General features: G+C 67.9%; 115 protein-coding genes and 7 pseudogenes (2 of these 122 running past the window's edge). 65 read left to right on the forward strand and 57 right to left on the reverse strand.

From position 1 onward, the window contains the following. Positions 1-500: the start of a geranylgeranyl reductase family protein gene (locus tag ACFWA7_RS04455; RefSeq protein WP_385820835.1), read on the reverse strand. The gene continues 730 nt to the left of window position 1, outside the view; 500 of the gene's 1230 nt are visible here — the first part of the coding sequence; it begins with the start codon at positions 498-500; its stop codon lies off the left edge, out of view. A 164-nt stretch (positions 501-664) separates the two neighbouring features. Here ACFWA7_RS04455 and ACFWA7_RS04460 point away from each other — a divergent pair, with 164 nt between their 5' ends. Continuing rightward, positions 665-2029: a dipeptidase gene (locus ACFWA7_RS04460; RefSeq protein ID WP_385820837.1), complete on the forward strand. Its 1365-nt coding sequence runs from the start codon at positions 665-667 to the stop codon at positions 2027-2029. A gap of 110 nt (positions 2030-2139) precedes the next feature. Then, on the forward strand, positions 2140-2826 hold the full coding sequence (locus tag ACFWA7_RS04465) for an MBL fold metallo-hydrolase (RefSeq protein ID WP_385820839.1): 687 nt from the start codon (positions 2140-2142) through the stop codon (positions 2824-2826). A 12-nt stretch (positions 2827-2838) separates the two neighbouring features. Here ACFWA7_RS04465 and ACFWA7_RS04470 read toward each other — a convergent pair whose 3' ends face one another. Beyond that, positions 2839-3876 carry an NUDIX domain-containing protein gene (locus ACFWA7_RS04470; RefSeq protein ID WP_385821062.1) on the reverse strand — a complete coding sequence of 346 codons (1038 nt, stop codon included), beginning with the start codon at positions 3874-3876 and terminating at the stop codon, positions 2839-2841. A 240-nt stretch (positions 3877-4116) separates the two neighbouring features. Here ACFWA7_RS04470 and ACFWA7_RS04475 point away from each other — a divergent pair, with 240 nt between their 5' ends. Continuing rightward, positions 4117-4293 carry a hypothetical protein gene (locus ACFWA7_RS04475; protein ID WP_385535383.1) on the forward strand — a complete coding sequence of 59 codons (177 nt, stop codon included), beginning with the start codon at positions 4117-4119 and terminating at the stop codon, positions 4291-4293. Between the two features lie 22 nt (positions 4294-4315). Here ACFWA7_RS04475 and ACFWA7_RS04480 read toward each other — a convergent pair whose 3' ends face one another. The 5 genes from ACFWA7_RS04480 to ACFWA7_RS04500 form a co-directional block, all read right to left on the reverse strand. Continuing rightward, complete coding sequence (locus ACFWA7_RS04480; RefSeq protein ID WP_385820841.1) at positions 4316-4801, reverse strand: DUF3761 domain-containing protein; 486 nt, start codon at positions 4799-4801, stop codon at positions 4316-4318. 132 nt (positions 4802-4933) lie between these two features. Beyond that, complete coding sequence (locus tag ACFWA7_RS04485; protein ID WP_385535379.1) at positions 4934-5857, reverse strand: carbohydrate ABC transporter permease; 924 nt, start codon at positions 5855-5857, stop codon at positions 4934-4936. Next, positions 5854-6768 carry a carbohydrate ABC transporter permease gene (locus ACFWA7_RS04490; protein ID WP_385535377.1) on the reverse strand — a complete coding sequence of 305 codons (915 nt, stop codon included), beginning with the start codon at positions 6766-6768 and terminating at the stop codon, positions 5854-5856. The genes ACFWA7_RS04485 and ACFWA7_RS04490 overlap by 4 nt, the downstream gene beginning before the upstream one ends. 81 nt (positions 6769-6849) lie before the next feature. Continuing rightward, positions 6850-8139: an extracellular solute-binding protein gene (locus ACFWA7_RS04495; RefSeq protein ID WP_385821064.1), complete on the reverse strand. Its 1290-nt coding sequence runs from the start codon at positions 8137-8139 to the stop codon at positions 6850-6852. 284 nt (positions 8140-8423) lie between these two features. Further along, on the reverse strand, positions 8424-9386 hold the full coding sequence (locus tag ACFWA7_RS04500) for an ROK family protein (RefSeq protein WP_385820843.1): 963 nt from the start codon (positions 9384-9386) through the stop codon (positions 8424-8426). Between the two features lie 184 nt (positions 9387-9570). Here ACFWA7_RS04500 and ACFWA7_RS04505 point away from each other — a divergent pair, with 184 nt between their 5' ends. Next, the gene (locus tag ACFWA7_RS04505) at positions 9571-10608 is read left to right on the forward strand and encodes a LacI family DNA-binding transcriptional regulator (RefSeq protein WP_385820845.1); all 1038 of its coding nucleotides are present in this window, start codon (positions 9571-9573) and stop codon (positions 10606-10608) included. A gap of 103 nt (positions 10609-10711) precedes the next feature. Here the strand turns inward: ACFWA7_RS04505 and ACFWA7_RS04510 are convergent, their stop codons facing one another. From ACFWA7_RS04510 to ACFWA7_RS04535, 6 genes are all read right to left on the reverse strand, one after another. After that, entirely contained in the window at positions 10712-11398 is a 687-nt protein-coding gene (locus tag ACFWA7_RS04510; RefSeq protein WP_385820847.1) for a hypothetical protein, read from the reverse strand. Between the two features lie 212 nt (positions 11399-11610). Then, positions 11611-12909 (reverse strand): DUF6986 family protein, encoded by a 1299-nt coding sequence (locus ACFWA7_RS04515; protein ID WP_385820849.1) that lies wholly within the window; start codon positions 12907-12909, stop codon positions 11611-11613. Between the two features lie 159 nt (positions 12910-13068). Further along, positions 13069-14031 carry an electron transfer flavoprotein subunit alpha/FixB family protein gene (locus tag ACFWA7_RS04520; protein WP_385820851.1) on the reverse strand — a complete coding sequence of 321 codons (963 nt, stop codon included), beginning with the start codon at positions 14029-14031 and terminating at the stop codon, positions 13069-13071. Positions 14032-14099: 68 nt separating this feature from the next. After that, entirely contained in the window at positions 14100-14885 is a 786-nt protein-coding gene (locus ACFWA7_RS04525) for an electron transfer flavoprotein subunit beta/FixA family protein (RefSeq protein WP_385820854.1), read from the reverse strand. Positions 14886-15085: 200 nt separating this feature from the next. Continuing rightward, a complete protein-coding gene (locus tag ACFWA7_RS04530) occupies positions 15086-15595 on the reverse strand; it encodes a flavin reductase family protein (protein WP_385535365.1) in 510 nt (169 codons plus the stop codon). A 219-nt stretch (positions 15596-15814) separates the two neighbouring features. Further along, on the reverse strand, positions 15815-16135 hold the full coding sequence (locus tag ACFWA7_RS04535) for a TlpA family protein disulfide reductase (RefSeq protein ID WP_385535363.1): 321 nt from the start codon (positions 16133-16135) through the stop codon (positions 15815-15817). Positions 16136-16366: 231 nt separating this feature from the next. Here ACFWA7_RS04535 and ACFWA7_RS04540 point away from each other — a divergent pair, with 231 nt between their 5' ends. Beyond that, a complete protein-coding gene (locus ACFWA7_RS04540) occupies positions 16367-17098 on the forward strand; it encodes a lysophospholipid acyltransferase family protein (protein WP_385535361.1) in 732 nt (243 codons plus the stop codon). A gap of 24 nt (positions 17099-17122) precedes the next feature. Here ACFWA7_RS04540 and ACFWA7_RS04545 read toward each other — a convergent pair whose 3' ends face one another. The 5 genes from ACFWA7_RS04545 to ACFWA7_RS04565 form a co-directional block, all read right to left on the reverse strand. Next, entirely contained in the window at positions 17123-17821 is a 699-nt protein-coding gene (locus ACFWA7_RS04545; protein ID WP_385535359.1) for a B3/4 domain-containing protein, read from the reverse strand. A gap of 13 nt (positions 17822-17834) precedes the next feature. Further along, positions 17835-18434: a transglutaminase family protein gene (locus ACFWA7_RS04550; protein ID WP_385820856.1), complete on the reverse strand. Its 600-nt coding sequence runs from the start codon at positions 18432-18434 to the stop codon at positions 17835-17837. An 86-nt stretch (positions 18435-18520) separates the two neighbouring features. Further along, complete coding sequence (locus ACFWA7_RS04555) at positions 18521-19582, reverse strand: threonine aldolase family protein (RefSeq protein ID WP_385535466.1); 1062 nt, start codon at positions 19580-19582, stop codon at positions 18521-18523. Beyond that, the gene (locus tag ACFWA7_RS04560) at positions 19579-20340 is read right to left on the reverse strand and encodes an SDR family NAD(P)-dependent oxidoreductase (protein ID WP_385535464.1); all 762 of its coding nucleotides are present in this window, start codon (positions 20338-20340) and stop codon (positions 19579-19581) included. The genes ACFWA7_RS04555 and ACFWA7_RS04560 overlap by 4 nt, the downstream gene beginning before the upstream one ends. 23 nt (positions 20341-20363) lie before the next feature. Then, a complete protein-coding gene (locus tag ACFWA7_RS04565; RefSeq protein WP_385535355.1) occupies positions 20364-21761 on the reverse strand; it encodes a DUF6421 family protein in 1398 nt (465 codons plus the stop codon). A 372-nt stretch (positions 21762-22133) separates the two neighbouring features. On the opposite strand from ACFWA7_RS04565, the gene ACFWA7_RS04570 reads away from it, so the two are divergent. Then, positions 22134-22817 carry a glycerophosphodiester phosphodiesterase gene (locus ACFWA7_RS04570; RefSeq protein ID WP_385535353.1) on the forward strand — a complete coding sequence of 228 codons (684 nt, stop codon included), beginning with the start codon at positions 22134-22136 and terminating at the stop codon, positions 22815-22817. 16 nt (positions 22818-22833) lie between these two features. Here the strand turns inward: ACFWA7_RS04570 and ACFWA7_RS04575 are convergent, their stop codons facing one another. Then, positions 22834-23376 carry a GNAT family N-acetyltransferase gene (locus tag ACFWA7_RS04575; RefSeq protein ID WP_385535351.1) on the reverse strand — a complete coding sequence of 181 codons (543 nt, stop codon included), beginning with the start codon at positions 23374-23376 and terminating at the stop codon, positions 22834-22836. A 75-nt stretch (positions 23377-23451) separates the two neighbouring features. On the opposite strand from ACFWA7_RS04575, the gene ACFWA7_RS04580 reads away from it, so the two are divergent. From ACFWA7_RS04580 to ACFWA7_RS04610, 7 genes and pseudogenes are all read left to right on the forward strand, one after another. Beyond that, entirely contained in the window at positions 23452-23838 is a 387-nt protein-coding gene (locus ACFWA7_RS04580; RefSeq protein ID WP_385535348.1) for a VOC family protein, read from the forward strand. Positions 23839-23987: 149 nt separating this feature from the next. Beyond that, the gene (locus ACFWA7_RS04585) at positions 23988-24560 is read left to right on the forward strand and encodes a DUF5134 domain-containing protein (RefSeq protein WP_385535346.1); all 573 of its coding nucleotides are present in this window, start codon (positions 23988-23990) and stop codon (positions 24558-24560) included. A gap of 150 nt (positions 24561-24710) precedes the next feature. Continuing rightward, positions 24711-25646 (forward strand): M56 family metallopeptidase, encoded by a 936-nt coding sequence (locus ACFWA7_RS04590; RefSeq protein ID WP_385535344.1) that lies wholly within the window; start codon positions 24711-24713, stop codon positions 25644-25646. Positions 25647-25696: 50 nt separating this feature from the next. Then, on the forward strand, positions 25697-26389 hold the full coding sequence (locus tag ACFWA7_RS04595; protein WP_385820858.1) for a phosphatase PAP2 family protein: 693 nt from the start codon (positions 25697-25699) through the stop codon (positions 26387-26389). A gap of 33 nt (positions 26390-26422) precedes the next feature. Next, a pseudogene (locus ACFWA7_RS04600) lies at positions 26423-27112 on the forward strand (HAD family hydrolase); the annotation flags it as partial. A 164-nt stretch (positions 27113-27276) separates the two neighbouring features. Beyond that, positions 27277-27894, forward strand: coding sequence for a TetR/AcrR family transcriptional regulator (locus tag ACFWA7_RS04605; RefSeq protein WP_385535340.1), 618 nt, complete (start codon positions 27277-27279; stop codon positions 27892-27894). 69 nt (positions 27895-27963) lie between these two features. Beyond that, positions 27964-29331, forward strand: coding sequence for an FAD-dependent oxidoreductase (locus ACFWA7_RS04610; protein ID WP_385535338.1), 1368 nt, complete (start codon positions 27964-27966; stop codon positions 29329-29331). 332 nt (positions 29332-29663) lie between these two features. On the opposite strand, the gene ACFWA7_RS04615 is transcribed toward ACFWA7_RS04610, so the two are convergent. Next, the gene (locus ACFWA7_RS04615) at positions 29664-30011 is read right to left on the reverse strand and encodes an ArsR/SmtB family transcription factor (RefSeq protein ID WP_385535336.1); all 348 of its coding nucleotides are present in this window, start codon (positions 30009-30011) and stop codon (positions 29664-29666) included. Positions 30012-30127: 116 nt separating this feature from the next. Between ACFWA7_RS04615 and ACFWA7_RS04620 the strand changes: the two genes are divergently transcribed. The 5 genes from ACFWA7_RS04620 to ACFWA7_RS04640 all read left to right on the forward strand — a co-directional run bounded on the left by ACFWA7_RS04620 (position 30128) and on the right by ACFWA7_RS04640 (position 35397). Beyond that, positions 30128-31219 carry an NADH:flavin oxidoreductase/NADH oxidase gene (locus ACFWA7_RS04620; RefSeq protein WP_385820860.1) on the forward strand — a complete coding sequence of 364 codons (1092 nt, stop codon included), beginning with the start codon at positions 30128-30130 and terminating at the stop codon, positions 31217-31219. A gap of 303 nt (positions 31220-31522) precedes the next feature. Continuing rightward, positions 31523-32611, forward strand: a complete 1089-nt coding sequence (locus ACFWA7_RS04625; protein ID WP_385535330.1) for a WD40/YVTN/BNR-like repeat-containing protein — start codon at positions 31523-31525, stop codon at positions 32609-32611. A gap of 10 nt (positions 32612-32621) precedes the next feature. Further along, entirely contained in the window at positions 32622-33299 is a 678-nt protein-coding gene (locus ACFWA7_RS04630; protein WP_385535328.1) for a uracil-DNA glycosylase, read from the forward strand. Next, on the forward strand, positions 33296-34375 hold the full coding sequence (locus ACFWA7_RS04635) for an N-acetylglucosamine kinase (protein ID WP_385820862.1): 1080 nt from the start codon (positions 33296-33298) through the stop codon (positions 34373-34375). The genes ACFWA7_RS04630 and ACFWA7_RS04635 overlap by 4 nt, the downstream gene beginning before the upstream one ends. 95 nt (positions 34376-34470) lie before the next feature. Continuing rightward, complete coding sequence (locus tag ACFWA7_RS04640) at positions 34471-35397, forward strand: sirohydrochlorin chelatase (protein WP_385535325.1); 927 nt, start codon at positions 34471-34473, stop codon at positions 35395-35397. A gap of 90 nt (positions 35398-35487) precedes the next feature. Here ACFWA7_RS04640 and ACFWA7_RS04645 read toward each other — a convergent pair whose 3' ends face one another. Both ACFWA7_RS04645 and ACFWA7_RS04650 read right to left on the reverse strand, forming a co-directional pair. After that, positions 35488-36531: a lactonase family protein gene (locus tag ACFWA7_RS04645; RefSeq protein ID WP_385820864.1), complete on the reverse strand. Its 1044-nt coding sequence runs from the start codon at positions 36529-36531 to the stop codon at positions 35488-35490. Between the two features lie 240 nt (positions 36532-36771). Continuing rightward, entirely contained in the window at positions 36772-38280 is a 1509-nt protein-coding gene (locus ACFWA7_RS04650) for an FUSC family protein (RefSeq protein ID WP_385821067.1), read from the reverse strand. A 281-nt stretch (positions 38281-38561) separates the two neighbouring features. Between ACFWA7_RS04650 and ACFWA7_RS04655 the strand changes: the two genes are divergently transcribed. The 3 genes from ACFWA7_RS04655 (at position 38562) to ACFWA7_RS04665 (ending at position 40418) form a co-directional block, all read left to right on the forward strand. Further along, positions 38562-39071 (forward strand): Lrp/AsnC family transcriptional regulator, encoded by a 510-nt coding sequence (locus ACFWA7_RS04655; RefSeq protein WP_385540110.1) that lies wholly within the window; start codon positions 38562-38564, stop codon positions 39069-39071. A gap of 176 nt (positions 39072-39247) precedes the next feature. After that, positions 39248-39946 (forward strand): type 1 glutamine amidotransferase domain-containing protein, encoded by a 699-nt coding sequence (locus ACFWA7_RS04660; protein ID WP_385820867.1) that lies wholly within the window; start codon positions 39248-39250, stop codon positions 39944-39946. Between the two features lie 148 nt (positions 39947-40094). Continuing rightward, positions 40095-40418, forward strand: a complete 324-nt coding sequence (locus tag ACFWA7_RS04665; RefSeq protein WP_385540114.1) for a cupin — start codon at positions 40095-40097, stop codon at positions 40416-40418. On the opposite strand, the gene ACFWA7_RS04670 is transcribed toward ACFWA7_RS04665, so the two are convergent. After that, complete coding sequence (locus ACFWA7_RS04670) at positions 40402-41343, reverse strand: tellurite resistance/C4-dicarboxylate transporter family protein (RefSeq protein ID WP_385821069.1); 942 nt, start codon at positions 41341-41343, stop codon at positions 40402-40404. The genes ACFWA7_RS04665 and ACFWA7_RS04670 overlap by 17 nt on opposite strands. Before the next feature lie 254 nt (positions 41344-41597). Between ACFWA7_RS04670 and ACFWA7_RS04675 the strand changes: the two genes are divergently transcribed. The 5 genes from ACFWA7_RS04675 (at position 41598) to ACFWA7_RS04695 (ending at position 49271) form a co-directional block, all read left to right on the forward strand. Next, positions 41598-42650, forward strand: a complete 1053-nt coding sequence (locus ACFWA7_RS04675; RefSeq protein ID WP_385820868.1) for a chitinase — start codon at positions 41598-41600, stop codon at positions 42648-42650. Positions 42651-43032: 382 nt separating this feature from the next. Beyond that, complete coding sequence (locus ACFWA7_RS04680; protein WP_101387136.1) at positions 43033-43260, forward strand: type A2 lantipeptide; 228 nt, start codon at positions 43033-43035, stop codon at positions 43258-43260. A 74-nt stretch (positions 43261-43334) separates the two neighbouring features. After that, complete coding sequence (locus ACFWA7_RS04685) at positions 43335-44141, forward strand: HlyD family efflux transporter periplasmic adaptor subunit (RefSeq protein ID WP_385820870.1); 807 nt, start codon at positions 43335-43337, stop codon at positions 44139-44141. Then, positions 44138-46411, forward strand: a complete 2274-nt coding sequence (locus ACFWA7_RS04690; RefSeq protein WP_385820872.1) for an NHLP family bacteriocin export ABC transporter peptidase/permease/ATPase subunit — start codon at positions 44138-44140, stop codon at positions 46409-46411. Before ACFWA7_RS04685 ends, ACFWA7_RS04690 begins: the two co-directional genes overlap by 4 nt. A 1-nt stretch (position 46412) precedes the next feature. Then, entirely contained in the window at positions 46413-49271 is a 2859-nt protein-coding gene (locus ACFWA7_RS04695) for an NHLP bacteriocin export ABC transporter permease/ATPase subunit (RefSeq protein ID WP_385820874.1), read from the forward strand. Between the two features lie 25 nt (positions 49272-49296). Here ACFWA7_RS04695 and ACFWA7_RS04700 read toward each other — a convergent pair whose 3' ends face one another. The 5 genes and pseudogenes from ACFWA7_RS04700 to ACFWA7_RS04720 all read right to left on the reverse strand — a co-directional run. Beyond that, entirely contained in the window at positions 49297-49773 is a 477-nt protein-coding gene (locus tag ACFWA7_RS04700) for a DUF3574 domain-containing protein (RefSeq protein ID WP_385540124.1), read from the reverse strand. An 85-nt stretch (positions 49774-49858) separates the two neighbouring features. After that, on the reverse strand, positions 49859-50860 hold the full coding sequence (locus ACFWA7_RS04705) for a DNA-binding protein (RefSeq protein ID WP_385820876.1): 1002 nt from the start codon (positions 50858-50860) through the stop codon (positions 49859-49861). Next, positions 50857-52071, reverse strand: coding sequence for an MAB_1171c family putative transporter (locus ACFWA7_RS04710; RefSeq protein WP_385540128.1), 1215 nt, complete (start codon positions 52069-52071; stop codon positions 50857-50859). Before ACFWA7_RS04710 ends, ACFWA7_RS04705 begins: the two co-directional genes overlap by 4 nt. A gap of 10 nt (positions 52072-52081) precedes the next feature. Further along, positions 52082-52570 (reverse strand): toxin, encoded by a 489-nt coding sequence (locus ACFWA7_RS04715; protein WP_385820878.1) that lies wholly within the window; start codon positions 52568-52570, stop codon positions 52082-52084. Between the two features lie 165 nt (positions 52571-52735). Then, a pseudogene (locus ACFWA7_RS04720) lies at positions 52736-53242 on the reverse strand (XdhC family protein); the annotation flags it as partial. A 1-nt stretch (position 53243) separates the two neighbouring features. Here ACFWA7_RS04720 and ACFWA7_RS04725 point away from each other — a divergent pair. Continuing rightward, positions 53244-53747: pseudogene (locus ACFWA7_RS04725) on the forward strand (TetR/AcrR family transcriptional regulator); the annotation flags it as partial. A 70-nt stretch (positions 53748-53817) separates the two neighbouring features. Here the strand turns inward: ACFWA7_RS04725 and ACFWA7_RS04730 are convergent. Next, positions 53818-54237, reverse strand: a complete 420-nt coding sequence (locus ACFWA7_RS04730) for a YjbQ family protein (RefSeq protein WP_385540132.1) — start codon at positions 54235-54237, stop codon at positions 53818-53820. A 111-nt stretch (positions 54238-54348) separates the two neighbouring features. Between ACFWA7_RS04730 and ACFWA7_RS04735 the strand changes: the two are divergent. Then, positions 54349-54645: pseudogene (locus ACFWA7_RS04735) on the forward strand (alkanesulfonate monooxygenase); the annotation flags it as partial. Between the two features lie 51 nt (positions 54646-54696). Next, the gene (locus ACFWA7_RS04740; RefSeq protein ID WP_385820880.1) at positions 54697-55782 is read left to right on the forward strand and encodes an NAD(P)-binding domain-containing protein; all 1086 of its coding nucleotides are present in this window, start codon (positions 54697-54699) and stop codon (positions 55780-55782) included. A 96-nt stretch (positions 55783-55878) separates the two neighbouring features. On the opposite strand, the gene mltG is transcribed toward ACFWA7_RS04740, so the two are convergent. Together mltG and ACFWA7_RS04750 are read right to left on the reverse strand one after the other, a co-directional pair. Next, positions 55879-56709: an endolytic transglycosylase MltG gene (gene mltG / locus ACFWA7_RS04745; RefSeq protein ID WP_385820882.1), complete on the reverse strand. Its 831-nt coding sequence runs from the start codon at positions 56707-56709 to the stop codon at positions 55879-55881. A gap of 27 nt (positions 56710-56736) precedes the next feature. Beyond that, positions 56737-58542 carry an ABC transporter ATP-binding protein gene (locus ACFWA7_RS04750; protein ID WP_385540138.1) on the reverse strand — a complete coding sequence of 602 codons (1806 nt, stop codon included), beginning with the start codon at positions 58540-58542 and terminating at the stop codon, positions 56737-56739. Positions 58543-58714: 172 nt separating this feature from the next. On the opposite strand from ACFWA7_RS04750, the gene ACFWA7_RS04755 reads away from it, so the two are divergent. From ACFWA7_RS04755 to ACFWA7_RS04765, 3 genes are all read left to right on the forward strand, one after another. Beyond that, entirely contained in the window at positions 58715-59158 is a 444-nt protein-coding gene (locus tag ACFWA7_RS04755) for a MarR family winged helix-turn-helix transcriptional regulator (protein WP_385540140.1), read from the forward strand. Between the two features lie 13 nt (positions 59159-59171). Further along, entirely contained in the window at positions 59172-62132 is a 2961-nt protein-coding gene (locus tag ACFWA7_RS04760) for an FAD-binding and (Fe-S)-binding domain-containing protein (protein ID WP_385820884.1), read from the forward strand. Positions 62133-62386: 254 nt separating this feature from the next. Beyond that, on the forward strand, positions 62387-63820 hold the full coding sequence (locus ACFWA7_RS04765) for a Gfo/Idh/MocA family protein (protein WP_385820887.1): 1434 nt from the start codon (positions 62387-62389) through the stop codon (positions 63818-63820). A 49-nt stretch (positions 63821-63869) separates the two neighbouring features. On the opposite strand, the gene ACFWA7_RS04770 is transcribed toward ACFWA7_RS04765, so the two are convergent. Further along, positions 63870-65483 carry a peptide-N4-asparagine amidase gene (locus ACFWA7_RS04770; protein ID WP_385820890.1) on the reverse strand — a complete coding sequence of 538 codons (1614 nt, stop codon included), beginning with the start codon at positions 65481-65483 and terminating at the stop codon, positions 63870-63872. A 158-nt stretch (positions 65484-65641) separates the two neighbouring features. Here ACFWA7_RS04770 and ACFWA7_RS04775 point away from each other — a divergent pair. Next, positions 65642-65932, forward strand: a pseudogene (locus ACFWA7_RS04775) (ABC transporter ATP-binding protein); the annotation flags it as partial. 144 nt (positions 65933-66076) lie between these two features. Here ACFWA7_RS04775 and ACFWA7_RS04780 read toward each other — a convergent pair. Together ACFWA7_RS04780 and ACFWA7_RS04785 are read right to left on the reverse strand one after the other, a co-directional pair. Then, positions 66077-66298 (reverse strand): DUF397 domain-containing protein, encoded by a 222-nt coding sequence (locus tag ACFWA7_RS04780; RefSeq protein ID WP_385820892.1) that lies wholly within the window; start codon positions 66296-66298, stop codon positions 66077-66079. Next, complete coding sequence (locus ACFWA7_RS04785) at positions 66291-67097, reverse strand: Scr1 family TA system antitoxin-like transcriptional regulator (protein ID WP_385820894.1); 807 nt, start codon at positions 67095-67097, stop codon at positions 66291-66293. The genes ACFWA7_RS04780 and ACFWA7_RS04785 overlap by 8 nt, the downstream gene beginning before the upstream one ends. Positions 67098-67256: 159 nt before the next feature. Here ACFWA7_RS04785 and ACFWA7_RS04790 point away from each other — a divergent pair, with 159 nt between their 5' ends. From ACFWA7_RS04790 to ACFWA7_RS04810, 5 genes are all read left to right on the forward strand, one after another. Further along, positions 67257-67493, forward strand: a complete 237-nt coding sequence (locus ACFWA7_RS04790) for a hypothetical protein (protein WP_385820896.1) — start codon at positions 67257-67259, stop codon at positions 67491-67493. A gap of 522 nt (positions 67494-68015) precedes the next feature. Further along, the gene (locus ACFWA7_RS04795) at positions 68016-68165 is read left to right on the forward strand and encodes a hypothetical protein (RefSeq protein WP_385820898.1); all 150 of its coding nucleotides are present in this window, start codon (positions 68016-68018) and stop codon (positions 68163-68165) included. A 15-nt stretch (positions 68166-68180) separates the two neighbouring features. After that, positions 68181-69368, forward strand: a complete 1188-nt coding sequence (locus ACFWA7_RS04800; protein ID WP_385820900.1) for a JmjC domain-containing protein — start codon at positions 68181-68183, stop codon at positions 69366-69368. After that, a complete protein-coding gene (locus ACFWA7_RS04805; RefSeq protein ID WP_385820902.1) occupies positions 69368-70276 on the forward strand; it encodes an aldo/keto reductase in 909 nt (302 codons plus the stop codon). Before ACFWA7_RS04800 ends, ACFWA7_RS04805 begins: the two co-directional genes overlap by 1 nt. 115 nt (positions 70277-70391) lie before the next feature. Next, complete coding sequence (locus ACFWA7_RS04810) at positions 70392-71081, forward strand: phosphotransferase family protein (protein WP_385820904.1); 690 nt, start codon at positions 70392-70394, stop codon at positions 71079-71081. A gap of 53 nt (positions 71082-71134) precedes the next feature. Here the strand turns inward: ACFWA7_RS04810 and ACFWA7_RS04815 are convergent, their stop codons facing one another. From ACFWA7_RS04815 to ACFWA7_RS04920, 22 genes and pseudogenes are all read right to left on the reverse strand, one after another. Continuing rightward, on the reverse strand, positions 71135-71578 hold the full coding sequence (locus ACFWA7_RS04815) for a hypothetical protein (protein ID WP_385820906.1): 444 nt from the start codon (positions 71576-71578) through the stop codon (positions 71135-71137). A gap of 65 nt (positions 71579-71643) precedes the next feature. Beyond that, positions 71644-72060, reverse strand: coding sequence for a deoxycytidylate deaminase (locus tag ACFWA7_RS04820; protein WP_385820908.1), 417 nt, complete (start codon positions 72058-72060; stop codon positions 71644-71646). Beyond that, positions 72057-72245 carry a hypothetical protein gene (locus ACFWA7_RS04825; RefSeq protein WP_385820910.1) on the reverse strand — a complete coding sequence of 63 codons (189 nt, stop codon included), beginning with the start codon at positions 72243-72245 and terminating at the stop codon, positions 72057-72059. Before ACFWA7_RS04825 ends, ACFWA7_RS04820 begins: the two co-directional genes overlap by 4 nt. Then, entirely contained in the window at positions 72242-72487 is a 246-nt protein-coding gene (locus ACFWA7_RS04830; RefSeq protein WP_385820912.1) for a hypothetical protein, read from the reverse strand. The genes ACFWA7_RS04825 and ACFWA7_RS04830 overlap by 4 nt, the downstream gene beginning before the upstream one ends. Continuing rightward, a complete protein-coding gene (locus ACFWA7_RS04835) occupies positions 72484-74307 on the reverse strand; it encodes a DNA polymerase (RefSeq protein WP_385820914.1) in 1824 nt (607 codons plus the stop codon). The genes ACFWA7_RS04830 and ACFWA7_RS04835 overlap by 4 nt, the downstream gene beginning before the upstream one ends. Positions 74308-74345: 38 nt before the next feature. Further along, the gene (locus ACFWA7_RS04840; RefSeq protein ID WP_385820916.1) at positions 74346-74579 is read right to left on the reverse strand and encodes a hypothetical protein; all 234 of its coding nucleotides are present in this window, start codon (positions 74577-74579) and stop codon (positions 74346-74348) included. After that, positions 74572-74928, reverse strand: coding sequence for a hypothetical protein (locus ACFWA7_RS04845; protein ID WP_385820918.1), 357 nt, complete (start codon positions 74926-74928; stop codon positions 74572-74574). The genes ACFWA7_RS04840 and ACFWA7_RS04845 overlap by 8 nt, the downstream gene beginning before the upstream one ends. Before the next feature lie 116 nt (positions 74929-75044). Then, a complete protein-coding gene (locus ACFWA7_RS04850) occupies positions 75045-75527 on the reverse strand; it encodes a hypothetical protein (RefSeq protein ID WP_385820920.1) in 483 nt (160 codons plus the stop codon). A gap of 60 nt (positions 75528-75587) precedes the next feature. Then, complete coding sequence (thyX, locus tag ACFWA7_RS04855; RefSeq protein WP_385820922.1) at positions 75588-76283, reverse strand: FAD-dependent thymidylate synthase; 696 nt, start codon at positions 76281-76283, stop codon at positions 75588-75590. A 230-nt stretch (positions 76284-76513) separates the two neighbouring features. After that, a complete protein-coding gene (locus ACFWA7_RS04860) occupies positions 76514-76978 on the reverse strand; it encodes a hypothetical protein (RefSeq protein WP_385820924.1) in 465 nt (154 codons plus the stop codon). A gap of 143 nt (positions 76979-77121) precedes the next feature. After that, the gene (nrdJ, locus tag ACFWA7_RS04865; RefSeq protein ID WP_385820926.1) at positions 77122-79125 is read right to left on the reverse strand and encodes a ribonucleoside-triphosphate reductase, adenosylcobalamin-dependent; all 2004 of its coding nucleotides are present in this window, start codon (positions 79123-79125) and stop codon (positions 77122-77124) included. Between the two features lie 8 nt (positions 79126-79133). Further along, positions 79134-79283 carry a hypothetical protein gene (locus ACFWA7_RS04870; protein WP_385820928.1) on the reverse strand — a complete coding sequence of 50 codons (150 nt, stop codon included), beginning with the start codon at positions 79281-79283 and terminating at the stop codon, positions 79134-79136. Between the two features lie 35 nt (positions 79284-79318). Beyond that, positions 79319-79885, reverse strand: coding sequence for a hypothetical protein (locus tag ACFWA7_RS04875; RefSeq protein WP_385820930.1), 567 nt, complete (start codon positions 79883-79885; stop codon positions 79319-79321). Beyond that, complete coding sequence (locus ACFWA7_RS04880) at positions 79882-80664, reverse strand: metallophosphoesterase (protein WP_385820932.1); 783 nt, start codon at positions 80662-80664, stop codon at positions 79882-79884. The genes ACFWA7_RS04875 and ACFWA7_RS04880 overlap by 4 nt, the downstream gene beginning before the upstream one ends. After that, positions 80661-80882 (reverse strand): DUF3310 domain-containing protein, encoded by a 222-nt coding sequence (locus tag ACFWA7_RS04885; RefSeq protein WP_385820934.1) that lies wholly within the window; start codon positions 80880-80882, stop codon positions 80661-80663. Before ACFWA7_RS04885 ends, ACFWA7_RS04880 begins: the two co-directional genes overlap by 4 nt. Before the next feature lie 38 nt (positions 80883-80920). Further along, complete coding sequence (locus tag ACFWA7_RS04890; protein ID WP_385821075.1) at positions 80921-81607, reverse strand: toprim domain-containing protein; 687 nt, start codon at positions 81605-81607, stop codon at positions 80921-80923. 40 nt (positions 81608-81647) lie between these two features. Continuing rightward, positions 81648-81824 (reverse strand): annotated as a pseudogene (locus ACFWA7_RS04895) (CHC2 zinc finger domain-containing protein); the annotation flags it as partial. 1 nt (position 81825) lies between these two features. Further along, entirely contained in the window at positions 81826-82074 is a 249-nt protein-coding gene (locus tag ACFWA7_RS04900; protein ID WP_385820936.1) for a hypothetical protein, read from the reverse strand. After that, a complete protein-coding gene (locus ACFWA7_RS04905; RefSeq protein WP_385821071.1) occupies positions 82071-82415 on the reverse strand; it encodes an endonuclease VII domain-containing protein in 345 nt (114 codons plus the stop codon). The genes ACFWA7_RS04900 and ACFWA7_RS04905 overlap by 4 nt, the downstream gene beginning before the upstream one ends. 153 nt (positions 82416-82568) lie before the next feature. Further along, positions 82569-83312, reverse strand: a complete 744-nt coding sequence (locus tag ACFWA7_RS04910; RefSeq protein ID WP_385820939.1) for an AAA family ATPase — start codon at positions 83310-83312, stop codon at positions 82569-82571. Positions 83313-83409: 97 nt separating this feature from the next. Continuing rightward, positions 83410-84210 (reverse strand): RecB family exonuclease, encoded by an 801-nt coding sequence (locus ACFWA7_RS04915; protein WP_385820941.1) that lies wholly within the window; start codon positions 84208-84210, stop codon positions 83410-83412. Continuing rightward, positions 84207-84755, reverse strand: coding sequence for a hypothetical protein (locus ACFWA7_RS04920; RefSeq protein ID WP_385820943.1), 549 nt, complete (start codon positions 84753-84755; stop codon positions 84207-84209). Before ACFWA7_RS04920 ends, ACFWA7_RS04915 begins: the two co-directional genes overlap by 4 nt. Before the next feature lie 302 nt (positions 84756-85057). On the opposite strand from ACFWA7_RS04920, the gene ACFWA7_RS04925 reads away from it, so the two are divergent. Then, positions 85058-85870 (forward strand): XRE family transcriptional regulator, encoded by an 813-nt coding sequence (locus ACFWA7_RS04925; RefSeq protein ID WP_385820945.1) that lies wholly within the window; start codon positions 85058-85060, stop codon positions 85868-85870. Then, positions 85870-86274: an acyl-CoA thioesterase gene (locus ACFWA7_RS04930; protein ID WP_385820947.1), complete on the forward strand. Its 405-nt coding sequence runs from the start codon at positions 85870-85872 to the stop codon at positions 86272-86274. Before ACFWA7_RS04925 ends, ACFWA7_RS04930 begins: the two co-directional genes overlap by 1 nt. A 63-nt stretch (positions 86275-86337) precedes the next feature. Here the strand turns inward: ACFWA7_RS04930 and ACFWA7_RS04935 are convergent, their stop codons facing one another. Next, positions 86338-86826 (reverse strand): hypothetical protein, encoded by a 489-nt coding sequence (locus ACFWA7_RS04935; protein ID WP_385820950.1) that lies wholly within the window; start codon positions 86824-86826, stop codon positions 86338-86340. Between the two features lie 622 nt (positions 86827-87448). Here ACFWA7_RS04935 and ACFWA7_RS04940 point away from each other — a divergent pair. The 25 genes and pseudogenes from ACFWA7_RS04940 to ACFWA7_RS05060 all read left to right on the forward strand — a co-directional run. After that, positions 87449-87778: an HNH endonuclease gene (locus ACFWA7_RS04940; protein ID WP_385821073.1), complete on the forward strand. Its 330-nt coding sequence runs from the start codon at positions 87449-87451 to the stop codon at positions 87776-87778. 28 nt (positions 87779-87806) lie between these two features. Beyond that, the gene (locus tag ACFWA7_RS04945) at positions 87807-87989 is read left to right on the forward strand and encodes a hypothetical protein (RefSeq protein WP_385820952.1); all 183 of its coding nucleotides are present in this window, start codon (positions 87807-87809) and stop codon (positions 87987-87989) included. A gap of 2 nt (positions 87990-87991) precedes the next feature. Further along, the gene (locus ACFWA7_RS04950; protein ID WP_385820954.1) at positions 87992-88429 is read left to right on the forward strand and encodes a hypothetical protein; all 438 of its coding nucleotides are present in this window, start codon (positions 87992-87994) and stop codon (positions 88427-88429) included. A gap of 26 nt (positions 88430-88455) precedes the next feature. Then, the gene (locus ACFWA7_RS04955) at positions 88456-90024 is read left to right on the forward strand and encodes a hypothetical protein (protein ID WP_385820956.1); all 1569 of its coding nucleotides are present in this window, start codon (positions 88456-88458) and stop codon (positions 90022-90024) included. Between the two features lie 22 nt (positions 90025-90046). Next, entirely contained in the window at positions 90047-91606 is a 1560-nt protein-coding gene (locus tag ACFWA7_RS04960) for a phage portal protein (protein ID WP_385820958.1), read from the forward strand. Positions 91607-91669: 63 nt separating this feature from the next. Continuing rightward, on the forward strand, positions 91670-92233 hold the full coding sequence (locus ACFWA7_RS04965) for a hypothetical protein (protein WP_385820960.1): 564 nt from the start codon (positions 91670-91672) through the stop codon (positions 92231-92233). A 76-nt stretch (positions 92234-92309) separates the two neighbouring features. Further along, complete coding sequence (locus ACFWA7_RS04970; protein ID WP_385820962.1) at positions 92310-93419, forward strand: hypothetical protein; 1110 nt, start codon at positions 92310-92312, stop codon at positions 93417-93419. Between the two features lie 39 nt (positions 93420-93458). After that, positions 93459-93842, forward strand: a complete 384-nt coding sequence (locus ACFWA7_RS04975) for a hypothetical protein (RefSeq protein ID WP_385820964.1) — start codon at positions 93459-93461, stop codon at positions 93840-93842. Beyond that, the gene (locus ACFWA7_RS04980) at positions 93823-94152 is read left to right on the forward strand and encodes a hypothetical protein (protein WP_385820966.1); all 330 of its coding nucleotides are present in this window, start codon (positions 93823-93825) and stop codon (positions 94150-94152) included. The genes ACFWA7_RS04975 and ACFWA7_RS04980 overlap by 20 nt, the downstream gene beginning before the upstream one ends. After that, positions 94152-94481: a hypothetical protein gene (locus ACFWA7_RS04985; protein WP_385820968.1), complete on the forward strand. Its 330-nt coding sequence runs from the start codon at positions 94152-94154 to the stop codon at positions 94479-94481. Before ACFWA7_RS04980 ends, ACFWA7_RS04985 begins: the two co-directional genes overlap by 1 nt. After that, complete coding sequence (locus ACFWA7_RS04990; protein WP_385820970.1) at positions 94478-94861, forward strand: hypothetical protein; 384 nt, start codon at positions 94478-94480, stop codon at positions 94859-94861. Before ACFWA7_RS04985 ends, ACFWA7_RS04990 begins: the two co-directional genes overlap by 4 nt. Before the next feature lie 106 nt (positions 94862-94967). Continuing rightward, positions 94968-95885: a hypothetical protein gene (locus ACFWA7_RS04995; RefSeq protein WP_385820972.1), complete on the forward strand. Its 918-nt coding sequence runs from the start codon at positions 94968-94970 to the stop codon at positions 95883-95885. A gap of 14 nt (positions 95886-95899) precedes the next feature. Next, a pseudogene (locus tag ACFWA7_RS05000) lies at positions 95900-96148 on the forward strand (fibronectin type III domain-containing protein); the annotation flags it as partial. 78 nt (positions 96149-96226) lie between these two features. Beyond that, the gene (locus ACFWA7_RS05005; RefSeq protein ID WP_385820974.1) at positions 96227-96520 is read left to right on the forward strand and encodes a hypothetical protein; all 294 of its coding nucleotides are present in this window, start codon (positions 96227-96229) and stop codon (positions 96518-96520) included. Positions 96521-96639: 119 nt separating this feature from the next. Beyond that, positions 96640-96927: a hypothetical protein gene (locus tag ACFWA7_RS05010; RefSeq protein WP_385820976.1), complete on the forward strand. Its 288-nt coding sequence runs from the start codon at positions 96640-96642 to the stop codon at positions 96925-96927. A gap of 119 nt (positions 96928-97046) precedes the next feature. Continuing rightward, the gene (locus ACFWA7_RS05015) at positions 97047-103334 is read left to right on the forward strand and encodes a transglycosylase SLT domain-containing protein (RefSeq protein WP_385820978.1); all 6288 of its coding nucleotides are present in this window, start codon (positions 97047-97049) and stop codon (positions 103332-103334) included. Positions 103335-103402: 68 nt separating this feature from the next. Further along, the gene (locus tag ACFWA7_RS05020; protein ID WP_385820980.1) at positions 103403-104401 is read left to right on the forward strand and encodes a phage tail family protein; all 999 of its coding nucleotides are present in this window, start codon (positions 103403-103405) and stop codon (positions 104399-104401) included. A 56-nt stretch (positions 104402-104457) separates the two neighbouring features. After that, positions 104458-105912 carry a hypothetical protein gene (locus ACFWA7_RS05025; RefSeq protein WP_385820982.1) on the forward strand — a complete coding sequence of 485 codons (1455 nt, stop codon included), beginning with the start codon at positions 104458-104460 and terminating at the stop codon, positions 105910-105912. After that, positions 105912-107006, forward strand: a complete 1095-nt coding sequence (locus tag ACFWA7_RS05030; RefSeq protein ID WP_385820984.1) for a hypothetical protein — start codon at positions 105912-105914, stop codon at positions 107004-107006. Before ACFWA7_RS05025 ends, ACFWA7_RS05030 begins: the two co-directional genes overlap by 1 nt. A gap of 12 nt (positions 107007-107018) precedes the next feature. Then, a complete protein-coding gene (locus ACFWA7_RS05035) occupies positions 107019-107804 on the forward strand; it encodes a hypothetical protein (RefSeq protein WP_385820986.1) in 786 nt (261 codons plus the stop codon). A gap of 124 nt (positions 107805-107928) precedes the next feature. Next, complete coding sequence (locus ACFWA7_RS05040) at positions 107929-108648, forward strand: hypothetical protein (RefSeq protein ID WP_385820988.1); 720 nt, start codon at positions 107929-107931, stop codon at positions 108646-108648. A gap of 66 nt (positions 108649-108714) precedes the next feature. After that, positions 108715-109869, forward strand: coding sequence for a hypothetical protein (locus ACFWA7_RS05045; RefSeq protein WP_385820990.1), 1155 nt, complete (start codon positions 108715-108717; stop codon positions 109867-109869). Beyond that, positions 109856-110416 (forward strand): hypothetical protein, encoded by a 561-nt coding sequence (locus ACFWA7_RS05050; protein WP_385820992.1) that lies wholly within the window; start codon positions 109856-109858, stop codon positions 110414-110416. The genes ACFWA7_RS05045 and ACFWA7_RS05050 overlap by 14 nt, the downstream gene beginning before the upstream one ends. A gap of 7 nt (positions 110417-110423) precedes the next feature. Then, positions 110424-110702 carry a hypothetical protein gene (locus ACFWA7_RS05055; protein ID WP_385820994.1) on the forward strand — a complete coding sequence of 93 codons (279 nt, stop codon included), beginning with the start codon at positions 110424-110426 and terminating at the stop codon, positions 110700-110702. 83 nt (positions 110703-110785) lie between these two features. Beyond that, on the forward strand, positions 110786-111268 hold the start of the coding sequence (locus tag ACFWA7_RS05060; protein WP_385820996.1) for a LysM peptidoglycan-binding domain-containing protein. 861 nt of this gene lie beyond the right edge of the window; the window shows 483 of its 1344 coding nt (coding positions 1-483); the start codon lies at positions 110786-110788; its stop codon lies beyond the right edge, outside the window.

Raw genomic sequence — 111268 nt, forward strand, 5'->3', positions numbered from 1 at the left:
ACGACCGCGCGCGCCAGGACGGTCTCGCCGCCGGCCAGGACGACCGCCACCGTACGCCGGTCGGGCACGGCCGAGCCGTGCTGCTCGACGCGCTGGACGGTCACTCCGGTGCGCAGTTCGGCGCCCGCCTTCTGGGCCACCTCGACCAGGCCGGCGTCGAACTCCGGCCGGTCGATCAGGCCGAAGAGCATCTGCCGGGAGCGGCGGGTGCGCGTGAGTTTGCCGTTGAGGGAGAAGGTGACCGCGTGCACCCGCTCCTTCAGGGGCAGTTCGAACCCGGGCGGCAGTGCGTCCCTCGACGGTCCGATGATGCCGCCGCCGCACGTCTTGTAGCGGGGCAGCTCGGCCTTCTCCAGGAGGAGCACCCGCCGGCCCGCGACCGCCGCCGCGTAGGCCGCCGAGGCCCCCGCGGGTCCGGCGCCGACCACGACGACATCCCACACGGACGAGGCCTGCGGCTCGTCGCGCTGCGTCCCGGCATCTGCGTTCTCGCTGCTCACGATGTGCTTCTGCTCCTGATCCGACCCGTGGTCACGCTGACGACGGCATCCTACGGCGCGGTAGGGCCCGCCCACCCTGTGGGAGGATCGGCCCTACCTTCGTCATACATTCACGTGCACTTGCGTACACGTACATCAACGTCGCACCCACGAGGAGCGTGCCCATGACCGCGAATCCGATCGCCGAGACCATCACCTCACTGATGCCCCGTGCGCAGGCGGAGCTCACGGAACTGGTGGCGTTCCATTCGGTGGCGGACGAGGCGGTGGCGCCGAGGAGCGAGTGCGAGGCGGCCGCGGCGTGGGTGGCCGGGGCGCTGCGCGACGAGGGCTTCCGGGACGTGGCCCTCCTCGACACCCCCGACGGCTCCCAGTCGGTCTACGGCTTCCTGCCCGGCCCGGCGGACGCCCCCACCGTGCTGCTGTACGCGCACTACGACGTCCAGCCGATGCTGGACGAGTCCGCGTGGCTGAGCCCGCCGTTCGAGCTGACCGAGCGCGACGGCCGCTGGTACGGGCGCGGGGCCGCCGACTGCAAGGGCGGGTTCATCATGCACCTGCTGGCGCTGCGCGCCCTGAAGGCGAACGGCGGCGTCCCGGTCTCCGTGAAGGTGATCGTCGAGGGCTCCGAGGAGCAGGGCACCGGCGGTCTGGAGCGGTACGCCGAGGCGCACCCCGAGCTGCTGACGGCCGACGCGATCGTCATCGGCGACACCGGCAACTTCCGGGTCGGTCTGCCGACGGTCACCGCGACCCTGCGCGGCATGACGATGATCCGGGTGCGGATCGACACGCTCGAAGGCAACCTGCACTCGGGCCAGTTCGGCGGCGCGGCGCCCGACGCGCTGGCCGCGCTCATCCGCGTACTGGACTCGCTGCGGGACGAGAACGGGCAGACGGCCGTCGAGGGGCTGCCCGCCGAGGCCTCGTGGGACGGGCTGCAGTACCCGGAGGGCGAGTTCCGCAAGGACGCCAGGGTCCTGGACGGCGTGGGGCTGCCCGGCACGGGCACGGTGGCCGACCGTATCTGGGCGCGTCCGGCCGTCACCGTGATCGGGATCGACTGCCACCCGGTGGCGGGCGCGACCCCGTCCATCCCGGCGAGCGCACGGGCGCAGATCAGCCTGCGGGTGCCGCCCGGCCAGGACGCGGCCGAGGCGACCAAGCTGCTGTTCGCCCACATCGAGAAGCACACGCCGTGGAACGCGCGGGTCTCCCTCGAGCAGGTCGGCCAGGGCCAGCCGTTCCGCGCGGACATCACCAGCCCGGCGTACACCTCGATGGCCGAGGCGATGCGGATCGCGTACCCGGGCGAGGAGATGCAGTCCTCCGGCATGGGCGGCTCCATCCCGCTCTGCAACACCCTGGCCGCGCTCTACCCGCAGGCCGAGATCCTGCTGATCGGGCTGAGCGAGCCGGAGGCGCAGATCCACGCGGTGAACGAGAGCGTGTCGCCGCAGGAGCTGGAGCGGCTCTCGGTCGCGGAGGCACACTTCCTCGTCAACTACGCGCGCTCCAAGCAGGCCTGATGAAACGTCACTCCTCTTCGGAGGCGTGAGGGAACCCGTCAAGCTCTGGGCGGAATCGCGCAGAGCGTAGATCCGTGCGGCGGACGCCACCGCCGCCGTACGTTCGCCGCATGGATCTCGTACGGGTCACTCCCGAACTGCACATGTTCCGCTTCCCGATCGGCCAGGCGTATCTGTGGCGCGACGGGGACGAGTTGACGCTGGTCGACGCGGGTGACGTCAACGCCGCCGCGCCCATGGAGAAGGCGATCCGCGGCCTCGGCCTCGACCCGGCCGCCATCCGCCGGATCGTGATCACCCACGGCCACCGCGACCACTACGGCGCGGCCGGGGAGCTGGCCGGGCGGTACGGGGCCGAGGTGGTCGCCCACCGGCTCGACGCGCCGGTGATCCGGGGCGAGCGGCCGGTGCCGGAGCCGGTTCTGCTGGAGTGGGAACTTCCGCTGTACGAGCACGCGTTGACGGTGCCGGAGGCACCCCCGACGCGGGTCGACCGTGAAGTCGAGGACGGTGAGGTGCTCGACTTCGGCGGCGGCGCGGTGGTGGTCCACTCCCCCGGCCACACCGACGGCTCGATCGGCATCCATCTGCCCCGCCACGGCGTGCTCTTCACGGGCGACTGCGTGGCCGGAATCGGCCAGGTGATGCTGGGCGTCTTCAACGTCGACCTCGCCCGCGCGCAGGCATCCTTCCGCCGTCTCGCCGCGCTCGCCCCGTCGGTGGCGTGCTTCGGGCACGGGGACCCGCTGACGCGGGACGCGGCGAAGGTGCTGCGGGAGACGGCGGAACTGGACTGACGGGCGGTGGCCTCAGCCCACCGGCACTCCCGCCTCCAGGTTGAGCACCGTCGACTTCTCCCGGGCCCGCAGCGCCCAGCGCAGCCGTTCGTAACGGGCGGGCGGCAGCAGGCGGGACGCCTCCTCCTCGCCGACGAACCGCCAGTCGCGCAGTTCGGAGCCCGGCAGCAGGACCCGCCCGGCCCCTGCGCTGTCCAGCCGGCCGCCGTCGAAGAGCAGCCGCAGCCCGCCGTAGCCCGGCGGGGCGGGCGGCTCCCAGTCGACGACCAGGAGCCGGGGCACCCGGTCGAGCCGTATCCCTATCTCCTCCTCGACCTCGCGCATGCCCGCCCGGGCGGGCGCCTCGCCGCGCTCCACCACGCCGCCGGGGAACTCCCAGCCCGGCTTGTACGTCGGATCCACCAGCAGCACCCGGTCGCTCTCGTCGAAGAGCAGCACCCCCGCGGCGAGCGTCTCGGCGGTCGGCTCCGGGGTCTGGACGATCTCGCTGACGGGAGCGGCTCCGGTGCGTACGGCCTCGGCGATGCGCTCGGCGGTCTCGCGCGGGGTCAGGGCGCCGTTGTCGACGGCGTGGGCGTCCTCCGCCAGCCAGCCGAGGGCCGCCCGGTAGGGCTCGATGTGCTCGTACGCCCACTGGCGGCAGCGCTCGCTGGCCTCTGGGTCGTCGGGAACTTCGACACGGGCGGCGATCCGGGTGCGCAGGATCGTTTCCTCATGCGTCAGGAGCACATGCCGCACCGCTATGCGGCGGGAGGCGAGGCCCCCGAAGATCTCGTCGCGGTACTCCTGCCGCAGCAGTGTCATGGGCACCACGAGCACCCCGGAGACCTCGGCGAGCAGCGCGGCGGCGCCGTCCACCACGAGCCGCCGCCAGATGGGCAGGTCCTGGTAGTCACCGACTTCGGCGAGCCGCTTCTGCGGCAGCAGGTACCGGAGCGCGCCGCCGATCACCTCGGGGTCGTACAAGGTGCTGTTCGGGATCAGGTCGACCAGTTCGCGCGCGGTGCTGGTCTTGCCCGCGCTGAACGCACCGTTGATCCAGACGATCACGGTTTCCCCCTCTTCCATAGCCCCCAGTGGATTGCCCGCAACAGAGTGCCACGGAAACCCCGGGGCGGAACCGGGCGCCCTGATCTTGTACACAACTGTGGCGACCCTGTTGCACGTTGCGCGAGCCTTTCCGGCCGCGCGACGCGTCCTTGCCCATGAGCACCGGCCACGGGGGGCCGTAACGCATCTGATGGGAACATCGTTGTGCGAGTGCCGGAAGAGAGTGAGGGGGTGCGACGGATGCGTCGTACTGTGCTGGAGCGCTTTCCCGCGGGCGGCCCGCGCGGCAGCTGGCCCGCCGAGGAGTTCGCGCGCGACCGCCGCGACGAGGGCGTGCCGGCGGAGGTCGTGATGGACCTGGAGTCGGACACGTTCCTGGTGGTGGTGCGTCAGTACACACCGGGGGCGGTGCACTGACCCCCGCCCCCGGCCGCGCCGCCTACCGGTAGAAGACCGCGACGCCCCGGTGGTGCGAGCAGGCGCCCTGGTGGTGGGCCGCGTACGAGTACGTACCGTCGTTGCAGAGCGCGGTGGCACCGCCGTGGTCGTCACTGCCGCCGGAGTCGTCCGAGCTGCCGGAGTCATCCGAACCGCCGGACGTGCTGGAACCGCCGGACGACCCGGAGCCATCCGCATCGCCCGAGCCACCGGACGCGTCCGCTCCGTCCGTACTGCCGCTGTCCGGCGTGGTGCTGAGCGACAGCAGCGGGGCCGGATCGGTGGGAGTGGGCGTGGGCGTCGGAGTGGGCGTGGGCGTCGGGCTCTGGCTGGTCGCGACGGCCGTCGGGGTCTGCGACGACTGGCTGGGTACGACCGTCTCCCCCGCCTTGCCGTTCCCGGAGTCGCCGCCTCCGCAGCCGGTGAGGGCGAGCGCGGCGGCCGCGACGAATCCGGCGGCGAGGGTGGAGATGCGTGCGTGTTTCATGTGGCCCCCTGGGCGATGAGACGGCCATCTCACCGCTACCGAGGGTCGCGGGTAACGGTAGTTGCGCATTCGTTACCGCATGGATTCAGCCAGTTGCCCGACACTTGTTCGCTTTACGTGCGGATGCGTGCTCTACCCCTTGCTCGACCCCAGTGTCAGCCCCGCGATGAAGTGCCTCTGGAGCAGCAGGAACACCAGCAGGGTTGGGAGCGCCACGATGACCGAGCCCGCCGCCAGCAGGTTGTAGTCCGTGAAGAACTGGCCGCGCAGATTGTTCAGGGCCGAGGTGACCGGGAGTTTGTCGCCGTCGGACATGAAGACCAGGGCCCACAGGAAGTCGTTGTACATCCAGGTGAACTGGAGCGTGGCCAGGGCTGCCAGGGCAGGGCGGCACAGGGGCAGGGTGATGCGCCAGTACTGGGTCCACACGCCCGCGCCGTCGACGATAGCCGCCTCCAGGATCTCCTGCGGGAGGGTGCGCATGAAATTGGCCAGGACGAAGACGCAGAAGCCGATCTGGAAGCCGATGTGGACGACGATGACGGCCCAGTACGAGTCGAACATCGTCATCGAGTCGGACATCCAGTACGGCAGCGGGATGCGGTTGAACAGCACGTACAGCGGGGTGACGATGACCTGTTGGGGCAGCAGGTTCCCGGCCGTGAACAGCATCAGCAGCAGGATGCCGCCGCGCAGCTTCAGCCGGGAGACCGCGAAGGCCACGAATGACGCGAAGAACAAGGTCACCAGTACGCCGGGCACCGCGATGATCAGCGTGTTGACGAAGTACTTCGTCATGCCGGAGTCGCTGAAGGCCTGTTTGTAGTAGTCGAAGGAGAGGTGCTTGGGGAGCGAGAAGTAGCCGTATTTGGCCGTCTCGTCGTACGGGCGCAGCGACGCGTAGACCGCGAGCAGCAGCGGCGCCAGGAAGGCCAGCGAGACGGCCATCAGGAAGGCGTGCACGCCCAGGCGGCCGGGGCGGGCGCGGCGGCGCCGGGCCAAGGGCGGCGCGGGCGCGGCGGTGACGGGGGCGACGGGTGCGGTGTCCACGGTCATCGGCTCTTCTCCCCTCGGATCTCCTGGACCAGGTACGTCACGACGAACCCGAGGGAGACGGTCAGCAGCACGACGGCGATGGCGGAGCCGAAGCCGATGCGGCTGGCCTCGCCGATGATGTTGTCGGTGACGAGCACGGAGAGCACTTCGAGCCCGTTGCGGCCGTGGTTGACCGCGTACACGATGTCGAAGGCCCGCAGCGACTCGATGACGGTGATCACGCCCACGATCACATTGACCGGGCGCAGGGTCGGCAGCACGACCCTGAAGAACGTCTGGGCCTCGCCCGCGCCGTCGATCGCCGCCGCTTCCTTGAGCGTGGGATCCACGGCCTTCAGCCCGGCCAGGTAGAGGATCATCACGTAACCCGTGTGCCGCCAGGCCGCCGCCAGCAGGATCATCCAGATGTTGAGGTCCGGGTCGCCCAGCCAGTCGGTCGGGTTCTGCTTGTCGCCGATGAGTGCGTTCAGGGCGCCCTGGTCGCGGGAGAAGACCAGTTGGGCGATGAAGCCGACGACGGCGAGCGACAGGACGACCGGCATGTAGAGCGTCGACTGGTAGAAGCGGCTGAAGCGGACGCCCCGGTCGATCAGCACGGCGAGCAGCAGCCCGAACGGTACGGCGACCAGGCCCAGGAAGGCCAGCCACATCAGGTTGTGGCGGACCGCCGGCCAGAAGGGCGGGTAGTTGGTGAAGATGTTGGTGTAGTTCTCCGTACCGACCCATTTGATGTCGCCGATCCCGTCCCAGCTGGTGAAGGAGAGGACGACGGAGGCGAGGGTCGGGCCCCACACGATGGCGAGGTCGAGCAGGACGGGTATGCCCAGCAGCACGCCGAGGACGACGAGGTCGCGGGCGGTGAACCGCCGCGGTCCTCGTCGTCCGGCGCGCCGTGCGGAGGTGAGCGACACGGCTGAGTACTCCAAGTCGGTGCGAGGGTTGGCCAATTGACGCCTGTCAGCTATCAGATGTCAGCCGACAACTGACATCTGTCAGTCCGCGGCGAAGATCGTCTTCCTCTGCCGCTCGATGTCGTTGACCAGCCCGTCCACGTCGTTCGGGTTGCCGATGAACCTCTGCAGTGCCGGGATCATCACCGTGGAGGAGAAGTCCGGCCGGGTGTCGCGGTCCATGAACTGCGAGATCTGCTTGGCGCCGGAGATCAGCTCCACGGACTTCTTCTGCAGCGCGCTGTACTTGGAGGTGTCCGCCCCGCTGTTGACCGCGATGTTGTTGGGGTCACTGGCGAGGTAGATGTCCTCGGCCTTGGGCGTCGCGAGCCACTTCAGGAGGTCCTTGGCGCTCTCCAGGTTCTTCGCGTTCTTCAGGTTCTTGGACTTCTTGGCGAGCAGGAACCCGTCGATGGGCGCCTCGACCGCGTCCTGCCCGTGCTCCGGGTTGATGACCGGGAACGGGAAGAAGTCGATGTCGTCCTGCTCGGACACCGGGAACTGCTGCCCCACGTGCGGCAGTCCGAACACCGCCATGCCCGTCTCCTTCTTCTGCAGGCTCTGCGCGGCCTCCTGCCAGGTGCGGCCGTTGGCGCCCTTCTGGCAGTACGGAAGGATTCTGCGCCAGGTGTCGAAGACCTCCTTGACCCGCTTGTCCGTCCACGCCTCCTTGCCGGCCATCAGATCGCGGTGGAAGTCGTATCCGTTGGTGCGCATGTTGATGTAGTCGAACGTGCCCATCACGGGCCAGCCGTCCTTGTCGCACAGCGCGATCGGTACGAGCTTGTCCTTCTGCATCTGCTTGGCGAGCGCGATGTACTCGTCGAGCGTCCTGGGCGCCTGGTACCCGTGCTGCTGGAAGACGCTTCTGCGGTGGAAGACCGCCCACGGGTAGTAGTAGTACGGCGTGAGGTACTGCTTGCCGTCCTCGCCCGTCGACTGCGCCTTCAGCGCCGGCGAGAAGCCCTGGAAGTTCTGCCACAGGTCGCTGATGTCGTGCAGCAGCCCCTTCTTGGCGAAGAACTGCATACGGTTCCCGGCGAACCACATGAAGACGTCGTCGGGCTTGCCCTGGAGATAGCGGTTGATGTTCTCCTGGAAGGTGTTGTGGTCGACGGTGTTGACCTTGACCGTGCGGCCCTCGGACTGCTGCCCGTACGCCTTGAAGGCGTCCGCGAAGGCCTTCTTCGGCACCGCGTCCGACGAGTTGGAGCCCAGCCGGATCGTCTTCGCGTCGCTCCCGGGCCCGCTGTCGCAGGCGGAGAGGAGCGAGGGGAGGGTGACCGCCCCGGCGCCGAACGCGGCGCTCCGCAGGAGACCGCGCCGGGACATCCGATGTCCCGCCACGCTCCCGGGCACAGCAGGACCTTTGAACGCTGACTGCGACATGTCCCCCTCCTTCGGGGTGTAACCCAACACAACCGAACGCGTGGCTTGGATCACACCCCCAAGTAAGGGGGACGTCAAGGGTTTTGACGCGACTCCGGGTAACCGTTACCAGTTCTATTCCAACAGACTCCAACAAGCTCTACCGCAAACGCGCGTCGCCGGATCAGAGCTAGCAGGGGCGCCGAATCGGTTCATCTGCCGTGGATCCGGAGGAAGGTGATGAGGAGCTACCTTCCCGCACGCACCGCCCGGCGAGGAGTCGTCGGAGCGCTGGCCGCGGCGGCCGCGGCGCCGACCAGACCCGCGTCCGTACCCATCAGGGCCGGGGCGACCTTGAGGCCCTGGACGAAGGAGAGCGTGGCGTAGTCGTGGAGGGCGCGGCGCAGCGGCGCGAACAGGATGTCGCCCGCTCCGGCCACTCCCCCGCCGATCACCGCGATCTCGATCTCCGTCAGGGTCGCGGTCGCCGCGATGCCCGCCGCCAGCGCCTGCGCGGCGCGCTCGAACGAGGCGAGCGCGACCGGGTGCCCGGCGCGGGCGGCGGCGGCCACGGCTGCCGCCGAGCTGTCGCCGTCGGGCCCCGGCGTCCAGCCTCCCTCCAGCGCGCGGCGGGCGATGTTCGGGCCGCTGGCGATCCGCTCCACACAGCCGCGCGCCCCGCACGGACAGGGATCGCCGTCGAGGTCGACGCTGATGTGGCCGATGTGGCCTGCGTTGCCCGTGGGGCCAGGGTGGAGACGGCCTCCGAGGACGAGACCGCCGCCGACGCCGGTGGAGACGACCATGCACAGCGCGTTGTCGTAGCCGCGGGCCGCGCCCAGCCAGTGCTCGGCGGCGGTCATCGCCACACCGTCGCCGACGAGCTCGACGGGGAGCCCGCCCGTCGCCGTCCGCACCCGCGCCACCAGCGGAAACCCGCGCCAGCCGGGGATGTTGACCGGGCTGACCGTCCCGCTGGACGCGTCGACCGGGCCCGCGCTGCCGATGCCGAGCGCCGTGACCCGCCCCCACAGCACGGATCCGGCCAGCTCCGCGAGGACCTCGTCGACGGCGCGGGCCACCGTCTCGCCGTCCTCCTGCGCGGGCGTCGCCCGCTGGGTCCGTGCGAGCAGTCGGCCGCCGGCGTCCACCAGCGCTCCGGCGATCTTGGTGCCGCCGATGTCGAGCGCGGCGACGAGGTCGGTCTGCATCGGTGTCGGATCTCCTGGTGGGCGAGGGTGCCAAGCTGGTCGGATGAACAGTCTCCATTCACCTGACAACGTTGTCCAGGGCCTATGCTCGACGCCACACCGCGATCCACTCGGATCCGCCCCGGACACCCCGCCCACAGCGCCCCGGGCCCGCTGAGCCCCCGACGACGACAGGACACCGCACGTGGCCGAGACCGCCCGCCACCATGAGCCCCGCTACGGCATCCGGCCCACCATGAAGGATGTCGCCGCCCGCGCCGGTGTCGGGCTGAAGACGGTCTCCCGGGTGGTCAACGGCGAGGCCGGTGTCACCCCGGACACCGAGCGCCGCGTCATGGAGGCCATCGACGCCCTGGGGTTCCGCCGCAACGACAGCGCGCGCGTGCTGCGCAAGGGGCGCACCGCCTCCATCGGCCTGGTCCTGGAGGATCTGGCCGACCCGTTCTACGGGCCGCTGAGCCGCGCGATCGAGGAGGTCGCCCGGGCGCACGGGGCGCTGCTGATCAACGGCTCCAGCGCCGAGGACGCCGACCGCGAGCAGGAGCTGGTGCTCGCCTTCTGCGCCCGCCGGGTCGACGGGCTGATCGTGATCCCGGCGGGCGACGACCACCGCTATCTGGAGCCGGAGATAAAGGCCGGGGTCGCGACCGTGTTCGTGGACCGGCCGGCCGGCCGGATCGACGCCGACGCGGTGCTCTCCGACAGCTTCGGCGGGGCGCGCGAGGGCGTCGCGCATCTTGTGGCGCACGGCCACCGCAGGATCGGCTTCATCGGCGACCAGCCGCGCATCCACACCGCCACCGAGCGCCTGCGCGGCTACCGCGCGGCGATGGAGGAGGCGGGGCTGCCGGTGGCGGACGGGTGGGTCGCGCTCGGCTCCACCGAGCCGGAGCGCGTGCGCGCGGCCGCCGAGTCGATGCTGAGCGGCCCCGACCCCGTCACCGCGATCTTCGCGGGCAACAACCGGGTGACCGTGACGGCGGTACGGGCCCTGGCGGGCCGGGAGCACCCGGTCGCCCTCGTCGGCTTCGACGACATCGAGCTCGCCGATCTGCTCGGCATCACCGTCATCTCGCAGGACTCCGCGACGCTCGGCCGCACGGCGGCGGAACGGCTCTTCCGCCGCCTCGACGGCGTGGACGAGGCCCCCGCGCGCGTGGTGGTCCCCACCACCCTCATCGCACGCGGCTCGGGCGAGATCCCGCCCCCGCCCGGCCACTAGTGGCCTGCCCCGATTGTCCGTCGGTACACCTGCCGCGCCTCGGAGACCGGGGTTCCGGACGTCGATGAGGCGCGTTGGCCGTTCGAACCTGAGCCGGAACTACCTAGAAACTTCCGGCGCAGGACACGAGCCGCCGGTCAGCGGACCGCAGCCCCGGCACCGGCGCGTTGTTGGCACCGCCTTGAGGTGGACCACGCTCACGTGGACGTTGGTGTTGCCGCTGTCGTCGTCGGTGCGCGCCCAGTACGTGTTGGTCCACTTCCCGTACGTCTCGCGGCGGCCCAGGTCGACCTGGGCCGTAGAAGTAGTCGGTGCCCGCGTTGAGCACGCCCATCCCGCCGCCGTCGTGCCGGTAGCTCTTCGCGGTGCGCCACACCTGGCAGCCGAACCTGCCCGCGCCGATGGAGTGGCGGGAAGGGACGGGCGCGGAGCCGGTGCCGCCGCCCGCCGTGCCTCCGGCGCCGCCCGGGGTCGCGGTGGCGTGGCCGCCCGTCGGCGCCCTGCCGGGCGCGGCGCCGCCCTTCTCGCCGGATCCCTTGCCGCCTTTGCCGTCCTTGGCGGGGCGGGTCGCGCCGGGTGAGGCGGACGTACGCCCGTCCTTGCCGGTCGGGCCAGGGCTCGCGGCGGTCGCCCCGCCGCCCGTGCCGTCCTGGGCGCCGGACGCCGACGGGCTCGCGCCGCTCGCCGAGCCGACCGCCTGCTGCCGGGTGCCGTCGTCCCCGGTGCCGACCAGGGCGTACGTGACACCGGCGCCCGCGGGGACGACGGCCGCGACGGCCGCCGCGACCATGCCACGGGCTGCTGGGTGTGGGTGACCGCCGGGCCGAAGCCCTGGGGCCGGTGCGGCAGCACATCCCGTACGGTCGCCTCGCGCGGCGGGGCGACGGGCTGGGGCACGGGCGCGGACGGCGCGTGCGGGACCCCGAAGACACCGCTGCCCCGTTCCCTGTCGCGGTTGTGGTCGCGTACGGAGTACGGGGCGGCGGTGACAGCGCCCGGGGGCTACGGGGCGGTGACGGTGAGGGCCGCGCGGCGCGGGGAGGCGAAGCCGTCGAGGTCGGCGCGGGTGAGGCCGGTGAGGCGGGCGACCTCCTCGTTGTCGAGGGCGCCGCAGTCCAGGCCGCGCAGCAGGAACCCGCTGAGCGCCTTGGCGGTGGCGGGCTCGTCCATGACGTCGCCGCCGGCCTTTGCCACATAGGCGGCGAGGCGGGCCGCGGCCTGCTCCAGGCCCTCGCGGTAGAAGGCGTACACCGCCGCGTACCGGGTCGGCAGGTGGCCCGGGTGCATGTCCCAGCCCTGGTAGTAGGCGCGGGCGAGGGCCCGGCGGGTGAGGCCGTAGTGGAGCCGCCAGGCCTCGTGGACGTGGGCGGTGGAGCCGATCGGCAGGACGTTGGTGGAGCCGTCGGAGACCCGTACGCCGGTGCCGGCGGCGGCGACCTGCATCACGGCCTTGGCGTGGTCGGCGGCGGGGTGGTCGCTGGCCTGGTAGGCGGCGGAGACGCCCACGCACGCGCTGTAGTCGAAGGTGCCGTAGTGCAGGCCGGTCGCCCGGCCCTCGGCGGCGTCGATCATCCGGGCCACGGCGGCGGTGCCGTCGGCGGCGAGGATCGACTGGCTGGTCTCGATCTGGATCTCGAAGCCGAGCCGCCCGGCGGGCAGGCCGTGGGCCTTCTCGAAGGCCTCCATGAGCCGTACGAAGGCGGAGACCTGCTCGGGATAGGTGACCTTCGGCAGGGTGAGGACGAGTCCGTCGGGCAGGCCGCCGTGCTCCATCAGGCCGGTGAGGAAGACGTCGGTGGTGCGGATACCGCGGTCGCGTACCGCCGCCTCCATGCACTTCATACGGATGCCCATGTACGGGGCGGCGGTGCCGTTCCCGTACGCCTCGGCGATCAGACGGGCGGCGCGGGCGGCCGCCGCGTCCTCCTCGGCGTCGGGGCGCGGGCCGTAGCCGTCCTCGAAGTCCACGCGCAGGTCTTCCACCGGCTCGCGCTCCAGCTTGGCGCGCACCCGGTCGTACACGGGGGCGGCGAGCTCGCCGGCGATACCGAGGACCTTCGCGAAGGAGGCGGCGTCCGGGGCGTGCTCGTCGAGGGCGGCCAGCGCCTGGTCGCCCCAGGAGCGCAGGGTGCCGGCCTCGAAGAGGTCACCGGGTACGTAGACGGTGTGCACGGGCTGGCGGGTGCCGGGGTCGCCCGGGTAGCGGCGGGCGAGCTCCTCGTCCACGGCCACCAGCGAGGCGCTGATCTCCTCGCTGACCGCGCCCGCGAGGCTCGTCGCCACCTTCTCCTGCTGACCCATCCTGCACCCTCCGCACGTTCTTTTTTCCACTGAACGGAATCATTGATCCGCATAGCAGAATTTAGTGATGGGCTTCCTTCGCGTCAATGGTTGCCCGAAACGACCGGGGGCCGCGCGGTGAAGATCACCACGCGGCCCCCGGGGGGACGAACGAGCAGGTCAGCCCTTGCGCGTCTGAACCTCTTCGGTCAGCTGCGGCACGACGTCGAACAGGTCGCCGACCACGCCGTAGTCGACCAGGTCGAAGATCGGGGCCTCGGCGTCCTTGTTGATCGCCACGATCGTCTTCGAGGTCTGCATACCGGCGCGGTGCTGGATGGCACCGGAGATGCCGGACGCGATGTACAGCTGCGGCGAGACCGACTTGCCGGTCTGGCCGACCTGGTTGGAGTGCGGGTACCAGCCGGCGTCGACGGCGGCGCGGGAGGCGCCGACGGCGGCACCGAGCGAGTCGGCCAGCGCCTCGATGATCGCGAAGTTCTCGGCGCCGTTGACGCCGCGGCCGCCGGAGACCACGATCGCGGCCTCGGTCAGCTCGGGGCGGCCGGTCGACTCGCGCGGGGTGCGGGCGACGACCTTGGTGCCGGTGGCCTGCGCGGAGAAGGTGACCGCCAGCGCCTCGACGGCGCCTGCGGCCGGGGCGGCCTCCACGGCGGCCGAGTTCGGCTTGACCGTGATGACCGGGGTGCCCTTGGAGACGCGGGACTTGGTGGTGTACGAGGCGGCGAACGCCGACTGCGTGGCCACCGGGCCCTTGTCGCCGGCCTCCAGGTCGACGGCGTCGGTGATGATGCCGGAGCCGATGCGGACCGCGAGGCGGGCCGCGATCTCCTTGCCCTCGGCGGAGGACGGGACGAGCACGGCGGCCGGGGACACCGCCTCGTACGCGGCCTGGAGCGCGTCCACCTTCGGCACGACGAGGTAGTCGGCGAACTCCGGGGCGTCGGCGGTCAGCACACGGGTGGCACCGTGCTCGGCGAGGGCCGGCGCGGTGGCCTCGGCGCCGGCACCGAGGGCGACCGCGACCGGCTCGCCGATGCGGCGGGCCAGCGTCAGCAGCTCCAGGGTGGGCTTGCGGACGGCGCCGTCGACGTGGTCGACATAGACGAGAACTTCAGCCATGGGACTCAATCTCCTGCGAAGTACGAAGAATCTGGGGGCGGTTGGGCGCTACGAGCTGTCGACGAGCCTTAGATGAACTTCTGGCTCGCGAGGAACTCGGCCAGCTGCTTGCCGCCCTCGCCCTCGTCCTTGACGATCGTGCCGGCGGTACGGGCCGGACGCTCGGCGGCCGAGTCGACCGCGGTCCAGGCGCCCTCAAGGCCGACCTCGTCGGCGTCGAGGTCCAGGTCGCCCAGGTCCAGCGACTCCACCGGCTTCTTCTTGGCGGCCATGATGCCCTTGAAGGACGGGTAGCGGGCCTCGCCCGACTGGTCCGTCACGGACACGACGGCCGGCAGGGACGCCTCCAGCTGCTCCGACGCGGTGTCTCCGTCGCGGCGGCCCTTGACCACGCCACCGTCGACCGAGATCTCGGAGAGCAGCGTGACCTGCGGAACGTTCAGACGCTCGGCGAGCAGCGCCGGCAGCACGCCCATGGTGCCGTCGGTCGAGGCCATGCCGCAGACGACCAGGTCGTAACCGGTCTTCTCGATGGCCTTGGCGAGCACCAGCGAGGTGCCGACGACATCGGTGCCGTGCAGGTCGTCGTCCTCGACGTGGACGGCCTTGTCGGCGCCCATGGAGAGCGCCTTGCGCAGCGCGTCCTTGGCGTCCTCGGGGCCGACGGTCAGCACGGTGATCTCCGCGTCGTCCGCCTCGTCGGCGATCTGCAGTGCCTGCTCGACCGCGTACTCGTCGAGTTCCGAAAGGAGGCCGTCGACGTCGTCGCGGTCGACGGTCAGGTCATCGGCGAAGTGCCGGTCGCCGGTGGCGTCGGGCACGTACTTCACACAGACAACGATCCTCAAGCTCACGCCGGCTCTCCTACTGCATCGTCATTTCTGGGCTGCCTTGTTGCACGCAGCATAGGCGCCTGATGGGGCGGTTTCCGGTCGGGGCGACCGACGCTCCGAACGAAATATTACTCGTCAGTACACCCACTGTGTTCCCCGTAAGCAAGCGCTTTGAACTGTGACGTTGCCAACGCTGAGTAACCGGTGAGTACGGAGACGATTCAGTCACGCAACGCGTTGAAGCGACCCTGGTGGTAGAGGAGCGGACGGCCCGCGCCGGCGGGCTCGCCGAAGACCGCCTCGCCGACCACGATGCGGTGGTCCCCGGCCGGGATGCGCGCGACCACCCGGCACACCAGCCAGGCCAGGACGCCGTCCAGGACCGGCACGCCCTCGGGGCCCGGCCGCCAGCGGGTGTCGCCGCCGAAGCGGTCGGCGCCGCTGCGGGCGAAGGTCGCGGCGAGGTCTTCCTGGTGTTCGCCGAGTATGTGGACGCCTATGTGCTCGGCCTCGGAGACCACGGGCCAGCTGGAGGAGCCGGTGCCGATGCCGAAGGAGAGCAACGGGGGCTCGGCGGCGACGGAGTTGAGGGAGGTGGCGGTGAAGCCGACGGGCCGGCCGCCACGCTGCGCGGTGATCACCGCCACACCGGCGGCGTGCTGGCGGAAGACCGCGCGGAACAGCTGGGGGGAGGCGGCGCGTGCGGTGCCGAGCTCGGGCGAAGCCGTCATGGAGTTGTCCTTCTGCGGTGGGTGCGAGGGGGCTGTGGACTGCTCAGCAGCCCGGACAGCGCGCACTTGCGTTGCGGGCGAGGTCCACAGGGACGCGCCCGAAGAGAAGGATTCTGGTCGGCACATCGTCAGATTGACGATTGCCGGGGGCCTCAGTCAAGTGCCTTCTACGATGTGGGAGATCCATCACGGCCTGCTCCACCCCGCTCGCACCGTCCCTCACACCGCCTCTCCCAGCGCGGCGATCACATCGGCCCGGCGCGGCTGCCCGGCCGCACGGCGCACGATCCGGCCGGCGCGGTCCAGGACCAGGACGGTCGGCGTGGCCCGGATGTCCAGGGCGCGCACCAGCGCCAGGTGCTCCTCGGCGTCGATCTCCACGTGCGCGACCCCCTCCACCATCGCGGCAACGTCCGCCAGGGTGCGCCGAGTTGCCCGGCAGGGCTGACAGAACGCGCTGGAGAACTGCACCAGGGTCGCCCGCTCGCCCAGCTCCGCGCCCAACTCGGCTGCTCCCAGCCCCGGCCCCTCCTCGCGCACCGCGCTTCCTCTCCTCGCTCCTGCCGTCCCGCCTGTATCAGCACCGCACGCCGCCCGGAAGATTCCCGCCCGCCCCGACCTGGGCGTACGTGATGAGAATCTCCCCGTCCGAAGGCCCCAGGACTGGCCACCACGGCGCGTATCGGGCACGATCTGCCCAACGCCGAAAACCTACGGCTGCGTAACTTCCACTGGGAGAACCCTCCCCGGGACCAGAAGGGTCAATGCCAGATGGCAGAACTCGTCTATCGGCCGGTCGTCGGCGCCGCCCTCACGATGTTCAAGGCGCTCGACCTGAAGATCGACACCCAGGGTTCGGAGAACATCCCACGCTCCGGCGGCGCGGTGCTCGTCAGCAACCACGTCAGCTATCTGGACTTCATCTTCACCGGCCTCGCCGCTCTGCCCCAGAAGCGCCTGGTCCGCTTCATGGCCAAGGAGTCGGTCTTCCGGCACAAGATCTCGGGCCCTCTGATGCGCGGCATGAAGCACATCCCGGTGGACCGCAAGCAGGGTGAGGCCGCGTACGCGCACGCCCTGGACTCGCTGCGCTCCGGTGAGATCGTCGGCGTCTTCCCCGAGGCGACCATCTCGCAGTCGTTCACGCTGAAGAGCTTCAAGTCGGGCGCGGCCCGGCTCGCCCAGGAGGCCGGGGTCCCGCTGATCCCGATGGCGCTGTGGGGCACCCAGCGGGTGTGGACCAAGGGCCGTCCGCGCAATTTCAAGCGCAGCCACATCCCCGTCACCATCCGGGTCGGCGAGCCGGTCGAGGCCCCCGCCGACCAGTACGCGGGAGCCATCACCCGGCGGCTGCGCGAGCGGTGCCAGGAGCTTCTGGAAGCCGCCCAGCGCGCCTATCCCGTACGCCCCAAGGACGCCGCGGACACCTGGTGGATCCCGGCCCACCTCGGCGGCACCGCGCCCACGCCCGAAGAGGTGCGCGAGCGCGACACCAGCCGCTGAGTCCGCGAGGCGGCCGCTGAATCGTCACGCCCAGGCGGCGACCGGGGCGTGGACGGTGATCCGCGCGCCGGGGCTCACCTTCTCCAAAAGCTCGGCGAGCTCCGCCGCCGCCTCTTCCAGGCCGCAGTGCGGAGCCATCCCCTCCAGCAGGAAGAGCGCGTTGGCGGACTCCTCGGTGAGCCGGGTCCGCACGCCCTGACGCCAGTTCCAGCGACGGCAGGTCACGCCCTCGTCGTCGCACCACACCACCTCGCCCGCGTCCGGGTGCTCGACGGCCGCCTCCCCGCCCGCGACGGTGGGGAACGGCTCGTCGCCGGTGGCCCGCACCAGCCGCATCGACCCCGCGATGTGGTCGGTGTCCTCGCCGCCGACCGGGACGAGATGGGCGACACTGATCGCGTTGTAGACGTCGACGAGCCGGTTGATGCGCGGCAGACCGCCGTCGGCGAGCGCGCGCCTGGCGAGCGCCTCGGCCGAGTTGCGGGTGCGCGAGGGCTTGGCGCCGAACGCGGTGTACGCGTCCCGCCAGGCCGCCATGTGCGGGTCCTCGTGGGGGGCGAGCGCGCCGAGCCGCTCACGCAGCCGCCGGGCGGCCTCGTCCAGCAGTGCCGAACTCGCCTCGTCGCTGGGGCCGTTGACGAGTCCGCGGGCCTCCACGGCGACATGGGTGAAGCCGGGCGCGAGCGCGTACACCTCGTCGGACACGGTGAGCGTGAGCGTCATGGTCTGGGGTGCCTCACAGTTCGGTCGGAAGCGTCCGCCAGAGGTGCGGACGGTCGGGCGCGGCCTTCAGGGCGGCCAGCACCACCGGATGCGGTACATCATAGAGTACTGGATAGTCCATCTCACTGAACTCCGGCCGTACCTTCCAGGCCAGCCGCTCCTCCCCCAGTGAGAACTGGGCGTCGACCCCGGGCTTGTTCCCGCGCACGTCCTGCCGCGCCCACTCCCGCTCACCGGGCAGCTTCAGGGCGACCAGGCCGTGGAGGACGGGGTTCGAGCCGTCGTCGTCGGCGAGCCGCTGATAGCAGAGGGCCGCCGGTATCCCCTCGGCCCGCAGCAGCGCGGCATAGGCGTGGGACTTGGCGTAGCAGATGCCGGTGCGCCGCTCCAGGACGTCGGAGGCCCGCCAGGTGACCCGGAGATCGCCCGCGTCCTGGGAGTGCGGGATGGTGTCGCGGACGAATTCGAAGGCGACCTTGGCGTATGAATATGCGTCGGGCGCGACGGTCGCGAGTTTCGCCGCGAGGTCGCCCACGAGCGGGTGCTCGTGATCGATGACCTCGTCCGATACGAGATACGCCGAGAGTTCAGGGTTCTGCTGGATGAGTCGCATGGCACGCGAGCGTACGAAAGCGGCCGACCGCAAGTCAATGACTTTACGATCGGCCGCATACATATTCGGCTCAGTCGGTGGGACGCCTAGCGGGACATCTCTTCCTTGAGCGCCGCGAGGAAGCCGTCCACGTCGTCCTCGCTGGTGTCGTACGAGCACATCCAGCGGACGTCGCCGGCCGCCTCGTCCCAGAAGTAGAACCGGTAGCGCTTCTGCAGCCGCTCGCTCACGTCGTGCGGCAGCCGGGCGAAGACCGCGTTCGCCTGGACCGGGTAGAGGATCTCGACCCCGTCGACCGAGCGGACGCCCTCGGCGAGCCGCTGCGCCATCGCGTTGGCGTGGCGCGCGTTGCGCAGCCACAGGTCCTTGGCGAGCAGCGCCTCCAGCTGCACCGAGACGAAACGCATCTTGGAGGCGAGCTGCATCGACATCTTGCGGATGTGCTTCATCCGGCGCACCGCGTCCGGATTGAGCACGACGACGGCCTCGCCGAAGAGCATGCCGTTCTTGGTGCCGCCGTACGAGATCACGTCGACGCCCGCGGCGTTGGTGAACGCGCGCATCGGCACGTTCAGGGACGCCGCCGCGTTGGCTATCCGGGCACCGTCGAGGTGCACCTTCATGCCGTGCTGGTGCGCGTGGTCACAGATCGCGCGGATCTCGTCCGGCGTGTAGACCGTGCCCAGCTCGGTGTTCTGGGTGATCGAGACGACCTGCGGCATCGCGCGGTGCTCGTCCTCCCAGCCCCAGGCCTGCCGGTCGATGAGCTCGGGGGTGAGCTTGCCGTCCGGCGTCGCCACGGTGAGCAGCTTCAGGCCCGCCATGCGCTCCGGCGCGCCGCCCTCGTCCACGTTGATGTGCGCGGACTCGGCGCAGATCACCGAGCCCCAGCGGTCGGTCAGCGCCTGGAGGGCGACGACGTTGGCGCCCGTCCCGTTGAAGACCGGGAACGCCTCGGCGTGGGAACCGAAGTGGCTGTGGATGACTCGCTGGAGGTGGTCGGTGTAGTCGTCCTCTCCGTATGCGACCTGGTGCCCGCCGTTGGCGAGCGCGATGGCGGCCAGGACCTCGGGGTGCACGCCCGCGTAGTTGTCGCTGGCGAAGCCGCGCACCTCGGGGTCGTGGTGCCGTCGCGCGTCGGTCTTCACGGCTTGGGGGTCAGCCACAGGCGCTGTCCATTCACTTCCACGGCGGGCCGGTCCCAGACTCCGGCGATGGCCTCGGCCAGCTCCTTGACGTCGGTGAAGCCCGCGAACTTCGCATTCGGGCGCTCGGCGCGCATCGCGTCGTGCACCAGTGCCTTGATCACCAGGATGGCAGCAGCGGCGTTCGGCCCGTCCTCGCCCCCCGCCTTGCGGAAGGCGTCGGCGAGCGAGAGGGTCCACGCCTCGGCCGCGGCCTTGCCCGCGTTGTACGCGGCGTTGTTCGCGGTGGGCTTGTGCGCCCCGGACTGGCTCACCAGCACGTAACGGCCGCGATCGCTGCGCAGCAGCCCGTCGTGGAAGGCCAGCGAGGTGTGCTGCACGGTCTTGATGAGCAGCTTCTCCAGCAGCTCCCAGTCGGCGAGGTCGGTCTCCGGGAAGGAGGCGCTGCCGCGCCAGCCGCCCACGAGGTGGACCAGACCGTCGATCCGGCCGAACTCCTTCTCGGTCCTGGCCGCCCACTCGCGGGTGGCGCCCAGATCGAGCAGGTCGACGGTGTCGCCCACGACGGTCGCCCCGCCATGGGCGTAGCGCGCCGCGTCGACGGCCTCGGCCAGCCGCGCCGCGTCCGCGTCGGACGCCACCACGGTGGCACCCGCCTCGGCGAGCCTGAGCAGGGCGGCGCGGCCCGCCGGGCCCGCAGCCCCGGCCACCGCGACCACGGCGCCGCTCAGCGGCCCGTTGCCATTCCCGTTGCCGTTCATGATCGTCTCCTCCGCACGAGTGCTCACGCGGCAGCTCGCTCGGCGTTCGCCGCGGTGATCCCCTTGGTGGAGGCAATCACGTCCTTCAGCTTCTTGGCGAGCGCCTCATAGAACATGCTCAGGGGAAACTCGTCCGCGAGCACGTCGTCGACGAGTTTGCGCGGCGGCAGCGAGAGATCCAGGGCGTCCGGGCCCTTGGCCCAGCGGGATCCCGGGTGCGGCGCGAGGTAGGTGGAGACCAGGTCGTACGCGGCGAACCAGTGCACCAGCTTCGGGCGGTCGATGCCGTCCCGGTAGAGCTTCTCGATCTCGGCGCAGAGCTCGTTGGTGACCCGCGGGGCCTGCTCCCAGTCGATGTGCAGCTTGTTGTCGGTCCAGCGCACCACGTCGTGCTTGTGCAGGTACGCGAAGAGCAGCTGGCCGCCGAGGCCGTCGTAGTTGCGGTTGCGGTCGCCGGAGACGGGGAAGCGGAACATCCGGTCGAAGAGCACCGCGTACTGCACGTCGCGGCCGTGCTGGTTGCCCTCGGCCTCCAGCTTCACGGCCTCCTTGAAGGCGGTGAGGTCGCAGCGCAGCTCCTCCAGGCCGTACATCCAGAACGGCTGGCGCTGCTTGATCATGAACGGGTCGAACGGCAGGTCACCGTGGCTGTGGGTGCGGTCGTGGACCATGTCCCAGAGCACGAAGGCCTTCTCGCAGCGCTCCTGGTCGCCCACCATCTCCCGGATGTCCGCGGGCAGGTCGACGCCGAGGAGCTCGACGGCCGCCTCGGTGACGCGGCGGAAGCGGGCAGCCTCGCGGTCGCAGAAGATGCCGCCCCAGGTGAACCGCTCGGGCGCCTCGCGCACGGCGATGGTCTCCGGGAAGAGGACGGCCGAGTGGGTGTCGTACCCGGCGGTGAAGTCCTCGAAGGCGATGCCGCAGAAGAGCGGGTTGTCGTAGCGGGTGGCCTCCAGCTCGGCCAGCCAGTCGGGCCACACCATGCGCAGCACGACCGCTTCGAGGTTGCGGTCCGGGTTGCCGTTCTGCGTGTACATGGGGAAGAGGACCAGGCGCTGCAGCCCGTCGGCGCGGTCGGCGGCCGGGTGGAAGGCGAGCAGCGAGTCCAGGAAGTCCGGCACGTCGAAGGCGCTGTCGGCCCACTTGCGCAGGTCGGCGACGAGTGCGCGGTGGTACGCGGCGTCGTGCGGCACCAGCGGAGCGAGCTCCTCGACCGCGGCCACGATCCGCTCGACCACGGCCTCCACGGCGGCGCGGGCCGGTGCACCCTCGGCGTCGAAGTCGATGGATCCGTCCTTGGACTGCCAGGGCCGGATCTCCTCGACGGAACTCTTGAGCACGGTCCAGGCAGGGTGCTCGACCACGGGCCGGTCGGCGATCACGCCTTCGGCAGCCACGTCCTGCACAAGAATTTCCGTCATGTCACTTCCTCCACAGGAGAACCTCGCGTTAAGACACCGTATCCGTGTTCGGTTCCCCCGCTCAAGGGGGATCCCAGGAAATTATCCTGCGCTCCGTCACACCGACCGCTGTTCTTCCTGCGGAGATCCACAGAGGCGCTCGGTTCTGCCACGGCGCAGACGTAGTGCTCCCCCGCGTCAAGGGCCCGGAGACTCGCCCACCTCCGGGTGACCCGTCAGGCCCCCGCACGCCCCGTGACAACCGGGCGGACGCCTCCACTGCCCCGCGCGAGCCGGGGTCCAACGCGCCTCCCGGCCGTTAGGCTGCGGCACTGCCGCGTGCGCACGGGACTGCCCGCGCGGAAACCGCCGTCGACGGAAGCGAGGCCTGTCTTGACGTTCCTCACCATCGGTCATCGCGGGGTCATGGGTGTCGAGCCGGAGAACACCCTGCGTTCCTTCGTCCGCGCCGAACGCTCGGGCATGGACGTCATCGAACTGGATCTGCACCTCAGCAAGGACGGCGCGCTCGTCGTGCTGCACGACGCGGAGGTGGACCGCACCACGGACGGAAAGGGCCCGGTGGCCGACAAGACGGTCGCCGAGCTGCGGGAGCTCGACGCGGGTCAGGGCGAGCGCATCCCCCTGTTCGACGAGGTCCTGGACGCGGTCGGCTCACCGCTCCAGGCCGAGATCAAGGACGTCAGGGCCGCCGACGAGCTCGCGCGCGTCATCCACGCGCGCGATGCCGTCGGCCAGGTCACGGTCTCCTCGTTCCACGAAGAGGCGCTCGCCCGGATGTCCTCGCTGGTGCCGGGGGTGCGGACGGTCCTGGTCGCGAGCCGCTGGGACAGCGATATCGCGGAGCGGGCCACGGCGGTGGGCGCGCACGCCCTCTCGCTCGACATCCGCCGCCTCACACTGGAGGACGTCGAGCGGGCGCACGCCGTGTCCGTACAGGTCATCGGGTGGGTGGTGAACACCCAGGACCATCTGCGGCTGGTGCGCGCGCTGGGCCTGGACGGCGCGACGACCGACTACCCGGAAATCCGCCGCACCGGCCGGTTCACGGCCTGAAACGCCCGCGGTACCGCTAGACCAGTTCCTTCACCAGGAGCTCGAAGGCGAGGTCCTGGCGCTGCGGGATGCCGAAGCGCTCGTCGCCGTACGGGAAGGGCGTCATCCTTCCCGTACGGCGGTAGCCGCGCCGCTCGTACCAGGCGATCAGCTCGTCCCGCACCGAGATCACCGTCATGTGCATCTCGGTGACCCCCCAGCCCTCGCGCGCGGAGCGCTCGGCCTCGGCGATGATCTCCTTGCCGAGGCCGCCGCCCTGGAGGCCGGGGCGGACCGCGAACATCCCGAAGTAGGCGGCGTGGCCGCGGTGTTCGAGCTGGCAGCAGGCGACGATGGCGCCGTCCCGCTCCACCGTGAGCAGCCGGCTGCCGGGCGTGGTGATCACCTTGCGCACCCCCTCCGGGTCGGTGCGCTGCCCTTCGAGGATGTCCGCCTCGGTGGTCCAGCCGGTCCGGCTGGAGTCCCCGCGGTAGGCCGACTCGATGAGCGGGACCAGCTCCTCGACGTCGGCCTCGGTCGCGTCCCGGTAGCTCAGCTCTCCGGCGCGGGTGGTGTCCATGCGAACGTTCTCCCAACTGCATCATGACGTGGCGGGCGCACCCCGAGCGTAACCCCGCCCCTAAGCTGCCTCGGCATGGTGCATGTGCTGAGCAGCAGAACCCTTCTGCGCCCCACCGACCCCGACCGCTCCCGCGCCTTCTACGGCGGGCAGTTGGGGCTCGCGGTCTACCGCGAGTTCGGCACGGGGCCGGAACGCGGCACGGTCTACTTCCTCGGCGGCGGCTTCCTGGAGGTGTCCGGCCGCGCCGATGCGCCCCCCGCGCCCGGTCTGCGGCTGTGGCTCCAGGTCGCGGACGCGGCCCAGGCGTACGAGGAGCTGACCGGGCGCGGGGTGGAGATCCTGCGGCCTCCGGTGCGCGAGCCGTGGGGGCTGATCGAGATGTGGCTCCAGGATCCGGACGGGGTACGGATCGCGGTGGTCGAGGTGCCCGCCGACCATCCGCTGCGTTTCCGCCCCTGACCTCGGCCACCCCGTGCGACGAGCCCGGTGGCCCGGCGGCCCGCGAGCTCCCCGCGCGCCCCCCTGTGTGTCCTTGCGCCCGCGTGCGACACGGCCCGTACGGGAATCGACCCCTCGGCAGGGCGACACGTCGAGCGGGGAGGTGTGCCATGCACGGAACCGCGCTGTCCGGCTGGCTGCTCGTGGCGGTGTGCGCGGCCACCGGCGCGTACTGCGTACTGCGGCTGCGCAGCGACTGCGCACGCGCGCGCAGTTCGGCCGGGGGCGAGGCGGTGATGGGCTTCGGTATGGCCGCGATGGCCGTCCCGGCGGCGTCCGCGTCCCCGCCGTCCTGGATCTTCGCCGCGTACGCGGGGGTCTTCGGGGCCGCGGCCCTGCGGGCGGGCTGGCTCGCCCGCGCACGCGGGAACGGCAACGGCCACCATCTGCACCACGTGATCGGCTCGCTCGCCATGGTCTACATGGCGCTGGCGATGAGCACCCCGGGCGACCACGCGGCACACGGGGGCCACACGGGTCCCGCGGGCGGGATCCCGCTCGTCACCGGCGCGCTGCTCGTCTACTACGTGGGCTATGTGCTCACGACGGGCGCGCGGCTGCTGCCCGCGGCGGGACCGGCCCGCGACGGCGGTGCGCCCGGCTGGGGCGCGCGGCCCGAACTGACGCTGGCGTGCCGGCTGTCGATGGGCATCGCCATGCTGGCGATGCTGCTCGCCCTCTGACGTGCGCCGGGGGTTCGTCCGGGGCCTCTCCGCGGCTCTCCTGACGTCCGCCCGGCGACGCCCGCCGGTGATCGTGATCAAAACGTGGCGTGCGTCACTTGGTGCGCGAGGTCGTACCTATGGGGACGGCGCCGCTCATAGGCTGAGGCCATGATGGTCTGCCTCGCGTTGCTGGCGCTCGGCGTCGTGGCCGCCGTGGTGGCCCCGCGGCTGTTCGCGCGCGCCCACTGGGCCGAGCGCGAGCCGGTGGTGGCGCTGTGGGTCTGGCAGTGCGTGGTGGCCGCGGTGCTGCTGTGCTTCGCGCTCGCGATGGTCTTCAGCGCGGCGGCGGCCTGGCAGACGGTACGGGGGCAGGTGTTCGCGACCGCCCCGCGCGCCGTGGTCGACGCGTACGCGCTGGGCCCGTACGGCCCCTGGTCGGCGGCGCTCGCGGTCCTGCTCTTCTGCGGCGGCGCCTGGACGGCCGCGATGCTCACCCGGGAGATCCGCGCCGCACGGGCGGGGCGCCGGGCGCGCCGTTCGGAACTGCTGGTGCGCGCGCCGCTGCTGCCCGGCGAGGAGCCCGGCGGGGCGCCGCTGGTGGTCCTGGAGGCCCAGCGCCCGGACGCCTGGTGGCTGCCTGGACCCAGCCCCCAACTGGTCATCACCACCGCGGCACTTCGGCGCCTGAAGGGCCGTCAGCTCGATGCGGTGCTCGCCCACGAGCAGGGCCACGCGCGCGCCCGCCACCACTGGCTGCTGAACTGCTCGGCCGCACTGGCCAACGGATTCCCGAAGATCCCCGTGTTCGCGGCCTTCCGCGACGAGATGCACCGGCTGGTGGAGCTGGCCGCGGACGACGTCGCCTCACGGCGGTACGGTCGGCTGACGATCGCGCTCGCCCTGGTCGAACTCAACGAGGACCGGGGCCTGTTCGGCCCCTGCCCGGCCCCGCACGGCGAGGTCCCGCAGCGGGTGAAGCGGCTGCTCGCCGCCTCGCCCCGGCTCACCGCGGGCCACCGGCTCCGGCTGACGGCGGCGGCCGCCCTGGTCCCGGTCGTACCCCTGCTGGTGGCCTTCGTCCCGGGCCTGCGCGCCCTGGGCTAGCCCCCGCGCTCACGAGATCGACCCGTCGGCACTCAGCGAGGATCGAGCCCATGCCCATCGCAGCCCCGGCGACGCGCGCCCCCGCCCCCGCCACCGGTCCGGCCCGAGCGGGCGCGGCCCTGGCGGCCCTCTCCGGCCTCCTGCTGGCCCTTGTGGCGGCCGAGTGGGGGCCGCTGCTGTCCCTGGACCGCACGGTCGCCGACGGGCTCCACAGGAGGGCCGTGGCGGAGCCGGGGCTCACCCACGTCAACCGGGTGCTCACCGACTGGGTCTGGGACACCTGGACGATGCGCGCCCTGCTGGCCGTGGTGGTCGTCACCCTCTTCGTACGCGGCGGACGGCGCCCGGCGCTGTGGGCGGCGGCGACGAGCACGCTGGGCACGTTCGTCCAGCAGAGCCTGAAGGCGGCGCTCGGGCGGGAACGGCCCAGCTGGCCGGATCCGGTCGATTCCGCGTCGTACGCGGCCTTCCCGTCGGGCCACGCGCTCACCGCGACGGTGACATTCGGCCTCCTGCTGTGGCTGGCCGTCGCCCGTGGCGCCCGCCCCGCGGTGCGGCGGGCGGTGGCCGCGGCCGGCGCCGTCTCGGTGGTCGGAGTGGGCTTCACCCGCGTCTATCTCGGCGTCCACTGGCTCTCGGACGTGATCGGCGGCTGGCTGATCGGCGCGGCTCTGGTGGCCATGTCGGCGGCGGCGTACGGCAGATGGGGCGCGAACCGGCCGCATCCGGCCGACGGGGCTTGAAGCGGCCGGGGCACGCGGGGAAGGATCGCGGCCATGGCGATCAAGGGTGTGCTGTTCGACTTCTCCGGGACGCTGTTCCGCGTCGAGTCCACGCGGGACTGGCTCCACGCCGTCCTCGACGAGAGGGGCATCACTCTCCCGGAGGAACAACTCACCCGGTACGCCGATGAGTTGACCGAGGCGGGGGCGCTGCCCGGCGGCGCGGACCCGTCGCACGTGCCGCCGCATCTGGCGGAGCTGTGGACGACCCGCGACCGCAGCGCCGAGCTCCACCGGGCCGCGTACACCGGGCTCGCGAAACGGGTGACACTGCCGGATCCGCAGTTGTACACCGCGCTCTACGAACGGCACATGACACCGGCCGCCTGGCGTCCCTATCCCGACGCGCGGGCGGTCCTGACCGGGCTGCGCGAGCGGGGCGCGCGCGTGGCGGTGGTGAGCAACATCGGCTGGGACCTGCGGCCGGTCTTCCGCGCCCATGACCTGGACACCATGGTGGACGCGTACGTCCTGTCGTACGAGCACGGGGTGCAGAAGCCGGACGCGCGGCTGTTCCGGGCGGCGTGCGAGGCGATCGGGCGGGAGCCGGGCGAGGTGCTGATGGTGGGCGACGACCGCCGGGCGGACGGCGGCGCCGCGGAACTGGGCTGCGCCGTCCACTTCGTGGACCATCTGCCGGTCGAGGAGCGGCCGGCCGGGCTCAGCCCCGTCCTGGACGTCGTCGACCAGGGCGAAGAGCAGGCCACCTACGGGCCGCCCCTCCTGGGTGATCCCCCGCGTCACCCAGAAAGGGCAGCAAATCCGCAGGCCAGAACCCCCGGGAGGGGTTCCCGCATACGGTGACCTGAGTATATTGGCTCAGAGCCAGTCAACGCAGGAGTTACAGCATGTCCCCGCGCAGCGCATCGGTCAATGAAGAGTTGCGCCGACGTTCCCGCGAACGGCTGCTCCAGGCGACGGTCGAGCTGGTGGCGGAGCGCGGCTACGAGGCGACCACCCTCGGCGACATCGCCGACCGGGCCGGTTCGGCACGCGGTCTCGTCTCGTACTACTTCCCCGGCAAACGCCAGCTGCTCCAGTCGGCCGTCCACCGGGTCATGCACCTGACCCTGGAGGCGGGCCTGGAGCAGGAGCCGCGGACCGACGACGGCCGGGAGCGGCTCGCCCGCGCCATCGACGCCATCCTGAGCCTCACCAAGGTCCACCCCGTGCTGATGCGCGCCCATATGGCCGGGATCCTCCAGGCCGAGGGGTTCGTGCAGTGCCCCGAGCAGCAGCGCCTGTCCTGGCTGCTGCGGGACACCATGGAGCGGTTCGGCTCGACGGACGTGGACGCCGACTACCCGATGCTGCGCGCGCTCCTGATGGGCGCGGTCTTCGCGGCGCTGCTGCCCGGCGCGCCCATGGAGGTGCCCCGGCTGCGGGCCGAGCTGTTCCAGCGGTTCGGGCTCGACTGGGAGCTCGGCAATCCGCCGCCGCAGGGGAAACCCCTCGCCGTCCCCTGACGCCGCGCGCACCCCGGTGCGATGCTGGAGTCCCTGGTGGGATCCTCCTGCGGGAAGGGAGCACCCTTCGTGCTGCGCATAGCCGTCGTCGGTTCCGGGCCGAGCGGGGTCTACACCGCCCAGTCCCTGGTCACCCAGAGCGCGGTACCGGGGCTGCGGGTCGACGTCCTGGACCGGCTGCCCTGCCCGTACGGACTGGTGCGCTACGGGGTGGCGCCCGACCACGAGAAGATCAAGTCGCTCCAGAACAACCTGCGGACCGTTCTGGAGGACGAGCGGATCAACTTCCTCGGGCACGTCGAGATCGGCCCCGGGGGCGTCTCGCCGGAGCGCCTGCTGCGGCTCTACCACGCGGTGGTGTACTGCGTGGGCGCGTCCGCCGACCGCCGGCTCGGCATTCCCGGCGAGGACCTGCCGGGCAGCTGCTCGGCCACCGACTTCGTCTCCTGGTACAGCGCCCACCCCGACGCCGGAGCGAACGGCTTCTCCCTCGAATGGCTCACCGCCCGCTCGGCCGTCGTCATCGGCGCGGGCAACGTGGCGGTCGACGTGGCCCGCATCCTGTCGCGCGGCGCCGACGAGCTGCTCCCCACCGACGTGCCGCACGCGGCACTGGGCGCGCTGGCGGCGAGCCGGGTGCGCGAGGTGCACATGGTCGCCCGGCGCGGCCCCTCGCAGGCGAAGTTCACCACGAAGGAGCTGCGCGAGCTGGGCTCGCTGCCGGGCGCCGAGGCCGGGGTGGACGCCGCCGAACTGGCTCTGGATCCGGCCTGCTCGGACCCCTCCGCGCTGCCCGCCGCCGTCCGCCGCAACGTCGAGGTGCTGCGCGGCTGGGCGGCGGCGGACCGCGAGCCGCGCGGCGTGGAGCGCACACTGCGGCTGCGGTTCTTCCTGCGCCCGGTGGAGATCCTGGAGCGGGACGGGCGGGTGGGCGGGGTCCGGTTCGAGCACACGGCCCCGGACGGGGCCGGGGGCGTGCGCGGTACCGGCACCTACGAGGAGATCGAGGCGCAGCTGGTGCTGCGGGCGGTCGGCTATCTGGGCGTGCCGCTGGCGGGCCTGCCGTTCGACCCGGCGACGGGGACGGTCCCGCACGCGGCCGGACGCGTCCTGCGCGACGGCGTGCCGTCGCCCGGCGAGTACGTGGCGGGCTGGATCAAGCGCGGCCCGACCGGCGTCATCGGCACCAACCGCCCGTGCGCCAAGGAGACGGTGACCTCGCTCCTGGAGGACACCGAAGCCCTCTCGCGGCGCCCCGTCGAGGGCGAACCCGTGGACGCCATGCGGGAGTCGGGGCTGCGGCCGGTCCAGTGGCGGGGCTGGCTGGACATCGAGCGGGCGGAGGCGGAGCTCGGGCGCTCGCTGGGCCGGGGGCCGGTGAAGATCGCCGACTGGGAGGGGCTGCTGACGGCGGCGCTGGGGGCGGGCGAGGGATGAGGGGGCCGAGCGGGGCTCAGCGGCGCTGAGCACGGGCCAGGACCGAACGGGGCTGGGGGCACGGTGACGGGTGAGCGGGAGCCTGGGCACGGTGACCGGTGAGCAGGGACCTGGGCACAGTGACCAGTGAGCAGGGACCTGGGCACAGTGACCAGTGAGCAGGGACCTGGGCACAGTGACCAGTGAGCAGGGACCTGGGCACAGTGACCAGTGAGCAGGAGCCTGGCCACAGTGACCAGTGAGCAGGGCTGGACAGGCTCGGCGGCTGAGCGGCGCTGGGCCGCCGAGTCCGGGCTCAGCCGGGAGTCCGGACCCAGCCACCGAGTCGGCGCTCAGCCGCCGAGCCGCTCCCCCTGGAGCGCCACCGCCTCCAGGATCCGGTCGAACAGCCCGGGGAAGAGCTCCTCCAGGTCGGTCCGGCGCAGCCCGTTCATCTTGGCGGTGCCCCGGTAGGTCTGCTGGATGACGCCGCTCTCGCGCAGCACCCGGAAGTGGTGCGTGGTTGTGGACTTGGTGACGGGCAGGTCGAAGTACGAGCAGGAGAGCGCGCCGTCGGCAGCCGCCAGATCGCGGACCACCCGCAGCCGGATCGGGTCGGAGAGCGCGTGCAGTACCGCCTCCAGGCGGATCTCGCCGCGCGCCGGATGGTCGAGTTCGCGCTTGCTCGTTGCTGTGGACACGCACTCATTGTACGAGAACCATCGTAGTTTGACATCTCCCGTACTACGATGCGTATCGTACGAAGCGAGCCCGGCGCCGCCCGGTGGCGCCTCGGCCGTCCTGGATGGAGTCTGCCGTGTCTGCTGCGAGTGCCCTGTTCGAGCCCTACACCCTGCGGTCGCTGACCATTGCGAACCGGGCCTGGATGGCGCCCATGTGCCAGTACGGCGCCGAGGTGTCCGGCCCGAACGCGGGCGTGGCGAACGACTGGCACTTCGCCCACTACGCGGCCCGCGCGGCGGGCGGCACGGGCCTGATCCTCGTCGAGGCCACCGCGGTGGCCCCCGAGGGCCGGATCTCCCCGGCCGACCTCGGCATCTGGAACGACACCCAGGTCGAGGCCTTCCGCCGGATCACCGCGTTCCTGGAGGCGCAGGGCACGGTGCCCGGAATCCAAATAGCTCATGCGGGACGAAAGGGATCAACTGACCGCCCCTGGCAGGGCGGCGCGCCGCTCGCCCCGGGCACCGAAGAAGGTTGGCGGCCAGTGGGGCCGAGCCCGGTGCCGTTCAGCGAGCGGCACACCGTACCGGCCGAGCTGACGGTTGATCAGATCAAGGAGATCGTCGGCCAGTTCGCCGACGCGGCCCGGCGCGCGCGGGACGCCGGGTTCAAGGTCGTCGAGATCCACGGCGCGCACGGCTATCTGATCGGCGAGTTCCTCTCCCCGCACTCCAACAAGCGCACCGACGCGTACGGCGGCTCGTACGAGAACCGCACCCGCTTCGCGCTCGAAGTCGTCGACGCGGTGCGGGCGGTGTGGCCCGAGGAGCTGCCGCTGTTCTTCCGGATCTCGGCCACGGACTGGCTGGAGGAGGGCGGCTGGAACGGCAACGACACCGTCCGCCTCGCCGCGCTGCTCAAGGAGCACGGCGTGGACCTCCTGGACGTGTCCACCGGCGGCAACGCGACCGGGGTGCGCATTCCGGTCGCACCCGGCTACCAGGTGCCGTTCGCGGCCCGGGTACGCAACGAGACCACGCTGCCCGTCGCAACCGTCGGCCTGATCACCGAGCCGGCTCAGGCCGAGAAGATCCTGGCCAACGGCGAGGCGGACGCGATCCTGCTGGGCCGGGAGCTGCTGCGCAACCCGTCCTGGGCCCTTCAGGCTGCACGTGAGCTGGGCGGAGAGGTCCAGGTGCCGGACCAGTACGGCTGGGCGATCTGAACCCGGCCCCGGCCGCTCTCAGAAGATCTCGCGGGGCCCGCCCACCCCGGTGAACGGGCCCTTCACCGTGTCGCCGCCCGGCCAGGAACCCCCCGTGGCGCGCCCCGTCATGGCCCCTCCGCTCTCGTACGGGTGAATGCGGCCCGGGCGGACCGGACGGGTGGCGCCGTGGGTGTCCCGGATGGCCTCGCGGAGCCCTCCCACGCCCTCCGGCCTGCGTGGACGCCATTTGCGGGGGCCGCTGTCAGTGGTCGGGTGCAGACTGGCCACTATCCGGGACAACGGCGTTTTGGAGGGGTCGGGATGACCGACGTACTGCTCACTGTGGGGACGCGCAAGGGACTGTTCATCGGCCGCAGGCACGGCGGCGACTGGCGGTTCGGGGGTCCGCACTTCAATGCCCAGGCGGTCTATTCGATCGCGATCGACACCCGGCGCACGGTTCCCCGACTGCTCGTCGGCGGGGACAGCGCGCACTGGGGGCCCTCCGTCTTCCGCTCGGACGACCTGGGCGAGACCTGGGTGGAGCCACCCCAGCCGGCCGTGAAGTTCCCCGAGTTCACCGGCAGGTCGCTGGAGCGGGTGTGGCAGCTGCACCCGGCGGGCCCGGAGGCGCCCGATGTGGTTTACGCGGGGACGGAACCGGCCGCGCTCTTCCGCTCCGAGGACGGCGGCGAGAGCTTCGCCCTGGTGCGCCCGCTGTGGGAGCACCCGACGCGCTCGCAGTGGGTTCCGGGCGGTGGCGGCGAGGGCCTGCACACCATCGTCACCGACCCCCGGGACGCCCGGGCGGTGACCGTCGCGGTGTCCACGGCCGGGGTCTTCCGCACCCGGGACGGCGGCGAGAGCTGGGCGCCCGCCAACAAGGGCGTGTCGGCGGTCTTCCTGCCCGACCAGCACCCCGAGTTCGGCCAGTGCGTGCACAAGATCGCGCAGGACGCGGCAGACCCGGACCGGCTGTTCCTGCAGAACCACTGGGGCGTCTACCGCAGCGACGACGGCGGCGAGCGGTGGCAGGACATCGGCGAGGGCCTGCCGTCCACGTTCGGATTCGCCGCCGCGACCCACCCCCGCCGCCCGGACACCGCCTACCTCTTCCCGATCACGGCCGACTCGGACCGGGTCCCGGCCGAGAACAAGTGCCGGGTCTTCCGCACCGAGGACGGCGGCCGTACCTGGGACCCGCTGTCGGCCGGGCTGCCTTCAGAGGCGCACTACGGCACGGTGCTGCGCGACGCCCTGTGCACCGACGACGCCGACCCGGCGGGGGTGTACTTCGGAAACCGCAACGGCGAGGTGTACGCGAGCGCGGACGACGGGGACACCTGGAGCCTGCTCGCCTCGCACCTGCCCGACGTCCTCTGCGTACGGGCGGCGGTGATCCGCCAGTAGAGTGACGGCCGTGGCAGCACGACCGTTGAAAGAGATCGTCGAGCCCGGGTGGGCGGACGCTCTGGAGCCCGTGGCCGGACAGGTCGCCTCTATGGGCGACTTCCTCCGTCAGGAGATCGCGCAGGGGCGCACCTATCTCCCGGCCGGACAGCATGTGCTGCGGGCCTTCCAGCAGCCGTTCCAGGACGTACGGGTCCTGATCGTGGGCCAGGACCCCTATCCGACGCCGGGGCACGCCGTGGGGCTCTCCTTCTCGGTCGCCCCCGAGGTGCGTCCGCTGCCGGGCAGCCTGGAGAACATCTTCCGTGAGATGCACACCGACCTGGGGCTGCCCAGGCCCGCCAACGGGGATCTGACGCCCTGGACGCAGCAGGGCGTCCTGCTCCTGAACAGGGCGCTGACCACGGCGCCCCGCAAGCCCGCCGCGCACCGCGGCAAGGGCTGGGAGGAGGTGACCGAGCAGGCGATCCGCGCGCTGGTCGCGCGCGGCACCCCGCTGGTCTCGGTGCTGTGGGGGCGCGACGCCCGCAATCTGCGCCCGCTGCTCGGCGAGCTCCCCGCGATCGAGTCCGCGCACCCCTCGCCGATGTCGGCGGACCGGGGCTTCTTCGGGTCGCGGCCGTTCAGCCGCGCCAACGACCTCCTGGTCCGGCAGGGCGCGCAGCCGGTCGACTGGCGCCTGCCGTGACAGCTGGCGGCGACGCCTGGGTGCTCGGGGTCGACTCGGGCGGGTCCGGGGTGCGGTTCGCGCTCGGCCGGGCCGAAGCGGGCGCCCCGGCCGAGGTGTTGGCGTCCGACGAGCCGGTACGGACCGGCCCCGCCGGGATCGACGCCGGGCATCTGCTCGGCCAACTGGTGCCCGCCGCACTGGAGTTGCTGGTCCGGACCGGCGCGGACCGGGTGGCCGCGGTGGCCGTGGGCGCCGCCGGGATGGCCTCGCTCGGCGACGACCTGCGGGCCAAGCTGCCCGCGGCGCTCGCCGGCGCGTTCGGGGTGCGCCGCCTCGCGCTGGCCGCCGACGCCGTGACGGCGTACGCGGGAGCACTCGGCCAGCGCCCCGGGGCGGTGGTCGCGGCCGGCACCGGAATGATCGCGCTCGGCACGGATCTGACGCGGTGGCGGCGGGCCGACGGCTGGGGCCATCTGCTCGGCGACTGCGGCGGCGGTGCCTGGATCGGCCGCGCGGGGCTGGAAGCGGCGATGCGCGCCCACGACGGCCGACGCGGTGGCTCGGCCGCGCTGCGCGAGCGGGCCGAGGCGCTGTTCGGCCCGGCGCCGGAGCTGCCCGGGCTGCTGTATCCGCGCACCGACCGGCCCGCGGTGCTGGCGTCGTTCGCGCCCGAAGTGGCGCGCTGCGCCGCGTCCGACGCGGTCGCGGCGTCGATCCTGCGGGAGGCGGCCCGCAACATCGCCGATTCGGCGGCCGCGGTGTGCCCCGACGGGTCCGCCGGGCGCGGGGGCGGCCACACGGCCCTCGGTCTGTTCGACCCTGACGGCGCGAACAAAACGGTTGGCGAACGCGTGAGCGAAAGTGTGAGCGAATGCGAAGTGGCGCTCACCGGTGGCCTGTTCCACTTGGGCGATCCGCTGCTCGTCCCCGTACGGGAGGAGCTGGCCGCGCTGCTGCCGTCTGCGCGCACGGTCCCCGCGGCGGGAGATCCGCTCGCCGGAGCCCTGCTGATCGCCTCCGCGCTGGCCCGTGAGGAGCTGCGACTGCCGCACCATCCGCGCATGTTGTGGGTCACGACAGAGCAGGACACTTGAGGGCAATGTCACTCGTGGGATAAATGCGGACAGATACCGCTCACCTGCCCCCTCCCCGAACACCCGCGCACGCAAAGCCAGTAGCATGCCGGGCCATGAGCTCCCCCACTGGGCCCGCATCCGGCCTGCCTGTACGAATGCCGCGACCCCGCCAGCCAGGGCGGCACCGCCGCCCGGAGCCGGTGGTCGCTCCCGAGGGTGCGCCCGCGCTCGTCCTCGCCGTTCCCGGTACTCCTTCCCCCGCCGTGCGCGCCCTGGCGGAGGAAGTCATCAGCATCGCGCGCTCCGAGCTGCCCGGCCTCGACGCCCGGATCGGCTACCTGGACGCCGACGCCGCGTCCATGGAGTTCCCCCCGCTCGACGCCGTGCTCGCGCACGCCGCCGCCGAGCGCACCGCCCGCTACGAGCAGGCCCGTGCCGCCGGCCAGGACATGGCCGCCCCCGACGGCCCCGTCGCCGTCGTCGTGCCGCTGCTCGCGGGCCCCGACAGCGCCCTGATCCGCCGGGTGCGCCAGGCCGTCATGGACAGCCGTGCCGCCGCAGAGCTGACCGACGTCCTCGGCCCGCACCCGCTGCTCGCCGAGGCCCTGCACGTACGCCTCTCCGAGGCCGGTCTGGCCCGCGCCGACCGCGCCCGGCTGTTCACGGTCGCCACCGCCGCCGACGGCATCATCCTGGCGACGGTCGGCGGCGAGGAGGCCGTGCAGGCCGCCGGGATCACCGGCATGCTGCTGGCCGCCCGGCTGGCCGTGCCCGTGATGGCCGCCGCGCTCGACCAGGAGGGCTCGATCGCCGCCATGGCCGAGCAGCTGCGCGGCTCCGGCTCGGTGCAGCTCGCGGTCGCCCCGCACCTGATCGGCCCCGAGGTCGCGGACGGGCTGCTCGACGCCGCCGCCAAGGAGGCCGACTGCCTGGCCGCCGAGCCGCTGGGCGCCTACCCCGCGATCGGCAAGCTCGTGCTGTCGCAGTACGCGGCCGCGCTGGGCATCACGCCGCAGCCGCAGGGCTCCCCCGTGCACTGACGTACCCGGTACCCGTACGCGCGCTTGTGACGCGAAGGGCCCGCACCCGGTGAGGGTGCGGGCCCTTCGCGCGTACGGGAGGAGCCCCCCTCAGCCGAAGACGACGCACGAGGCCGCGGAGGCGGGCACGGAGCCGGCCCGGCGCGGGATGCCGCTCTCCTCGTAGAGGTCGAACCAGGTGACGTCGCCGGAGCGCTCGTTGGCCGCGTAGAGGCGGCGGCCCGAGGGGCCGAGGGTCAGATGGCGCGGCCAGCGCCCGCCGCAGTCCACGGTGGCCACCAGAACGGCGTGCTCGCCGTCGGGGTCGAGCGCGAGCGTGGCGATGGAGTCGTGGCCCCGGTTGGCGACCCAGAGGAACCGTCCGTCGCGCCCGACGACGACCTCGGAGGGGAACGTCTCGGTCGTCACGCCGTCGTGGATCACCCGGGTCTCCCCCAGCGGCTCCAGGGTGCCCGCGGCGGCGTCCCAGCGGCAGACGACGAGCGTGGGCTCCAGCTCGTTGAGGACGTACGCGTGGCGGCCGTCGGGGTGGAAGGCCAGGTGGCGGGGGCCGGTGCCGGGGCGCAGCGCGGTCTCGCCGTGCGGGCGCAGGACGCCGGTCGCCGGGTCGAGCGCGCAGACGCGTACGGAGTCGGTGCCGAGGTCGACGCTCAGCAGCCAGCGCCCGCTCGGGTCGGGCAGCACCTGGTGGGCGTGCGGGCCGCTCTGGCGCTTGGGGTGCGGGCCGGAGCCGTGGTGCTTGAGGACGTACGCGGCGGGGCCCGGGCGGCCGTCGGGGCCCACCGGGAGCGTGGTGACGCTGCCCGAGGTGTAGTTGGCGGTCACCAGGTGGCCGGCGGCGAGCGCGAGGTGGGTCGGGGCGGCGCCGTCCACCGGCACCGGCTCGCCGAGCAGGACCGGGGTGTCGCCGGTGACGTCGAAGGCGGCGGCGGTACCGTGCTCGCTCTCGCCCACCGCGTACAGCACCGTGGCGTCGGCCGACAGGGCCAGGAACGAGGGGTTGGGGAGGGCGCCGGTGGCGCCGAGCGGGGTGAGCGCGCCGGTCAGCGCGTCCACGGCGGCGACGGTCACGCCCCTCCCGCCCGCCGTGGTGAACGACCCGATGAATGCCCGCCCGGCGCTGCTCTCGGCCACCGTGCTACCCCTCTCCGCGCGACTGCGCACCGGGGCTGGCCCCGGCGCCGACTCCGGCGACCGTAGCAGGCGGTCTAGACCAAATGGGGGGGGTGCGGGTGGCTCGCCGTGTCGCGGAGGTCGGGCGCGGGGTGCGCCCCCTGCGAGCCCAGGGCTCAGGCCGTAAGGGACGGGCTCGCGGGGAAGCGCCGGACGAGCCCTGAAGGCCGGGGTGCGAGGCGGTTCCCGCAACGCCCCTGGTCAGGCCGTGAGCGCCGGTGCCCGGGGCGAAGTGCGCAGAGGCGTGGCCAGGGCCGCGAGGGCGTGTTCCAGGGCGTGCAGATGGCGCAGGGCGGCCTCGGCGGCGGGGTGGTGGGGCTCGGCGGCCGTGGACGAGGCCGGGGCCGTCGCCACGGACGCGCGCGCCGCCGGAGTCACCAGGGCCTCCACCGCCGCCTCGACCCGGTCGCACGCGGCCGTCAGCCGGGCGTCGTGCGAGGCGGCCGGGTCGGCGGCCACGGTGGCCAGGCCGCGTACCTCGCGGGCGCAGTCGTCGAGCAGGGCGATGATCTGCCGGGCGCGCGACCTGCGGCCCTTCAGCGGGCTGAGCGGGTGGACCAGCGGCGCCAGCGCGAGGCGGACGCGGCCGAGCAGCAGCTCAAGCTCGGCGGCGTGCGGCGCGGGGTCCGCGCCGTCGTCCCCGGCGAGCCGTCGGGTCGCCGCGCTGGTGCAGCCGCGTACGCAGTGCAGCGCGCGCTGGATCCAGGCGTCGGTCGCCGCGTGCGTGGTGACCGGCAGGACGAGCGCGACGGCCGCCGCCGCGCCGAGGGCGCCCACCGCGGTCTCCTCGAAGCGCAGCACGAGCAGCCCGGGGTGGAGCACGCCGAGCAGGCCGTACAGCAGTCCGGCCATGACGGTGACGAAGAACATCATCCAGCTGTACGACGGCGCCGCCGTGTAGAAGATCCCGAAGACGCAGACGGCGACCAGCGCGGCCGTCGGCGCGGGCGCGCCGTGCAGCGGCAGGGCGACGAGCAGACCGGCCACGATGCCCGCGACCGTGCCGAGCACCCGCCGGAAGCCGCGGACCAGGGTCTCGCCCCGCGACGCGGTGTTCACGAAGATCCACCAGGCTGTGCCGACGGCCCAGTACCAGCGCTCGTCCGACAGGAACTGGCCCACCGCGACCGCGATGGCGCACGCCGCCGTCGCCTGGAAGGCCTGGCGGGTGGTGGGCCGGGCCAGCCCCCGGCCGCTGAGCGGGGCCGGTGCGGCGGGCGGCGGGGTGCGCCGCTCGATGCACCACACGCCGAAGCGGACCAGCGCCGAGGCGGCGATCGCCAGCGCGATCGCCCCGTACAGCTCGGGCAGTTGGGCCGGGACGGCGTGCAGGAACTGGGTCGTGAAGAACATCATGAAGCCGAAGATGCCGAGCGCGTGGCCGCGCGGGCCCCAGCGCCGGGCGTAGACCCCCGCGAAGACCACGGCGAGCCAGGCGGTGTCGCGCAGCAGTGGGGCGCCGTGCAGGGCCGTGGCCAGGGCGAGTACGGGGAATCCCACGGCCGGGAGGAGCGCGGTGGTGAGCGCCTGGCCCCGGACGGTGGCGTCGCCGACGGTGAAGAGCGCGAGGAGCGCGGCGAGGCCCGCGCTGATGGAGGCGGGCAGGGACATACCGCAGAGCTCGGCGGCGGTGACCGCCAGGCTGATCCCCAGGACGGCGCGTACGGAGACCCTCAGTCGCAACAGCCCCGGATCCGGAGCCACGAACATCCTCTTCACGGCGGTCGCCGCGCCCCCCTTCGCTGGAGCAGACACCCTCTTCGGCTTGCCGGTGCGCGGGCGCACAACGGCCGCGCAACGGCTTCGGACATGGCGAAGGCGCCGCGGTCCGGGACCGGCGTCGTCGCCGCCCCGGCGCTGCGCAGCGCCATCTACTTGTTACGTACAGAGGAAAGCATCCGCAGTGACACTGGCTCAACTGGCATCGTTTCGACTGAGCCATTGGTATAGTTGAAGCACGTACGACAGGACCAGGAAGGGACCAACGGACCATGGCGGTGGACGCGCTCGACACCCGGATCCTGCGGCTCCTCATCGAGCGGCCGCGCACCAGCGTGCGCGAGTACGCACGACTGCTCGGCATCGCGCGCGGCACGCTCCAGGCGCGGCTCGACCGCCTGGAGCGGGACGGGGTGATCACCGGGACGGGCCCGTTCCTCTCCCCCGCGGCCCTCGGCCACCCCGTGCTCGCCTTCGTCCATGTCGAGGTCACGCAGGGCCGTCTCAACGAGGTGGGCGACGCGCTCGCGGCCGTTCCCGAGATCGTCGAGGCGTTCTCCATCACCGGCGGCGGCGATCTGCTGACGCGCGTCGTGGCCCGTGACGCCGGTCATCTCGAAGACGTCATCCAGCGCCTGATCCAGCTCCCGGGCGTGGTGCGCACCCGCACCGAGGTGGCCCTGCGCGAGCGGGTCCCGCACCGGCTGCTGCCGCTGGTGGAGGCGGTGGGGCGGGCCGCCGGAGCACAGCAGGAGACCGGCGCCGGCGCGCATTCCCGCTGACCCATCGGATTTCCCATACCTGCCATGGGGTTCTCCATTGGCCGCCCAACGAAGACAGGTCTACGTTCGAGGACATCGGCGCGACGGGCCACCGGGCCCGCGGCGCCGCAGCCCGCACCTTCCCCGGGCCGCCCCGGCATCCCGGCCCGGCCCGACTCCCCTCGGAGACATGTGACATGGCAAAGATCCTTTTCGTGATGACCGGCGCCGACCAGTGGACGCTCGCCGACGGCAGCAAGCACCCGACCGGCTTCTGGGCGGAGGAGGCCGTGGCCCCGTACGAGGCGTTCACCGGGGCGGGCCACGAGATCGTGGTCGCCACGCCCGGCGGGGTCGTCCCGCCCGTCGACAAGGGCAGCCTCGCCGCCGAGGTCAACGGCGGCCAGGAGAACGCCGACCGGGTCGCCAGGACGCTGGCCTCGATGGGCGAGCTGCGGCGCCCGGTGAAGCTGGAGGAGGTCGACCTCGACGCGTACGACGCGGTGTTCTACCCCGGCGGCCACGGCCCGATGGAGGACCTGGCGGTCAACGCCGACTCCGGCAGGCTGCTGACCGGCGCGCTCGCCTCGGGCAAGCCGCTCGGCGTGGTGTGCCACGCCCCGGCCGCGCTGCTCGCCGCGACCGGCGAGGACGGCTCCAACGCGTTCGCGGGCTACCGGCTGACCGGCTTCAGCAACGCCGAGGAGACCCAGGCGGGCCTCGCGGACAAGGCGAAGTGGCTGCTCCAGGACCGTCTGGTGGAGTTCGGCGCCGACTTCCAGGAGGGCGAGCCGTGGGCCCCGCACGTGGTCACCGACCGCAATCTGGTGACCGGGCAGAACCCGGCTTCCGCCGGTCCGCTGGCCGCCGAGCTCCTGAAGCGGCTGGCCGCCTGACGCCTCGGGGACTTCGCTTCTTCCGGCCCCCGAGTTGCGTCCCGCCCGGGAGCCGGAAGTCTTGAGGGCGACGCCCGTACGGAAGACGCCCGTACGGAATCGGAGCACGGCCATCCGGCTCAGCAAGCCCAGCAAGGGGGTAAGACCCATGCAGGACCTCGCAGCGCTCGCGGAGGAGCACCTGGCCAAGGCACACCTCGCCTCGCACGGCCGCAGCGCCCATCTCATCGTGCACGACGGCGCGCTGCGGCAGAGCGTGATCGCGCTGACCTCGGACTCCGAGCTCGACGAGCACAACGCGCCGCTCTCGGCCACCCTCCAGGTGCTGCGCGGCCATGTGCGGCTGACATCGAACAGCGGCAACAAGGAGCTCCGCGCGGGCCAGCTCTGCGAGATTCCCCAGGAGCGCCACGGCCTGCTGGCCCTGGAGGACTCGGCGGTGCTCCTGACGGCCGTCACCGCCGTGGAGTAGCGGCAGGGTCCGGGGCGGTCACCGAGGCGCTGTTCCCCGGCGGCCGTCCCGCTCCCCCGCCCGCCCTGGTCACCAGGAAGCCGACCAGAGTCAGCAGCCAGGCCGCCACCGCGACCCACAGCAGCACCACGCCCAGTGTGCGCAGCCCCGTGACGTGCGCGGCGGCGGCGGTGGAGAGCGCGGCCACGGCCGCCATCCCCAACGGGAAGACGGTGGCCCAGCGCCGTACGTCGTAGTGCGGCCGGGGTCGGACCACCTCCGCCGTCAGCAGGATGGCGTACCAGGCGAGATCGAGGCCGAGCAGGATCAGGGTGGCCGTGCGCAGGGCCTGGTGGGCGTTCCCGGTCCACAGCGGGGACGCGGTCAGTTTCGAGCCGGCCAGTGCCGAGATCGCCAGCGCGCCGCCCGCGATCCACTGGTCGCCCGCCCCGGTCCACACCTGGCGGAAGTCGAACCGGACCAGCGCCTCCCCGTAGAGCAGCACCCCGAGGCCGAAGACGACGAGGGCCGACCGGGCCAGCCAGTCGCCCTCGCCCATGGCCGCGAGCGTGGCCGCGAGCACCGCGAGCCCCTGGGTGGCGACGCACACCAGGAACGCCCCGCCGGGCATCCGCCGTTTCCAGTGGCGTACGACCGAGTACAGCAGTCCGGGCCAGAGCGCGGTGGCCAGTGCGAGCAGGGCGGCGGCTGCCGTCTGCCAGCCGAGTGCCGAGAGCCGGGTGCCGAGCACGGCCGTGGCCGCGACGGCCGTCAGCGCGGGCGGGGTGTCGGCCTCCGCGTGCCAGCGCGGGCGGTCGCGCAGGAACCGGACCGAGAAGTCGGCGGCGAGCACCAGCCACACCGCGCCGGTCAGCCCCAGCGCGGCGCGCGAGAAGGTCTCGTGGCCGATGAGGTGCAGGCCGATGGAGACGATGCCGGTCGCCATGACGGCGGAGCCGGCCGCCGGGGGGAGTTCGGCCCACCAGGGGCCGGGAGGACGGGTCACCGTGCCATCGGTACGCGGCGGCCGCCGGGCCCGCCACCCGGATGCGCCAAGGGGACCACGGGGAACGCCCGCCCCCGCTTGGTCCAGACCTATTGACGGAAGGTCTGGACCACTTTACGGTGTGGCGCACCGGACCCCGTACCGCAACCGGACCCGTACGTCTCCAGGTTCCCCACAGCCCAGGAGGTACCCCCATGCTCGGTCGGATGTTACGTCTCGCGGGAGCCGGCCTGACGCTGGCCCTCGCCGCGCAGCTGCCCGCCGCGGCCGCGCCCGCCGCGCCCCAGGGCGACACCTGCCCGGTCAAGTCGAAGCCCGCGGGAAAGGTGCTCCAGGGCTACTGGGAGAACTGGGACGGCTCCTCCAACGGCGTCCACCCGCCGTTCGGATGGACCCCGGTCACCGACTCCCGTATCGGCGCGCACGGTTACAACGTCCTCAACGCGGCGTTCCCCGTCATCCGCTCCGACGGCACCGCGCTGTGGGAGGACGGGATGGACGCGACCGTGAAGGTCGCCACCCCGGCGGAGATGTGCGCGGCCAAGGCGTCCGGACAGACGATCCTGCTCTCCATCGGCGGGGCAGCGGCCGGGATCGACCTGAGCTCCCCCGCGGTCGCGGACAGGTTCGTCGCGACGGTCGTGCCCATCCTCAAGAAGTACAACTTCGACGGAATCGACATCGACATCGAGACCGGTCTGGTGGGCAGCGGAAACATCGGCCAACTCTCCACTTCCCAGGCGAACCTGGTCCGCGTCATCGACGGCGTCCTCGCCCGGATGCCGTCGGACTTCGGGCTCACGATGGCGCCGGAGACGGCGTACGTCACGGGCGGCAGCGTCGCCTACGGGTCGATCTGGGGCGCGTATCTGCCCATCGTGAAGAAATACGCGGACAACGGCCGGCTGTGGTGGCTGAACATGCAGTACTACAACGGCAGCATGTACGGCTGCTCCGGCGACGCGTACTCGGCGGGAACCGTCCAGGGCTTCACCGCCCAGACCGACTGCCTCAACAAGGGGCTGGTCGTCCAGGGCACCACCGTCAAGGTCCCCTACGACAAGCAGGTCCCGGGTCTGCCCGCGCAGCCGGGCGCCGGGGGCGGCTATATGGCGCCGAGCCTGGTGTCGCAGGCGTGGAACCGCTACGGCGGCGCGCTGAAGGGCCTGATGACCTGGTCGGTCAACTGGGACGGGTCCAAGGGCTGGACGTTCGGCAACAACGTGAAGGCGCTGCAAGGGCGCTGATTGTGTTACTCCACTCCGGAACCTCACCTTCCGCAAACCTGCACACCGCACGCGCAGACCGGTCACGTCCGGCCCGCCCGGGCCGGCTCCGCCCTCGGCGGGAGGGCGCCATAAGGACCGGAGTGTCCCACTTGGGAGAAAGGGCGCCCGGCCGAACGGAATTCATGAAGTGAAGCTCGTGAAGAAGCTGCCACCGATTCCTCAACGGACCTGCACGCAGAGGTAGTCCAGCACCGGGAGAAGGCCTGGTCAGGCCCGGTGGGATTGGCTGGGCGCCGCGTCGGCGTGCTTTGATCCTGACCCATGCGGAGCCCCCCTGACGGGCCCTCTCCGCAGGGATTCCCCCCACGCCATTCCCCCCAATACGAAGGGCAGTTTCCCCATGAACATCACCCCCCAGGTCGAGACCCGCGAGATCTCCGACGCCGACCTCGACAACGTGTCCGGCGGCCTCGTCGGCACCGCGCTCGGCAACGTGACCGGCACCGCCGACTCGCTCCTCCCGGTCTCGGGCATCGTGGGCTCGGTCACGGGTCTGGTCGAGTCGACCACCGGTGTGAACACCGGCGCCGTCACCGGCCTGGCCTCCGGCCTCGTCGCCGGTCTCTGAGACTGCGCGCGAGCCCCGGAACCCGCTCGGTTCCGGGGCTTCCCGCATTCGTACCCAGGTAAGGGCAGAGTCCAGTGCAATTTCGTCAACAGGCCCTTTCCAAGCTCCAGTCACCGGAGGAACTCGACCTGCCGGTGCGTTTCGCGCGCCCGCAGGGGCGGCTCGTCCTGGCCGTCACCGTGGCCGTCATGGCCGCCGCCTGCTTCTGGGCGGTGACCGGATCGGTCTCCTCCACCCTGAGCGCGCCCGGCATCCTCACCCACGCCCAGGGCAGCTACGTCCTGCAGAGCCCCGTGGCCGGACAGGTCACCGGTGTGCTCGCCAAGGAGGGCGAGGCCCTCGCTGCCGGAGCGCCGCTGCTCAAGGTCCGCACCGAGCGCGGCGACCGGGTCGTCCGCGCCATCGCGGCGGGCCGGCTGACCACGCTCAGGGCCGCCATCGGCGCGGTCGTCGCGCTCGGTGCGGACGTGGCCAGCGTCGAGCGGACCGGCGGCGCCGACGACCCGCTGATGGCGATGCTGTACGTGCCGGGCGGCGGCGGCGCCTCCGTCCGGGTGGGCGCGCCCGTCGACCTCACCGTGCAGTCCGTGCCCAGCGAGCGGTACGGGGTGCTGCGGGGCAGGGTGGCGGCCGTCGGCCGCAGCGCCCAGACCCGCGAGCGGATCGCCGCCTTCCTCGGCGACGCCCAGCTCGGCGAGCAGTTCTCGCGGCAGGGCAGGCCGGTCGCGGTCCTGGTGGAGCTGGACCGCTCGGCCGCCACCAAGTCCGGCTACCGCTGGTCCTCGGCCCAGGGCCCGCCGTACGCGGTCGACTCCATGACCCCGGCCACCGGCTCCGTCCACCTGGCCGACCAGCGTCCCCTCGATTGGCTCCTCCCGTGACCGCACCGCCCGCCTCCTCCGCACCCCCGCAGCTCCCGCCCCCCGGCCGCGGCCGCCACCGCCCCGAGAGCGCACCGGCGGGCAGGCGCCGTGCCCGGCCGGCGCCCAAGGCGAAGCGGGCGAGGACCGTGCGCAGCCCCACCGTCCTCCAGATGGAGGCCCTGGAGTGCGGCGCCGCCTCGCTGGCGATGGTGCTCGCGCACCACGGCCGCCATGTGCCGCTGGAGGAGCTGCGCATCGCGTGCGGCGTCTCGCGCGACGGCTCGCGGGCCAGCAACGTACTGAAGGCCGCCCGCAGTTACGGGCTCACGGCCAAGGGCATGCAGATGGAGCCCGCCGCGCTGGCGGAGGTGCGCGCGCCCGCCATCCTGTTCTGGGAGTTCAACCACTATGTCGTCTACGACGGCATCGGCCGCCGCTTCGGACGGCGGGGCGTGTACATCAACGACCCCGACAAGGGCCGCAGGTTCGTGCCCGCCGAGGACTTCGACACCAGCTTCACCGGTGTCGTCCTGGTCCTCGAACCCGGCGACGGATTCCGGCGCGGCGGCCGCAGGCCCGGCGTGCTCGGGGCGCTGCCCGCGCGGCTGCGCGGCACCACCGGCACGATGCTGGTCGCGCTCCTCGCCAGCCTGCTGCTCGTGGCGGTCGGAGCGACGCTGCCCGCGCTGAGCCGTACGTACATCGACACCTTCCTGATAGGTGATCAGACCTCGCCGCTCGGCGTGCTGTTCACGGCCATGGGCACCATGGTGGCGCTCACCGCCGCGCTGACCTGGCTCCAGCAGGCCAACCTGCTGCGCGGGCGCGTCATCTCGTCGACGCTCGGCGGCTCCCGCTTCTTCCGGCATCTGCTCCGGCTCCCGGTGACGTTCTTCGCCCAGCGCAGCCCCGCCGACCTCGTCCAGCGGCTCCAGTCCAACGACGCGGTGGCCGAGACCCTGGCCCGCGACCTCACCGCGGCGGGCGTCGACGGCGTCGTGGTGCTGCTCTACGCCTTCCTGCTGTGGACCTACGACCCGCAGCTCACCGTCATCGGGGTGGGCATCGCGCTCCTCAACGTGGTCGCGATGCGTGTGGTGGTACGCCTGCGGGCCACCCGTACCCAGAAGCTGCGGGCCGACAGCGCCCGGCTGACCAACACCTCGTACACCGGCCTCCAGCTGATCGAGACGATGAAGGCGACCGGTGGCGAGGACGGCTACTTCCGCCGCTGGGCGGGGCAGCACGCCACCACCCTGGAGGAGCAGCAGCGCCTCGGGGTGCCGAGCGCGTGGCTGGGTGTCGTCGCCCCGCTGCTCGCCACGCTCAACAGCGCCCTGATCCTGTGGATCGGCGGGCTGCGGGCGGTCGAGGGGCACCTCTCGATCGGGCTGCTCGTCGCGTTCCAGGCGCTGGTGACCCGCTTCACCGCGCCGGTCACCCGGCTCAACTCGGTGGCGGGACGGATCCAGGACTTCGCGGCCGACGTGGCCCGGCTCAAGGACGTGGAGAACTTCCCGGTGGACGCGCTGTACACACGCGACGAGCCGGAGCACAGCACCCGCAGGCTCAAGGGCCATGTGACGCTCGACGACATCACGTTCGGCTACAGCCCGCTGGACGCGCCGCTGCTCACCGGCTTCTCGCTGTCCGTGGGGCCGGGGCAGCAGGTGGCGCTCGTCGGCGGCTCCGGCAGCGGCAAGTCAACGGTGTCCCGGCTCATTTCGGGGCTGTACACGCCGTGGGAGGGCTCGATCCGTATCGACGGGCAGCGCCTGGAGGACATCTCCCGCAGCGCGCTCGCCGCCTCGGTCTCCTTCGTCGACCAGGACGTCTTCCTCTTCGAGGGCACCGTGCGGGACAACGTGGCGCTGTGGGATCCGTCGATTCCGGACGACGCGGTCGTCGCCGCCCTTCAGGACGCGGCGCTGTACGAGGTCGTCGCCCGCCGTCCGGGGGGCATCCACGGCCGCGTCGAGCAGGACGGCCGCAACTTCTCCGGTGGGCAGCGCCAGCGCCTGGAGATCGCCCGCGCCCTGGTGCGCCGCCCCAGCATCCTGGTCCTCGACGAGGTCACCAGCGCCCTGGACGCGGAGACCGAGCAGGTCATCATCGACAATCTGCGCCGGCGCGGCTGCGCCTGCGTCGTGATCGCCCACCGGCTGAGCACCGTCCGCGACAGCGACGAGATCGTGGTCCTGGACCACGGCGCCGTCGTGGAGCGCGGCCGCCACGAGGAGCTGCTCGCGGCGGGCGGGCCGTACGCCGAGCTGGTCAAGGAGCACTGAGGTGACGTCCGTACACGGTCTCGCCGACCCCGGCGCGCTCGGGCACGACCCGGTCCTGGCAGCCCTCGGCGGCCTCGGCCAGGAGGTCGACTGCACCGGTCTGCGCGGCTTCTCCCTGGAGGGGCCGCAGGTGCTGTGGCTCGTCGTGGGCGGCGCCCTCGACCTGTTCGCGGTGGACGCGGCGGCGCAGGGCCACTGGCACTTCCTCGGCCGCCTCGAACCCGGCACGCTCCTGCTCGGCCCGGTCGAGGGACCGCAGCACACCCTCATCGGCAGGCCCCTGCGCGAGTGCGCGCTGCGCCGGATCCCGCTGCGGGAGCTGTACCGGTCCGCGTACGCCGATTCGGTGGCGTACGAAGGCGGCTACGGCAGCCACTACGACACCGGGGACGAGGCCCTCAGCCTGCTCGAACACGCCTTCTCGCTCGGGGTGGGGCGCGGCCAGCGCGTGCTGTTCGAGGCGCCGCTGGACGGCCGTACGACGTTCGACGAGCCGGTGGCCGACGACGACGTCCTGTGGCTGCCGGTCTCCCCCGGCAGCGTCCAGTACGGCGCCGCGTTCAGCGCCGAGGCGGCCGGGGATCTGCTGGTCGACGGGGCGCTGTGGCAGGGCATGGTCAACCGGCAGCACCGGCTGCTGTCCGCACTCGACCGCTGGATCGAGCGCATGGAGCGCGCCCACGAGGACCGCACGGCGGCCGGCATCAAGGCGGGCGAGGCCGTCCGCGACGAGGCCGACCGGGCCCTGCTGACCTCCATCGGCCGCCCCGGCAGGGCGCCTTCGCGCACGGCCGGGGCGAGCGACGACGCCACGTACGCGGTGTGCTCCCTCGTCGCCCGCGCGGCCGGGATCACGCTCACGGAGCCTTCCAGGAGCGGCGCGGTGAGCGAGCGGATCGACCCCGTCGAGCAGGTGGCGGTCGCCTCCCGGATCCGGACCCGCCCGGTGCGGCTCGACGGGAGCTGGTGGAGCGAGAACGCCGGCCCCCTGGTGGGCCACCGGGCGGCGAGCGGAACGCCGGTCGCCCTGCTGTGGCGGCGCGGCGGGTACGAGGCGGTGAACCCGGCGACCGGGCGGCGCACCCGGGTCGGCGCGGCCAACTCCGAGGAGTTCGAGCAGCGGGCTGTGATGTTCTACCGGCCGCTGCCCGAGACGCCGCTGAGCAAGTGGGGGCTGCTGCGGTTCGGACTCCGCGGCACCCGTCCCGATCTGCGCAACCTGGTCCTCGCCGGGCTGGTGACGGTCGGGCTCGGCGCGCTGGTGCCGCTCGCCACCGGCCAGGTGCTCGGGGTGTTCGTACCCCGGGCCGAGACCAGCCTCATCGCCCAGGTCTCGCTGGCGATCATCGTCAGCGGCGTCGTCGCGGCGGCCTTCTCGCTGCTGCAGAACCTGACCCTGCTGCGGATGGAGGGGCGTATCGAGAACACGCTCCAACCAGCCGTGTGGGACCGGCTGTTGAGGCTGCCGACGAAGTTCTTCACCGAGCGCTCCACCGGTGAACTGGCGAGCGCGGCGATGGGGGTCAGCGCCATTCGCCGGGTGCTGTCCGGGCTGACCCCGGTCGTGGTCCAGGCGGGCACGGTCGGTGCGATGAACCTCGTACTGCTGCTCTGCTTCAGCGTGCCGCTCGCCCTGACCGCGCTCGGGATGCTCGCCGTGATCGCGGCGGTGTTCCTCGCCCTGGGCATCTGGGAGCTGCGCTGGCAGCGCCGTCTGGTCGAGCTCGGCAACAAGCTCAACAACCAGGCGTTCCAGACCCTGCGCGGACTGCCCAAGCTGCGGGTCGCCGCGGCGGAGAGCTTCGCGTACGGGGCGTGGGCGCGGGAGTTCGCCCGCAGCCGGGAGCTCCAGCAGCGGGCGGACCGGATCAAGAACGTGACGACGGTGCTCAACGCCGTCTATCTGCCGCTGTGTTCACTGGTGATGTTCGTGCTGCTCGCGGGCCCGGCGCGCGGGACACTGTCGGCCGGTGCGTTCCTGACCTTCAACACCTCCGTGACCATGCTGCTGACCTCGGTCACCCAGCTCACCGGGGCGTTCCTGTCGGCCGCCGCCGCACTGCCGATGTTCGAACAGATCAAGCCGGTGCTCGACGAGGCGCCTGAGGTGAGCGGCACCGGCACCCAGCCCGGCGCGCTGTCCGGGGAGATCGAGGCCCGGGGCCTCTCCTTCCGCTACACCGACGACGGTCCGCTGGTCCTGGACGAGGTGTCCGTGAAGGTGCGGCCCGGCGAGTTCGTGGCGATCGTCGGCCCCAGCGGCTGCGGCAAGTCGACCCTGCTGAGGCTGCTGATCGGCTTCGACCGGCCGGTCGCGGGCAGTGTCCTGTACGACGGGCAGGACCTGGCGGCGCTCGACCGGGCGGCCGTGCGCCGCCAGTGCGGCGTGGTCCTCCAGCACGCCCAGCCGCTCAGCGGGTCGATCCTGGAGTGCGTCTGCGGCGCGGAGGCGTTCACCCAGGAGGAGGTGTGGGAGGCGGCCGCGATGGCGGGGCTCGCCGAGGACATCAAGCGCATGCCGATGGGCCTGCACACCATGATCGCCAATGGCGGCGCCGTCTCCGGCGGTCAGCGCCAGCGGCTGATGATCGCCCAGGCCCTGGTCCGGCGCCCCCGCATCCTCTTCTTCGACGAGGCGACCAGCGCGCTCGACAACGAGACCCAGCGCGTCGTCATCGAGAGCACCCGCGCCCTGGACGCCACCCGCGTCGTGATCGCCCACCGGCTCTCCACGGTGCTGGACGCCGACCGCGTGATCGTGATGTCCGAGGGCCGCGTCGTACAGCAGGGGCCGCCCGCCGAGCTCCTGGCGGACACGGGCGGGCGGCTCCACGAGCTGGTGCGGCGGCAGTTGAGGTAGGCGGCCGCCGTCCGGGGCCGATGCGTCAGAAGCTGACCTGTGCCCGGACGTCGGCGCGGCCGACGGACTCCAGCTCGTACATCGTGCAGTACAGCCGGCGGATGTACTCGATGTCGCGGTCGCGGGCGCGGGCCTCCTTGACGGGATACAGCACCGTCAGCTCGTACGAGCGCTCCCGGTTGATGTCGCCGTCCTTGTCGCGCCACTGGCCGCGCCCCTCCTGGAGGGTGAGGCCGGACGGGAAGCGCGGGGTGACCACCTCGGCGACGAACTTCATGAACTCCTCCTCGGTGATGGGCGGTTTGCCGTCGTGGCGGCCCGTGCCGAAGTAGAGGTGCGTGGAGACGTACGGGCTGCCGTGGCCTTCGGTGGCCTGCGCGGTGGCGGCTGCGGGCGCGGCCGTCCCGTAGGCGACCTCGGACACCGGTCCCCCGGTGGCGAAGAGGAGCGCGATCGCCACGAGGGCGGCGGCCGCGGGCGTCGAAATCCGAATGTGCAGCATGCGGGTCCTGTCTGTCGACGGGCGGTGGGCATGGTTCTCGGAACCGGTGGTTCACGGAACACGTGGTTCTCGGGACGGGCGGCTCTCAGGCCGGGTGGTTCCGAGGGATCAGGAGACCCGGGCCGCCGGGCCCGACGGGCAGCGACTCCCGCAGGAAGGCGGCCGCGTCCCGCAGGTTCGGCGGGGCCCCGGGGCTCGCGAGCAGCCGGACCGCCGTGGCGCCGAGCGTCTCGGTGGTGCGTACGGAGCCGATCCCGGCGGCCCGGGGCGCGACCTCCGCGATCAGCTCCTCCGCCTCGCCCCAGGCCCGCGCCCGTACCAGCGCGGACAGGAGCTCAGCGGTGAACAGGTGGCGGTAGGACGGGCCGGGTGCGGTGGCCGCCTCGTACAGCAGGGGGACGGCCCGGCCCCAGGCGCGCAGCCGGGACAGCACCCAGCCCTCGTGGCCGAGCAGTTCGGTCCGGTCGATCCACCAGGCCCACGGCGGGTCGTTGGGGGATGCGCCGTCGAGGAAGCGGCTGCGGGCGCGGGAGATCAGGGCCACGGCTTCCCGGCTCCCGCCCAGCATGGCGGTCGCGTGCGCCCGGCGCACCAGGACGAGGCTGCCCACCAGGGCGGGCAGCGGCCGGGGCCCGGCCACCCGGGCAGCCGTCTCCAGAGCGGCTTTGGGGCGGCCGGTGTGGGCCTCCAGCATGCTGTGGTTGAGCAGCGTCAGCCGGGCGGTGCCCCGGTCGCCGCAGAGCTCCGCCAGGGCGAGGGCCCGCCCGTTCATCCGGCGCGCCCGGCGGTAGTGGCCCGCGTCGAAGAGGATCCAGCCGATCACCTCGCTCAACTCGGCGAGGGCGGCGAGCAGATCGCGGTCGCTGTGGCGCAGCCGGGCGGGGTCGGCCGACAGCTGCGGGATGCGGCGCAGGGCCTCGCGCACGGCGGGCACCGCGGCCGTGGCGCCGCGTGAGGCGTCCAGGGCGACCAGTCGCTCGATCGCGCCCAGGGCCACGGGGATCAGGGCGGCGGAGGTCAGGGCGGCGGGGTCCTCGGCGCACGCCTCCTCGCGGGCCGAAGGGGCCCGGGACGGCCGCCCGGTCATGAGGTGACCCGGACCTCGGAGCGCCGGGACCGGCCCTGGGCGAGGGCGGTGAACGAGGAGGCCACCTCGGTCAGCCACTCCACCTCGTCGCGGAAGTCCTCGTACGGCGGCCGTGCGGGGATGTCGGAGGCGTCGGCCTGCTCGGCCCGCTCCTCGGGCGGACGGCTCAGCACGGCCCGCACCTGGAGCGCCTCGCCCAGCGGGGAGGTGGGGTCCTCGGGCAGATCGAGGGAGCGGGCCTCGCGCGCGAAGTCCGCGAGGGAGAGCGAGGTGCGCAGGATCAGCTGGCCGTCGCGGATCTCGATGACCCGCCGGTAGAGGCTGTAGTGGAGATCGCGGGGCGGGATGAGGTCGCGCGGCCAGCACCGCGGCGGGTCGAGTGCGATGTCCGGCGACGCCTGGTACAGCGCCCACCACAGCGGCCGCAGTCGCAGATACGAGCGGTAGCTGCGCAGCCAGCCGAGTGCGCGGGTGATGTGGATCCCCCAGGACGGGATGGTCCAGCCGGTGATCTGGAGCAGGGCCCCGATGCTGCCGCACGACCACTGCACGGGGTCGAGGGCGGATCCGTCGAAGTGCAGCCTGGTGCCGGCGATCTGGATGCTGCGCGTGACGCAGTAGACCAGGATCAGGCTCGCGCCGAGGGTCACCGTCCGCATGCCGACCTTGAGCCATTGCCGGTTGGCCATCTTGGTGAACCGCAGGGAAAGCCGCACGGTCTCGAATTGACCTATCGCACAAATCACCAGATAGAACGACATGTACAGCGCGTATTCGCCGTGCTGAATACTGAGCAGGATCGTCGAGGTGGCCGTTCTGGACTTCGTCACCGGGCCGACGGCGATCGACGCGGCCACGAGTACACAGAGGGCGACGCCGAAGAACAGCACCCGGCGCCGGGCCCTGCGCCGGGCCTCTTCGGGCGGACACGACCAGTACACGAGGACGACCTGCTGCGCCGCGGTGAGCACGACCACCGCCACCTGCACGATGAGCGAGGTGACGTTGGGGCGCCCGAAGAGGGCCGAGATGTGCACCCGCAGGGCGTCCAGATCGACCAGGAAGCTGATCCCGGAGCAGAGGAAATAGGTGCACAGCGCCCACAGGGCCGGGTCGTGCTTTCTGCGCAGCAGATCCGGCAGCCGGTACGCGAACGCCGCGAGGCCGCCGAGGGCGCAGGCCCACGCCAGGAATCCGTAGACAGTGTTCATCTGTTGTCATTCATCCGTTGTCCGGCTTCCCGACACCGTTCTCGATCCGGGCGACGACCTCCGCGGCCTCCTCCGGGACGCCCCAGGCGGGTTCGAGCCACCGCTTGGTGGCCCTGGCCAGGATCAACGAGGCCATCGTCTCGGCCTCCTGCTCCTCGTCGTCGCTGTAGCGCGAGCGCATCAGCATGCTCTGGACGACGCCGGGTTCGACGCCGGTGAACAGCTGTCCCGCGTCACCGCGGTCGAAATTCACGGAGCCGCGGTGCTGGAAGGCGATATGCGCCAGCTCATGGGCGATGATGTGTTCTTTGTGTGACTGCGATGCGGCCTTCTCGTAAGCAATGACGTCGAAGTCGTCCATTTTCAGCCAAAGACCGAAGAGATGGCGCTCGGGGAACGGCATCGGAATCAGATGGATCGGCCGCCGGTTCTGCACGCTGAGAAAGCGGTGCAGTTCCTCGATGCCGCAGCCGTGCTCCATGCCCCACTCCGCGAGCATCGCCTCACAGGTATGGCGGACCTTTTTCAGACGGCGCCTGCGCCGACGGTCCTCCGGTGACGGTAACGCTGAGTCAGGCAACACGGAATTGACCTCACTGATTCAACGAGCCCGTGATTCAGGGCCCCTGATCCCCGCGGACAATGCGGCCATGATGCCATACGCTCAACTCGCGAAAGATTGACGTGAGTTCCATTCGGCCGCGTGGGGCAGAACCGTGCCGGTGCCCCTTTCGTCCGGGTCATGGTGAATGGGTGGGTGCGAGCCCGTCAGCGGAACTCCGGTCCCGCCGCGCCGCGCGGCGACGATCTCCGCGGCGATGGACAGGGCGGTCTCCTCGGGCGTACGGGCACCGAGGTCGAGGCCGATCGGTGAGCGCAGCCGGGCCAGTTCGCGCTCGGTGAGGCCGGTCTCGCGCAGCCTGCGGTCGCGGTCCTCGTGGGTGCGGCGCGAGCCCATCGCGCCGACGAACGCCACGGGCAGCCGCAGGGCCGTCTCCAGGAGCGGGATGTCGAACTCGGCGTCGTGGGTCAGGACGCACGGCACCGTGCGCCCGTCGGTCTCCGTGCCCCGCAGATAGCGGTGCGGCCAGTCGACCACCACCTCGTCGGCCTCCGGGAAGCGCTCCCGGGTGGCGAAGACGGGGCGCGCGTCGCACACCGTCACGCGGTAGGTGGCTCTCGTCGAGCTGACCCGCTCGGCGGATACCCCGCTGAGCGCGATCGCCAAGAAGGCGGGGGTCGGGCAGGGGACGTTCTACCGCCACTTCCCCCACCGCGAGGCCCTCGTCCTGGAGGTCTACCGGTACGAGGTGCAGCAGGTCGCCGACACCGCGGCCCAGCTCCTCGAAACCCGTGCCCCGGACCGGGCCCTGCGGGAATGGATGGACCGCCTCGCCCAGTACGCGATGGCCAAGGCCGGACTGGCCGACGCGATGCGCAAGGCCACCGCCCGGGGCACCCCGGCCGGGCTCGGCCACGAACCGGTGACCGCGGCCGTCACACTGCTCCTGAACGCGAACGACGAGGCCGGCACCGTCCGCCCGGGCGTGACCCCCGACGACTTCGTCCTCGCCATCGCCGGGCTCTGGCAGATCGACCCGCACGGCGACTGGCAGGCCCGCGCCGGACGCCTGCTCGACCTCGTCATGGACGGGCTGCGGGCGGGGGCGCCGGGCACCGGAGCGCGCCACTGGCAGAGGAACCCCGGCCCGAGAAAGCCCGGCCGGAAGCCCGGCCCCGGGAAGCTCAGCCGAGGAAGCTCAGCCGCACCTGCCGGTCGGGGTTGTCCTTGTTGGTGTCGACCAGGCACACCGACTGCCAGGTGCCCAGCTCCAGCCGCCCCGCGACCACCGGCAGCGTCGCGTGCGGGGGCACCAGGGCGGGCAGTACGTGGTCGCGGCCGTGGCCGGGGCTGCCGTGGCGGTGCTGCCAGCGGTCGTCCGCCGGAAGGAGCATGTGCAGGGCGGCCAGCAGGTCGTCGTCGCTGCCCGCGCCGGTCTCGATGACCGCGATCCCGGCCGTCGCATGGGGTACGAAGACGTTCAGGAGGCCGTCGCCGCCGCCGGACGCCTCACGGAGGAACCGCTCGCACTCCCCGGTCAGATCGGTGACGGTCTCGGACGTTCCGGTGGTGAGGCGCAGGACGCGCGTGGTGAAGACGGACATGGCCCCATCCTCGCGCCCATCCGGCAAGGCCGCGCGTCCGGCCGGCGAGACGGCATCGACCGGGTCCTGGCCGGCCCGGCTGCACCGTCTCGCGCGACTCTGCGCGCGGCGTGGGCGGGGGTTGGCCTGGTGCGGGGCGGCGCGGGCACCGCGCTGGTGGGCAGCCACGGCGAGGTGGCGGACCGGATCGAGGAGTACCACGACCTGGGGATCGAGCACTTCGTGCTCTCGGGCTGTCCGCATCTGGAGGAGGCGTACTGGTTCGGCGAGGGCGTCACCCCCGAGCCAGCCGCGCGGGGCCTTCTGCCCACGGTCCCGGCCTCCCCGCTGCTCGGCGTACCGGCGGCCGGCGGATGCCCGGCCTCGGCTCCCGGCGGGGCTCCACCGCTGGTGGGAGGGGGTCGGTAGGGCAGCGCGGCCTCCGGGAAGATCCACGCACCCCCCTTGGTTGGTAGAACCGTGAACGACTTCGGGGCACAGGACGTGGACGTGGTGGTCATCGGCGCCGGACAGGCGGGTCTGTCCGGCGCCTACCATCTGCGCCGGGCGGGGTTCGACCCGGACCGCGACTTCGTGGTCCTCGACCACGCGCCCCGGGCGGGCGGCGCCTGGCAGTTCCGCTGGCCCTCGCTGACGTACGGCAAGGTGCACGGCATGCACGCGCTGCCCGGCATGGAGCTGACCGGCGCGGACCCGGCCCGGCCCTCCTCGGAGGTGATCGGGGAGTACTTCTCCGACTACGAGGAAGCCTTCGGCCTGCGGGTGCGCCGGCCGGTCGAGGTGAGCGCGGTACGGGAGGGCGAGGGCGGCCGGCTGCGCGTCGAGACGTCCGAGGGCGTGTACGCCACGCGCGCGCTGATCAACGCCACCGGCACCTGGGACCGGCCGTTCTGGCCCCGCTACCCGGGCCAGGAGACGTTCCGGGGGCGACAACTGCACACGGCCGACTACCCGGGCCCCGAGGAGTTCGCGGGTCGGCGCGTGGTCGTGGTCGGCGGTGGCGCCTCCGGCACCCAGCACCTGATGGAGATCGCCGACTACGCGGCCGCCACGACCTGGGTGACCCGGCGCCCGCCCGTCTTCCGGGAGGGCCCGTTCACCGAGGAGTGGGGGCGCGCGGCGGTCGCGATGGTCGAGGAGCGCGTACGCCAGGGGCTGGCGCCGATGAGTGTGGTGTCGGTGACCGGTCTGCCGGTGAACGACGCGATCCGCGCGGCGCGCGAGAACGGTGTGCTGGACCGGCTGCCGATGTTCGACCGGATCACGCCGAGCGGGGTGGCATGGGACGACGGGCGGGTCGTGGATGCGGACGTGATCCTCTGGGCTACCGGGTTTCGGCCCGTGATCGACCATTTGGCGCCGTTGAGGTTGCGGGCGCCCGGGGGTGGCATAGAGATCGACGGCACCCGGGCCGTCAGGGACGAGCGGGTGCATCTGGTCGGCTATGGACCCTCCGCGTCCACGATCGGGGCGAATCGCGCTGGGCGCGCTGCTGTTCGGGAGATCAAGGCGCTGCTGAGTGCGCCGCCGCTGGAAGTGGCGTGATGCGTCTGCGGGCTGCCTTGGGCTGGTCGCGCCCACGCGGCGGAGCCGCACAATGTCACAGCCCCGCGCCCCCCACATAGCAAGGAGGCGGCTGGGCTAGCCCCCCGAGCTGCTGCGGAGCTTGTTGAACTCCTTCACGTTCCGCTGCTGTTCCGCATAGTCCGCCGTGAAGCGCGTGTCCCCGGGCCCGACCGTGACGAAGTAGAGCCAGTCCCCCGGCGGCGGGGCGATCGCCGCGTTCAGCGCCTGCTGCCCCGGGTTGCCGATCGGTGTCGGCGGCAGACCTCCGCGCGCATAGGTGTTGTACGGGCTGTCGGTGCGGATGTCGGCGTGGGTGGTGGTCAGGGTGGAGCGGTTGAGCGCGTAGTTGAGCGTCGAGTCCATCTGCAGCGGCATGCCCTTGGCCAGCCGGTTGAGGACGACCCGGGAGACCTTGCCCATGTCGGCCGCCGTGTCGGCCTCGGCCTGCACGATGCTGGCGACGACCACGGTCTGATAGACCGTCATTCCCTGCCGCTGGGCTCCCGCGCCGATGTGGTCCTTGCCGAACCGCTTGTTGGCGGTGTCGACCATATAGGCGAGCAGCCCGCCCGGGGTGGTCTTCCTGGTCACCGGATAGGTGGCCGGGAAGAGATAGCCCTCGGGGTTGCCACGGGCGTCGGCCGGGAGGGCGAGCCCGGCCTCGGACGCCGCCCGGCGAGTGGTGCCCGCCTCGACCCCGAGGCTCTTGTCGACCGCCGCGTACACCTGCCCGGCCCGCCAGCCCTCCGGGACGACCAGGGACTTCACCTTGCCGCCGGTCTCCCGCAGCACCAGCACGAGCACCGCGGCCCCCACCACGAGCAGCAGGCCGAGCGCGCCGAGGAGCAGCCGACCGCGCCGGGTGAACCGGGGCCGGGGCCCGGACCTGGGCGTGGACTCCGTCATACGGGCACGCTATCCCGGCGGACCCCGTCAGGAGGCGACCGGAGCCAGCCGTGCGTCGCGGCGCACCAGCGCGGCGTACTTGCCGTCCTGGTCGAGCAGTTGCTCGTGCGTCCCGCGCTCGGCCGTCCGGCCGCCGTCCAGCACGACGATCTGGTCGGCGTCGCGGACGGTGGAGAGCCGGTGCGCGATGGTGATCGTGGTGCGGCCCGCCGAGAGCGCGTCGATGGCCTGCTGCACGGCGTGTTCCGTACGGGTGTCCAGCGCGCTGGTCGCCTCGTCGAGGATGAGGACGGGCGGGTCGCGCAGGATCGTCCGGGCGATGGCGAGCCGCTGCTTCTCGCCGCCGGAGAAGCGGTAGCCGCGCTCGCCGACCACCGTGTCGTAGCCATCGGGCAGGGAGGCGATGTGGTCGTGGATCTGGGCCGTGCGGGCGGCCGCCTCCAGCTCCTCGTCGGTGGCGTCGGGCTTGGCGAAGCGCAGGTTGTCGGCGACGGAGGAGTGGAAGAGGTAGGTCTCCTGGGAGACCACGCCGACCGCGCGCGCGAGGGTGTCGAAGTCCAGGTCGCGGACGTCGACGCCGTCGAGCGTGACCCGCCCGCCCGTCACGTCGTACAGCCGGGGCACCAGGTAGCTGAGCGTGGACTTGCCGGAGCCGGTGGGGCCGACGACGGCGAGGCTGCCGCCGGCCGGGACGGCCAGGTCGACCCCGCTGAGCGTCGGGCCGCTCTTCTCGTCGTAACTGAAGTCGACCGACTCGAAGCGGATCTCGCCGCGGACCTTCTCCAGGCGGACCGGGTGCTCGGTTTCGGTGATGTCGACCGGGAGGTCGAGGTATTCGAAGATGCGCTGGAAGAGGGCGAGCGAGGTCTGCATCTGCACCCCGGTGGAGAGCAGGCTCACGGCGGGCCGGAACAGGCCCTGCTGGAGCGAGACGAACGCGACGAGCGTGCCGATGGAGACCGCGGGGCCGCCGGACTGCAGGGCGAGGCCCGCGGCCCAGTAGATGACGGCGGGCATGGCGGCCATGACGATGCCTATGGTCGACATCCGCCACCGCCCGGCCATGCTGGAGCGCACTTCGAGGTCGACCAGGCGCTCGGACTCGGCCGCGAAGGACTTGGTGAGCGAGTCGGCGCGGCCCATGGTGCGGCCGAGCAGGATGCCGCTGACCGACAGCGACTCGGTGACCTCGGCGGCCATCGCGGCCATCTGCTTCTGGCGCTGGGTCGTGATCTTCTTGCGCTCGCGCCCGACCTTGCGGCTGATCCAGACGAAGACCGGCAGCAGGAGCAGCGAGACGACGGTCAGCCGCCAGTCGAGGGCCAGCATGGCGACGACGGTGGCTATGACGGCCGTGAGGTTGGAGACGAGCGAGGTGGCGGTGGAGGTGACGGTCGCCTGCATGCCGCCGATGTCGTTGGCGATGCGGGACTGGACCTCGCCGGTCCGGGTCCGGGTGAAGAAGGCGAGCGGCATCCGCTGGAGCTGTGCGTAGACACCGGTGCGCAGGTCGTGCATGACGCGCTGACCGACGGTCGTCGAGATCAGCGTCTGCAGGACACCGAAGACACCGGTGACGACCGCGGTCGCGAGCATGCCCAGGGCGAGCAGGCTGAGCAGCCCGGTGCGGCCCTGCGGGATGGCGACGTCCAGGATCTCGCGCAGCAGGAACGGCGAGGCGACCGAGACGAGTGAGGACGCGGCGACCAGCAGGCCGACGACCGCCAGCCGGCCGCGGTAGGGGCGGAAGAGCCGCAGGATGCGCCGCGTCTGGGCGGGCGGCTCTTCGCGGTCACGGGGCGGGGGCGTCCAGGAGGATTCCTCGGGGTGCATGGGCTCCTTCGAAGGGGTGAGACGGCAGGACGGCGCCACTCATGGCCACTGCGACTCAGTCACTGCGACTCGCAGTCACCGCGGCGACGCCACTGACAGGACTCTGGCTTTGTGGAGCATAGCTCACTGTTACCTATGCTCACAATGCACTAGGTCCTGATATTGTTCCCGTATGAGCACCACCGACGCCGACGGCGTGCTGGCCGAGCAGCTGCTCCGGCTCACCCGCCGACTCCACCGCATCCACAAGCAGCACCTGGAGCCGGTCGGCATCACCCCCGCCCAGTCCCGGCTGCTGCGGACGGTCGCGCACTACGAGAGCCCGCCCCGCATGGCCGATCTCGCCGCCCGTCTGGAGGTGGTCCCGCGCGCCGTGACCACCCTGGTCGACGCGCTGGAGGAGAGTGGCAACGTGCGCCGGGTCCCCGACCCGACCAACCGCCGCGTGGTGCGCATCGAGCTCACCGACACCGGCCGGGCGACGCTGCGTTCACTGCGCGGCGCGCGCCGGGGCGCGGCGGAGGAGATCCTGGCGCCGCTGACCACCGGCCAGCGCGAGGTGCTCGGCGGTCTGCTGTCCGCTCTGGTCGACGGAGTGCCGGAGCGCCGCTGCTGAGGGGATCCGCCGCATGCCGCTCCTGGAGCCGAAGCCGCAAGCCCTGCGCCCCTCCGGGCGGCGCACCGAGTCCCCCGACCGGGTCCCGGACCGGCTCGCGGGCGGCACCCCGGAGCCGCTGCGCGGCGAGCTGACCGCCCTGCTCGGCGCCGGCAAGGTGCTGTGGAAGGTCTCCGACCTGGTGCGGTACGCCTCGGACGCCAGCCCGTACCGCTTCGTCCCCCAGGTCGTGGTGGTCGCCGAGGACATCGACGACGTCTCGGCCGTCCTGTCGTACGCGCGCGGAAAGCGCCGCGAGGTCGTCTTCCGGGCGGCCGGGACCAGCCTCAACGGCCAGGCGCAGGGCGAGGACATCCTGGTGGACGTGCGCCGCCACTGGGCCGGTGTCGAGGTCCTGGACGGCGGCGCCCGCGCCCGGGTCCGGCCCGGCACGACGGTCGCGCGGGCCAACGCGGCGCTCGTCCGGCACGGCCGCGTGCTCGGCCCCGACCCGGCCAGCGCACTCGCCTGCACGATCGGCGGGGTCGTCGCCAACAACGCCTCCGGGATGACGGCGGGCACGACCCGGAACTCGTACCGCACGATCGCCTCGCTCACCTTCGTCCTGCCGAGCGGCACCGTGGTCGACACCGGCGACCCGCGCGCCGACGAGGACCTGGCGCACGCCGAACCCCGCCTGTGCGCGGGCCTGCTGGCGCTGAAGGCGGAGATCGAGGCGGACCCGGAGCTCACCGCCCGGATCCGCGCCAAGTACGCGATCAAGAACACCAACGGCTACCGGCTCGACGCGTTCCTCGACGGCTCGACGCCGGTGGAGATCCTGCGCGGGCTGATGGTCGGCTCCGAGGGCACCTTCGGCTTCATCTCCGAGGTCGTCTTCGACACCCTGCCACTGGAGCGCCACCTCAGCACGGCGCTGCTCTTCTTCCCCACGCTCCCGGCCGCCGCTGCCGCGGTGCCGCTGTTCAACAAGGCCGGGGCGCTCGCCGTGGAGCTGATCGACGGCAACACCCTGCGCGCCTCGGTGAGCGTGGCGGGCGTCCCCGCCGACTGGGCCGCACTGCCCAAGGAGACGGCCGCGCTGCTCGTGGAGTTCCGCGCTGCCGACCAGGCGGGCCGCGAGGCGTACGAGCGGGCCGCGGCCCAGGTCCTCGCCGAGCTCGACCTGGTCGCCCCGGTCGCCTCGGTGACCAACGCGTTCACCCGGGACGCCGGGGCGATCGCCGGGTACTGGAAGGCCCGCAGGGCGTTCGTCACCGCGGTCGGCGGTTCCCGCCCGGCCGGTACGACCCTGATCACCGAGGACTTCGCGGTGCCGCCGGCCCGGCTCGCCGAGGCCTGCGAGGCACTGCTCGCGCTCCAGGAGACCCATGGCTTCGACGCGGCCGTCGCGGGCCACGCGGCCCACGGCAACCTCCACTTCCTGCTGGCGTTCGACGCGGCCGACCCGTCCGACGTCGAGCGGTACGCGGCGTTCATGGACGACTTCTGCCGCCTCACCGTGGAGCGCTTCGACGGCTCGCTGAAGGCCGAGCACGCCACCGGCCGCAACATCGCGCCGTTCCTGGAGCTGGAGTGGGGGCCGAGGGCCACCGAGCTGATGTGGCGGACCAAGCAGATCATCGACCCCGACGGGGTGCTCGCGCCGAGGATCGTCCTCGACCGCGACCCGCGCGCCCATCTGCGCGGCCTCAAGACGATCCCGAAGGTGGAGCGGGTCGCGGACCCGTGCATCGAGTGCGGCTTCTGCGAGCCGACCTGCCCCAGCCGCGACCTGACGACCACACCCCGGCAACGGATCGTGCTGCGGCGGGAGATGCTGCGCCAGAGCGACGGCTCGCCCGTCCAGGACGCGCTGCTCGACGCGTACGGATACGACGCCGTGGACACCTGCGCGGGCGACTCGACCTGTGCGCTCGACTGCCCGGTGGGCATCGACACCGGCGCCCTGATGAAGGGCTTCCGCCATCTGCGGCACAGCCCGCGCGAGGAGCGGGCCGCCGCCCTCACCGCCCGTCACTTCAAGGCCGTCGAGGCCTCGGCGCGCCTCGCGGTGGCCGCCGCCCGCACCATCGGGGACCGCCTGGGCGACCGCGCACTCGCGCGCCTGACGGGCCTCGCCCGCAAGGCCGTGCGCCCCGATCTGGTGCCCGAGTGGCTGCCCCAGATCCCGGGCGCCGCCGCCCGGGCCCTGCCCCGTACGCGACGGGTCGGCGCGAGCGCCGTGTACTACCCGGCGTGCGTCAACCGCATCTTCGGGGAGCCCCGGGGCCACCGCGGCCCGTCGCTTCCGCAGGCCGTGGTGGCTCTCGCCACGCGCGCGGGGAAGCCGGTGTGGATCCCCGAGGACGTGGCGGGCACCTGCTGCGCCACCATCTGGCACTCCAAGGGGTACGAGCTGGGCAACGCCGTGATGGCCAACCGGATCGTCGAGGCCGCCTGGGGCTGGACGGCCGGCGGCACGCTCCCGCTGGTCGTCGACGCCTCCTCCTGCGCCCTGGGCATCGCGCACGAGGTGGTGCCGTATCTCACCGCGGACAAGCGGGAGTTGCACGCCGCGCTGACCGTGGTGGACTCGGTGGTGTGGGCAGCCGAGGAGCTGCTGCCGCGGCTGCCCGTGGTGCGCAGGGCGCGCTCGGCCGTGCTCCATCCGACGTGCTCCATGCGGCATTTGGGCGACGAGGCGCAGCTGCGGGCCGTCGCCGGAGCCTGTGCGGAGGAGGTCGTGGTGCCGGACGACGCGGGGTGCTGCGCCTTCGCGGGCGACCGGGGAATGCTCCACCAGGAGCTCACCGGGGCGGCGACCGCGCGGGAGGCCGCTGAGGTGACGGACCGTCACTTCGATGTCCATCTCTCCTCGAACCGGATGTGCGAGATCGGCATGGAGCGGGCGACCGGCCGCGCCTATGTCTCCGTCCTGCTGGAGCTGGAGCGCGCGACCCGGCCCGGCCCGGAGTATCTGCGGCGCACCTGACCCGGCGCCCTTGCCGCTTGCAGGACAGCAGGACCGACGAGCCGCCAAGGACCCGTCCGCGCCCCTTCCCCGCGCCTCCCACGACCCGGGCGTATCCGGACGTACCGTGACGTGGTGGAGCGGTGTACCTTCCCGGGGCGGCCCCCGGCGTCGACAGGCCCCCTTGCGCGGCAGCAGCCCCAACAACCATGGTCCTTACCGAGGTTCGTGTAACGCCGCGCAGAAATCAGCTCTCTCTCTTCCCAGGAGACTCGATGAACGACGCAGCTCCGCAGAACCACGACATCAGCCGACGTTCCGTCCTGTGGACGGCGGGGGCCGCGGGCGCCGGGATCGGCGTCGGCGGCCTGGGTACGGGCAGCGCCTCCGCCGCAGAGCAGACCGAGCAGACCACGCAGACCCCGGCCGGGGCCCAGGAGGCGCCCGCGCCCAAGCGCCAGGGCCGGACCATGATCGGGGTGCCGTTCCAGCGGCGCTCCACGGTCCGGGTGGGCCTGATCGGCCTCGGCAACCGCGGCAAAAGCATGATCGACCTGTATCTCGCCGTCCCCGGGGTACGGGTCGTGGCGCTCTGCGACCCGGTGAAGGCCAAGACGGAGAGCGCCGCCGCCAAGGTGACCGCGGCGGGCCAGCCCGCGCCCGCCGTCTACCTCAACGGCGACCACGACTACGAACAGCTCCTCAAGCGCGACGACATCGACTTCGTACACATCGCCACGCCCTGGGACACCCACTTCGACATCACCAAGGCGGCCCTGCTCAACGGGGTGCACGCGGGGGTGGAGTGCCCGGCCTCGATGCGCCTGGACCAGCTGTGGGAGCTGGTCGACCTCTCCGAGCGCACCAGACGCCACTGCATGCAGCTGGAGAACTGCTGTTACGGCAGGAACGAGATGCGGGTGCTGCGCATGGCGCACGCGGGCAAGTTCGGCGAGCTGCTGCACGGCGCGGGTGCGTACATCCACGATCTGCGCGGCCTGATGTTCGACCCGAAGTACTACGAGGGGCCCTGGCGTCGCCTGTGGCACACCCGGCTGCGCGGCGACCTCTACCCCACCCACGGCTTCGGCCCGGTCGCCAACTACATGGACGTCAACCGCGGCGACAGAGTGGTGTCCATCGTCAGCGTCGGCACACCCGCGCTCGGCCTGGCCGAGTACCGCGAGGCCCATATGCCCGCGGGCGACCCCAGCTTCAAGGAGTCGTACGTCGAGAGCGACCGGACGATCAGCCTGGTGCAGACGGCCAAGGGCCGCGTGATCCGCCTCGAACACGATGTGTCCACTCCGCACCCCTACAGCCGGATCAACAGCCTCGGCGGCACCAGGGGCCTCTTCGAGGACTACCCCGAGCGGATCTACATCGAGCCGGACCAGCACGACGACAACTGGGGCGACTTCTCGAAGTACACCGACTGGGACCACTGGCTCTGGAAGGAGCACGCCAACCCTCCCGGCGGGCACGGAGGCATGGACTACATGCTGGTGTTCCGGCTGATGCAGTGCATGCGCCTCGGCCTCGTCCCGGACTTCGACGTGTACGACGCGGCCACCTGGTCGGCGCCGGTGCCGCTGAGCCACCTCTCGCTCAAGGCGAAGGGCGCGCCCCAGCAGATCCCCGACTTCACCCGCGGCGAGTGGCACAGGTCCCGCCCCGGAACGGACTCCGAGAAGCCGGCGGAGGCCTGAGACCGCGGGGCCCGTGCTTGGCGGCGAGCACGGGCCCCGCACCGCCCCGTCAGCAGCGCCGCAGGTCCTCGGTGAGGGCGCCCTGGGCGGTCTTGAGGCTGCGGTCGTAGCAGCCGTCGGAGCCGGTCAGGCGGTAGCGCTCGGCGGAGGTGCCGGTCGCGTGCCGCTGGTCGCGCGGGACGTTCAGGGTCCAGGAGGCGTCGCCCCGGTAGGTGTCGTCCAGGTGCGACCACGAGGTGGCCCGGCCGCCGCGCAGGGTGGCGGTGTCCGCGCGGTCCCCGAGGGTGATCACCGTCCGCAGCCGGTCGTCCGCGCCGATGGTGGTGGTTCCTTCCATCGTGTACGTACGGTGCACGCGCGCGGTGACGGCCGGGCCGCGCCCCTCCGTGGTGACCGCGCTGTCATCGGTCCAGCTCCCCTTCAGGGAGTCGCTGTTCTCGCCCTCGGTCCAGCGGTGGACCGTGTCGGCGGCGACGCTGCGGGCGACCGTGGTGGTGACCCGGCCGTGCGAGGTGTTCAGATGGCCCGCCGTGGTCAGCCGGTGGCCCGCCTTGGCGTCCAGGCGCATCTCGGTTCCGGGCGTGTAGGCCGTGGAGCCGGTGGGCGCGCTCTCCTCGTGGCGGGTGAGCGCCCCGGTGACGACCTCGCTGCCCCGGTCCTGCCAGACCAGTACGTTGACCGGCGCCGACCAGCCGGACTGCCCCTCGGGGACCCCGGCGACGGACACCTCCACGCGGTGCGCGCGGCCGTCGTTGAGCAGCGCCGCGTACGGCGTCAGGTCGTACTCGATGGGCCGTACGTCGAAGGCGTGGGGCGCCGGGACGACGTACCAGAGGAAGGGGTTGGACCAGCCGCCGGTCCAGACGTTCGGGAACGGCGAGGCGATCCCGGCGAGTTGGCCGTCGACCTTGATCCGCACCTCGCGGTTGGGCCCCGCGGCCGCCTTGCAGGAGTAGGGCGCGGGGTCCGGTACCGCGAGGTACCAGAACTCCTCGCAGCCGCCGCCCGAGCCGGTCGCGTACACCTCGGCGACGATGCGCTCGGAGTTGCGCGGCGTCGTCAGCGCGGTGCCGTCGAGCGGCAGCACCCTGTCCGGCGCGGCGGCGGGCTTCACGCGGCCCTCGGCCGCGTAGAACGTCAGCGTGACCTTGACGTCGATGACGCCGGTGTACGTCTCGTCGACGACATTGCCGATCAGCATCTCGACGGGCCGCTCGGAGCGGAAGGTGTCGCTGTAGCGGGTGACGTCCTTCTCGACGTTCCAGGCGATGCCGTCCGGCGAGGGCTCGGGGGTGGAGGTCCGCAGCACCTCGACGCCGCCGACGTGGAGATAGCCGAGGCGGTCGTACTGCCTTCCCTTGACGTTGCCGTCGAGCCGCAGCACCACCTTGCTCCACCGGTCGCCGCACCCCTTGGGCGGCGCGTAACTCCCCTTGTACGGCGTGAAGTCACGGAACTGCGCCTGCGCCAGGGTGACTTGGCAGCTGCGGGTGTGCGGGACGGCGACCGGCGGCGCGGCGGTGACCGGGTCGTGCCAGTCGGTACCGAACTCGGCGGGGGGCTCGGCCGGCTGTACGGCCGCCGCGGCCGGGCCCGCGCCGAGCAGCGCTCCGGCGGCGAGCACCACCCCGCCGATCATGGACATGATCCTCTGTGGTCTCATGCGTCAGGAGTGAAGCGTGAGTGGGCGCCGCGCACCAGGGGCGGGCCGCCGGTCTTGGCGTGTTCCGGCCGCCCGGGCGAGAAAATCGATTGCCCCGGGGCCTCTCGGAAGGCCAACCTTGCACGGTTTGAACCACCCTTTTCGATCCTTGGGACGTCATGCAGATTCGCGATCTTCCTTATACGGATCCAGGCGAACCAGACGTCCGCTCGGGTCCCCGGTTCCTGCTGTGGCTGGGCCTGGGCCAGCTCGGCGGGCAGCTCAAATCGATGGCCTGGGGGCTGCTGCACCAGTGCGGCATCGCCGGGCTGCCGCTCGGCGTGGGCGTCGCCGTCCAGGCCGTGATCGACCGCTCGGGGACGCGGCTCGCGCTCGCGGGCGGCCTCATCGCGCTGATGGGCGCGGCCATCGCCGTCGGCGACACCATGCTGCACCGCACCGCGGTCACGTAGTGGACGGTCTTACAACCGGACAGGGGCCACAGTACAACGCTCTGACCTGGGGGTTCCAGACCAGCACCCTCACACTCCAACTTGAGGTGCGAGAACTAACCCCCAGTGCGGGGGACACCGGGGGCTAGCAGTCGGGGGGAGCTACTTGACGAACTCCCCGCAGTTCACGGCGCTGACGAACGACGCCCAAGCCTCCGGGCGGATCACCAGCGCGGGCCCCTTCGGGTCCTTGCTGTCGCGGACCGGCACGCCCCCGGCGTACCCGTCGTTGACCTCGACGCAGCTCCCTTGCTGAGAGCCGCTGTACGAGGACTTCCGCCAGCCACTCAGAGTGGACGCGTCCTCGATGCGGTGCTTAACCATGTTTCTTGTATTCCTCCGCTATCGCCCTCATGAGGGCGAGTGACTGTTGAAGCGGTAGCGCCTCGCTCAAGGCAAGATCGTAGGCCCCCTGGATCTCCTCGACCATGGCCGGGCTGTCGTGGATCTTGCCCATACGGATTCCCTCGGCGTAGGCGATCGGTGGCTGATCCTCGAACCACATCAGCGTCACCATGCCATCAAGAAGCGGGTGCGGGACCGTCCCGAACGGCAGAACGTTGACCCTGATCCGACCCGAATCGGCAAGTCCGATGATGTGATCAAGCTGCTCAGCCATGACCATGTGGCCCCCCGTGGGGCGGCGAATGACCGCCTCATCTAACAGGGCCCATAGTGCCGGGGCCACAGGGTCCACGAGGAGCTTTGACCGCGACAGCCTTGTTACAACGGCCTTGTGTCGCTCGTCTTCACCCTCACGGGGGTAACCGGCGTCAATCACTGCCGTTGCATACGCCTCGGTCTGGAGGCTGCCAGGCACGTAGGACAGGCCGAACTCACGGATCATGGTGGCCTGCTGCTCGAACTCCTGAGCCTTCTCGAACCAGTCAGCAACGACGATGCTCGTCGGTTCTTGCTGATTGGGGCGGAACGTGGTCAGCACATCACCCGTACCAAGCGCCTGGTCAAGGCGCTTCGCGTCCGCCTCGGACGGATAACGGCGCCCCTGCTCGATCGCAGCGATAAGCGAACGAGACATGACCGCCGCGTCAGCTAACTCCTGCTGACTCCAGCCCTTGGCCTCGCGCTGCTCCTTCAACCAGTCGCCGAATGTCTTGGCCAAAGCCCAACGCCCCCTCGAAATATGCCGGTTGTGGTACACGCCGGTTGTGTCAGCGCTTCTACTGGCGGAGCCTACTCAGCCCGTCGCAGTCTGTGACTCAGAACGAGGAGACGAGAACACAGAACGAACCAGCCCCCCCGCAGGAAGTGAGCCCCCCTCATGACCTCCACCATCTTGGACGCTCAAGCGCCCCCGGAACAGACCCCCATCGCCGTGGAGGCGTTCCAGGCCCTGAAGACCGCGATGACGAACGCGGGCTTCGACGTCAGTGGCCTCCACCGCGACACGATCCGTCACCACGACGGCACGGAGGAGGAGGTCATCCGCTACACGTGGGCGATCCCCTCGGCCCTGCGTGCCGCGAAGGTCTTCCAGGCTGCGAGGCGGTCCCAGTGACCTACCGCGTAGGCGAAATCATCATGGACGCTGCCCGATTGCTGGCTGGCGAAGTCAGCGCCGTCGACGGCACGGAGATCACCCTTACGCGCCCCTCGGGCACGAGGTGGGTACAGGAGGAGAGCCAGTGCCGTCCTGCAAGCCCCGAAGAGAAGGCCGGCCTCACGCCGGGCGGCTCGACCTACGTGATCGGCCACTCACACACGTCACGACCTTCTTGACTGCTTTCGTTGTGGGCGTCTTTGGCGCTGCCATGTACCTACGGGGTGCAGCGTGAGGCGTTTCCGGATCACCGCAGACGGAATGCTCGTGGGAGCGCTCCTCGCGGTGGCAGCAGTCGGAGGCAGTGTCGGTATAGCGGTCGCCCTGTACCTCTACGCGTAAAGCCGACACCCCTCCCCCAAATCTCCTCGCCCTCTGGCTCCCCTATGTCTGCGGGCGAGGTGCACCACCCTTCGTACCGCCGATGAACCCGGCGGCACGGAGGAGGACACCATCCATCCACGAGAACTGGAGTAACAAATGGACAGCCAAGCCCCCGCTGCCCCCAAGGCGGAGCAGACGCACAGCAGTGGACTCGTGAAGTCCCGCCGTTCCATCCGGGCGGCCCGTGAGCGCGGCGTAGCCGCGTCCGACGGCGGCTCGACCGGCCGCACCGACGGCAACGACTAGTCCGGAGGAAACACCTTGTCGCCACTGAATTTGGCGGCACACCTGGGCCAGGACACGTTCCTGGCCCAGGTGCTCCACCGCCATCACCTCTATGTCACCGGGGCCATCAAGTCCCCGGCTTCCCTCATTTCTTGGGACGACCTGAACAACATCATCGCGGCTCAGCGGTTGGAGCCGCCCCGGCTCCGTCTGTCTGTTGATGGGGAGATGCTGCCGCAGTACCGGTATGCATCCCCGGTCTCCACGCGCCGCCACACCGTGTACAACCGGCTCATGCCGAGTGAGCTGCACGCTCGTCTTCGAGAAGGTGCCTCGCTCGTGATCGACGCAATCGATGAGATCCATCCGGCTGTCGGGGCTGCTGCCGCGGAACTGGAGGGATGGCTTCAAACCGGAGTCCAAACGAACCTGTACGCGTCCTGGACCGCCAAGGAGGGCTTCGGAACTCATTGGGATGACCATGACGTTGTGGTCGTCCAGGTCGATGGGGCGAAGCGCTGGCGTCTTTTCGGCCAGACCCGCGTCGCCCCTATGTACAAGGACACCGAGGAGCCGGAAGAGCCCCCGCAGGACCCGGTTGCAGAACTGGTGCTGCGTCCGGGCGACATCCTCTATCTGCCTCGCGGCACCTGGCACGCGGTCTCCGCGTCCGAAGGGGAGCACTCTCTTCATCTCACCTTCGGCATCCAGACCATGAGCGGTGCCCAGCTCCTTGCCTGGCTCGCAGATGATCTCCGGAGTGAGGAGCTGCTTCGTCTCGATCTGCCTGTACATGCATCCCGGGTTGATCGGCGTACCTACCTCGAAAAGGTAAGGGCTCTGGTCACGGCCGCGCTCGACGATCCCTCCGTGATCTCTCGGTACGTTGCCTCTCGGAACGAAACCGATCTTCAACGCCTCCGCCCAAGCCTGCCGTACATCGACGGCCTGCCGGCCGATGGCGACTTGTCGGTGCGACTGACCACGGGACGGGCCTCGATAAGCCACCAGAATGGTTCGGTGGTCTTCCGTGCGACCGACAACGAATGGGAGTTGGCGAAGGAGGCTACCCCCCTTCTCTCGCGCCTGATCGAGGCGTTCCCGCAACCGGTGACGCTGTATGAACTGGCAGGCACGTCGAACCTGCCTGTCCAAACTGTGGCCGACTTCCTTTCGGAACTGGTGGACGGCCAGGCACTCACGGTCGAGGGGCGGGATCGGTGATGGCGGCGGACCTCGGTCTGGGAACGTACCGCATCGACCCCAAGTCGATGTCGCTGTCCGTGGCCATGGCGAACATGGACGCGGACACGGCCTGGGTCGATACCGCGCCGAACTACTTGGGCGGCCTGGCCCAAGAACTCCTCGCACCCATCCTCGTGCGCTTCCCGAAGGTTTCGATCTCCTCAAAGGTTGGGTTCCTCAGCACCGACGCGGCGATTGCCGCGACGCGCGACGGCATCCTGACTTCCGAGGAGGCTGACGCCGAGTACTGCTTGCAGCCTGGCTACGTCGAGTGGCAGGGCCGCCGCAACTGTGCCGAACTGGGCAAGAAGAAGCTCGATGTGCTGTTCGCGCACAACCCCGAACGCGCCGATGGTGACGTGTACGAAGCGCTCAAGGGCGCGTTCGGGGCCATGGAGACTCTGGTGTCCGAGGGGAGGATCAAGGCGTACGGTGTGGCCACCTGGGACGGGTTCCAGAAGGGACGCCTGGGGGTCAAGGAGCTGGACAAGGTGGCGGCGGAAGCGGCCGGCACTCGTGACCACCACCTCAAGGCGATTCAACTCCCCGTCTCGCTCGTCATGTCCGACGCTTTCGAGGCAGCCCTTGAAGGCGAAGGACCGATCTCGGAGGCCGCGGAGTTGGGATGGGAGGTCTTCGCCTCGGCCCCCCTCTTTGGAGGGGAACTCCCCGAGCTGGCGCACAAAGACCTGACGGCCTTCATCACCCCGGCCCTTACGGTTCCAGCCGCCTGCATCCTTGCGGTGGCGTCATGCCCTGGGGTGACACGGGTTCTTCTCTCGGCTTCCTCCCCGTCACACTGGTTGGAGGCATACGAGGCGACCATCAAGCCGACGGTCCCGGCCCCTGCTCTGCGGAAGGTGTTCGATGTACTCTCCTCCGACTGATCCCCAGGAGGAACAGTGGGTTCGTGAGGCGTTCGAAAAGAGTTGTAACTCGCTGCACGCCGAACCCGTTAGCACTCCCATCTGGGGTTTTCACGGTCGGACGCTCAGCGGGGCAGTGACCAACCTCCAGTACGGCGAGTGCTGGCTACGCGTCGTGCACGCTCCTGCGGAAAAGGCGGAAGGTAAGAACTGGGACGGCAACACCCTTGCCTCCTTCCTCTTTGACGGCCGCGTTCAGAAACCAAGGTTGTACGAGACCATCGAGTTCTCCCGTGGAACCCGCGTCTTCCAAGCAGAGCTTGGGGCGTTCGTCACCGAGCCGGTGTGCTCCGCGGAGCCTGTTCTTCGCGACCCACTGAGGCTGGCGGACTCGTGGTGGGCGTCGCTCCGTGCCGACATCGCTACGGTGTCCAGCGTTGCTACCTCACGCGAGGCAGTACGGCAGGCATGGGTGGATCGTTGCGTCCCAGAGTTTTTGGGGATCGATCCTCCGCAGATCACCGAGTGGGAGACGGCACACGGGGATCTTCACCCGGCGAATCTGACCGTTGAGACGCCGTGGCTGCTCGACTGGGAAGGGTTTGGGTTGGCTCCTGTTGGATACGACCCGGCGATGCTCCTGGCCTACTCGGGCCTGGTGCCATCGATGGCCGAACGAGTCCGTAAGGAGTTCCCGGTGATGGATGATCCGGCGGGGCGAACGGCTCGGATCATCGTGGCCACGGAGCTTTTGCAGTCCGTGTCGCGTGGAGACCACCCCGAGCTGGAGCCATCGCTTCGCGCGTTGGCGCTGGGATCTGAGTAGCGCCGGTACGACACAGAAAGGCCCCCTCCGAAGAGGGGGCCTTTCTTGTGAGGTCATTCGCCAGCGTTGGCTTCCTCGTACTTCTTGACGAAATCGGGCGTAGCCCTCAAGCGGACGAACTTGTCGAGGGCGTCACCGTGGAGCTTCTTGTCGTACGCGTCGCCGACCCATGCAGGGATGCGGCCAGCGGAGCTGAGCGGCAGCTTGGGCTTGGTCAGCTTGGCAGCCCACAGCCGGAGTTCGGCCGAGTCGGGTCCAGAGGAACCGCGTACAGCCTTGGCCGTGGTCCGGCTTGCGGTCTGCGGCTCGACTTCTTCGTAGGCGGGCTCGATCTCGTGCTCTTCCAGCGTCGCCAGGAGCTTTTCGTGGGCGGCCTTGAACGCCTTGTACTCCTTGCGAATCTGGTCGATGACCTTCGGGTCAGTCACCTCACCCTGGTACTCGTCCTCACCCACGGTGAGGCGAATGACCTGCACAACCTCAAGGTCGTCCGACATTTTTCGCTCCTACGATTCGTGACCACAGCCGAGTATCGGAACCAACTTCGGATCACCGTACCGCATCAGAACCGGATGCGATCGGTCGTTCCACGATCGAGGTATACCACCTCATGAATCCCGGACGATCTGATCAGTTTCGTGCAGTCCTGACACGGGGATCGAGTTATGTAGATCGTCGCACCTTGGCAGGCCGGCCAATCCGCGTAGAGGAGAGCATTGGCCTCGGCATGGGTTTCAATACAGTCCTGGTATGAGGACCCGGAGGGGACATCCGAGAGGCACCGCGGGCACTCTCCACGGCTGCACGACGGGCCTCCTGGAGGCGATCCGTTGTATCCCGTAGAGCGGATTCGCCGGTCAGGGCCGACCACCACAGCTCCGACACGGCTGCGGCGGCAATCACCTCGTACAGCGACAGCGCAGGCGATGTTGAGGAAGTACCAGTCCCAGTCCGGGCGCTCATCGTGGTTCGCTTTCACTTCGGTTCGGATTCTCCGCGATTCTGGTGATCGAACTCGGCTGCTTCGATCAGCATCCCTAGATGGACCTCGTTGTTCGCGCAGCAGTTACAACCGCCCTCTGCCACGGTTTCCCCGGACTCGTCATGGATGAGCGCGACGTATCCGCATTCATCACCCTCGACCACGTAATCCTTCGGATTCATTCGCCGGCCTCCGCACTTGTCTGCTCCGGGGCGACCATGACGAGCTGCCAGAAGTCGGTTCCCATGGCTTCGGCCAGATCCTTCGGAACACCCCATTCCTTGGCTTCCTTGATGACGAGACCGGTTAGCCGGGCAGCCTTGATCCCGAGGTCTGCGGCATTTTCGAGCACGCGGGCGTTCATCTCGTTCTGGAGCGTGTCCAACAGGTCATTGAAAGCGTCAGGGCTGTGTTCGTCGTTCACTTTTCCTCCTGGTGGATGATGTCGCAGAGGTCGCAGTACTGGCCCTTAGCCATGTACCCGCACCCCCAGCTCTTTCCGTAGACCGATACATCGGTGTCGATCAGGACGCCGCTCATGGTTTCCTTCATGATCTGAGCGGCCTTAGTCGTGGCCGCAAGTGCGTGCTCGGAGGGGAATTGAAAGATCACCTCGTCATGCACGGGAAGGAGCATGAAGGGGCCGTACCCTGCCTCGAAGAGGCGAATGATTGCCCGACCGGTCACATCACGACTGGCACTCTGCACCGCGTAATTCAAGGCGGCGTAAGGGCGCTGCCTGTCGACCAGCAGCCGCCGACCGGTGATGGTGGTGATGTAGCCGTTCCGTCGAGCTTCCTTCTGAAGCTCCTCCGAGTACTCCTTGACTCTCGGGAATGCTGCGAAGAAGCCGTCGATTGCTCGACGCGCCGTCTCTTCGCTGACGCCGGCCTGGGAGGCCAGTGCGGCCCAGCCTCCGCCATAGACAGTGAGGAACCCTGCCATCTTGCCAGTGGAACGATCGACTCCCGCCGAGTCAGCAGTGATTTGGTGAAGGTCGGTCCCTTCGCGGAATGCCTTCTTCATCGCCTTGTCCCCCGACAGGGCTGCCAGTACACGAAGCTCTTGCGCCTTGTAGTCAACGGCGCAGATACTCATGCCTTCATCAGCTATGAATCCGCGGCGTACTAGTGAGTCCCCCGAGGGGAATGTCTGTGCCGGGATGGCTCCGGAAATCGACATCCGGGCCGTTCTGGCGCCCATCGAATTGATTGCGGCATGAAGCCTGTCATCCGAGTCCCGGTTGTTCAGCGCGTTGTCGAACCACGTGCTCTTAGCCTTCGCCGCCTTCTTGCCCTGATAGATGGCCTCGCAGAGGGGGTCATCAATGTGGGCCTTGAGGAGATGGTCATCGACCTTCGGCTGTCCGGTTGGCGTGCGCCCCGTGATGGTGATGCCACGGGCGACGATCGCTTCCCCGACCTGCTTCGGGCTGTTGATGTTCTCCAAGCCCAGCCGGGCGGCCACTTCCTTGAAGTGCACCTCTGTGCGAGCCAGCTCGTTGGCGCGGTCTCGTACGTACGGCACGTCGGCCTTGATGCCTTTCCGCACCATGTAGGCGCAGACGGCGGCCAGCTCGTGTTCGTAGGCCAGGAGCTTGCGGGCCGTGGCCGGGATCTTGGGCTTGAGGAGCTTGGCCAGGCGGTACGCGAGGACGGGGTCCATCCCTGCGTAGAGGTTGAATCCCTCATGCTCCAAGGGGATCAGCGGCCATACTTCAGCCTTCTTGACCCGCAGCTCCTTGGCGATGGCGGTCATCGAGCCCTTCACCTCATCGGCCACTGCTGCTGAGAGGTAGTGGCGGGTGAGTTCTTCGAGCGAGTGACCTATGCCGCCGTCTTTCCGGCCTCGGCTATCGACGAGGTGGGCGATGATGCGACTGTCCAGGAGGCGGGGGAAGACCGTTTCGGCCTTGACCCCCCAGACCCTGTCCATGCAGAGAATGTCGTAAGTCCCGTTCTGCATGACGAGCTTCTTGACCCATCCAACGGCTTTGATGACGTCCTCTTGGAACTGCCCACCTCTCTCGGTGGGGAGGACATAGCTCTCGTACGCGTTGCCGAATTGGGCCAGTCGGATGCGGAAGCCGTCCTCCCACCAGGAGAGGCCGTCGGTCTCGGTGTCGAATCCGAGAGCGTTGTGGTTGGCCTCGACAAAGCGATGGAACTCCGGGAGGTCAGATTCATCTTCTACGACGTTGATCCGAACCAGATCAGCGTTGAGCTTGTAGTCGATGACCTTCATTCAGCACCCCCCATATCTCACACTCCAACTTGTGCCGCTCAAAAAGGCGGCTCCGTTCCCTGCTTGGATTCCTTCGCGATCACGTAGCGACCGGTCACGTCAGATCGTTCTTCGATCAGAAAGACGCCCACGTCCAAGTCATCCCCGTACCGGGCAAAGAGCCCGCGAAGGATGTTCTTCAGATGCTTCTCGTCTCGGGCGAACCGGAATTCAGCTCCGTGGTTCCAGCCCCAACGGGCGGAGTAGACGATGAACTCGGGAAGGTCAGGCATCGGGCACCTCCTTGAGGATTCCTTCCATCCGTCCCCCCTCGTAGTGGATGAAGCCCTCGTAGCCGGTGATCCACTTCAAGGCGTTCAAGGTCTCGAAGTAATCGCCAATCGGCTGGCCGTAAATTTCTGGAGCCTCGACGGCATCCCTGTCGTCCAAATAGTCGGACCAGCGTTCTCCGCAGCAACGGCAATCGCTGTAACCGTCGAAGTAGAGTCCGATCCGTTCGGCTCGATCGATGGCCTCCTTGGCTGTGCCCGCCTCCACGATGACGAAATGGCTGATGCCGGTCTGTTCGTCGTAGGTGAACTCACCACCGGAGTTGTTCTGGGTGAACGTGAAGAAGGCCATGTCAGTAGGCACCTTCCAGGATCGAGGGAAATTCGTTCTCGTCGCTGTCCGGGCCTATGCGGCGCTCAACAGTCATGTTGTTGTGGTCGTAGACGTGCTGCGGAACTTCGGACCAATCAGCGAACACCAGCGGCCTCCAGGCTCAGGCGGATCTCGGCAAGCCGGTCCTTGTAGCTCTGCGCCTGCTGGAAGTCCTTGCGCTCCTCGGCTCGACGCAGCGCGGATTCAGCGATGTTCTTGCGCCCCGTGAGGTAGTTGACGAGCTGCACGTACCGCTGGGCACTGCCCGCCTGGCCTTCCCAGGACTTCGCCTGTCGGCGGTACAGGGTGGTTTCCTTCTCGGCCGTGCTCAGCTTGGCCTGAAGGCTCCGGACAGCGGCCCGTTCGCCGTCGAATCGCTGGGTCCAGTAGGTCTTGGACTCCTCGGCGTCACGGAGCTTCTTAGCCGTGTCCCCGAGATCCTTGCGAAGGGTCTCTACGAGCGCCGTGTTCTCGTCCTTGACTTCAACCGTCACCTTGTGGACCGGAACGTTCCGAAGGTCCATCAGCCGGTTCTCGTCGTTCTCGCGGTAGAAGTTCAACTCAGTTCTCTTTTTCATCGTTGATGCAGCGACGGCCGCCGCAGTAGCGGCAGGTGTCTTCGTCTTCAATCCAGCCGTTCACGGGGCGACTCGCCCGTGTGCGTTGAACATCTCCATGGCGGTCGGCGCGACGGCCGCCGCGTGTTTCTCGACCTGCATCGCGCCCTGCTGGATCTCGTAGAGGGGGAAGGTGGGGACCGTGGACTTCTCGTGGGCCCAACGCAGGCTCAGGAAGTTCATGACGGCCCGGAGGTTCACGGTCCAGAGGAAGGAGGTGTAGAGATTCAGGGGAAGTGCATCCCTGGCGACCTCTCGGGCAATGCCCTGGCCCAACATGAACTGGTAGGAGTCCCACGCCTCGTTGGCCATTCGGCGGTGTTCAGCGCGGGCTACGTGGACCTGCTTGTAGTCGCCCTTCTCGAACGAGTACGCGCCGGGCTTGCCCACCTGCCGAAGCGGTCGGTTGAAGGAGGGGACGTAGAAGTCCGGCTCCAAGACCTTGTACCGGCCCGAGGTTTCGCTGAACGAACCGACCCTGTGCCTGAACCACTCACGAGCGGTGAAGATCGGGCATTCGACCTTGAGCTGGAGGACGACGCTCTCGAATGGGCTGCCATGCCTGTCGCGTGCCAGCATGTTGAGGAGGCCGCGGTCCTTCTCCGGGGTGCCGGCCGTACCAGAGGAGACGCGGGCAGCTCGTACGATGCTGTGGTCTCCGCCAAGGTGGTCAACCAGCTCGACATCAATATCAGAGCGGAAGCGGATCTCAGTCACAAATGACCTCTTCGTAGTCTGGCGCGCATCCGTAGCAGGCGAGTTCTTCACAGCCGTCGATGTCTACGGGAGCCAGGTCTTCGGGGGCGCAATCTGCGCCACATGCGTAGCAGGGTTCAAGGCTTTCGACCCAGAGGCCATATTCCGTGGTGGGCACTGTTCTCCTGTGGTCCGGGGGCCGGGAAATGACCCGGCCCCCACGTCTCACACTCCAACTTGAAGTGCTGAATTTACTTACCGTTGTACCACTCGATAAAGTCGCATCCGTCATTGCTTCGGAAGTCTCGAACCTTCTCGGCGCACTTAAATGCACGGTACGGCTTGTCGAACTTGTTCTTGCCCCACTGGGTGTACGCGGAGGGCACACCGCAGTGACAGTTCGGGCCTGGGCCCGGATCGGTGGACTGCTGGACCTTGCCACCAGAGAAGGTGTTCTTCTGGGCTCCAGCGGAAGCCGACGGGGCCTTTGCGCCCTTGTCACTGGCGTTCAGCTCAGTACTGAAAGACTGGATCTTGGCCGCCCGCTTCATGAGGGACGCGAGCTGCGCCCCTTCCTGCTCAAGGACCTGATCCATCTCTGCGATGGTGCCGGCCCGGAGGACCAGGAGGGAGGCGTCGTACCCGGAGCCTCCCTTGAAGGAGAGAGTGACACCCTCCTGCGTGTGGGCAGTGGCGGCGGTGGAAGCAGTGGTCACAGGCGACTCCTTGACGGTTTCAGTGATGGGGTTTCCGGTGGGCTCATCCCACGGAGAAGAATTTCCGAAAGGGCTCTCGTTCATGTGTCTATCCTTTCACAAAGACTCTCACACTCCAACTTATGGAGCTGTGAATAGGGTCACTAGATGGGGCAGGCGCCGGAGGCGCAGATTTCGTCATAGCCCGTATCCATGGCGGATTCCCCGACGATGGCAATCTCATCGAGATAGCGTGCCTTCGAAATCCGCTCATACGGCGATTGGGGTCGCGACATTTCCGGGAACATGGTCGTTCCCTTCAGGACTGGCATGAAGCTGTACAAGACGCGGGCCACGTCTTCCGTGTCGTACTCCGCAGGATCGACGGAGGCCGTGTAGGACACTGCCTGGTCTGCCCAGAGATCCTGATAGAGCTTCTGTACCGAGAGCATCTGCTCAAGGGACAGTTCTCCTGCGTGCTCGAACGCCTCGGCGCGCTCAGGGTGCTCGACCAGGAGCGGGTCAACGGTGGGGATCTCGACCACAACGGTGTTGGCGGAGTAGACGCACGGCTCGGTGCGGTACCCCTTCGCCCGGTACTCCTCGACCTGAGCCTTCTCGGAGGGCTCCAGTGTCGAGAACCGGATTCGGCGCAGGAAGTACGCGGCGAACGGTGCGTGGATGCCTTCGCCCGAAGCACTGGCGAGCTTGCTCGTGGTGCCGGTGGGGGCGACGACCCGCTTCTTGATGGGGACCGGTATGCGCATCTCGTTGGCGTACTCGGCTGCGGCCTGGTCCACTGTCTGAGCGCAGAACTTCAGGTCCGCACGGACCCGCGGGTTGTAGGGTGCCCGGCTGTACTTGATGCCCTGCTGGACGAGGTAGTCAGCGAACCCCATGTGGCCGACCCCGATCCTGCGGTACTTGGTGATGGCCTCCTGGGACTTCGGGTCGGCCACCCTCGCGAACGTCGCTCGAATCAGATACCGGGTCGCGTAGCGGTGAGCATCGTAGAGGCCGGCCGTGTCCGTCTTGCCGTTCTCAACGAACGCCCCGAGGTACACCGATCCCAAGTTGCAGGGCTCCCACGGAGTGATCGTTGCCTCTCCGCACGGATTTGTGGTGTAGACCCCATCGACTTCGCCGACAGCGGTCAGAGACGAATTCCAGAAGCCGGGCTCCCCGTTCTTCAGTGCTCCGTCAGCAAGGGCATCCATGACCTTCAGAGCACGAGGGTTTCCCTTCTCCAGAGCTTCCATGAACGCGTCGTCCACTTCCACGCTGATGTTGGTCGTCCACATCGCAAGCTGGTCGCCCTTGCACTTCAGGAACTCCCAGATGGCGGTGTCGTCCCAGTGCATGATGCTCATGCGCGCCGAGCGCCGGACTCCGCCCGCGACGATAGCCATCGCGATCTGATGGTCAATCGCCATGGCGTCCATGCCGCGCAGCGGCCAACCAGCGGCCTCAGTCAGGATCTTGCCGACCTCAACCATCATCTGCGCGAACGGCAGCGGACCTGACGCGGTGCCGCCAAAGTTCCGGAGGGGTGCGCCCTCGGCCCGGACGCGGCTCACGTCGTACACGCGGTTCTCGTGCTTGGTCTCGGGGCAGTGTGCGGTGTTGATGAGATCGCCCAGGGCCTCTGCCCAACCTTCCCGAGAGTCCTCGACCCCGTAGGCACCGGCCCACTCGTAGTCGTAGTCGGTGCTGATGACCCCGGCCTCGACCAGATTCAGGTAGTCAGGGTGCTGTGGGTCGCAGACGATGTGGACTCGAACGGCGTTCTCGATGGTCGGGAAGTCGTGGAAGTACCGCGAGCTGTAGTTGCTGCCGACGCCGCCGCCCTCGGCCAGGCGCAGGAGCGAGAAGCGGAAGTGCTCTGCCGGGTCTTTGTGATCCCAGCCGGATGCCCAGCAGTTGTTGAGCGCGAAGTCGTTGACGCCGCTGGACTTCAGGTGCCGGCCTGCGGGCAGGAACTTGAAGTTCTGGATGAGGTCGATGAGGGCCTGGCGCTCGTCGGCCTCGATGTAACGGGGGTCAACCAGGGCGAGGTTGCCGTCTACGACGCGCTGTACGGTCTCGGGCCAGGTCTCCATCTCGCCGTTGGGCTTCTTCCGCGAGTAGGTACGCCGGTAGACAGTCTCCGCGGTTTCGGTCTTGAACAAGTGCGCTCCTAGGTAGTGGTGTTGAATGCGTCGTTCAGCATGTCCAGCAGTGCGGCGTGGTCCTGGCGGTCGATGTTGACCTCGAAGGACTCCCCCTTGGTATGGATGCCGAGGTAGATGGAGGTGGTCACGCCGTCGTCGTAGACCACCTCGATCACTACGTCTTCACGGCGGTACTGGTGGCGGGTCTCGATCACGCGATCTGGGCCTCTCGTCGCAGGTTGCGGTTCATCTCGTAGGAGAGAGCGACTACAGCTCGGGAGAGAGCGATTTGGTCCGCATGGGTCTCCATGGACAGGCCGTAGACGAACCGCCTGAGAAGGAGCGTGCGATAGCGCTCGTTGACCTTCTTGAGCCCGGCTTCGGCGTCCTGGCGGGCCACGAAGAGGTTGTCGGTCACCTTGCAGGACGTGAGGTCGTCTTTCTTCCCGATCAGCTCACCGAACTCTTCGTCGGTGTAGAGGAAGGTCTTCAGAGCTGTCTTGGCGTCGTCGGGGGTGTAGTAGTACTCGCCGTCCATGAGGTCTCGGTAGTTCCGTTCCTTGGCCGCGTACCGCTGGCCGGCCTTCCAGAAGATCTTGCGAAGGAAGTCCTCGTCGGAGTAGTGCTCCGCGATGATGTGGCGCTCGTTGAGAGCGTGCATCATGATTTCCTGCTTCACGTCGTCGGCTTCCACGATCTGCCAGCGTTCGGCAATGGCGTAGGCGATACGCCCTGCCACGTTGGCGAGGTAGCCCCAGTCCATCTCGTCCTTGTTCACGCCGTTGCCCCCGGTGAGTATCGGTAGCCACCGAACTCGAATTCGTTGGCCTGGTTCATGTACACGACCTCGGGCTTGAAGTGGCCGTTCTTGCTGTACTGGAGGACGCCGAACGCCTTCTGCCAGTCACCCGGTGTGCCCTTGAGGTAATCGGCGCAGGATTCATCCATCACGTGGCCGACCTCTACTCCCCAGATGGTCTGCGGTTCTCCGATTCCGAGGGTGTGCGGGATGGCTGCGGCTCGGTGGGTGTGCCCCATGACGATGGACTTCGTGAAGCGCTTCGCTGCGTTCAGTGCAGTCATCCCCGCGACTTGGGTGAGTCGGATACGCCCGAGGTGACCGTGGGTGGTGACGACGTTTGGGAACACCTCGTAGAAGTCGGGGAGTCGTCGTACGCCGTAGTCGTCGAATCGGCACAGGTTCTCTAGGTGGAAGAACTTGCTGTCGGCCAGGGCCGGTGCGTACTTCTCCAGGTACTGACGGGGGCGAAGGTCGTGGTTGCCTTCGTGGATGCCGAAGAAGCCGTCGTGCACTTCTCGGACCGGCCCTATGAACTGGCTGATGAAGTCTTCGGCCTCCTGCTCGACGTTGCCCGCGTATTCCTTGCGGGTGTCCTTCGTCCAGCGGGCCGGCCCCTCGAAGTCGAGTGCGTCACCGATGTGGATCACGCCGTCCGGCTGGATGTCGGCAATGAAGTCCACGATCTGCTTCAGGGCCTGCGGGTCGTGCTTCGGGTTCTGCGAGTCGGGGCAGACGACTACGACCTGATCCTTCATGCGGTCTCCACTTCGATGTTGGCGATGTATCGGTTGGCGTACCAGATGCACTTCTTCAGGTCCTCGGAGCCGCCGTCGTCGTGCTTGTACTGGCAGCGGAGGAGGTATTTCGTCATGTTGCCGAGTAGGTATCCCTGGAATGCTTCGCGGCTCATGGAGCCCTGAATGATGTCGATGACTTCGAGGGACCCTTGGGTGTAGTGGCCGGGACTGTTCACCGGATCTGGCTCACACTCCAACTTGGAGACCTGCTTGTTCACTGGATTCCGCACTTCTCTCGGAGGGCACCGGGCCCGTTCTCGTTTACGAACTTGTTCACGTCGCACTTCTTGCCGAAGCCGATCGGGACAACGTTGGGCAGTCGTTCCGCCAGCTTCTCTACGAACTGTTCACCCGGTCCGTCGCCATCAGTGAAGGCGAAGACTGCCTCGAACCCAAGGAAGGCCGGGTCGAAGTGGTCGCGCCAGGCGCTGACTCCGGGGACTCCCACGGTGGGGATGCCGGCCAGCTCGGCGCTTGCGGCGTCGAACTCGCCTTCCGCGAGGCCGACGTAGGGCGAGGCCGTGATGAGGGCCTGGGTGTTGTAGAGCATCGGCTTGGAGCCGGGAAGGCTCTGGTACTTGCCGTGCCCCTCGTGCGACTCGTCGTCGCGCCAGGAGCCGTCAGCGTGCTTGACGCACGTCTCGTTGATGCACCGGAAGCGAACGGTCGCAACAGCGTGCTCTCCGGCTGCTGGCCGGAGGTAGGGGATGACCAGGCGCCCGAGGTGCTTTTCATGCCCCGTAGCGGGGGAAGCCACGTACCCCAGCCCCAGACGAGTTGCCAAGCCGTCCAAACCGCGGTGCTTGATGTACTCCTCTGCGGGACTCTCCCGGAAGTCCAGGCTGTACCCCTGGGCTATCTCCACCAGAGAAGCGGTCTTCGGCGAACTCTTGAGCAGCACGGAAGCCACAGTCTTCCTTCCTCATGATCAGGTCCCACGAGTCCTCGTGGATGTCGCAGGCGAAACACGTCCAACGGTTCTTGAATGAACTAACTGACGCGCTCGGGTTGGATTCGACGTGTTCGGGACAGTGGATCTTCTGCCAGCCGTCCCGCGACGTCAGCCCCACCTCGGGGTAGTAGTGCCGGAATACCTCAGTGATGTCCGGCTTACCCATCTCACACTCCAACCTTGAGCGCTGCCTCAAGGAGGAGGCTCTTGCGGTTGTCCTCCTCGACCTTGACGAGCGCGGCGAGTTCGGCCACGGACATGGACTGCCGGTAGATACCTCGGCGATTCTTGTACGTCACGTTGGCTGTCTCGTGCATACCCAGGGCGGCTTCGGCCTCCAGGAGGCGAAGAAGCTTGGTCAGGCCGGTCTTACGGGTCAGGGTGACGTAGAGCTGGCCGCCGTCATGGGTGATCACTTCTTGCCGTCCTCTCGGTGGTACCGCTTCCCCAGGACACGTATCGCTGGGGGGTCTTCCAGATAGTCAGCCGCATTGCGGAGGATGGTCGGGCTGTCCCTCGCACCCTTCGCCAGAAGGTGGTTGTTGCAGCGTCGACAGAGCAACCCCCGACAGAGGCCCGTCTTGTGGTCGTGATCGACGCTGAGTCGCTGCTGTCGCGGCTGACGACAGATGGCGCACTTCCCGTCCTGCTGCCGGAAGAGTTGGGTGTACTCGCCCGGTCCGAGTCCGTATGTGGACTGGACTCGCGTCTCGTGAGAACTCGCGCTCCTGGTCTTCTTGCGGCAGGAGGCACACACCTTGCCACGAGTGGACGTATAGAACTTCTCCGCCCGATTCCTCTGGCACTTGGTGCACTTCCGGAACCCTTTTCTCGGAGGACTCAAGCCCTCTGCCCTTCTTCATAAAGCTTCTCACACTCCAACTTGTTGACCAAATTGAAGGGGGGTGATTCAAAACACCTCGTCTTCCACGTCGGTGATACGCAGGTTGGACGTATTCACCTCGTACGAAGAGAACGTCTCGCCAGACGGGTCCGTGAATCCCTCACGGTTCTTCACGGGACTGATGTGCAGAGTCCTTCCGTCCATTCCGTCCACCTCGGCATGGATGGTCAAGACAAGACTTGGCACACGTCCGATCTTGCCCTTCATGCCCGACAGAGGGATGGGCTTGTTACCTGACGAGAACTCACCCACCACGTGATGCATCGCCATGACATGAGCGTGCGTTTCCCTCGCCATCTCGTTGAAGTAGTCGCACAACCCCTCCAGGCCGAAGGTGTACTCCTCGGCAGTGCCGGCCCCGCCGCCATCCACGTTCGTGATGTTGTCGATTACCACGAGGTGGGGGTAGATCCCGAACACCTCCCGATAGCTTTCGAGGTGTGTCTCAATCTCCTTCGGGTTCGGTCGAGCCGAGTAGTTGAAGCGAAGCCACCAGCGCTTCATCAGGGCATCGCTGTACTCCTCGAAGTCACTGCTCTCGGACACGAGTTTTCTCTTGATGTCCTTGGCGGCGTCTCCCGTGATCATCGCCGTCGCCCTGCTGAGTTGCGTGGCAGCTGTCGAGTCGGCAGAGAAGTACAAGCACGGGACGCTCGATGACACCGCCAACCAGAGGGCCGCAAGGGACTTGCCTGTGCCACCACCAGCGCAGACGACGGAGAAGTCTCCGCGCCTGAACTCGACGTCCAACTTGCGCAGCCCCTTGAATGGGCTCGGAATGGGTTCACCGGCGGCGCCCCGCATTCGCACGGACTGATTCAGACTGAACAAATCTCACACTCCAACTTCAGGACCGAAAAAAAGAGCACGCGTAGGACACGTCGCAGAAGCGGCAGAGGAAGCCTGGCCGGGCCGGGAAGTCCCCGCCCTTCACGGCCTGGTCCATGGTGACGATCCGCTGAGTGATCTCGTCCTGGTCGGCGTCGGCCAACTTGACCGGCCGCGTGACGCGGTGGTCTTTGGCCAGGTACCAGTCACCGTTGGTGGTCTCCTCGGGGTAGAGCTGGTTAAGCGCCATCTCGTATACCCAGAGCTGGAACTTGCTCTTGGTGCTGCCGGTCTTGAGGTCACGGACGCGGTTGGTGTCGTCCTTGTTCTTGAGGACCTGGTCGATGTACCCGCGAACCTTCACTCCGCCGAACTCGGCCATGAAGTACAGCTCGATCGCAGGCTTGCCGTCCACGTACCAGAGAACAGGAGCCTGCTCCTGCACGTACTCGACGTACCGTCGCGTCTGCTCGGTGCCCTTGCGGAACCGCTCCTCGATGTCGTCGGCCCCGTCTCCGCGGTTGGCCCTCATCCACTGGTCCGGGTTGTTGACCTCACCCAGGTCGCGATTGATGCCCTTGCTGTACTCGTCCTGGAACACCGCCACGGCCTGCTCGGCAGTCATCCCCCGGCCGGCCTTCTCGAAGGCTTCGGCGGCGCTGTGGAAGGCCGTCCCGTGGGTGGACCACGCTGCGGGCCTGGGGATGACTCGCTTCACTCGCTTGAGCCACGCCTTGTACGGGCAGTCCTCGAACTCAGTGACCTGAGAGACGGACCGAGGCATGGTGGCCCAGCGGTTGTAGTTCTCGTTGTCGCTCACGCGGAGACACCTTCCGAGTAGAACTCCACCTGAACGAACTCCGAGGTCCCACGCATGTGCGGGTGAGGTTCCGCCACCCTGTCGTGGAAGACGACACTTCCGTCAGCGAGTTTGTATCCCATGTCCTTCTCCAGTCTCTTAATGGACTCGACCTCTTCCTCTGCCATCGTGTCTCCGATCACCACATGGGTGTAGACGCCCTTGCCGAGGCTTGGTATGACCGCGATCGACATGGCCCCTGTAACGATGCGTCTGATGCACCTCGAACCAGGAACGGCCACCTTCAGAATCTCACCCGCCAGCTCGTTAACCACCAGATTCTGGAAGGCTTCGAACAACACGTATCCAGCTCTTTCGGTCGTGCTTCCCTTACCTTGAACGACCTTACATGAGGTTTCGAACAAGGTCTCACACTCCAACTGCGACGCTTGCCACAGTCTTCCATTCCTGACCGGCCCCACCGGTTCGAGCCGCCTACCGTCACGGCTCCGAATGCTTGTCATGCTCAGGATTCCGCCATCCCCCACCGCTATCACTTTCAACACCCCTCTTCATTGACGTGCGCATGTCCCACAGGAACTTCGGGCCCGGCAGTGCCACCCCCCACTGCCGCGATGCACGCATTCGCGACAACGATCTTGCCACTCGGGCATGGCAGGTATAGCAAGTTTCGACCGGTACTTTCTTACCGGTAAGTAGGGACGGGTCGAAGGTCCCTAACCCTCGGGACTAAAGTCCCTAAACTAATGTTCGATATTGCTCGTCAATAGAAGAGGAGCCGAAGGTTCCGCAAGACAACCAAGGGAAGGTGCTCGGGGTGATCGAGGGTCGGGGCCAGCGATACGACATGTCTGATCTCGTAGCGGCGTCAAACCTGACGCGCTACCTCAAGTCGTGGCGGGCGGCGCGTGGACAGGAGTTGGGCCTCAACGGCCCTTTGCCCCAAGCCAAAGTGCAGCTGTCGAGCGGCAAGAGCGACAAGTGGTACCGAATGTTCGAAGCGGGTCTACCCGTCAAGTACGACACCGACGTACTCCAGCGCATAGCTGACTGCCTCGGACTTGATCACGCAGAGCGGATGACGCTCTTCCTGATGACGATGGGAGTTCCTTCACCTCTGGGTGTCACGTCGAACCGCGATGACCCCGAACTGCTCCCTATTTCCTGGGTCCTTGACCAGCAGGGCCGGCGCCCTGCGTATGTCTCCGACGAGGACTGGGGCATCGTCGCTTTCAACGAAGCGATGGGACAGTGGTTCCCCTGGGTTGCCGAACCGAACGCCAACCTCATGCGCTGGACCCTCCTCCACCCCGACGCCCGGGTGCAGCTCGAAAGCTGGGAAAAGCACTGCCGGGTCTACCTCGGCATGATCCGCATGGAGATCGCTCGCCGCGGCACTGACAGCGCCATTGCGCGCATCCTGCTCGCCGCGCTGGAGGACCCGTTGATCAGCGGGTTCTGGGAGGAAGAGACGACGGTCGTGTCCAACCGGGACGGCCATCACTTCCGTGTCCGCGTCCCCTACAACGACAACAAGCCGACTGATGTGATCAGTCAGGTATGCACGCCTGCCAAATTCCCGGGCCTGCGGCTCGTGTTCCTCACCTGGGGAGACGGCATGGACAATTTTGAAATCCTCGGAACGACTGAAGGACAGTAGTGCCCCGCTACACGCACGCGTGCCCACTGAGGTGGGCCGACATGGACGCCAACGGCCATATGAACAACGCCGTCTACGCGACCTACTTGGAAGACACTCGCTTCCGGATGTTCACAGATCTCGTACCGGCCGACCCGACTGAACGCCTCGCCTCGAACTTCGTGGTCCACGAACAGACGCTCAGGTTTGTTCGGCCACTCGTCTACCGCGACGAGCCAGTCACTGTGGAGGCGTGGGTTGAGGACGTGAAGGGAGTGTCGTTCACGATCTGCTGTGAGATCAAGGACGGTCCGGACGTCTACGTCTCTTCCCGTTCGGTGCTAGTCGGCTATGACTCAACTGCCAACCGGCCCCGGCGCTTCTCGGAACGCGAACGGACAGTCATCACGTCCTTCGCAGCCTGAGCACACAAAAATGGCCCCCTGCGTTTCGCAGGGGGCCTTTACGTGCCTCGGGAGTCTGACTCATCAGTCAAGGTTGAGGGCACGGAGCTGTTCTTCACTCTCCGGCAGTGGCTCACCAGCCGGCCAGCGGAGAACAAGGTTCCCGTCCTCTGGAGTACGTGACACATAGGAAAATCCCTTCTGCCGGTCGTAGTCAAGGACGACGTTCTCGCGCCTCAGACGGCGCTCGAACCGCATGGCGTCCGTACGGTTCGCCTCCGTGATCGTCTCGTCCCCGAGGCGAGTGCGCAGATAAGCGCGGAGCTGCTTGCACGGATAGGTGTTGTGATGGCTGGTCTCTCCGGCCTGGGCGACACCCTTGGTGGTCAGCACGTCCCAGGGAATCAACTCGTTAACGAGCTTGACGGTGGTGGTCCTGCGGTACTCACCGAGGACCAGTGCCTTGTTCACCGCCTGGCCAGTGGTGCCGTATCTCTTCCCAATCGCGTCGTCTGACAGCCCTCGCTGGGACAGACGGACCAGGGTGTTGAAGTCTGGCAGGCGCTTTTCCACCGGTCTCCCTCTCTCGTGAGCCAACTGGAGTTGTTGATCACACGGTACCAGCGCCAGACACACGAGCCCAGTGCATGGTTGTATCGCGCCCCAACTTGAGGTGCATGTCACACTCCAACCCTAACATGATGTGCCGCCCGTCACACTTTGGAGTGTGACCGAGAGAATCAGGCCCATCTCTCACCGACGCATAGAGTGAAGAGTTAAGAACAAAAAGCCCTTAGATCTACCTTCTAGTTCTAAGAGTGACCTAAGAGTTTGAAACTACTTCCATGACCTCTCATCAGGTCATGGGAATGATTCCCTTCTGTTGATCTCCTGTTGATTCAATCCAGTAGAGGTCCAGGAGGGCAACGGCCCCGGAGCCAGACCAGAAACCTCCGGGGCCTTCACTCGACCGGCCAGGGCTGATCCCCCATGTCCGGTGAAGGCGAGGTAGCTCCTCGTTGGAGTCGCGGTGTAGGCGCGCACTCCCCCGTGTAAGGGGGAAGAGCGGGGTTCGATTCCCTGCCGACTCACTCTCCCGTACGTGAAGCAGCGCATCACACACATCCAATCCGTACCGCGGAAACCGGGATGGACAGGACTTCACGGCGGGATTCAACTTCATGGAGGCGAACATATGCCTAGGGCGAAATCGATATGCCTGGTGAGCGGATGTACCTCCGTGACTGTCATCAACGGACGCTGCGAATCACACAAGATCATCCGTAAGGGGTGGGACAGGAAGTCCGCACGGAACCGTTCCCGTCCCGGCGACTGGTCCTCGCGTAGAGCCAAGGTCCTGACGCGGGACCGCTTCACCTGCCAGAAGTGCGGAACCAGAGAAAACCTTCAAGTCGATCACATCGTCCCGGTAAGCCGGGGCGGCTCCTGGGACCTCGACAACCTCTGGGTGCTCTGCGGTAAGTGCCACGCACTCAAGACCTACTACGAGGACCGCCGCCCTTGAGGGCGGTTAGTTCATGCATGGAGTGATGATGAACGACCCCGATCTCTGGGACGCCTGGGCCGACGAGTACGACCAGGCGCAGGCACTCAAGCGCCAACTGCGGCCGAGCAAGGCTGCGGTGAAGCGCCAGTGGCACCAAGCCGCTGTGGCCGAACTGGAAGAACTGGGCGAGCTGTACGGGGTCGAAGCCTCCGTGATGCGGAGGTGGTGAGCATGGCGACTCGACGCGGGCCCGCCCCGAATCCGAACGCTGTGCGACGCAACACCACACATGCCCTGGGCGAGAGGCCACTGTCCGGGAAGGTCGGGGCCGGCAGGGAGCTGCCGAAGGCCCTCGGGATCGAGACCGGAGCTGCCAAGCGGTTCTGGAAGACATGGGCTTCGGCGCCCCAGACCGAGGACTGGATGGAGACCGACTGGGCTGAGCTGGAGGTCACCGTGAAGCTGGTGGACGCCTTCTATAAGGGCGAGACCAAGTTGGCCGGTGAGATCCGGCAGCGAGTTGGTAAGTGGGGCGCGACCACAGAGGACAGGGCACGACTTCGAATGTCCTTCGACAAGCAGGCTCAGATGGAGGCCGGGAAGGCCCCTGAGACCGCTTCTGAGTCAGACATTGATACGGAGCTTTACAAGCTTCTGAGTGAGGGTTGAGAACCGTTCTCCCCTGATCCTAGGGGGTGACGCTGGTGCAGACTGGCAACCTCCCAAAGGGCGTTCCGGCTCCGAACGAAACGCTCGGTTACGGGATCATTCGTTGGGCCCAGAAGTACATCGTTCAGCCTGACGGGGATAGCGCTGGCGAGCCCTGGAAGTTCACCTCCGAACAGCTCAAGTTCGTGTTGTGGTTCTACGCCATCAACCCCGACGGAACTTGGAAGTACGCAGCGGGCACACTCCGCCGCGCGAAAGGGTGGGGGAAGACACCGCTCTTGGCTGCGTTGGCGATCGTAGAGTTCATCGGCCCATGCCGGTTCTCCCACTGGGACGAGGCCGGAATGCCGGTAGGCAAGCGGGTGCCACTACCCGTCGTGCAGCTCGGCGCTACCGCTCTTGATCAGACACAGCAGACGCTCGACATGATCCGCGGAATGCTCTCGGAGTCTCCGGCCGAGAAAGAGTACGGACTTGAGATTTCGAAGTCCATGGTCCAGTTCAAGTCTGGCAAGCCGGGAAGCATCTCCCCAAAGGCCACTGCGGGTCGAACAAATGAAGGTAACCGGCCATCGTTTTGCGTGATGGACGAGGTACATCACTGGGTGGGAAGCACGGGAGGCCCGGACTTCTACCAGACCTTGAAACGCAACATCGAGAAGACAACTAAGGCTGGTTCGCGATGGGTTACCACCACCAATGCGTTCAATCCTAGTGAGGATTCCGTAGCTCAGATCATCTTCGAGTCGGACATGGTTGCGCAGGGCTTCTGGCTCTACGACTGCCTTGAAGGCGCGATCGAAGTCGAGGATATCCGGGACGAAGAGAAGGTCAAAGCCGCGCTCATCGAAGCGTACGGGGACGCTCATTGGGCGGACATCGAGGGTCTGACGAAAACGATCCTCTACGACCGTACAACCCCTGATTCGACCTACTGTCGATTCTTCTTCAATCAGATCGCGGAAAGCAGCGACGGTTGGATGTCGAAGGCCGAATGGGATGCGTGCGAAGCGAACAACGACATCGAGGCCGGCGAGCAGATAGCGATCGGATTCGATGGGAGTGTCCGCGGCGACGGGACAGCTTTGGTAGGCGTTCGATTGCGCGATGCCAAGCTTTTCGTTCTCGGCAAGTGGCTGCGTCCCGAGCACGCTCGCGATGACTGGGAAGTCGATGTATTGAGCGTCGAGGCCGCAGTGAAGCGCGCCTTCGATACATACCGCGTGGAGTGGATGTACGCCGATCCTCCGTGGTGGCAGGAAAACATTGGCCGCTGGGCGGTCGAATGGGGCGACGACTACGTATTCGAATTCTGGACCAACAAGCCGACGCGAATGGTTCAGGCCGTCGAACGGTTCCGTACAGCGGTGCTCGTCGGAGACCTCTCACACGTAGGCGACCCCGAGCTGACACGGCATGTCATGAATGCCGTGGTGAAGGAAGTTCCTCAAGGCGATCTGATCGTAAAAGACTCGCCTCGATCCAAACGCAAAATTGACATCGCGGTGGCTGCCGTACTTGCACTTGAAGCACGCGCTGACGCGATTGCGGATGGACGTCTCCAAATCAAAAGGAGGCGAGTAGTCGGTTTCTGAGCCCCGCATGAAAGGGGCTTAGATGGTTGCTGCTCTTGATAAGTCCGTTGGTCTGGACGGTGTGATGTCGCCACCGTCATCGCCACAGATGTGGATGGACTACCTTTCCTCGAAGCTGTCTTCCCGTTCGGGAAGGTACAAACGCTTCGGTGAGTACTACGACGGAAAACATCAGAAGATGCTTTTCGCCCAGTCCAAGTTTCGGACCGAGTTCGCTCATGTCTTTGAACGCTGGAATGACAACTTCTGCGGGCTGGTCATCGACTCGGTCAACGAGCGCATGTTCATCGACGGGTTCCGTCTCTCGAAGGAACCGACGGAAGACGAGCTGGCTCGCGAGATTTGGCAGCGGAACCGTATGGACTCCGAGTCCAACTCCGCCCATCTCGACGCAATGATTCAGGGCGCGGCCTACGCGATCGTGTGGGGCCAGGAGCTGTCAGACCCCCGTGTCGGAGGCAGTAACGCCCAGGACAAGGATGCCGGACCTGGCAAGAAGGTCAAGGCCGTCATCTCGGTCGAGTCTGCTGAACACGTCGTCGTCCAGTACCGGCCGGGCTCGCGGCACGAGATCGAGGCCGCGGCCAAGTTCTACGTGGATGACTGGGGTCGACAGTTCTGTACGTTGTGGCTCGCTGACTCGGTTCACGTCGGGAACTGGAAGATCGGCGGCTACGTCATCGACGGGCCGGCACGACGTAACCCCCTCGGTGTCGTCCCTGTGGTGCCCATCCAGAACCGGGCTCGGCTGGTGGGCGAGCCGATGTCGGACCTTGCCACAGTGATTCCTCTCCAGGACGCGATCAACAAGACGGTCGCTGACTCCTTGGTGGCATCGGAGTACGCGGCTTGGCCGCAGCGCTACGTCACTGGATTGGAGATCCAGGAAGACGAGAACGGCAACCCCATAGAGCCGTTCAAGGTCGCGGTCGACAAGCTTCTCCAAGCTGAGGACCCGGCAGCCACGTTCGGGCAGTTCGAGGCCGCGAATCTCAGCAACTACGTGGACCTCGTGGACATGCTGACCATGCACATGGCCAGCGTCGCGAGGGTCCCCTTCCATTACATGCTGAAGGGCGGCCAGCCTCCCAGCGGCGACGCGATCACCTCTGCGGAAGCAGGGCTCGTCTCCAAGGTGAAGGAACGAATGCTGCACTTCGGTGAGGCATGGGAGCGGGTCATAAAGATCGCCATCGCGGTCGAGAACGGCGGCCAGCTCCAGGAGGAGTACGAAGCCGCAGAAGTCATCTGGCGTGATCCCGAGAACCGTACTGAAGCCCAGCACATTGACGCCCTCTTGAAGCTCCAGCAGCTCAACGTTCCGAAGCAGCAGCTCTGGCAGGACGCCGGGTACACCCCGTCTCAGATCGCTCGCTTCGACCAACTCCTCGAAGAGGAGGCCCAGACCGAAATGGAACGGGCCGACAAGTACCAGACGGCTGCGCAGAAGCAGGAGCTTGAGCTTGCCAAGCAGGGTGCCGACGACAAGTCAGCCATGACCCAGGCGAAGGCCAAGAAGGATGCCGAGAAGCCTCCGCAGGGCAACTCCGGCAACGCGAACCGAAAGCGTTTCGAGAAGTAGCAGAAACGTTTCCCCAGGCACCCGGAACGGGGGCCTACCAACGATCCGAAATGGATGATCTCGATGGAAGAGAACAAGAACACTGCCGAGGCCAGTCAGCAGCCGGCGGCCGACGATGCGACCCCGGACGCGACCATGCTTCAGGCTGAGATCGACAAATGGAAGGCCCTCTCTCGTAAGAACGAGGAGCGTTTTAAGTCGGCCTCTCAGGAGCTTGACGGCTTCCGGCAGTCCCAGATGTCTGACACCGAGAAGGCAATCGAGGCCGCCAAGGTGGAAGCGCGGAACGCGGCACTTTCTGAGGTCGGGACTCGGCTCGTTAACGCCGAGCTTCGCGCCGCTTCCTCTGCGGCTGGCGTAACCCTTCCTGATGCCGAGTTCCTGAATCTGGATTCCTTCCTCGATGAGGACGGCAACCCGAGTTCTACCCGCATCCAGGAGTTCGTATCTTCCCTTCCTACACCGAGTTCTGAGCCGACATACGCACAGAACATCGGCCTCGGTCGTCAGGGTAGCCCGGCTGCTGGCCAGCTCACTCGTGAGGACCTTTCCCGCATGTCTCCCAGGGAGATCAACGAGGCCCGCAAGGCGGGTAAGTGCGACTCCCTGATGCGAGGCGAAATCTAGAGCGGGTCCCCTTTTTTTGTCCTCCAAGTTGGAGTGTGAGGCATAAGGGAGGCTCGCAGATCACTAAGGAATCTATATGGCTGGTAACGACTTCACTACGCAGACCGCTTCGGGCCTTCTCACTGGCGGTCCTGCCGGGCAGGACCCGACCCTCAAGGGTCACGGCGTCTTTGTACCGGAACTTTGGACTGCTCAGCTCCTCCAGGACCTTGAGGACAACCTGATCCTTGGTTCTGCCGAGATCACCAACCGCAATTACGAGGGCGAGTTCCGGCGCGAGGGTGACCGCATCCGCATCCCGCACTTCATCGATACGGTTGAGGACCGGGGCCTCATCAAGGCATACGGCGAGATCGGTGACAAGGACCACGCGGCCCTTGAGTACATCCCGATGACCGTGGGCAAGGGGTCGTCCTTCCACATCGAGATTGACGCCCTGCACCAGCTCCAGACCAAGAGCGGCATCGACCTCATGTCGGAGCTGGTTCGCCAGCGTGGCCGCCAGGCCGCCGTCTCCATCGACAGGATGCTGGCTCAGACCCTCACCGCGGCCGTCGCCGGTAAGGACCTGAACGGTGCCGAGACGACTCCCAGCGACATGTCCACCCTGCCTGCCCTGCACGGCAAGATCGACACGGTCACCCCGAATGCCCTGGAGTCCGAGTCCATCGGCGTCTACGACTACGTGGTTGCCATGCTTGAGAACCTGGACCTGAAGAACGCTCCGGACTCGCGGTACCTGTTCATCTCGCCGCGCCTGCGGTCGCTGCTTCTGCGCGACCCGAAGTTCATCGACGCGTCCCACTTCGGCAGCTCGGTCATGCCGTCCGGTGTCATCGGCACCATCCTGAGCATTCCGATCCGCGTCTCGAACACTCTGGGCTCCGCCCGAGCCGAGGCCGGCAAGCTGGTTAAGGGCCGCCGTCACGACGAGTTCAAGAACATCGACATGTTCATGGGCTCGACCTCCGCAACGTCGCTCGTGATCCCGTTTGCGCAGATGGAGGCGTACAAGCCGGAGAAGTCCTTCACGGACGCGATCAAGTCGCGCGTGATCTACGACGCCAAGGTCATCCGACCCGAGCAGCTGCTTGTTGCGACTGGTGTCGAGAAGACGATCCAGGACCACAACGCGGTTGCTGCGGAGAAGAACCGCACCGTGGCAGTGCAGACCGCTTCGAAGTAACAAGCCTCTTTTTTTGTGCCCGAAGTTGGAGTGTGAGACATGAGTATCACGGTTTCGGACGTTGAAGTCCGACTCGGGCGCAAGATCGAGGACGCAGAGAAGCCGAGGGTGGAGGCTTTCATCGAGGACGCCTCCGCCCTCGTGGCGGACTACTGCGGTTCCGGGTTTCGGGAGACGGCCGGCATCAAGGCCGTGATTTGCGCCGAGGTCATTCGGTGGCTTGCGGTACAGCCTGGGATCGTCTCTGAAAAGGTCGGAGACATCCAGGTGGAGTTCGGCTCGTCTGCCACTACCCAGTCCCTGTCCCCCGCCGCCAGGTCTTCGCTGAAGAGGTATCGAAGGAAGCTCACTTCCGTCACGCTCCTCGTGGAGCAACCGCGATGGAACGAGGTGAGCATCCTTGATGCAGAGCCTCTTCGTTGATCTGGTCCAAGTGTGGCGGGCAGAGATCATCGATTCTGCGTACACGCGAAAGCGCGACTGGGTGAACAAGAAGCTCGTGTTTGAAGGCTTGGCAAATGCTCAGCCTGACCGAGCTTTCGAGGTCCGTTCCCCCGAGCGGGAGACAGCCCAGGAACGCATCCTGATCTACCTTCCGCACGAAGCAGATGTGGATTCCGCGGATCGCGTTCTTTTCGGCGGCATGTGGTTCGAGGTGGACGGCGATCCCATGGAGTGGAATCACGGTTCGCTTCGCCATATCCGCATCCGAGCATGGAGGGTGGAGCACTGATGCGAGCACGAGCACGGCTCACCCTCGACGAGGGGGCCATGAAGCGCGTGATGTCGTCCGCCGAGACAGCCAAGCTGCTCTCCCAGGTGGCCTCCAAGGTCGCTGCGACCGCGCGCCAGGACGCTCCCAAGAACGGGCGAGGTTCCTGGAACATGTACGCCCGCTCGATCTCGGTCACTGCCGGGGAGGTCGAAGGGATAGTTCATGCATTCGTTCAGGCCGACCGCCACCCTCTCCTGATCGAGTACGGGTGGCGGGACAAGGGAGGCACCAGGCACCCCGGACGACACACGCTGAAGAACGCCCTGATGAAGGAGCGTGAGCAGTGAGGATCGATCCGGTCTCCGTCGTCTTCCGCTTCCTCAAGGCCCAGAAAGAACTAACTGACCTGGTAACAGGGGATCTTGTCGGCCGCGAGCCGAGTCAGACGACTATCTACATCGAGCACGCGGGCGGATTTCGAAGCATCCGAGGTTGCTTGGACAGGGCTGACATCACGTACCAGGTGTACGCATCGGACCGCCAGGAGGCGGCCGAGCTGGCGTACGTGATCCGTGAGTTTCTGCTTGAGGCCCTTCCGGGCCGGCAGGTCGATAGCGCTCTGGTCCTCGATGTGACCGAGGGCATCTCGCCCCGGTACTTCCCCGATACGACCTCCCGCGAGCACACGTACCAGGGAGAGGTCACCCTCTTCCTCACCGCGGCTTAGGCTCCTCCCTTTTTTTGCTCCCCAAGTTGGAGTGTGAGCCTTCGCGCGTCTTGCTTACCAACCCCCGTCACGGGGGTTTTTTCATGCCCATAAACAGGAGGCCCGTATGGCTGACCCCAACACCGGCGCCGGTAACTCCGGCAATGCTCGCAAGATTCGCTTCGCCCCGCAGGGCGAGATTTACGTCGCTGACGCCAAGTCAGTGAAGGAGCTTCCCCGGACTTGTGACCCTGTCGCTTCGAACTCCGAGTTCAGCCCGCTTGGCTACGTGGACGAAGGCGGAGTCACGATCACTCCGAGCATCGAAACCGATCCGGTCAACGTTTGGCAGAGCGCCGTACCTGTGCTCTACAACGTGAAGTCCGCCTCGTTCCAGATCAAGGCGACTCTCATGGAAACCAACGAGCTGACGACTCAGCTCTTCTTCGGTGCCAAGTGGGTGCAGGCTACCGACGCTGACGGCTCCGTTCTCGATGGTGTGTGGCGTCTGGATCTGAAGTCCACCCCGGACCTCGAAGAGATCGCCATCATCGTTGACTGGTCCCAGAGCGTTGACGGCAGCCCCGTTCGGTACCGGTGTGTCATTGGTCGAGCGATGATCTCCGACCGTGGAGCTATCCAGCTCCAGCGGGCCGAGAACGGCAAGTTCGAACTCACGATTGACGCGCTCGACAACTCCGGTTCGCTGGGCTACGTCCTCACCGACGACACGGTCAAGGACGCACCCAAGGTGATTCCGATGGCTGTGACGCTCTCGCCGTCCACGGTCGAGCAGGGGGGCCACTTCAACGTGGTCGGCGTCGGCTTCCCCAAGGGCGAGACCGTGACGGTCAAGCTCGACAAGGCCGAGGAGAAGTTCACGAGCCAGGCCGTACAGGCTGGCCAGGATGGTTCCTTCCAGGTCCCTGTCACCGTGGATGCCGCGACTCTCCCGGACACGTACCAGGTGAGCATCAAGTACGGCACCGCGGAGCCGGTTACGGCCCGCGACACCCTGACGGTAAAGGCGAAGCCGGGTTTCTAAAAGCCCCGGCCGGCCTCAAGGCCACTCCTTCGGAGACCTCGGTCTCCCTGGACTGGTCGGCCGTTACCGGGGCTGACGAGTACGAGATCAGCTACGGCACTGAGAAGACCACTCGACGGAAGCCCTCGGCTGTGATCCAGGGTCTTTCCGCCGACACGGACTACGTGTTCTCCCTCGTAGCGAAGGGTTCTGGCTTCCAGGACTCTCCGGGGGTCGAAGTGTCCACTCGCACGCTGGTCACGCCGCCCGTAGGCGATTCCTAACTCCATGTACCCCCGTGGCGGGGAGAAAGAAATCCCCGCCCACTCATCTACCCCACCCCCTTGTTCCTGGAGCACGACATGACTGCTGCGAAGAAGACCACCACCGCCACCGCGAAGGCCGCGGAGGCGAAGGACACCCCGACGACGTTCGAATTCAGGGACGTTACGTTCTCCATCCCGGCCCCCCTCGACCTCCCCGACGAGGTTCTGGACGTCATCGAGGAGGGTGGCAGCGAGCGTGCGATTGCCCGCGCCATCGTGGGTAAGGAGCAGTGGGCCACGTACCGCGAACTCGGCAACACCATTGGTGAGTTCAACACGTTCCTTGACCTGGTTTCTGAAGCAGCCGGCTTCGGTGACTCGGGAAACTAATCACGACCGCTCGCATCCTTCAGGACCACAGTGACCCGCTGGAGGCAGACCTTCTGTCTCACTTCCGGGTTGACCTGCTTGACCTGTGGTGCGGGCGGCTCTCGTTGCGTCGGGTTCATGTGCTGATTCAGGCCCTGTTCAAGAAGCCCGGGGAGTCAGCCCTTCTGATTGACCTTGACGAATCCACTTCTTGGAACGAAACGAACCACATCCTTGCTCGGATCTCCGACGGTCTTGAGCTGTCGAACTATCTCTTCATCAAGGCCAATTCCGAAGCGGATGATGACCTTGAACCTCCGAAGCCACTTCCCCGACCGGGTCAGGTCGCTGAGGAGCCGACGCCTTCTGTAGCTCTTGCCTCCGGTGACGAGGTGGCTGACTTCTTCACCAACTTCGGCAAACTGTAGGAGGCCGCATGGCTACACGAGGGAGGGCGCCAGTCAAGGTTGGTTCTGGATACATTGACATCTATCCCGAGCTTTCCAAGGCTGGACTGACCAAGTTCAGGAATGAACTGACTCGCAGCATGAGTCAGATTGCTACAGCTGGCACGAAGGCAGCACAGCAGGCCGGCAAGCAGACGGAGAAGTCGGCGCTCGACACGTCCAACAAGCTCCGCCAGGTGGAGCGTTCACTGACTCGCTTCCATGGCGAGGAGGCCGGTAAGCGATTCCGAACCTTCCGGAATCTGGCCAAGCAGCGTGAGCAGCTTGAGGAGGGCACCTCCAAGGTCACGCGCAAGGCCATCGCGGAGGTAGTGAAGTCCGACAAGCAGGCCGTTGCCGAGCGGGCCCGCCTTGCGCGGGAGCAGGACAGGGCGAACAGAGCCCGTGCTCAGGAGATGTTGCGCTCGTACCGCGACGACGTCAGGCAGTACGACAAGGCCCAGCGCGACAAGGTCAAGGCCCACAACGAGGCCAAGGCCGAGGAGCGTCGAGCGAACGCTGCCATCAAGCGTGAGGAAGTTGCCAACCTCCGCGAGGTCCGTCAGGTCCAGCGTCAGACCAATGCCGAGCTGCGGGCGGAGAACAAGCGGCTCCGGGACGAGGAGCGGGCCCAGGAGCGAGAGCGCCGTGAGGCGAAGGCCCAGGAGCGGCGCGAAGTCGCCGCCATCCGCAGGGTAGAGGCGGCCGAGCTGCGTGAGGTCCGCCAGATCCAGCGGGCAGCAGCTTTGGAGCGGCAGAAGGAACTTGCGGCTGAACGCCTGGCACAGCAGCAGCTCCGGGAGGTCGAGCGCCTGGCAGCGGCCGAGCGCCGCCGACAGGCTGCCTTGGACCGGGCAAACAACGCCGTGCGGGTCGAGGGCTGGCGGAGCGAGATACGTGCCCTCCAGGAGCAACGCTCCGCGTACGCGGACACGATCCGGCAGAACCGCGCGCAGATTAATCGCTTCAACCGCGACCACACGTCGATCCTGGCCAATGCCGGGGGTCAGTGGAAGGCGTTGTCCCAGGGCACGGAGACCTTCGGCCAGAACCTTGAACAGGTTGGCAGGTCGATCACTCAGAACCTCGTGATGCCGTTGATGGCCGCCGCGGGTTACGTGACGAAGATCGGCGCAACCAGTGCGGACATGCAGTTCTATTCGTCCGAGGGATTGAACCGGGCCGGCTTCAACCAGAAGGAAGTCTCGAAGGGCATCCAGTCCATCCAGGACTTCGCCGTCAACACGCCGTTCTCGCTTGAGGACATGACGGACAAGTTCTCTCAGGTTGCTCGAAACTTTGAGTCGTATGGCAACTCGACTTCCAACTCCCTGAAGAAGTCTGAGCTGCTGATCAAGGGCATTGCGGATTATGCAGCGTCCTTCGGTGTGACCAGTCCGGAGAAGGTCAAGGGCGGCATGATGGCCGCCGACATGATGATGGACCAGGGCAAGTTGTCCACTCGGTACCTTCGTCAGTTCGTCCGCGGTACCGGTATCCCGATGAACGAACTCGGCAAGATTGCCGGGTACAAGGGCGGCCCTGACTTCCTCAAGGAGGTACAGGACCCCAAGGGCGGCGTGAACTCCAAGGAGTTCTTCGACAAGTTCATCAAGGCGTACCAGACAGCTCCGGGCGTAAAGGGCTCTGCAGAAACCCTCGGCACTGGTTCTATCGGCGGTCATTTCACGTCCGTCAAGGAACAGATGCAGCTCAACTTGGGCAAGCTCTTTGGCGGGTTCAACGAGGAGACCGGCAAGTTCGAATGGACGGCGCTGGGTAAGAATGTTCACGATCTGGCAAACCGGCTCGGTGACTTGGTTGAGGACCCCGACTTTCAGAAGCTGACGGGAAGCCTCTCCGGAAACCTGATCAAGGCAGTCAACCTGCTGATCAGCGGGTTCGAGACGGTACAGGGGTACCTCAATGACCATCCCGCCCTGCGGGATCTGGTCGTCAAGGCCGTCAAGGTTGCCGCTGTTCTTGGCCCGCTGGCTATCGCCGTCGGCCTGGCCACCAAGGTTCTGGGCAAGGTGGGCAAGGCGTTCAGTCCCCTGCTCAAGCTGTCAGGAGGGCTCGCCAAGGGAGTCCGCGGCGCATACCGCACCGGCAATCAGGTCCTGGGCGGTCTCGGTGCCGGCCGGGGCAACTTCCGTGAGGAGTACCGCGCCCGCAGGGCCAACTACCACGATGGCGACGATCGCTCTGCGGCTCGCCGTGGCGTGGACAGCCTTCGTGGACAGGACTCCCGCTCGACTCGGCTGAACGTTCAGACGGGTGAGGCCGAGGCGGCGGTAAAGGAACTGGATCGACAGATCCAGGCTCTCCAGAACCGCATCCACAACCTGAACCGTGAGCAGCTGAACCAGGTTGCGAACGAGCTGGGTGGCGAGGGCGGCGCCTCCGTGCGGGGCCGGGCCAGTGCTGCGGATCACGAGATCGACCAGGCACGTCTTTCAGTGCGTGAGCTGAACCAGGGCAGCACGGGCGAGCTGGTTGCAGCTCTCCGTGCCGTGGGTGAGGCAGCTAACTCGGCAGAGGCCAAGCTCAAGGAAGTCCGTACGTCTCTCCGTGACCTCAATGACGCCAAGCTTGGTCTCGTTGGGGGGCAGTTCACTGAGCTGAGAGACAAGGCGGACACGGCCGGGCGGCAGACCAAGGAAGCCCGTCAGGCTGTGAACCAGCTCAATGACGGCAAGCTCGGTTCGGTCGAGGGCCAGTTCACGGAGCTGAAGAACAGGGCCGATACGACCAAGCGCGGTATCAACGAGGGCCGCCAGGCCGTGAACCAGCTCAACCAGGGCTCGACGGGGACAGTTCGTCAGCAGGTCCAGTACCTCAAGGACAAGGCCGACTCCGCCAAGCGCGCCGTGACCGCTGTGGCCAACGCGGTGAAGGATCTCAACGGCCGTTCTCTGTCGAGTCTGCGGGACAAGTTCTCCTCCAACCTGACCCCGGCCATCAAGGGCTCGAACACTGCGGCCACGGGCCTGAACAACAAGATCAAAGACATCAACGGCCGTGCTCTCGGCTCTGTGACCCAGAAGGTTCGCACTCTGAGCAGCGCGCTCGAAAAGGCTGACGGCAAGGCCGGTGGTCTGAAGGGCAAGCTCGGTGAGGTCAACAGCCTGACGGGCTTTGGTGGTGCCGGTGACGGCAAGCACCGCAAGACGACGAAGAAGGCCCTCGGTGGTGTCATCCCCGGCTACGCGCCGGGCGTGGACAACGTACCGGCCATGCTGTCACCAGGTGAAGCAATTCTTCGTCCCGAAGTGGCTCATCACCTGGGCGCCGACACGATCAATACCTGGAATGCTGCTGCGGCTCGTGGCCGTCTTACCAAGCACGCGAAGGGGACGGCCGGCAAGGGGAGTGGTAAGTCGGGCAAGTGGCCGATGTCCATTCTCGAAGAGCTTTACGACATCATCAATATTGGTCCCGGAATCGGGGCTTTCACTGGTGGCATCGATATGGCGGGCGCCGGTCAGGCCATCGGCGGAAATACCGGCACTAACGTGCGCCACTGGGGTGCACAAGCTGGTGGCGATGGTGCCGGTCGTTTGGTGAATAACCGGTTTATGAACATGAAGGACTTCGTCCTCAATCGTGTTCCCTCGTTTCTGACGAAGGCTCCAACCGGTATCGGAAACCTGATCGGTATCGCTGCGGGCGGTATCGCACCGACTGCCGGACAGCTTTTCTGGGATGACATCTGGAAGGGCGACGGGAATATCCTTCAGCGGGGCGGCCAGTTCATGACCGACATGGTAAAGGCCATCCCGACGATCTTGAAGGATATGGTCTCGAACGTCTGGGATTCCGGCGCTGAAATCCTCGGCGCTTTGAAGGATGCGATCACCGATCCTCTCGGGTTCTTCGATGACGCGCTTTCGTCCGTGAAGGCGATGTTCCAAGGCATGGTCGATCAAGTGAAGGAAATGGTCCGTCTCCTACAGGAGATTTGGTCCAATCCGTCCGAGTATGCCGAGGAAGTCTTCGACAATTTCATTGTCCGCGTGAAGGACTTGATGCCCAATACCAAGGGCCTCTTCGCCTTCGCTGACGGTGGGATCGTTCCTGGCTACTCGCCGGGTAACGACAGGGTTCGTGCGGTGCTGTCGCCGGGTGAAGCAGTACTCCGCCCGGAGGCCGTACGTCGCCTCGGCCACTCGACCATCAAGCAGCTCAACGCTGGGGCGAAGGCCGGCACTCTCGGCAGCACCAAGCGTCAGGACCCTGCACAGAATCAGGACCAGGCCGCGGTGCCCCTCCCCGACGCGAAAGCGTACGAGGAAGCCGTGGCGAAGATCGTGGCGGCTCTCGCTGCCCTGACGGCCGCGGAGCAGGGCCACCAAGTCGCGGGAGCGGCTGCGTGGGCCGCATCCACCGCTGCTGTCCGGAACCACGAGACAGCTGCGATGACCTCCTGGTCGGCGATGACTGCGGCGGTACAGGCACACCAACGGACGGCAACCGCCTCCTGGTCGGCCTTGAGCACATCGGTACGCCAGTACCGGGCCCTCAACGATAAGCAGTGGGCGGCCATTTCAACGGTGGTCCGCACGTCGGTTGACGCGCAGATCAAACCCGCCCAGCAGCGCTGGATTGCACATCTGGAAGGCCCGCTGTCTCAGAGCGAGCGGACATTCCAGGCCACGAGCAAGACCGTGTGGACCAACGTGCAATCGCAGGTGTCGTCGTCGGTGACGAATGTCGATGGCTCCCTGGCTCGGCTCCGCACGAACGTGGACACGACCAAGCGCCTCTTCGAGACGGCTTCCGGCCGGATCAAGGAAGTGTGGCAGTCGGCCATGTCCTACGTGGACTCCTCGACCAGGAGCACGGTGAACGGCCCCTACAACAAGGGTGCCGTCTCGATGATGTCCTCGATGGCCAAGCTGGCGGGCACCAAGGCCCCGCTGGACACGGTCAACTTCGCGACTGGCGGCGTCGTGCCGGGCTATCAGCCCGGCGTCGATACCGTCCCCGCGATGCTCTCGAAGGGCGAAGGCATCCTTCGGCCCGAGGTCGTTCGAGCCCTCGGTGAAGAAACGATCCTGCGCTGGAACGACCAGGCCCGCAAGGGCGGCAACGTTTACGCCAACGGCGGCGTCGTCGGCCAGAAGGGCTGGTCCGGCCAGAGCGGCGGGGACTGGGTCACCAAGCACAAGGACGACGACTACGAGGGCTATACCGCTGCTTTCAAGGCGGGTTGGAAGTCCGTCATCAAGCCGGTGCTCGACACGGTTTCCAGCTCCTTCGGTGTCTCCGGAGACCTCAACACAAAGGGGTTCGAGAAGGGACAGCCGTGGGCCGAGAAGTGGACCAAGTGGGTTGACGACCACACCTCGGGCGGCGGCCAGGTCGTAAAGGTGGCCCTGGACGAGTTCCGCAACGAGGCCCCGATGGTCGGCGGTGCCAAGTACAACTTGGGCAACGGTGAGTCCTGGTGCGCCGACTTCGTCTCGTACGTCGTGGACAAGGCCGGGGCCAACTCGTCCTACGGCAACTCCCCGAAGGGTGCACCGGGCAACCGGTGGCCAGCCGTCGCAACGTGGAACGCGGCGATGCGCCATGTGCCCGTTGCGCAGTCACAGCCCGGCGACCTGCTGACCTATCGCGGAAACGGGCACATCAACATCAAGACCGGTGCCGACGACACCGTTGGCGGCAACGAATCCAACTCGCTGAAGCGAGCCCGAGGTTACTGGCGAAACGCTACGGCGGCTCTCCGGCCGACCGGTGGAGAAGCCTCAGCCGACGGACCCGTTCTGAAGGCTTGGCCGGGCAGCATCCCGAAGTTCTCGGGGACGCTCGGTGGCGGAGTTGATAGCGATATCGCTCAGTCCATCGCGAAGGCCATGAACCTCACGGGAGTAAGCGGTTCCAAGTGGGCCGACGGCATCGCGACGATCATTCGCCGCGAGTCCGGAGGCAACGCGAAGGCCGTCAACAACTGGGATTCGAATGCCAAGGCCGGCAACGGCTCCAGGGGCTTGATGCAGGTAGTCCCTTCGACGTTCAAGGCGTATCACCAGTCAGGCACGTCGTGGGACATCTTTGATCCGGTAGCGAACATCGCGGCTGCGATCAACTACATCAAGTCCCGGTACAAGGACATCTCGAATGTCCAGCAGGCCGACCCCAGTAAGCCAGCAAAGGGCTACTGGACGGGAACCAACTACGCGTCTCCTGGTCTCGCCCTCGTAGGTGAGAAGGGGCCCGAGTTGATCAATTTCCGTGGCGGTGAGCGGGTCTACAACAACGGGGAAACCCGTGATCTCCTCGGGAACCGGTACGAGATCCACATCCACGAGGCGAAGTCTGAGGACACCACTCAGGCGACGATCCGCGCGCTGAAGTACGTGGAAACCATGTACGGCATGTAACAGGTGACATCGAGGGCCCCGGCTTCGGCTGGGGCCCTTTGTGTTGCCCGGAAATAACGAGGTGCACGATGCCGATTCCGGCTTATAGGCCCCCCAGTTGGGAAGACAACGCCCCGATTGCGGGCACCCCTCCTGCTCCGGACCGGTGGGGGCACACGAAGGTAACCATCCAGGGGCACGGTGGAACCGGCGCAGAGATACCCCTCACTGACTTCTCCGGCCGGGCCTGGCCGGCCATCTTCCTTCAGGACGGGGCCACGGGGCTCGACATGCCCCCCATGGACCTCCACTCGGACACGTCCCCCAACCTCGACGGCGGCTGGTTCCGCTCCACGAGGGCCGCGGAGCGGGAGATCCTGCTACCGCTCTACCTGTACGGCATCGACCGCAGGACCATCATCGACTTGAAGCGGAAGCTGTCCCGCACTCTGAACCCCAAGAACGGTCACTGCGTCCTTCGGTTCACCGAGGGCGACGCGTCCTCCCGGTACATCACCGCCTACTACAAGGGCGGCATGGAGGGCAACGAAGGCGCAGACAACGCGGGCTTCACGTGGGCCCGATACGGAATCCAGCTCACGGCCTTCGATCCGTGGTTCTACGGGGACCGAGACATCATTGCCGAATGGAAGACAGGGGCCGGGAAGGTCTTCCTGAAGAGTCCCGGAAAGGCATTCCTTCCCCTCGACATTAGCCAGGGGACGATCTCTTCTCAGGGTGTCACGATCTTCAACCCTGGTGACGTAGAGGCTTGGCCGGTGTGGGAGATCAAGGGCCCTGTCAGGTCGTTCACGATCTCCAGTGCTGACGGGCGAGAGTTCGGCATCAATCCGAAATCCGCGAACTCGGACCTCATCGCTTCAGGCGAAACGCTAACGGTCGATACCCGGCCAGGGTTCAAAACCGTGACTCGCAGCGACGGGGAGAACCTGTGGCCAAGACTCGATCCGAACCCGGCCATGTTCGAGCTGCCTGCCGGTGAATCAAAGATCAATGTTGTTATGAATCCGGGTGCATCCAGTGCGGCTCTCCGCTTGTCGCTCTCGCCACGGTACGAGAGCTATTAGGGGGCCTGATGGGTTATCGAATATTCGTCAGGGACTCCCCTGGCAAGGACGGCACCATGCCGATCCTGGGAGAGATCGACACGTGGATCAAGCTGGACTTCACGATCAAGTTCAACCAGCCCGGCGCATGGCAGTTGCTCGTCAAGGTCGGCACCCCACACGAACGGCTCCTCAAGCAGGGCCGCGGGATCGTCATCTATCAGGACGGGGTTCCGAACCCCATCTTCAGTGGGCCGATCGAAGCCTTCGAGAAGTACTGGACGGTCGAGCAGCACACCGGGGCCGGCTCCGTCTTCGTAGGCGGCAAGTGTGACAACGCCATCCCCTTCAACTACCTCGCCTTCCCCGGCACCACCGGGCAGGGCACAGACATCATGCGCGTCCTCCCCATCGAGAAGCAGTGGGAAGGGAAGGACCGCAGGACGGCAGGCGAAGAGGTCGGCCAGGCCCTCTGGGTCGACTGCGACATGGCCTTTGGCGCCAGGGCCCTTGATGACCGCCGACTCCCCGGCGTGAACGTCGGGCCCAACCCGAAGGTTGGCGACAAGGTCACAGACACACTCCGGTACGACAACCTTGGCACCACCTTCACCGAGTGGCTGAAGGACAAGAAGTTCGGATACCGCTTCCTCTACAACCCCACCACGCAGAAGATCGACATGACCTTCTTTGCGTGCAGGGACCTCGGGACGACGATCCGCTTCAGCCCCGAGCTGGGGAACATCAAGCAGTACACGTGGCAGTTGAAGGCCCCCACGGTCACCCGCGCCATCGTCGCCTGTCAGGGCGAAGGCAGCGAGCGGTACATCTACCAGGACATCGACACCGAGGGCGAGCAGCAGTGGTCCACCGTGGTCGAGCAGTTCATCGACCGAAGGGACATCCCCCTCCACACCGTGAAGGGCAAACCCGAGCTGGTCACCAAGACCGACTCTTCTTCTGGCTTCGAGGACATCGGCCTCGACCCTGAAGGCAAGGAGTGGACGTCCGACCTCACCACGAAGCGGGCAGCGCTCGGGGGTGCCGAGGCCGAGGTGACCGCAGCAGAGAAGGCAGTGGCCGACGCCAAGACTGAGGCGGAAAAGACGGCCGCAGCCTCCCGCCTGGCGAAGGCGAAAACCTCGCTCGTCACGGCCCAGAGCGCCGTCAAGGCAGCGATCAACGCGGCCAAGCCGACCGCCGTCGAGCACTACGTGAAGACCGTTCAGGATGCCGCCAAGGCAGCCCTCAAGGAGGGCGAGAAGAACGGGCACTTCCAGGTGTATCCGATCGATACCCCCCAGTGCATGTTCGGTCGTGATTACTACGTGGGCGACGTGGTCTCGGTGGAAGCCGATGGACAGACCATCACCGATTCCGTCAGGGAAGTCACTATCACCGTGGATGACGCAGGAAGCGTCAACGCGGTCACACCGAAAATTGGCGATCAGGGAACTGGTGAGCCATTGAACCTCTACAAGCAGGTTTTTGAGATGCGCGAGAAGCTGCGCAAGCTGGAATCGAGGATGTAATGGCTGAGATCAGTTACCCGTTCGACAAGGACACCAACATCTCTGACAAGCCGGAAGACGGCGGCGGCCGGCAATCCGTCAATCAGAATGACTGGCAGAACATGGCAACGATGTGGAGTGAAGACCGCATTGCCCACACCCTCACTTCCGGAAACATGGTTTCCGAAACCCTCCCCTTCTACGCCTCGGTATACGACGCGAACACCATCAAGGTGCAGAAGGGCGAAGCATTCGTAGGGGGAATCTTCTACAAGCTTGACGCTCCTGCGACTGTCCGCGTGGAACACAACCTGAACGCGAAGTACGACCGGCTTGACCTGCTGGTCGTTCAGGCCGATCTCGCGAAGGGGTACGTGCGGGTCGCGGTATCTCAGGGAGCCGCTACCTCCAACCCGCAGGTCCCCAAGCCTTCCAAGCAGCCGGGCGGCCGGTGGGAGCTGCCGTTGTACGTGGTTCGGGTCCCCAAGAACCAGGGCAAGCCCGTGATCGAACCCGTGCACCCGTACAAGGCCCCGGACGACATCTCCTCGGTGGCTCCTGCTCAGGCCGTGGCTCCTCACCAGGCCGAGGGCTCCTTCATCCGCTGCCTGTCCCCGCAGGGGCAGTACGAAGCATTCAACGGAGCGGACGGCTTCACCATCACTCGGGACCTCGGTGCCACCAAGACCTATACGCCCCAGATCCGGTATACGCGTGTCGCCAATCCGTCCGGCCTGGTGGCCCGAGGCCGGTACCGGCGAATCGCCCCCAACCTCGTCTGGTACTCCATCGACGTCAACAACCCCACGAGCACGGACTACTGGAACGACAAGGCGGACAACTGCATCTCGTTCACTCTGCCCCCTGACGCCAAGCTCAACGGCTCCAACGGCCAGGTGTTTTCCGGCGTGTTGGTGAACGGCGGTTATGACGCAGGGATGCCGAACTTCGTGGACCTCCGTGGTTACACCTGGGGCGGGCACGGCGGCGACTACGTCCGAATGCTTTACCAGAACCCGAAGTACCTCCACGAGGGCCTTGACTACCTGCGCGTGTTCCCTCGGAAGTCGTACATCCTCTTCTCCGGTGTCTATGAGACGCAGGGCCTCAAGTAATCAGGAGCACCCATGGCACGCAACATTTTTGGTGGCACGGCCGCGGACGCGGCAGAGAACGAATCCGGTGGACGCCTGGTCAGCCTCAAGGGACGCGTCTACCTCACCGAGGAATCCCCAGACGAGGTGAAGGACCTTCTCGACCTTGCGGGTAACGAGATGAAGGACGGGCTCCTCACGGACTCCCGAGGAATGATCCCGCAGTTCCAGGGCCCTGATGGCGTCGAACAGCTCTGGGTGGACTTCAACGCCGGCCGAGTGATGCTCACCCCGAACGACGTGGGCAAGCGGCTCCAGTCACACACGATCTCCTACGACCCTCACGGGGCCAAGCAGTACACGGATATCAAGCTCCGCGAGTACGTTCCCTTCTCCGGGGCCGAGGTCAACCTGACCAACGGCCGGACCTGGGTGACGGCACAGGTCGAACCGCAAGACTCCACCGGCAACGTCCTCCAGGTGAAGCAGGGACCCCGACAGAGCACCCGCATCCGCAACGACGGATGCGTACTGATCGACTCCTCCGCCCCCTCCCAAACACCTCTCGTGGTCGGCTCCAAGGGTGCCCCGGCCGACGGGTATCTGATTCTCGTAACCGATGACACTGCTGACGGCGCCGGAGAAGTGTTCGTCGTTCAGAAGAATGGCCGCATCACCACCAAGGGCGACGCGGTCGTCAAGGGCAACGTCTACGCCAACAACATCGGAACGGCCCGCGTATTCTCCGGCACCGACGACCCGAGAAACGCGGGCGTCACTCCTCGGGTTGGTGACGTCTGGATCAACTATGGCAACTAACTCCACGTACAACCGCATGTATCGCTGGGACGGTACTCAGTGGCGCGAGGGCGATAGGAAAAGGTGGGACGGAACCAAATGGGTCGGAGGCTCGAAGGCTCTCATCTGGGATGGCGTCGAGTGGATGTCCAAGTACCCGGACCCGGCCTATTACCCGATGTGGGTAGACAGCAACGGCGGCATCCGGGATGGCGAGTACCGGACTTTCAAACTGCCCCAAAACATGCGTCTGGGAGACTTCGTAGTTTCGGTGTGTGCTGCCCGAGACGAGAAGCCGGAACTCCTCGACCCCTTCGGGAATCTAACCGCTACCAGGCAGCTTGCGAACGGTACGTGGATCTCCTGCGTTATGTGGCGCTATGACGGCACTTGGAATCTGCGGGGCGGTGACTCTGTCCGCTGGCGAGTGCCTAATGGTGGAGGGGCGACGGTAGCGAATTACGTCTACCGCGGAGCTGAGACCCGGGACATTCCGATCACACCGTTCTACGAGATCAAGGAATACGCGAACGTCTCCGACGTTCCACTGAACTCCCCTGCTGGAAATACAACCTTGTTCCTCGCACTGACCGCAGCAGCCAAGCTCACGAACGTCAAGTTCCCTGTCGGCGTCACTCCGCGGAAGCCGATCAGTGGTTCGTTCGGTGAATTCCAACTCCTTCTCCACTCGGGCGACATGCCCGGCACGGGAAGCGAGAACTTCGACAAGATCCTGTTCGACACCACCGTGCCGGCCGCAGCAATCATCACCATCAAGATTCCCGGCAATGCAGATAAGCAGCCAGTCTGGATTCTCGGTGACCAGACGGCCTCAGTCCTAGGCCAGACTACCTATCTGCAATGAGGTGAAGAGATGCCGAAGCCAAACCTAGCTAAATGGGGGAAGCGAGAGGTGGTTACTCCGAAATTGATGGAGGACCGCATCACCACCCCGCAGAGATATTACGGAAGGGTCCCCTATTTCTCGGCGCGTGGCGTCACTCAGAACACTACCTTCCCCATCCGGGGATTCGCCCTCTACAAGGGGAAGGTTGCTGACCTGACGTGGCCTGCTGCGAGGGTTAAGCAAAACGGCTTTGCCAACAACGGGAAGTCATTCATCGTCCCCGAGGACGGTGTGTACCACGTCCACTTCCAAGCAACCTTCTACGCCGACAACAGCCGGGACACCGGAAACAACGTCAACGTCTACATCAACGCTGACGGGGCCACTGGGAATGGTGCGAGCGGAAACCTCGGCGGAATCATTCAGCAGCACATCAGGGCGAAGGAGTACCACACTACGGCCGTTGCCTGCACTGAGTACTTCACTGCGGGCACCATGCTCACAGCCCAGACGTACCTAGACGGTGGCGCTTCCGGAGGTTGGGTTATCCCTGAAGGCGAGGTCGATACCGGCTTCTACGGGTTCATGGTCTCCCCGAGTCCCGACGGCTGGCACGCCGCAACTCCTGGCCAGCCTATGCCCATGCAGAAGTGGACGGACTTCAAGTTCATCAGCGAGACCGATCTGAATGAACAGACGTATGACCAGTTCAACGCCCTGGAGAACCGGGCACGGGTCACCGGTCGGCGGGTCAAGTTCAACTGGCCGGGCGAAAAGGAAACCGGAAACGCGGTGGCCTGGGGCGGCATCTACCGGAACTCCACGGCCAAGGGACTGTTCGAGGCAGACACCGCTGCCCCTGGCTGGGCGGCGAACACGGCCATCAATATCCCTTGGGACGGCGTGTATCTCGTATCCGTAATCGGTAACGGACGACACGACGCGCAGCCTCTGGCCGGCGTGCAGTACATCTACCAAATAGGCATCTACGGCAACGGTGGTTCTGGGGCTACGCCCATCCTTATCTCCCAGGGCGGAAACGCGCGAACCTCCCACGAGTCGGGACAACTGATAAATGACGTTGTCCGCCTCACGGCAGGAACAAAGCTGAACGTGCGTTTCTGGGGAGTCAACAAGGCCACCAATTGGGACAGCGGTCGAGACGAGCCCACCAACGGGACCCGCTGGTGGAACTTCGCAGTGACGTACCTCGGGAGGGGGAACTATGGCAACGGTTAATGAGAAGTGGCTGAGCCGACAGAAAGTCGATGCCGCCACTATGAACCGGGCAGCCTACCAACCCATCCGGACGCTTTCTGATCCCCCGTACTTCCGAGCCACAGGTATCGGAAATACGGCCGCCATTCAGAAGGAGACGTCGATTTCCTGGATGGAGTCGGATACCGCGGGCGGATTTCGTACGAGCAATATGACCGACTTCAAGCCTCCGGTACCCGGCATCTACTGGGTAACGGCCACTATTGCCATGACGACCCCGAGCACGATGGACGGCACCCAGAGCACAGCAGCACTAATTCTCCAGGTCGGCACCACCAGCAAGGCAGGAAGCCCGGCCATCCTCAAGGGATTCACCACAACCAAGGTGAAGGGAAGCTATCAGAGCGTCCACGTTGCCGGCCTCATGTTCATAGCAAACGATCAAACCATCTGGGCTTCCGCAGAGGGAATTGGCGGAGCCTGGACCAAGCCCAAGTCCGGCAACCCTGCAACATCTTTGGCCTCCTTCTCCGCCGTTCTTATATCCGCCGATGCGACCAGCCTGTGAGTCCGCCATGAGCAATACCACTCTCATCCTCAACATATTCGGACTCGTCGGCATCGTAGCCACCATCGTGGGTGGGCTTGTTGTTGTGCGAGGAGCAAAGGAAGCGAAGACAGCAGAGGTTTGGAAGGCGGAAGCCGAAGCGCAGAAGGCGCGTGGAGACCGGCTTCAGGACGTGCTGACCGAGATCAAGGACCGGTTGCAGCGGATCGAGGACGAGAACAAGCGTCTCGTTCAGATCCTCACCACCATCGATCCCGAACGTCTGTTGCTGCTTCGTCATCAGTGAATGAACTAACTAACCGTTAGCGGTTAGTTCACGCAGGGGCCCTCCATCGGATGGCCCCTTTGTCATGCCCGAAAGGGGGCAACATGAATCAGGTTTCCCAGGTCCTTACCGTCGCCAAGAGTGAAGTCGGCTACCGGGCCCAGCGCGCTCCAGGCGAGCGGCCCTCTGGCCATCAGAAGTACTCCGACCAGGTTCCGGGCCTTGAGTGGTCCAACTACCAGCCCTGGTGCGCAACTTGGGTGAGCTGGGTGGCGATGCGGGCGGGAGTCGCCAACCTCTACCCGCGTACCGCAAGCGTCTGGACCGCCATGCAGTGGTTCAAGCAGCGGTCGAGGTGGAGCGAGTACCCCGCCATCGGGGCGCAGGTCATCTACGGCGCGTCCGGCAGTACGCACACAGGTATCTGCTACGCCTTCGACGAGACCTACATCTACACGTACGAGGGGAACACCTCTCTCACCAACGACGCCAACGGCAATGGCGTCATGGCTCGCCAGCGCCGACGCCGTGACTCCTACGTCCACGGCTACGGTCTGCCTGCCTTCACCGAGGGCATCCTTACCGCG

The sequence above is a fragment of the Streptomyces sp. NPDC059994 genome (genome assembly GCF_042737755.1).
Taxonomy (GTDB): domain Bacteria; phylum Actinomycetota; class Actinomycetes; order Streptomycetales; family Streptomycetaceae; genus Streptomyces.

What these genes read in the sequence shown, in the direction of transcription:
- ACFWA7_RS04460 (WP_385820837.1), top strand. Translation starts at nt 665, where the DNA reads ATGACCGCGAATCCGATCGCCGAGACCATCACCTCACTGATGCCCCGT.
- ACFWA7_RS04465 (WP_385820839.1), top strand. Translation starts at nt 2,140, where the DNA reads ATGGATCTCGTACGGGTCACTCCCGAACTGCACATGTTCCGCTTCCCG.
- ACFWA7_RS04475 (WP_385535383.1), top strand. Translation starts at nt 4,117, where the DNA reads ATGCGTCGTACTGTGCTGGAGCGCTTTCCCGCGGGCGGCCCGCGCGGC.
- ACFWA7_RS04480 (WP_385820841.1), bottom strand. Translation starts at nt 4,801, where the DNA reads ATGAAACACGCACGCATCTCCACCCTCGCCGCCGGATTCGTCGCGGCC.
- ACFWA7_RS04485 (WP_385535379.1), bottom strand. Translation starts at nt 5,857, where the DNA reads ATGACCGTGGACACCGCACCCGTCGCCCCCGTCACCGCCGCGCCCGCG.
- ACFWA7_RS04495 (WP_385821064.1), bottom strand. Translation starts at nt 8,139, where the DNA reads ATGTCCCGGCGCGGTCTCCTGCGGAGCGCCGCGTTCGGCGCCGGGGCG.
- ACFWA7_RS04500 (WP_385820843.1), bottom strand. Translation starts at nt 9,386, where the DNA reads ATGCAGACCGACCTCGTCGCCGCGCTCGACATCGGCGGCACCAAGATC.
- ACFWA7_RS04510 (WP_385820847.1), bottom strand. Translation starts at nt 11,398, where the DNA reads ATGGTCGCGGCGGCCGTCGCGGCCGTCGTCCCCGCGGGCGCCGGTGTC.
- ACFWA7_RS04515 (WP_385820849.1), bottom strand. Translation starts at nt 12,909, where the DNA reads ATGGGTCAGCAGGAGAAGGTGGCGACGAGCCTCGCGGGCGCGGTCAGC.
- ACFWA7_RS04520 (WP_385820851.1), bottom strand. Translation starts at nt 14,031, where the DNA reads ATGGCTGAAGTTCTCGTCTATGTCGACCACGTCGACGGCGCCGTCCGC.
- ACFWA7_RS04530 (WP_385535365.1), bottom strand. Translation starts at nt 15,595, where the DNA reads ATGACGGCTTCGCCCGAGCTCGGCACCGCACGCGCCGCCTCCCCCCAG.
- ACFWA7_RS04540 (WP_385535361.1), top strand. Translation starts at nt 16,367, where the DNA reads ATGGCAGAACTCGTCTATCGGCCGGTCGTCGGCGCCGCCCTCACGATG.
- ACFWA7_RS04545 (WP_385535359.1), bottom strand. Translation starts at nt 17,821, where the DNA reads ATGACGCTCACGCTCACCGTGTCCGACGAGGTGTACGCGCTCGCGCCC.
- ACFWA7_RS04550 (WP_385820856.1), bottom strand. Translation starts at nt 18,434, where the DNA reads ATGCGACTCATCCAGCAGAACCCTGAACTCTCGGCGTATCTCGTATCG.
- ACFWA7_RS04560 (WP_385535464.1), bottom strand. Translation starts at nt 20,340, where the DNA reads ATGAACGGCAACGGGAATGGCAACGGGCCGCTGAGCGGCGCCGTGGTC.
- ACFWA7_RS04565 (WP_385535355.1), bottom strand. Translation starts at nt 21,761, where the DNA reads ATGACGGAAATTCTTGTGCAGGACGTGGCTGCCGAAGGCGTGATCGCC.
- ACFWA7_RS04575 (WP_385535351.1), bottom strand. Translation starts at nt 23,376, where the DNA reads ATGGACACCACCCGCGCCGGAGAGCTGAGCTACCGGGACGCGACCGAG.
- ACFWA7_RS04580 (WP_385535348.1), top strand. Translation starts at nt 23,452, where the DNA reads ATGGTGCATGTGCTGAGCAGCAGAACCCTTCTGCGCCCCACCGACCCC.
- ACFWA7_RS04585 (WP_385535346.1), top strand. Translation starts at nt 23,988, where the DNA reads ATGCACGGAACCGCGCTGTCCGGCTGGCTGCTCGTGGCGGTGTGCGCG.
- ACFWA7_RS04590 (WP_385535344.1), top strand. Translation starts at nt 24,711, where the DNA reads ATGATGGTCTGCCTCGCGTTGCTGGCGCTCGGCGTCGTGGCCGCCGTG.
- ACFWA7_RS04595 (WP_385820858.1), top strand. Translation starts at nt 25,697, where the DNA reads ATGCCCATCGCAGCCCCGGCGACGCGCGCCCCCGCCCCCGCCACCGGT.
- ACFWA7_RS04605 (WP_385535340.1), top strand. Translation starts at nt 27,277, where the DNA reads ATGTCCCCGCGCAGCGCATCGGTCAATGAAGAGTTGCGCCGACGTTCC.
- ACFWA7_RS04625 (WP_385535330.1), top strand. Translation starts at nt 31,523, where the DNA reads ATGACCGACGTACTGCTCACTGTGGGGACGCGCAAGGGACTGTTCATC.
- ACFWA7_RS04640 (WP_385535325.1), top strand. Translation starts at nt 34,471, where the DNA reads ATGAGCTCCCCCACTGGGCCCGCATCCGGCCTGCCTGTACGAATGCCG.
- ACFWA7_RS04650 (WP_385821067.1), bottom strand. Translation starts at nt 38,280, where the DNA reads ATGTTCGTGGCTCCGGATCCGGGGCTGTTGCGACTGAGGGTCTCCGTA.
- ACFWA7_RS04655 (WP_385540110.1), top strand. Translation starts at nt 38,562, where the DNA reads ATGGCGGTGGACGCGCTCGACACCCGGATCCTGCGGCTCCTCATCGAG.
- ACFWA7_RS04660 (WP_385820867.1), top strand. Translation starts at nt 39,248, where the DNA reads ATGGCAAAGATCCTTTTCGTGATGACCGGCGCCGACCAGTGGACGCTC.
- ACFWA7_RS04665 (WP_385540114.1), top strand. Translation starts at nt 40,095, where the DNA reads ATGCAGGACCTCGCAGCGCTCGCGGAGGAGCACCTGGCCAAGGCACAC.
- ACFWA7_RS04670 (WP_385821069.1), bottom strand. Translation starts at nt 41,343, where the DNA reads ATGGCGACCGGCATCGTCTCCATCGGCCTGCACCTCATCGGCCACGAG.
- ACFWA7_RS04675 (WP_385820868.1), top strand. Translation starts at nt 41,598, where the DNA reads ATGCTCGGTCGGATGTTACGTCTCGCGGGAGCCGGCCTGACGCTGGCC.
- ACFWA7_RS04680 (WP_101387136.1), top strand. Translation starts at nt 43,033, where the DNA reads ATGAACATCACCCCCCAGGTCGAGACCCGCGAGATCTCCGACGCCGAC.
- ACFWA7_RS04700 (WP_385540124.1), bottom strand. Translation starts at nt 49,773, where the DNA reads ATGCTGCACATTCGGATTTCGACGCCCGCGGCCGCCGCCCTCGTGGCG.
- ACFWA7_RS04705 (WP_385820876.1), bottom strand. Translation starts at nt 50,860, where the DNA reads ATGACCGGGCGGCCGTCCCGGGCCCCTTCGGCCCGCGAGGAGGCGTGC.
- ACFWA7_RS04710 (WP_385540128.1), bottom strand. Translation starts at nt 52,071, where the DNA reads ATGAACACTGTCTACGGATTCCTGGCGTGGGCCTGCGCCCTCGGCGGC.
- ACFWA7_RS04715 (WP_385820878.1), bottom strand. Translation starts at nt 52,570, where the DNA reads ATGCTCGCGGAGTGGGGCATGGAGCACGGCTGCGGCATCGAGGAACTG.
- ACFWA7_RS04730 (WP_385540132.1), bottom strand. Translation starts at nt 54,237, where the DNA reads ATGTCCGTCTTCACCACGCGCGTCCTGCGCCTCACCACCGGAACGTCC.
- mltG (WP_385820882.1), bottom strand. Translation starts at nt 56,709, where the DNA reads ATGACGGAGTCCACGCCCAGGTCCGGGCCCCGGCCCCGGTTCACCCGG.
- ACFWA7_RS04750 (WP_385540138.1), bottom strand. Translation starts at nt 58,542, where the DNA reads ATGCACCCCGAGGAATCCTCCTGGACGCCCCCGCCCCGTGACCGCGAA.
- ACFWA7_RS04755 (WP_385540140.1), top strand. Translation starts at nt 58,715, where the DNA reads ATGAGCACCACCGACGCCGACGGCGTGCTGGCCGAGCAGCTGCTCCGG.
- ACFWA7_RS04760 (WP_385820884.1), top strand. Translation starts at nt 59,172, where the DNA reads ATGCCGCTCCTGGAGCCGAAGCCGCAAGCCCTGCGCCCCTCCGGGCGG.
- ACFWA7_RS04765 (WP_385820887.1), top strand. Translation starts at nt 62,387, where the DNA reads ATGAACGACGCAGCTCCGCAGAACCACGACATCAGCCGACGTTCCGTC.
- ACFWA7_RS04770 (WP_385820890.1), bottom strand. Translation starts at nt 65,483, where the DNA reads ATGAGACCACAGAGGATCATGTCCATGATCGGCGGGGTGGTGCTCGCC.
- ACFWA7_RS04780 (WP_385820892.1), bottom strand. Translation starts at nt 66,298, where the DNA reads ATGGTTAAGCACCGCATCGAGGACGCGTCCACTCTGAGTGGCTGGCGG.
- ACFWA7_RS04790 (WP_385820896.1), top strand. Translation starts at nt 67,257, where the DNA reads ATGACCTCCACCATCTTGGACGCTCAAGCGCCCCCGGAACAGACCCCC.
- ACFWA7_RS04795 (WP_385820898.1), top strand. Translation starts at nt 68,016, where the DNA reads ATGGACAGCCAAGCCCCCGCTGCCCCCAAGGCGGAGCAGACGCACAGC.
- ACFWA7_RS04805 (WP_385820902.1), top strand. Translation starts at nt 69,368, where the DNA reads ATGGCGGCGGACCTCGGTCTGGGAACGTACCGCATCGACCCCAAGTCG.
- ACFWA7_RS04815 (WP_385820906.1), bottom strand. Translation starts at nt 71,578, where the DNA reads ATGTCGGACGACCTTGAGGTTGTGCAGGTCATTCGCCTCACCGTGGGT.
- ACFWA7_RS04825 (WP_385820910.1), bottom strand. Translation starts at nt 72,245, where the DNA reads ATGAATCCGAAGGATTACGTGGTCGAGGGTGATGAATGCGGATACGTC.
- ACFWA7_RS04835 (WP_385820914.1), bottom strand. Translation starts at nt 74,307, where the DNA reads ATGAAGGTCATCGACTACAAGCTCAACGCTGATCTGGTTCGGATCAAC.
- ACFWA7_RS04840 (WP_385820916.1), bottom strand. Translation starts at nt 74,579, where the DNA reads ATGCCTGACCTTCCCGAGTTCATCGTCTACTCCGCCCGTTGGGGCTGG.
- ACFWA7_RS04845 (WP_385820918.1), bottom strand. Translation starts at nt 74,928, where the DNA reads ATGGCCTTCTTCACGTTCACCCAGAACAACTCCGGTGGTGAGTTCACC.
- ACFWA7_RS04850 (WP_385820920.1), bottom strand. Translation starts at nt 75,527, where the DNA reads ATGAAAAAGAGAACTGAGTTGAACTTCTACCGCGAGAACGACGAGAAC.
- ACFWA7_RS04880 (WP_385820932.1), bottom strand. Translation starts at nt 80,664, where the DNA reads ATGAAGGATCAGGTCGTAGTCGTCTGCCCCGACTCGCAGAACCCGAAG.
- ACFWA7_RS04925 (WP_385820945.1), top strand. Translation starts at nt 85,058, where the DNA reads ATGTCTGATCTCGTAGCGGCGTCAAACCTGACGCGCTACCTCAAGTCG.
- ACFWA7_RS04940 (WP_385821073.1), top strand. Translation starts at nt 87,449, where the DNA reads ATGCCTAGGGCGAAATCGATATGCCTGGTGAGCGGATGTACCTCCGTG.
- ACFWA7_RS04945 (WP_385820952.1), top strand. Translation starts at nt 87,807, where the DNA reads ATGAACGACCCCGATCTCTGGGACGCCTGGGCCGACGAGTACGACCAG.
- ACFWA7_RS04950 (WP_385820954.1), top strand. Translation starts at nt 87,992, where the DNA reads ATGGCGACTCGACGCGGGCCCGCCCCGAATCCGAACGCTGTGCGACGC.
- ACFWA7_RS04960 (WP_385820958.1), top strand. Translation starts at nt 90,047, where the DNA reads ATGGTTGCTGCTCTTGATAAGTCCGTTGGTCTGGACGGTGTGATGTCG.
- ACFWA7_RS04965 (WP_385820960.1), top strand. Translation starts at nt 91,670, where the DNA reads ATGGAAGAGAACAAGAACACTGCCGAGGCCAGTCAGCAGCCGGCGGCC.
- ACFWA7_RS04970 (WP_385820962.1), top strand. Translation starts at nt 92,310, where the DNA reads ATGGCTGGTAACGACTTCACTACGCAGACCGCTTCGGGCCTTCTCACT.
- ACFWA7_RS04975 (WP_385820964.1), top strand. Translation starts at nt 93,459, where the DNA reads ATGAGTATCACGGTTTCGGACGTTGAAGTCCGACTCGGGCGCAAGATC.
- ACFWA7_RS04980 (WP_385820966.1), top strand. Translation starts at nt 93,823, where the DNA reads ATGCAGAGCCTCTTCGTTGATCTGGTCCAAGTGTGGCGGGCAGAGATC.
- ACFWA7_RS04985 (WP_385820968.1), top strand. Translation starts at nt 94,152, where the DNA reads ATGCGAGCACGAGCACGGCTCACCCTCGACGAGGGGGCCATGAAGCGC.
- ACFWA7_RS04995 (WP_385820972.1), top strand. Translation starts at nt 94,968, where the DNA reads ATGGCTGACCCCAACACCGGCGCCGGTAACTCCGGCAATGCTCGCAAG.
- ACFWA7_RS05005 (WP_385820974.1), top strand. Translation starts at nt 96,227, where the DNA reads ATGACTGCTGCGAAGAAGACCACCACCGCCACCGCGAAGGCCGCGGAG.
- ACFWA7_RS05015 (WP_385820978.1), top strand. Translation starts at nt 97,047, where the DNA reads ATGAGTCAGATTGCTACAGCTGGCACGAAGGCAGCACAGCAGGCCGGC.
- ACFWA7_RS05020 (WP_385820980.1), top strand. Translation starts at nt 103,403, where the DNA reads ATGCCGATTCCGGCTTATAGGCCCCCCAGTTGGGAAGACAACGCCCCG.
- ACFWA7_RS05025 (WP_385820982.1), top strand. Translation starts at nt 104,458, where the DNA reads ATGCCGATCCTGGGAGAGATCGACACGTGGATCAAGCTGGACTTCACG.
- ACFWA7_RS05030 (WP_385820984.1), top strand. Translation starts at nt 105,912, where the DNA reads ATGGCTGAGATCAGTTACCCGTTCGACAAGGACACCAACATCTCTGAC.
- ACFWA7_RS05035 (WP_385820986.1), top strand. Translation starts at nt 107,019, where the DNA reads ATGGCACGCAACATTTTTGGTGGCACGGCCGCGGACGCGGCAGAGAAC.
- ACFWA7_RS05040 (WP_385820988.1), top strand. Translation starts at nt 107,929, where the DNA reads ATGTCCAAGTACCCGGACCCGGCCTATTACCCGATGTGGGTAGACAGC.
- ACFWA7_RS05045 (WP_385820990.1), top strand. Translation starts at nt 108,715, where the DNA reads ATGGAGGACCGCATCACCACCCCGCAGAGATATTACGGAAGGGTCCCC.
- ACFWA7_RS05050 (WP_385820992.1), top strand. Translation starts at nt 109,856, where the DNA reads ATGGCAACGGTTAATGAGAAGTGGCTGAGCCGACAGAAAGTCGATGCC.
- ACFWA7_RS05055 (WP_385820994.1), top strand. Translation starts at nt 110,424, where the DNA reads ATGAGCAATACCACTCTCATCCTCAACATATTCGGACTCGTCGGCATC.